General features: G+C 67.2%; 112 protein-coding genes, 3 tRNA genes and 3 pseudogenes (2 of these 118 cut by a window edge). 64 read left to right on the forward strand and 54 right to left on the reverse strand.

Features of this window, described 5'->3' with window-relative positions; all coding sequences use genetic code 11:
• Window positions 1-82 carry the 3' end of a TRAP transporter large permease gene (locus I0D00_RS07675; RefSeq protein ID WP_213639143.1) on the forward strand. The gene continues 1,262 nt to the left of window position 1, outside the view, so the window shows 82 of its 1,344 coding nt (coding positions 1,263-1,344); its start codon lies off the left edge, out of view; its stop codon occupies window positions 80-82.
• Between the two features lie 426 nt (window positions 83-508).
• Window positions 509-1,372 carry a DMT family transporter gene (locus I0D00_RS07680; RefSeq protein WP_213639144.1) on the forward strand — a complete coding sequence of 288 codons (864 nt, stop codon included), beginning with the start codon at window positions 509-511 and terminating at the stop codon, window positions 1,370-1,372.
• A 35-nt stretch (window positions 1,373-1,407) separates the two neighbouring features.
• Here I0D00_RS07680 and I0D00_RS07685 read toward each other — a convergent pair whose 3' ends face one another.
• The 4 genes from I0D00_RS07685 to I0D00_RS07700 form a co-directional block, all read right to left on the reverse strand.
• Window positions 1,408-2,517 (reverse strand): dihydrolipoamide acetyltransferase family protein, encoded by a 1,110-nt coding sequence (locus I0D00_RS07685; RefSeq protein ID WP_213639145.1) that lies wholly within the window; start codon window positions 2,515-2,517, stop codon window positions 1,408-1,410.
• 11 nt (window positions 2,518-2,528) lie between these two features.
• The gene (locus tag I0D00_RS07690) at window positions 2,529-3,515 is read right to left on the reverse strand and encodes an alpha-ketoacid dehydrogenase subunit beta (protein WP_213639146.1); all 987 of its coding nucleotides are present in this window, start codon (window positions 3,513-3,515) and stop codon (window positions 2,529-2,531) included.
• On the reverse strand, window positions 3,508-4,599 hold the full coding sequence (gene pdhA / locus I0D00_RS07695) for a pyruvate dehydrogenase (acetyl-transferring) E1 component subunit alpha (RefSeq protein ID WP_213639147.1): 1,092 nt from the start codon (window positions 4,597-4,599) through the stop codon (window positions 3,508-3,510). Before pdhA ends, I0D00_RS07690 begins: the two co-directional genes overlap by 8 nt.
• A gap of 86 nt (window positions 4,600-4,685) precedes the next feature.
• Window positions 4,686-5,708 (reverse strand): Leu/Phe/Val dehydrogenase, encoded by a 1,023-nt coding sequence (locus I0D00_RS07700; protein ID WP_213639148.1) that lies wholly within the window; start codon window positions 5,706-5,708, stop codon window positions 4,686-4,688.
• 189 nt (window positions 5,709-5,897) lie between these two features.
• On the opposite strand from I0D00_RS07700, the gene I0D00_RS07705 reads away from it, so the two are divergent.
• Complete coding sequence (locus tag I0D00_RS07705) at window positions 5,898-6,701, forward strand: SirB1 family protein (RefSeq protein ID WP_213639149.1); 804 nt, start codon at window positions 5,898-5,900, stop codon at window positions 6,699-6,701.
• 18 nt (window positions 6,702-6,719) lie between these two features.
• On the opposite strand, the pseudogene I0D00_RS07710 reads toward I0D00_RS07705, so the two are convergent.
• The 3 genes and pseudogenes from I0D00_RS07710 to I0D00_RS07720 all read right to left on the reverse strand — a co-directional run bounded on the left by I0D00_RS07710 (window position 6,720) and on the right by I0D00_RS07720 (window position 12,578).
• Window positions 6,720-9,253: pseudogene (locus I0D00_RS07710) on the reverse strand (helix-turn-helix transcriptional regulator).
• A 156-nt stretch (window positions 9,254-9,409) separates the two neighbouring features.
• The gene (locus I0D00_RS07715) at window positions 9,410-10,780 is read right to left on the reverse strand and encodes a DUF1329 domain-containing protein (RefSeq protein ID WP_213639150.1); all 1,371 of its coding nucleotides are present in this window, start codon (window positions 10,778-10,780) and stop codon (window positions 9,410-9,412) included.
• Window positions 10,781-10,808: 28 nt separating this feature from the next.
• Window positions 10,809-12,578: a DUF1302 domain-containing protein gene (locus I0D00_RS07720; RefSeq protein WP_213639151.1), complete on the reverse strand. Its 1,770-nt coding sequence runs from the start codon at window positions 12,576-12,578 to the stop codon at window positions 10,809-10,811.
• A 544-nt stretch (window positions 12,579-13,122) separates the two neighbouring features.
• Between I0D00_RS07720 and gcvH the strand changes: the two genes are divergently transcribed.
• From gcvH to lipA, 7 genes are all read left to right on the forward strand, one after another.
• A complete protein-coding gene (gene gcvH / locus I0D00_RS07725) occupies window positions 13,123-13,506 on the forward strand; it encodes a glycine cleavage system protein GcvH (RefSeq protein WP_213639152.1) in 384 nt (127 codons plus the stop codon).
• A 10-nt stretch (window positions 13,507-13,516) separates the two neighbouring features.
• Window positions 13,517-16,369 (forward strand): aminomethyl-transferring glycine dehydrogenase, encoded by a 2,853-nt coding sequence (gene gcvP, locus I0D00_RS07730; RefSeq protein WP_213639153.1) that lies wholly within the window; start codon window positions 13,517-13,519, stop codon window positions 16,367-16,369.
• Between the two features lie 262 nt (window positions 16,370-16,631).
• Window positions 16,632-18,008, forward strand: coding sequence for an alanine/glycine:cation symporter family protein (locus I0D00_RS07735; protein ID WP_213639154.1), 1,377 nt, complete (start codon window positions 16,632-16,634; stop codon window positions 18,006-18,008).
• Window positions 18,009-18,060: 52 nt separating this feature from the next.
• Entirely contained in the window at window positions 18,061-19,317 is a 1,257-nt protein-coding gene (gene glyA, locus I0D00_RS07740; protein ID WP_213639155.1) for a serine hydroxymethyltransferase, read from the forward strand.
• A gap of 74 nt (window positions 19,318-19,391) precedes the next feature.
• On the forward strand, window positions 19,392-20,768 hold the full coding sequence (locus I0D00_RS07745; RefSeq protein ID WP_213639156.1) for an L-serine ammonia-lyase: 1,377 nt from the start codon (window positions 19,392-19,394) through the stop codon (window positions 20,766-20,768).
• 98 nt (window positions 20,769-20,866) lie between these two features.
• The gene (gcvT, locus tag I0D00_RS07750) at window positions 20,867-21,991 is read left to right on the forward strand and encodes a glycine cleavage system aminomethyltransferase GcvT (RefSeq protein ID WP_213639157.1); all 1,125 of its coding nucleotides are present in this window, start codon (window positions 20,867-20,869) and stop codon (window positions 21,989-21,991) included.
• 82 nt (window positions 21,992-22,073) lie between these two features.
• Window positions 22,074-23,051 carry a lipoyl synthase gene (gene lipA / locus I0D00_RS07755; RefSeq protein WP_213639158.1) on the forward strand — a complete coding sequence of 326 codons (978 nt, stop codon included), beginning with the start codon at window positions 22,074-22,076 and terminating at the stop codon, window positions 23,049-23,051.
• Window positions 23,052-23,112: 61 nt separating this feature from the next.
• Here the strand turns inward: lipA and I0D00_RS07760 are convergent, their stop codons facing one another.
• Window positions 23,113-24,240 (reverse strand): M14 family metallopeptidase, encoded by a 1,128-nt coding sequence (locus I0D00_RS07760; RefSeq protein WP_213639159.1) that lies wholly within the window; start codon window positions 24,238-24,240, stop codon window positions 23,113-23,115.
• 258 nt (window positions 24,241-24,498) lie between these two features.
• Window positions 24,499-25,209 carry a glutathione S-transferase family protein gene (locus I0D00_RS07765; protein WP_213639160.1) on the reverse strand — a complete coding sequence of 237 codons (711 nt, stop codon included), beginning with the start codon at window positions 25,207-25,209 and terminating at the stop codon, window positions 24,499-24,501.
• Window positions 25,210-25,333: 124 nt separating this feature from the next.
• On the opposite strand from I0D00_RS07765, the gene I0D00_RS07770 reads away from it, so the two are divergent.
• Window positions 25,334-26,281, forward strand: a complete 948-nt coding sequence (locus tag I0D00_RS07770) for a helix-turn-helix transcriptional regulator (RefSeq protein ID WP_213639161.1) — start codon at window positions 25,334-25,336, stop codon at window positions 26,279-26,281.
• Here the strand turns inward: I0D00_RS07770 and I0D00_RS07775 are convergent.
• From I0D00_RS07775 to I0D00_RS07785, 3 genes are all read right to left on the reverse strand, one after another.
• Window positions 26,278-26,871 carry an SRPBCC family protein gene (locus I0D00_RS07775; protein ID WP_246533195.1) on the reverse strand — a complete coding sequence of 198 codons (594 nt, stop codon included), beginning with the start codon at window positions 26,869-26,871 and terminating at the stop codon, window positions 26,278-26,280. The genes I0D00_RS07770 and I0D00_RS07775 overlap by 4 nt on opposite strands.
• 72 nt (window positions 26,872-26,943) lie before the next feature.
• On the reverse strand, window positions 26,944-27,393 hold the full coding sequence (locus I0D00_RS07780; RefSeq protein ID WP_213639162.1) for a YybH family protein: 450 nt from the start codon (window positions 27,391-27,393) through the stop codon (window positions 26,944-26,946).
• Between the two features lie 72 nt (window positions 27,394-27,465).
• On the reverse strand, window positions 27,466-27,828 hold the full coding sequence (locus I0D00_RS07785; protein ID WP_213639163.1) for a YciI family protein: 363 nt from the start codon (window positions 27,826-27,828) through the stop codon (window positions 27,466-27,468).
• Between the two features lie 555 nt (window positions 27,829-28,383).
• Here I0D00_RS07785 and I0D00_RS07790 point away from each other — a divergent pair.
• Window positions 28,384-28,596 carry a hypothetical protein gene (locus I0D00_RS07790; RefSeq protein WP_213640250.1) on the forward strand — a complete coding sequence of 71 codons (213 nt, stop codon included), beginning with the start codon at window positions 28,384-28,386 and terminating at the stop codon, window positions 28,594-28,596.
• A gap of 42 nt (window positions 28,597-28,638) precedes the next feature.
• Here the strand turns inward: I0D00_RS07790 and I0D00_RS07795 are convergent, their stop codons facing one another.
• Entirely contained in the window at window positions 28,639-30,126 is a 1,488-nt protein-coding gene (locus I0D00_RS07795) for a helicase HerA-like domain-containing protein (protein WP_213639164.1), read from the reverse strand.
• Window positions 30,127-30,268: 142 nt separating this feature from the next.
• Between I0D00_RS07795 and I0D00_RS21840 the strand changes: the two are divergent.
• Window positions 30,269-31,291: pseudogene (locus I0D00_RS21840) on the forward strand (HAMP domain-containing protein); the annotation flags it as partial.
• Window positions 31,292-31,420: 129 nt separating this feature from the next.
• A complete protein-coding gene (locus tag I0D00_RS21845; protein ID WP_420850801.1) occupies window positions 31,421-32,146 on the forward strand; it encodes a methyl-accepting chemotaxis protein in 726 nt (241 codons plus the stop codon).
• Window positions 32,147-32,193: 47 nt separating this feature from the next.
• On the opposite strand, the gene I0D00_RS07805 is transcribed toward I0D00_RS21845, so the two are convergent.
• Together I0D00_RS07805 and I0D00_RS07810 are read right to left on the reverse strand one after the other, a co-directional pair.
• Complete coding sequence (locus tag I0D00_RS07805) at window positions 32,194-32,376, reverse strand: hypothetical protein (RefSeq protein ID WP_213639166.1); 183 nt, start codon at window positions 32,374-32,376, stop codon at window positions 32,194-32,196.
• A 95-nt stretch (window positions 32,377-32,471) separates the two neighbouring features.
• Entirely contained in the window at window positions 32,472-32,894 is a 423-nt protein-coding gene (locus I0D00_RS07810; protein ID WP_213639167.1) for a CBS domain-containing protein, read from the reverse strand.
• Between the two features lie 723 nt (window positions 32,895-33,617).
• Here I0D00_RS07810 and mvaT point away from each other — a divergent pair.
• Window positions 33,618-33,992, forward strand: coding sequence for a histone-like nucleoid-structuring protein MvaT (gene mvaT / locus I0D00_RS07815; protein ID WP_213639168.1), 375 nt, complete (start codon window positions 33,618-33,620; stop codon window positions 33,990-33,992).
• 430 nt (window positions 33,993-34,422) lie between these two features.
• Here the strand turns inward: mvaT and sbcB are convergent, their stop codons facing one another.
• Entirely contained in the window at window positions 34,423-35,850 is a 1,428-nt protein-coding gene (gene sbcB / locus I0D00_RS07820; protein ID WP_213639169.1) for an exodeoxyribonuclease I, read from the reverse strand.
• A 167-nt stretch (window positions 35,851-36,017) separates the two neighbouring features.
• Here sbcB and I0D00_RS07825 point away from each other — a divergent pair, with 167 nt between their 5' ends.
• From I0D00_RS07825 to I0D00_RS07855, 7 genes and pseudogenes are all read left to right on the forward strand, one after another.
• Window positions 36,018-36,779: a hypothetical protein gene (locus I0D00_RS07825; RefSeq protein ID WP_213639170.1), complete on the forward strand. Its 762-nt coding sequence runs from the start codon at window positions 36,018-36,020 to the stop codon at window positions 36,777-36,779.
• Window positions 36,780-36,883: 104 nt separating this feature from the next.
• Window positions 36,884-37,605, forward strand: a pseudogene (locus tag I0D00_RS07830) (RDD family protein).
• Window positions 37,602-38,582 (forward strand): stage II sporulation protein M, encoded by a 981-nt coding sequence (locus tag I0D00_RS07835; protein WP_213639171.1) that lies wholly within the window; start codon window positions 37,602-37,604, stop codon window positions 38,580-38,582. The pseudogene I0D00_RS07830 and the gene I0D00_RS07835 overlap by 4 nt, the downstream one beginning before the upstream one ends.
• A complete protein-coding gene (locus I0D00_RS07840; RefSeq protein ID WP_213639172.1) occupies window positions 38,569-40,137 on the forward strand; it encodes a DUF4129 domain-containing protein in 1,569 nt (522 codons plus the stop codon). The genes I0D00_RS07835 and I0D00_RS07840 overlap by 14 nt, the downstream gene beginning before the upstream one ends.
• Window positions 40,134-41,330: a DUF4350 domain-containing protein gene (locus I0D00_RS07845; protein ID WP_213639173.1), complete on the forward strand. Its 1,197-nt coding sequence runs from the start codon at window positions 40,134-40,136 to the stop codon at window positions 41,328-41,330. The genes I0D00_RS07840 and I0D00_RS07845 overlap by 4 nt, the downstream gene beginning before the upstream one ends.
• Window positions 41,327-42,382, forward strand: a complete 1,056-nt coding sequence (locus tag I0D00_RS07850) for an AAA family ATPase (protein ID WP_213639174.1) — start codon at window positions 41,327-41,329, stop codon at window positions 42,380-42,382. The genes I0D00_RS07845 and I0D00_RS07850 overlap by 4 nt, the downstream gene beginning before the upstream one ends.
• 22 nt (window positions 42,383-42,404) lie before the next feature.
• A complete protein-coding gene (locus tag I0D00_RS07855; RefSeq protein ID WP_213639175.1) occupies window positions 42,405-43,736 on the forward strand; it encodes a DUF58 domain-containing protein in 1,332 nt (443 codons plus the stop codon).
• Window positions 43,737-43,796: 60 nt separating this feature from the next.
• Here I0D00_RS07855 and I0D00_RS07860 read toward each other — a convergent pair whose 3' ends face one another.
• Window positions 43,797-44,084, reverse strand: a complete 288-nt coding sequence (locus tag I0D00_RS07860; protein WP_213639176.1) for a PA4642 family protein — start codon at window positions 44,082-44,084, stop codon at window positions 43,797-43,799.
• A 141-nt stretch (window positions 44,085-44,225) separates the two neighbouring features.
• On the opposite strand from I0D00_RS07860, the gene I0D00_RS07865 reads away from it, so the two are divergent.
• Complete coding sequence (locus I0D00_RS07865; protein ID WP_420850802.1) at window positions 44,226-44,900, forward strand: GntR family transcriptional regulator; 675 nt, start codon at window positions 44,226-44,228, stop codon at window positions 44,898-44,900.
• A 50-nt stretch (window positions 44,901-44,950) separates the two neighbouring features.
• On the opposite strand, the gene I0D00_RS07870 is transcribed toward I0D00_RS07865, so the two are convergent.
• The 3 genes from I0D00_RS07870 to I0D00_RS07880 all read right to left on the reverse strand — a co-directional run bounded on the left by I0D00_RS07870 (window position 44,951) and on the right by I0D00_RS07880 (window position 47,079).
• A complete protein-coding gene (locus I0D00_RS07870) occupies window positions 44,951-45,292 on the reverse strand; it encodes an FKBP-type peptidyl-prolyl cis-trans isomerase (RefSeq protein WP_213639178.1) in 342 nt (113 codons plus the stop codon).
• A gap of 148 nt (window positions 45,293-45,440) precedes the next feature.
• The gene (locus I0D00_RS07875) at window positions 45,441-46,241 is read right to left on the reverse strand and encodes a CHAD domain-containing protein (protein ID WP_213639179.1); all 801 of its coding nucleotides are present in this window, start codon (window positions 46,239-46,241) and stop codon (window positions 45,441-45,443) included.
• Window positions 46,242-46,311: 70 nt separating this feature from the next.
• Window positions 46,312-47,079, reverse strand: a complete 768-nt coding sequence (locus tag I0D00_RS07880) for a ParA family protein (RefSeq protein WP_213639180.1) — start codon at window positions 47,077-47,079, stop codon at window positions 46,312-46,314.
• Window positions 47,080-47,231: 152 nt separating this feature from the next.
• Between I0D00_RS07880 and I0D00_RS07885 the strand changes: the two genes are divergently transcribed.
• From I0D00_RS07885 to I0D00_RS07965, 17 genes are all read left to right on the forward strand, one after another.
• Window positions 47,232-47,453 carry a hypothetical protein gene (locus I0D00_RS07885; protein ID WP_215730800.1) on the forward strand — a complete coding sequence of 74 codons (222 nt, stop codon included), beginning with the start codon at window positions 47,232-47,234 and terminating at the stop codon, window positions 47,451-47,453.
• Between the two features lie 109 nt (window positions 47,454-47,562).
• Window positions 47,563-48,498, forward strand: a complete 936-nt coding sequence (locus I0D00_RS07890) for a 4-hydroxyproline epimerase (protein WP_213639182.1) — start codon at window positions 47,563-47,565, stop codon at window positions 48,496-48,498.
• On the forward strand, window positions 48,495-49,616 hold the full coding sequence (locus I0D00_RS07895; RefSeq protein ID WP_213639183.1) for an NAD(P)/FAD-dependent oxidoreductase: 1,122 nt from the start codon (window positions 48,495-48,497) through the stop codon (window positions 49,614-49,616). The genes I0D00_RS07890 and I0D00_RS07895 overlap by 4 nt, the downstream gene beginning before the upstream one ends.
• Window positions 49,613-49,849, forward strand: coding sequence for a (2Fe-2S)-binding protein (locus I0D00_RS07900; RefSeq protein ID WP_213639184.1), 237 nt, complete (start codon window positions 49,613-49,615; stop codon window positions 49,847-49,849). The genes I0D00_RS07895 and I0D00_RS07900 overlap by 4 nt, the downstream gene beginning before the upstream one ends.
• On the forward strand, window positions 49,846-51,114 hold the full coding sequence (locus I0D00_RS07905; RefSeq protein ID WP_213639185.1) for an NAD(P)/FAD-dependent oxidoreductase: 1,269 nt from the start codon (window positions 49,846-49,848) through the stop codon (window positions 51,112-51,114). Before I0D00_RS07900 ends, I0D00_RS07905 begins: the two co-directional genes overlap by 4 nt.
• 80 nt (window positions 51,115-51,194) lie before the next feature.
• On the forward strand, window positions 51,195-51,950 hold the full coding sequence (locus I0D00_RS07910; RefSeq protein WP_213639186.1) for an AraC family transcriptional regulator: 756 nt from the start codon (window positions 51,195-51,197) through the stop codon (window positions 51,948-51,950).
• A 448-nt stretch (window positions 51,951-52,398) separates the two neighbouring features.
• The gene (locus tag I0D00_RS07915) at window positions 52,399-53,217 is read left to right on the forward strand and encodes an ABC transporter substrate-binding protein (RefSeq protein ID WP_213639187.1); all 819 of its coding nucleotides are present in this window, start codon (window positions 52,399-52,401) and stop codon (window positions 53,215-53,217) included.
• A 72-nt stretch (window positions 53,218-53,289) separates the two neighbouring features.
• Window positions 53,290-55,062: a cis-3-hydroxy-L-proline dehydratase gene (gene lhpI, locus I0D00_RS07920; RefSeq protein ID WP_213639188.1), complete on the forward strand. Its 1,773-nt coding sequence runs from the start codon at window positions 53,290-53,292 to the stop codon at window positions 55,060-55,062.
• Window positions 55,063-55,065: 3 nt separating this feature from the next.
• Entirely contained in the window at window positions 55,066-55,731 is a 666-nt protein-coding gene (locus I0D00_RS07925; RefSeq protein WP_213639189.1) for an amino acid ABC transporter permease, read from the forward strand.
• Window positions 55,732-55,744: 13 nt separating this feature from the next.
• Window positions 55,745-56,395: an amino acid ABC transporter permease gene (locus I0D00_RS07930; protein ID WP_213639190.1), complete on the forward strand. Its 651-nt coding sequence runs from the start codon at window positions 55,745-55,747 to the stop codon at window positions 56,393-56,395.
• Window positions 56,388-57,110 (forward strand): amino acid ABC transporter ATP-binding protein, encoded by a 723-nt coding sequence (locus tag I0D00_RS07935; protein ID WP_213639191.1) that lies wholly within the window; start codon window positions 56,388-56,390, stop codon window positions 57,108-57,110. Before I0D00_RS07930 ends, I0D00_RS07935 begins: the two co-directional genes overlap by 8 nt.
• Before the next feature lie 10 nt (window positions 57,111-57,120).
• Window positions 57,121-58,152, forward strand: a complete 1,032-nt coding sequence (locus tag I0D00_RS07940; RefSeq protein WP_213639192.1) for a trans-3-hydroxy-L-proline dehydratase — start codon at window positions 57,121-57,123, stop codon at window positions 58,150-58,152.
• 53 nt (window positions 58,153-58,205) lie between these two features.
• Complete coding sequence (locus tag I0D00_RS07945; RefSeq protein ID WP_213639193.1) at window positions 58,206-59,123, forward strand: dihydrodipicolinate synthase family protein; 918 nt, start codon at window positions 58,206-58,208, stop codon at window positions 59,121-59,123.
• A 91-nt stretch (window positions 59,124-59,214) separates the two neighbouring features.
• Complete coding sequence (gene dctP, locus I0D00_RS07950; protein WP_213639194.1) at window positions 59,215-60,267, forward strand: TRAP transporter substrate-binding protein DctP; 1,053 nt, start codon at window positions 59,215-59,217, stop codon at window positions 60,265-60,267.
• Window positions 60,268-60,314: 47 nt separating this feature from the next.
• The gene (locus tag I0D00_RS07955; RefSeq protein ID WP_213639195.1) at window positions 60,315-60,821 is read left to right on the forward strand and encodes a TRAP transporter small permease subunit; all 507 of its coding nucleotides are present in this window, start codon (window positions 60,315-60,317) and stop codon (window positions 60,819-60,821) included.
• A 3-nt stretch (window positions 60,822-60,824) separates the two neighbouring features.
• On the forward strand, window positions 60,825-62,135 hold the full coding sequence (locus I0D00_RS07960) for a TRAP transporter large permease (protein ID WP_213639196.1): 1,311 nt from the start codon (window positions 60,825-60,827) through the stop codon (window positions 62,133-62,135).
• A gap of 27 nt (window positions 62,136-62,162) precedes the next feature.
• Window positions 62,163-63,746: an aldehyde dehydrogenase (NADP(+)) gene (locus I0D00_RS07965; protein WP_213639197.1), complete on the forward strand. Its 1,584-nt coding sequence runs from the start codon at window positions 62,163-62,165 to the stop codon at window positions 63,744-63,746.
• 93 nt (window positions 63,747-63,839) lie between these two features.
• On the opposite strand, the gene I0D00_RS07970 is transcribed toward I0D00_RS07965, so the two are convergent.
• The 3 genes from I0D00_RS07970 to I0D00_RS07980 form a co-directional block, all read right to left on the reverse strand.
• The gene (locus I0D00_RS07970) at window positions 63,840-64,847 is read right to left on the reverse strand and encodes an Ldh family oxidoreductase (RefSeq protein WP_213639198.1); all 1,008 of its coding nucleotides are present in this window, start codon (window positions 64,845-64,847) and stop codon (window positions 63,840-63,842) included.
• A 101-nt stretch (window positions 64,848-64,948) separates the two neighbouring features.
• The gene (locus I0D00_RS07975; RefSeq protein WP_213639199.1) at window positions 64,949-65,422 is read right to left on the reverse strand and encodes a WbuC family cupin fold metalloprotein; all 474 of its coding nucleotides are present in this window, start codon (window positions 65,420-65,422) and stop codon (window positions 64,949-64,951) included.
• A gap of 3 nt (window positions 65,423-65,425) precedes the next feature.
• Complete coding sequence (locus tag I0D00_RS07980; protein ID WP_213639200.1) at window positions 65,426-65,983, reverse strand: hypoxanthine-guanine phosphoribosyltransferase; 558 nt, start codon at window positions 65,981-65,983, stop codon at window positions 65,426-65,428.
• Between the two features lie 259 nt (window positions 65,984-66,242).
• Between I0D00_RS07980 and upp the strand changes: the two genes are divergently transcribed.
• A complete protein-coding gene (upp, locus tag I0D00_RS07985; RefSeq protein WP_213639201.1) occupies window positions 66,243-66,881 on the forward strand; it encodes a uracil phosphoribosyltransferase in 639 nt (212 codons plus the stop codon).
• 2 nt (window positions 66,882-66,883) lie between these two features.
• On the forward strand, window positions 66,884-68,146 hold the full coding sequence (locus I0D00_RS07990; protein ID WP_213639202.1) for a uracil-xanthine permease family protein: 1,263 nt from the start codon (window positions 66,884-66,886) through the stop codon (window positions 68,144-68,146).
• A 244-nt stretch (window positions 68,147-68,390) separates the two neighbouring features.
• Here the strand turns inward: I0D00_RS07990 and I0D00_RS07995 are convergent, their stop codons facing one another.
• The 3 genes from I0D00_RS07995 to I0D00_RS08005 all read right to left on the reverse strand — a co-directional run bounded on the left by I0D00_RS07995 (window position 68,391) and on the right by I0D00_RS08005 (window position 71,810).
• On the reverse strand, window positions 68,391-69,722 hold the full coding sequence (locus I0D00_RS07995; RefSeq protein WP_213639203.1) for a spinster family MFS transporter: 1,332 nt from the start codon (window positions 69,720-69,722) through the stop codon (window positions 68,391-68,393).
• A 147-nt stretch (window positions 69,723-69,869) separates the two neighbouring features.
• Window positions 69,870-70,892, reverse strand: coding sequence for a ferrochelatase (gene hemH / locus I0D00_RS08000; RefSeq protein ID WP_213639204.1), 1,023 nt, complete (start codon window positions 70,890-70,892; stop codon window positions 69,870-69,872).
• 12 nt (window positions 70,893-70,904) lie between these two features.
• Window positions 70,905-71,810 (reverse strand): TIGR01777 family oxidoreductase, encoded by a 906-nt coding sequence (locus tag I0D00_RS08005; protein ID WP_213639205.1) that lies wholly within the window; start codon window positions 71,808-71,810, stop codon window positions 70,905-70,907.
• 197 nt (window positions 71,811-72,007) lie between these two features.
• Here I0D00_RS08005 and I0D00_RS08010 point away from each other — a divergent pair, with 197 nt between their 5' ends.
• From I0D00_RS08010 to I0D00_RS08040, 7 genes are all read left to right on the forward strand, one after another.
• Complete coding sequence (locus tag I0D00_RS08010; RefSeq protein ID WP_213639206.1) at window positions 72,008-73,000, forward strand: NAD(P)/FAD-dependent oxidoreductase; 993 nt, start codon at window positions 72,008-72,010, stop codon at window positions 72,998-73,000.
• A 27-nt stretch (window positions 73,001-73,027) separates the two neighbouring features.
• On the forward strand, window positions 73,028-73,261 hold the full coding sequence (locus I0D00_RS08015) for a TIGR02450 family Trp-rich protein (protein WP_213639207.1): 234 nt from the start codon (window positions 73,028-73,030) through the stop codon (window positions 73,259-73,261).
• 120 nt (window positions 73,262-73,381) lie between these two features.
• A complete protein-coding gene (locus I0D00_RS08020) occupies window positions 73,382-74,350 on the forward strand; it encodes a YbgA family protein (RefSeq protein ID WP_213639208.1) in 969 nt (322 codons plus the stop codon).
• The gene (locus tag I0D00_RS08025; protein WP_213639209.1) at window positions 74,347-75,288 is read left to right on the forward strand and encodes a MerR family transcriptional regulator; all 942 of its coding nucleotides are present in this window, start codon (window positions 74,347-74,349) and stop codon (window positions 75,286-75,288) included. Before I0D00_RS08020 ends, I0D00_RS08025 begins: the two co-directional genes overlap by 4 nt.
• Window positions 75,279-76,721, forward strand: coding sequence for a deoxyribodipyrimidine photo-lyase (phrB, locus tag I0D00_RS08030; RefSeq protein ID WP_213640251.1), 1,443 nt, complete (start codon window positions 75,279-75,281; stop codon window positions 76,719-76,721). The genes I0D00_RS08025 and phrB overlap by 10 nt, the downstream gene beginning before the upstream one ends.
• Window positions 76,722-76,931: 210 nt before the next feature.
• Entirely contained in the window at window positions 76,932-77,456 is a 525-nt protein-coding gene (locus I0D00_RS08035) for a DUF2878 domain-containing protein (RefSeq protein WP_213639210.1), read from the forward strand.
• A gap of 36 nt (window positions 77,457-77,492) precedes the next feature.
• Window positions 77,493-77,810 (forward strand): YkgJ family cysteine cluster protein, encoded by a 318-nt coding sequence (locus I0D00_RS08040; RefSeq protein ID WP_213639211.1) that lies wholly within the window; start codon window positions 77,493-77,495, stop codon window positions 77,808-77,810.
• 62 nt (window positions 77,811-77,872) lie between these two features.
• On the opposite strand, the gene I0D00_RS08045 is transcribed toward I0D00_RS08040, so the two are convergent.
• The 6 genes from I0D00_RS08045 to hemA form a co-directional block, all read right to left on the reverse strand.
• The gene (locus I0D00_RS08045) at window positions 77,873-78,388 is read right to left on the reverse strand and encodes an acyloxyacyl hydrolase (RefSeq protein WP_213639212.1); all 516 of its coding nucleotides are present in this window, start codon (window positions 78,386-78,388) and stop codon (window positions 77,873-77,875) included.
• Between the two features lie 118 nt (window positions 78,389-78,506).
• The gene (gene murI / locus I0D00_RS08050; RefSeq protein ID WP_338050398.1) at window positions 78,507-79,295 is read right to left on the reverse strand and encodes a glutamate racemase; all 789 of its coding nucleotides are present in this window, start codon (window positions 79,293-79,295) and stop codon (window positions 78,507-78,509) included.
• Window positions 79,285-80,043: a molybdopterin-synthase adenylyltransferase MoeB gene (locus tag I0D00_RS08055; RefSeq protein WP_213640252.1), complete on the reverse strand. Its 759-nt coding sequence runs from the start codon at window positions 80,041-80,043 to the stop codon at window positions 79,285-79,287. Before I0D00_RS08055 ends, murI begins: the two co-directional genes overlap by 11 nt.
• 7 nt (window positions 80,044-80,050) lie before the next feature.
• A complete protein-coding gene (gene prmC / locus I0D00_RS08060) occupies window positions 80,051-80,884 on the reverse strand; it encodes a peptide chain release factor N(5)-glutamine methyltransferase (RefSeq protein WP_213639214.1) in 834 nt (277 codons plus the stop codon).
• 147 nt (window positions 80,885-81,031) lie between these two features.
• Window positions 81,032-82,114, reverse strand: coding sequence for a peptide chain release factor 1 (gene prfA, locus I0D00_RS08065; RefSeq protein ID WP_213639215.1), 1,083 nt, complete (start codon window positions 82,112-82,114; stop codon window positions 81,032-81,034).
• Window positions 82,114-83,391 (reverse strand): glutamyl-tRNA reductase, encoded by a 1,278-nt coding sequence (gene hemA / locus I0D00_RS08070; RefSeq protein ID WP_213639216.1) that lies wholly within the window; start codon window positions 83,389-83,391, stop codon window positions 82,114-82,116. The genes prfA and hemA overlap by 1 nt, the downstream gene beginning before the upstream one ends.
• 170 nt (window positions 83,392-83,561) lie before the next feature.
• Between hemA and I0D00_RS08075 the strand changes: the two genes are divergently transcribed.
• From I0D00_RS08075 to I0D00_RS08120, 10 genes are all read left to right on the forward strand, one after another.
• Entirely contained in the window at window positions 83,562-85,292 is a 1,731-nt protein-coding gene (locus I0D00_RS08075; RefSeq protein ID WP_213639217.1) for a tetratricopeptide repeat protein, read from the forward strand.
• Window positions 85,289-85,909 carry a lipoprotein insertase outer membrane protein LolB gene (gene lolB, locus I0D00_RS08080; RefSeq protein WP_213639218.1) on the forward strand — a complete coding sequence of 207 codons (621 nt, stop codon included), beginning with the start codon at window positions 85,289-85,291 and terminating at the stop codon, window positions 85,907-85,909. The genes I0D00_RS08075 and lolB overlap by 4 nt, the downstream gene beginning before the upstream one ends.
• Window positions 85,906-86,781: a 4-(cytidine 5'-diphospho)-2-C-methyl-D-erythritol kinase gene (ispE, locus tag I0D00_RS08085; protein ID WP_213639219.1), complete on the forward strand. Its 876-nt coding sequence runs from the start codon at window positions 85,906-85,908 to the stop codon at window positions 86,779-86,781. Before lolB ends, ispE begins: the two co-directional genes overlap by 4 nt.
• Window positions 86,782-86,803: 22 nt before the next feature.
• Window positions 86,804-86,878 (forward strand) — tRNA-Gln (locus I0D00_RS08090).
• A gap of 54 nt (window positions 86,879-86,932) precedes the next feature.
• Window positions 86,933-87,007, forward strand: a tRNA-Gln gene (locus I0D00_RS08095).
• Between the two features lie 45 nt (window positions 87,008-87,052).
• Window positions 87,053-87,994, forward strand: coding sequence for a ribose-phosphate pyrophosphokinase (locus I0D00_RS08100; protein WP_131176946.1), 942 nt, complete (start codon window positions 87,053-87,055; stop codon window positions 87,992-87,994).
• Between the two features lie 113 nt (window positions 87,995-88,107).
• Entirely contained in the window at window positions 88,108-88,740 is a 633-nt protein-coding gene (locus I0D00_RS08105) for a 50S ribosomal protein L25/general stress protein Ctc (protein ID WP_213639220.1), read from the forward strand.
• A gap of 68 nt (window positions 88,741-88,808) precedes the next feature.
• Window positions 88,809-89,393, forward strand: a complete 585-nt coding sequence (pth, locus tag I0D00_RS08110; RefSeq protein ID WP_213639221.1) for an aminoacyl-tRNA hydrolase — start codon at window positions 88,809-88,811, stop codon at window positions 89,391-89,393.
• A 38-nt stretch (window positions 89,394-89,431) separates the two neighbouring features.
• A complete protein-coding gene (gene ychF / locus I0D00_RS08115) occupies window positions 89,432-90,532 on the forward strand; it encodes a redox-regulated ATPase YchF (RefSeq protein WP_213639222.1) in 1,101 nt (366 codons plus the stop codon).
• 77 nt (window positions 90,533-90,609) lie between these two features.
• Window positions 90,610-90,686: transfer RNA gene (locus I0D00_RS08120), tRNA-Met, on the forward strand.
• A gap of 75 nt (window positions 90,687-90,761) precedes the next feature.
• Here I0D00_RS08120 and I0D00_RS08125 read toward each other — a convergent pair.
• From I0D00_RS08125 to I0D00_RS08190, 15 genes are all read right to left on the reverse strand, one after another.
• Window positions 90,762-91,148, reverse strand: coding sequence for a hypothetical protein (locus I0D00_RS08125; protein ID WP_213639223.1), 387 nt, complete (start codon window positions 91,146-91,148; stop codon window positions 90,762-90,764).
• 24 nt (window positions 91,149-91,172) lie between these two features.
• Window positions 91,173-91,478 (reverse strand): HigA family addiction module antitoxin, encoded by a 306-nt coding sequence (locus I0D00_RS08130; protein WP_213639224.1) that lies wholly within the window; start codon window positions 91,476-91,478, stop codon window positions 91,173-91,175.
• Between the two features lie 12 nt (window positions 91,479-91,490).
• A complete protein-coding gene (locus I0D00_RS08135) occupies window positions 91,491-91,769 on the reverse strand; it encodes a type II toxin-antitoxin system RelE/ParE family toxin (RefSeq protein ID WP_213639225.1) in 279 nt (92 codons plus the stop codon).
• Between the two features lie 48 nt (window positions 91,770-91,817).
• Window positions 91,818-92,807, reverse strand: coding sequence for a phage integrase (locus I0D00_RS08140; RefSeq protein ID WP_213639226.1), 990 nt, complete (start codon window positions 92,805-92,807; stop codon window positions 91,818-91,820).
• A complete protein-coding gene (locus tag I0D00_RS08145) occupies window positions 92,804-94,087 on the reverse strand; it encodes a hypothetical protein (RefSeq protein ID WP_213639227.1) in 1,284 nt (427 codons plus the stop codon). Before I0D00_RS08145 ends, I0D00_RS08140 begins: the two co-directional genes overlap by 4 nt.
• Before the next feature lie 66 nt (window positions 94,088-94,153).
• Window positions 94,154-95,515: a secretin N-terminal domain-containing protein gene (locus I0D00_RS08150; protein ID WP_213639228.1), complete on the reverse strand. Its 1,362-nt coding sequence runs from the start codon at window positions 95,513-95,515 to the stop codon at window positions 94,154-94,156.
• 4 nt (window positions 95,516-95,519) lie between these two features.
• Window positions 95,520-96,614, reverse strand: a complete 1,095-nt coding sequence (locus I0D00_RS08155) for a zonular occludens toxin domain-containing protein (protein ID WP_213639229.1) — start codon at window positions 96,612-96,614, stop codon at window positions 95,520-95,522.
• Between the two features lie 9 nt (window positions 96,615-96,623).
• Entirely contained in the window at window positions 96,624-96,995 is a 372-nt protein-coding gene (locus I0D00_RS08160; protein ID WP_213639230.1) for a hypothetical protein, read from the reverse strand.
• Window positions 96,996-98,513, reverse strand: a complete 1,518-nt coding sequence (locus tag I0D00_RS08165; RefSeq protein WP_213639231.1) for a hypothetical protein — start codon at window positions 98,511-98,513, stop codon at window positions 96,996-96,998.
• 15 nt (window positions 98,514-98,528) lie between these two features.
• On the reverse strand, window positions 98,529-98,828 hold the full coding sequence (locus I0D00_RS08170; protein WP_213639232.1) for a hypothetical protein: 300 nt from the start codon (window positions 98,826-98,828) through the stop codon (window positions 98,529-98,531).
• Window positions 98,829-98,839: 11 nt separating this feature from the next.
• Window positions 98,840-98,965 carry a hypothetical protein gene (locus I0D00_RS21665; RefSeq protein WP_274611224.1) on the reverse strand — a complete coding sequence of 42 codons (126 nt, stop codon included), beginning with the start codon at window positions 98,963-98,965 and terminating at the stop codon, window positions 98,840-98,842.
• A gap of 140 nt (window positions 98,966-99,105) precedes the next feature.
• Entirely contained in the window at window positions 99,106-99,291 is a 186-nt protein-coding gene (locus I0D00_RS08175; protein ID WP_213639233.1) for a hypothetical protein, read from the reverse strand.
• Window positions 99,292-99,307: 16 nt separating this feature from the next.
• The gene (locus tag I0D00_RS08180) at window positions 99,308-99,667 is read right to left on the reverse strand and encodes a hypothetical protein (protein WP_213639234.1); all 360 of its coding nucleotides are present in this window, start codon (window positions 99,665-99,667) and stop codon (window positions 99,308-99,310) included.
• A 539-nt stretch (window positions 99,668-100,206) separates the two neighbouring features.
• Entirely contained in the window at window positions 100,207-100,521 is a 315-nt protein-coding gene (gene pflM, locus I0D00_RS08185) for a lysogeny maintenance protein PflM (RefSeq protein ID WP_213639235.1), read from the reverse strand.
• A gap of 217 nt (window positions 100,522-100,738) precedes the next feature.
• Window positions 100,739-101,011: a MerR family transcriptional regulator gene (locus tag I0D00_RS08190; protein WP_208708425.1), complete on the reverse strand. Its 273-nt coding sequence runs from the start codon at window positions 101,009-101,011 to the stop codon at window positions 100,739-100,741.
• 121 nt (window positions 101,012-101,132) lie between these two features.
• On the opposite strand from I0D00_RS08190, the gene I0D00_RS08195 reads away from it, so the two are divergent.
• The 4 genes from I0D00_RS08195 (at window position 101,133) to I0D00_RS08210 (ending at window position 104,459) form a co-directional block, all read left to right on the forward strand.
• Window positions 101,133-101,405: a DNA-binding protein gene (locus I0D00_RS08195; RefSeq protein ID WP_213639236.1), complete on the forward strand. Its 273-nt coding sequence runs from the start codon at window positions 101,133-101,135 to the stop codon at window positions 101,403-101,405.
• 54 nt (window positions 101,406-101,459) lie between these two features.
• The gene (locus I0D00_RS08200) at window positions 101,460-101,669 is read left to right on the forward strand and encodes a hypothetical protein (protein ID WP_213639237.1); all 210 of its coding nucleotides are present in this window, start codon (window positions 101,460-101,462) and stop codon (window positions 101,667-101,669) included.
• 45 nt (window positions 101,670-101,714) lie between these two features.
• Window positions 101,715-102,044, forward strand: a complete 330-nt coding sequence (locus I0D00_RS08205; protein WP_213639238.1) for a hypothetical protein — start codon at window positions 101,715-101,717, stop codon at window positions 102,042-102,044.
• A gap of 156 nt (window positions 102,045-102,200) precedes the next feature.
• A complete protein-coding gene (locus I0D00_RS08210) occupies window positions 102,201-104,459 on the forward strand; it encodes a hypothetical protein (protein WP_213639239.1) in 2,259 nt (752 codons plus the stop codon).
• Window positions 104,460-104,725: 266 nt separating this feature from the next.
• Here I0D00_RS08210 and I0D00_RS08215 read toward each other — a convergent pair whose 3' ends face one another.
• Window positions 104,726-105,433 (reverse strand): SOS response-associated peptidase, encoded by a 708-nt coding sequence (locus I0D00_RS08215; RefSeq protein ID WP_213639240.1) that lies wholly within the window; start codon window positions 105,431-105,433, stop codon window positions 104,726-104,728.
• A 409-nt stretch (window positions 105,434-105,842) separates the two neighbouring features.
• Window positions 105,843-106,031: a hypothetical protein gene (locus I0D00_RS08220; protein ID WP_213639241.1), complete on the reverse strand. Its 189-nt coding sequence runs from the start codon at window positions 106,029-106,031 to the stop codon at window positions 105,843-105,845.
• A gap of 120 nt (window positions 106,032-106,151) precedes the next feature.
• On the opposite strand from I0D00_RS08220, the gene I0D00_RS08225 reads away from it, so the two are divergent.
• On the forward strand, window positions 106,152-106,817 hold the full coding sequence (locus I0D00_RS08225; protein ID WP_213639242.1) for a hypothetical protein: 666 nt from the start codon (window positions 106,152-106,154) through the stop codon (window positions 106,815-106,817).
• 213 nt (window positions 106,818-107,030) lie between these two features.
• Here the strand turns inward: I0D00_RS08225 and I0D00_RS08230 are convergent, their stop codons facing one another.
• From I0D00_RS08230 to can, 5 genes are all read right to left on the reverse strand, one after another.
• Window positions 107,031-107,759 (reverse strand): oxygen-binding di-iron domain-containing protein, encoded by a 729-nt coding sequence (locus tag I0D00_RS08230; RefSeq protein ID WP_213639243.1) that lies wholly within the window; start codon window positions 107,757-107,759, stop codon window positions 107,031-107,033.
• A 189-nt stretch (window positions 107,760-107,948) separates the two neighbouring features.
• The gene (locus I0D00_RS08235; protein ID WP_213639244.1) at window positions 107,949-108,254 is read right to left on the reverse strand and encodes a panthothenate synthetase; all 306 of its coding nucleotides are present in this window, start codon (window positions 108,252-108,254) and stop codon (window positions 107,949-107,951) included.
• A 173-nt stretch (window positions 108,255-108,427) separates the two neighbouring features.
• Entirely contained in the window at window positions 108,428-108,610 is a 183-nt protein-coding gene (locus I0D00_RS08240) for a methyltransferase domain-containing protein (protein ID WP_213639245.1), read from the reverse strand.
• Window positions 108,611-108,961: 351 nt separating this feature from the next.
• Window positions 108,962-109,867, reverse strand: a complete 906-nt coding sequence (locus tag I0D00_RS08245; RefSeq protein WP_213639246.1) for a DMT family transporter — start codon at window positions 109,865-109,867, stop codon at window positions 108,962-108,964.
• Window positions 109,868-109,872: 5 nt separating this feature from the next.
• Window positions 109,873-110,383: the 3' portion of a carbonate dehydratase gene (can, locus tag I0D00_RS08250; RefSeq protein ID WP_213640253.1), read on the reverse strand. The gene runs 134 nt beyond the window's last position; the window shows 511 of its 645 coding nt (coding positions 135-645); its start codon lies beyond the right edge, outside the window — the gene reads right to left on this strand; the stop codon is at window positions 109,873-109,875.

The following is a 110,383-nucleotide window of genomic DNA, read 5'->3' on the forward strand; positions in this document are numbered from 1 at the left end:
GGCGATCCTGACCATCGCCACCCTGATCATCGCCTACGTGCCGGCGATCAGCCTGACCCTGCCCGCCCTATTGGGGTACTGACGCCCGCGCCGCGGCCTGCCGGGCGCGCCGAGGCGCCCCGGCAGCCGCCTGTCCCTTCGTCGGCTAGCGCCGGCCAACGCGGCGACGCCCGCCATGCACAGCTTGACCCCTGTCGTGCAACTGGCTAGCTTTAGGCCTCGTTTCGCCGCATTCCCCTACGGTTCCGCCATGAGCCCGCACGCGTCGCCTTTCCGCCTCGATCGCCACGCCGCCACCCGCCGCGTAGCCGTCCGCGCGTGCGCCGTGCCACCACCTGTCTCGCCGCCCAGCGTCCGCCGGGCCGGCACTCCGCCGCCGCCCCCGGCCTTCGCCGTAGCGGGCTGATACCCGCTCCCTTACCGGCTCCGAACCTGGCCTGACGGCCGGCGAGCGCCTGCGCGCCTCGCCCGTCGGAGCTCGTCGCGACTTATCGACAGGTGCTTCACCATGGTTTTCGACAAGACCTCCTGGGCCGCTTGCGGCTCGACCCTGCTGTTCGTCCTGCTCTGGGGCAGCGGGGCGATCTTCGCCCGCGTGGGCCTGGATCATGCCTCGCCCTTCGCCTTCCTGGTCCTGCGCTTCGCCCTCGCCTGCGCCGCCCTGCTGCTGCTCGCCAGCCTGCACGGGCGCTGGCTGCCGGCGCCTGGCCAGCGCCGGCGAACGCTGCTGACCGGGCTGCTGATGATCGGCGGCTACACCATCTGCTACCTGCTGGCCCTGGACCGCGGGCTCACTCCCGGGGTACTGGCCACCGTGCTAGGCGTGCAACCCATCCTCACCCTGGCCCTGCTGGAACGGCGCTTCGCCGCGCTGCGCCTGGTCGGCCTGGGCCTGGCCCTGGGCGGTCTAGGCCTGGTGGTGAACGAGGGCCTGCAGCGCAGTCGCCTGTCCGGTGAGGGCATGCTGTTCGCCCTGGCGGCTCTGGCATGCATGACCCTCGGGGCAATCCGCCAGAAAGGCCAGGAGCAGGCGCCCTTGGCCGTGCTGCCACTGCAGTACGGCGTCAGCCTGCTGGCCTGTGTGCTGGTGCTGCCCTTCCAGCCCTGGCAAGTGCAGTTCTCCCTGGACTTCCTGGTGCCGCTGCTGTGGATGGCGCTGGTCATTTCGGTGGCCGCGCAGCTGCTGCTGTATCGCCTGATTCGCGCCGGCAACCTGGTCAACGTCACCAGCCTGTTCTACCTGGTGCCGGTGGTCACCGCGGCCATGGACTACCTGTTTCTCGGCAATCGCCTGTCGACCAGCGCTCTGGGCGGCATGCTGGCGATCCTCCTCGGCCTGCTGCTGGTGTTCCGCTTCGCCCCGCGGCAGTAGCGGCATGGGCGCGGCGGCCGAGACGCCGCGCCCGCTCAGCCCTCGGCCTGCTCCAGGGCCTGCACCAGCGCCTTGAGGAAGCGCGCCGCCTCGCCGCCGGTGACCGCGCGGTGGTCGAAGGTCAGCGACAGCGGCAGGATCGGATGCACCACCACCTTGCCGTTCACCGCCACCGGCTCGTCGCGGATGCCGCCGGCGCCGATGATCGCCACCTGCGGCGGCACCACGATGGGGTTGGCGTAGCGGCCGAACAGGGTGCCGAAGTTGGACAGGGTCAGGGTCGCGCCCATCATCTCCTGGGGCGGGATGGAGCGCGCCTTGACGTCGGCGCGCAGGCGTTGTGCCCCCGCCTTGAGGTCCTCGGCGCTGCGCGCGCCGACGTTGCGCAGCACCGGCACGAACAGGCCCTCGGGGCTGTCCACGGCGATGCCCAGGTCGAGCTGCTGGTGCTGCTTGAGCGACAGGTTCTTGCCGTCGAACCAGCTGTTGAGCACCGGCTCGGCCTGGCAGGCCACGGCGATGGCCTGGGCCAGGCGTACCAGCGGGTCGCGGGCCTGCTTCCAGCGATGCAGGTCGGCGTCGCCGACTATGACCACCGGCACCACCTCGGCGTGGGAGCGGGCCATGTTGATCGCCATGCTGCGCCGCACGCCGCGCAGCTTCTCGCCGCCGAACCTGTCGCGGGCGCTCTGGGTGGCGGCCTCGACGTCGGCGCGGGTGATCAGGCCGTCACTGCCGCTGCCGCTCAGGGTGCTCAGGTCGACGCCCAGCTGGCGCGCCAGCTGGCGCACCGCCGGGGTGGCGCGCGGCGCCAGGTGCTCGCGGGTCGAGGGCGCGGCGCCGACGAAGAAGCTGTCGTCCTGGGCCTCGCCGCCGCCCTCCAGGCGGCCGACCACGGTGCCGGAGTCGGCCTCGCCCTCGTAGGCCAGCAACGGTTCGCCGACGTGGAGGATGTCGCCCTCGGCGCCGAAGGTCTTGAGCACCACGCCGTCGTAGGGCGCGGGGATGTCGACTATGGCCTTGGCGGTTTCCACCGAGACCAGCAGCTGGTCGGTCTTCACCGCGTCGCCGGCCTTGACGTGCCACTCGACGATCTCGGCTTCCTGCAGGCCCTCGCCCAGGTCGGGCAGCTTGAAATACTTCATGGCGACGCTCCTCAGGCGTAGTTCAGCACGGTGTCGCAGGCCGCGAGGATGTCCTCGACGCCCGGGATGTAGAGCTGTTCCAGGCGATACAGCGGCGGCGGGATGTCCGGCGCGGTGACCCGCTGGATCGGCGCCTGCAGGTCGAGCAGGGCCCGCTCGTAGAGGCTGGCGGCGATCTCCGCGCCGACCGCGCAGCTCTTCGGCGCCTCGTGGACGATCACGCAGCGCCCGGTCTTGCGCACCGAGGCCTCCAGGGTGTCGAGGTCCAGCGGCTTGACGCAGGCGACGTCGATCACCTCGGCGGCGATGCCCTGCTCGGCCAGGCGGGCGGCCGCCTGCAGGGTCTCGTGGACGCTGGCGCCCCAGCTGACCAGGGTCAGGTCGCCGCCCTCGCGCAGGGTGAAGCAGCTGTCCAGCGGCAGGCGCTTGCCGTCGTCGACCAGCACCTGAGGATTCATCCGGTACAGCCGGGTCGGCTCAAGGAAGATCACCGGGTCGGGGTCGTCGATCGCCGCCAGCAGCAGGCCGTAGGCCCGCGCCGGCGACGAGGGCATGACCACGCGCAGGCCGGGAATATGGGCGAATAGCGCCTCGGTGCTCTCGCTGTGGTGTTCCGGGGCGCGGATGCCGGCGCCCATCGGCGTGCGCAGCACCATGGGGCAGGTCAGGCGGCCGCGGGTGCGGTTGCGCAGGCGACTGGCGTGGGACACCAGCTGGTCCAGGGCCGGGTAGATGAAGCCCATGAACTGGATCTCCATCACCGGTTTCAGGCCCTGGGCGGCCATGCCCACGGCCAGGCCGGCGATCATCGTCTCGGCCAGCGGCGTGTCGATCACCCGCTTGAAGCCGAAGGCCTCACGCAGGCCGGCGGTGGCGCGGAACACCCCGCCGTTGACGCCGATGTCCTCGCCGAGCACCACGACGTCGTCGTCCTCGGCCATGGCCCGGTGCAGGGCCAGGTTGACCGCCTCCAGCAGGCTCAGCTTGCGTTCACTCATGGCGGTTCTCCTCGCGGCGGGCGGCCCGCTCGCGGAACTGCTCGCGCTGCTCGGCCAGGGCCGCCGGCCACTGCGCGTAGACATAGTCGAAGACCGTGTCCGGGGCCTGCTCGCCCGCCGCCTCGAAGGCCGCCACGGCCTGCTGCACCCGGCCCTGGCACTCGCCGACCAGTTCCTGCTCGCGCTGCTCGTCCCACACGCCCTGGGCCGCCAGGTAGCTCTGCAGGCGCTTGATCGGCTCCTCCTGCCAGGCCTGCTTGACCTCCTCGGAGCTGCGGTAGCGGCTGGCATCGTCCGCCGTGGTGTGGTCGCCGAGGCGGTAGCTGAGGCATTCCAGCAGCACCGGCCCCTTGCCCTGGCGCGTCCGCTCCAGGGCACTGCGCAGGCGGTCGTAGACGGCGAGGATGTCGTTGCCGTCGACCTGCTCGCCGTGGAAGCCGGCGCCCAGGGCCTTCTGCGCCAGGGTCGGGGCGCCGCACTGGATGCGCCGCGGCACCGAGATGGCCCACTGGTTGTTGTTGACCACGAACACCACCGGCAGCTGCCAGGCACCGGCGACGTTCAGCGCCTCGAGGAAGTCGCCCTTGCTGGTGGCGCCGTCGCCGCAGGTGGTGACGGCGACGCGGTGCTCGCCGCGGATCTTCATCGCCGTGGCCACGCCGCAGGCATGCAGGGCCTGGGTGGCGATCGGCACGCACAGCGGGAAATCCTGGCCCACGGCCGGGTCGACGTAGGCGCTGCCGCGCTCGTCGCCGCCCCAGTAGAGCAGGATCTCCTCCATCTTCACCCCGCGCATCACCTGCGCCGCGGTGTCGCGGTAGTAGGGCACCAGCACGTCGTCGGCGCGCATCAGGGCGCCGATGGCCACGCCTATGGCCTCCTGGCCGACGGTCGGCGCATAGGTGCCGATGCGTCCGGTGCGCTGCAGGGCCACGGCCTTCTGGTCGAACAGGCGGGTCAGCACCATCTGCCGGTACAGGCGAATCAGCAGGTCGAAGTCGTCGGCCCAGTCCGGCAGGCGGCCGAGCAGGCGGCCATCGGGCTCGAGGTAGCGGGTGTAGGGCAGTTTCAGACTCTCAGGCATGCGAAACCTCCTCGGCACCGGGTAGGTGGTTGAACGCGCCCCGCGGCTCGTCGCGGCGGGCTTCGGCAGGGCGCTTGCCGCGCCGCTCAGCGGCCGTACAGCAGGCGCTCGGCCAGGCTGTCGGCGACCCGCGCCGGCGAGCGTTTCTCGGCCTGGGCGTGGGCGTAGATCTCGGTCAGGCGCTCGCTGATCTTGGTCAGGTGCGCGGTGATGGTGGTCAGGCTCTCGCCCCGGTGCTGCAGCGCCACGTAGATCAGCCCGCCGGAGTTGATCACGTAGTCCGGCGCATAGAGGATGCCGCGGTTCTGCAGGCTGTCGGCGACCGCCAGATCGGCCAGCTGGGTGTTGGCCGCCCCGGCCACCACCGCACAGTGCAGCTGCCCCACCGTCTCGGCATTGAGGATGCCACCCAGGCCGCAGGGCGCGAGGATGTCGCAGGGCGTGGCGAGCAGGTCTGCGCAGGGCACCGCCTTGGCGCCCAGCTGCTCCACCGCCAGTTGCACCCGGCCGGCATCCAGGTCGCTGACCAGCAGCTCGGCGCCGACGGCATGCAGCTGCTCGGCCAGGGCGTAGCCGACATGGCCGAGGCCCTGGATCGCCACCCGCAGCCCTTCCAGGTCGTTGCTGCCCAGGCGCGCCATGGCGCTGGCGCGAATCCCGGCGAACACGCCCATGGCCGTGTGCGGCGAAGGATCGCCACCGCGGGAGGTGCTGGTGACATGGCGGGTGTGCTGGGCGATGCAGTCCATGTCGGCGCTGGAGGTGCCGCTGTCCACCGCGGTGATGTAGCGTCCGCCGAGGGTTTCGATGAAACGGCCGAAGGCCTCGAACAGCGCGCCGCGGTTCGCCACGTGGGCCGGGCGCATGATCACCGCCTTGCCGCCGCCCTGCTCCAGGCCGGCCAGGGCCGCCTTGTAGCTCATGCTCTGGGCCAGGCGCATGGCGTCGTGGATCGCGCTCTGCTCGTCGGGGTAGGCCAGGTAACGGCAACCGCCGAGCGCCGGGCCGAGACGGGTGCTGTGGATGGCGATCACCGCCTTGAGCCCGGTCGCCGGGTCCTGGGCGAAGTGCAACGCCTCCTGCCGGGAGGCTTCCATCATGGCGAACATGCTGTGGCTCCTTGGCCTCGGGGCCGGCACGGCACTGACGCGGCGTGCCGGCGCCTGCGAGTCTCTTCGTTAACGCCAGTATAGGCGCGCTCCCCGCCGCTGCCGGGCCGAGCCGACATAAGTCCACCGTCCCGGGGCTGGACGCCGCGCCGGCGGCCGGCTACAACCCTGTCATCAGCGGAGGTGAGCATGAGCCCGCGCCAATCCTGCCTAGCCTGCCTCGAGCGCGAACCGCCCGCCCTGTTCGAGGCGGCGTTGTGGATCGCCGCCGAGCACGATTCGACGCTGCAACCCCGGCAGGTGCTGGGCGAACTGCACGGCCTGCAGCAGCAGGTCGACGCCGGCCTGCCCAGCCTGCCCGCCCGGGAGCTGGCCCAACCACTGCTGCGGCGCCTGGGCGAGCTGGACTTCCACGAAGACGAGGCCCAGCCGCCAGCGCCGCGGGCCGCCCTGCTGCATCAGGTGCTGCGCCGGCGCCGCGGCCAGCCGCTGTCGCTGGCGCTGATCGCCCTGGAGCTGGCACGGCGCCTGGCCATTCCCCTGCAGGGGGTGAACTTCCCCGGGCATTTTCTGCTGCGCGTACCGGGCGCCGATCACCTGCTCGACCCCTGCGGCGGCCGCCGCCTGTACCCCCGCGACTGCCGCGAGCTGCTGCTGCACCAGTTCGGCGCCCGGGCCGAGCTCAACGCCGGCCACCTGCAGGGCTGCGATGCCCACGCGATGCTGCAGCGCCTGTCGCGCAACCTGCGCCAGCTGCACCTGCAGGCCCAGGACTACCTGGCCGCGCTGAAGGACGCCGAGCGGGTGCTGCAGCTGGGCGCGCCGAGCCTCGCCGACCACCTGGCCCGGGCCGACCTGTACCGGCAGCTGGACTGCCCCCAGGGCGAGCGCTTCGACCTGCAGCGCGCCCTGCTGTTGTGTGACGATGCGGCCCAGCGCCTGCAGCTCGGCGAGCGCCTGCGCCGACTGAGCACCACGCCGGCGCTGCACTGAGCACGAACCGCCGCAGCCTTACAACAGCCCAAGTGCCTTGGCCCGCGCCACCGCCTGGGTGCGCCGGGCCACGCCGAGCTTGCCGTTGATGCGCCGGGCGTGGGTCTTGACCGTGTGCAGGGAGATATACAGCTGCTCGGCCACCTCCTGATTGGAGCAGCCCTGGGCGATCAGCCGCAGTACCGCCACTTCGCGACCACTCAGGGGCGCCGGGCCGTCGCCATCGGCGGCGGCACCGGCGCCGCCCTCGTCCGCCTCGAACCACAGGCAGCGGTAGTTCAGGCGTTGGCGCAGGGCCTGGCCCGCCTGCCGCGCCTGGGCCGCGGCCTGGGCATCGCCGGCCGCCACGCAGGCCTCGGCCAGGCTCAGCCAGAGCTCGCTGGCGAGCGCCTGGCGGCCCTCGCCCAGGACCTGGTCGAGCAGGACGCGCAGGGGCTGGCGCACGTCCGTGCCCTGCTCCAGTTCCAGGCGCAACAGCAGATAGCGCAGGCGCGGCAGCAGCTCGGGGAAAGGCGCCGGAGGCAGCAGCGCGGCATGCCGGCGGCCATGCTCGAGGACCCGGCTGAGGGCCTCGCGGGCCCGCTCGTGATGCCCCTGCCACAGCCACAGGCGGCTGCTGGCCAGCAGCAGCACGCCACGGTAGAGGGTATCGGCGACCCGCTGGCGCTGCATCAGGCGCTCGGCCTCGGCCAGCCGCGCGAAGGCCCCGGAGAGGTCGCGCTGGCGCGCCGCCAGCTCGGCCAGGCCGAGAAAGCCGTGGAAGGCGCCGGGGTCCTCGTGGCGCAGCGCCTCCTCGAGCCCGCCCTGCAGGCGGCCGGCGGCCTCCTCCAGCTGGCCCTGGCGCAGGGCCAGACGCCCCAGGCGCAGGAGGACCCGCCCACGCACCGGGTCGGCCGCGACGGCTGCCCGTCCAGCTGCTCGAGCACCCGCTGCAGCAGGGCCTGGGCGCGGGCGAATTCGCCGCGCGACTCCAGCAGCAGGCCATGGTCCAGCTCCAGCAGCGCCTCGAACACCGCGCTGCCGTGGCGCCGCGCCTGCTTCAAGGCCGCGTAGCCCAGGCGCTGGGCCTCCTCCAGGCGCCCCTCGCCGATCGCCATCTGGGTCAGCGCCGAGCGACACAGCAGGCTCTGCGCCCAGGCCCGCTCCGGCAGCAGCGCCAGGGCCTCGAGCAGGTGCAGGCGCGCCTGCCCGGCACAGCCGCGGCCGAACGCGGCGATGCCGCTGAGCGCCTGCCACTGGGCGAACAGCTCGACCGTGCGCTCGCCATCGCCCCGGGGCTGGAAGCGCGCCAGCTGATCGGCGCAGGCCTGGGCCTCGTCCAGGCGCCCGACCAGCAGCAGCACCCAGGCATTCAGCAGGATCAACCGCGGCGTGCTCAGCAACAGGCTCGCCGGCAGCTCGCCGCGCCAGCGCAGGATCAGCGCCAGGTCCTGGCCCTGCAGCACCTGCTCCTCGGTGAAGCGCTCGAGAAAGCTCGCCGCCACCTCCGGCTGCCCACCCTTGAGCGCATGCGCCACCGCCGCCCGGGTATCGCCCCGGGCGGCGAACCACTGGCTGGCATGCAGGTGCAGGCTGGTACAGGGCGCGCCCCTGGCCAGCTGCTGCAGCAGCATGGCCAACGGCGGGAACACCTCGTACCAGTCGGCCTGGTCCTCCAGCTCGTCGATGAACAGGCCGCGGGCGCGCAACGCCTGCAGCCAGTCGGCGCCCTCGCCCACGCCCAGCAGGTGCTCGCACAGCTCGGCATTGAAGCGGGGGATCTGCGCCAGCTGGCCGAGGCTGTGCTGCAGTTCGGCCGGCAACCCGTGCAGCACCTCGTGCTCGACGTATTCGCGCACCAGGCCGTCGTGCTCCTCGCCCGGCGCCTGCGCCACCCGCTCGCCCTGGGCGGCCAGCAGGCGCAGGCGCAGCGCCGCCGGCCAGCCGCGGCTCTGCCCGTGGAGGCTGTCGGCCCAGGCCAGCCGGGCGGCATCGACCTGGCGCAGCCAGGCGCCGACCTCCTCGGCGCTGAAGCGCAGATCCGCCGCGCCCAGCTCGAACAGCTCGCCTTCGAGCAGCAGCCGCGGCAGGTTGCAGGCCGGCCGCCGCCGGCTGGCCAGCCACCAGCCGATGCCGGCGGCGGCCGCGCCGAGCAGGCGGTCGAGGCAGGCGTCCAGGGCGGCGTCCGGCTCACGCGGGTAGTCGTCGAGAAACAGCCACAGGCGCCGCGCTTCCTGCTCCAGGCGCGCCAGCAGCTGCGCCTCGCCCCCGGGCCGATAGCCCAGGGCCAGGGCCAGCTGCTCGCAGAGCGTGGCCGGCGACCAGGGCTGGCCGGCGCAGTTGAGCCACAGCGCGCGGCAGTCCGGCGGGCAGGCGCGGGCACAGTCGGCGAGCAGCACCGACTTGCCGAAGCCGGCCGGCGCGATGAGCAGGCGCAGGCGGCAGTCCTGCTGCAGCAGGCGCTGCTGCAACGGTTCGCGGCGGATATGCCCGGGGGGCTGGCGCGGCGGCGTAGCGCGGGCGCAGGGCGACGGGGCGAAGGGCGTGACGGACGCTTGGGCAGGAACGGTCATGGCGGTCGTTGATTGTTCTTATCGGACAAACCGGTTGCTCCGAGGCTAGCCGCCGACCCGCCGCGGCGACAGCTGTATCAGCCGCCCTGATGGTCGCCAATAAAAAAGGCGGCCCGCAGGCCGCCGAATCTTCGCGTCGTCTGAGCGCGCCGGGCCTCAACGCACCCCGGAGGTACGCAGGGCGGCGGGGGTGTAGTCGGCGGCGCTGGCATCGAAGCCGAAGTCGTAGGCGGACTTCTCCTCGTTCTTCATGCCCAGGGCCAGGTAGCGTCCGGCGACCACGTCGTACAGCGCCTCCAGGGTGTAGCTCGGCACCTTGTGGTTGAAGTACTGCTGGGCGTGGCCCTCGGCCACCCGCCACAGCTGGCCGCGGCCGTCGTAGTGATCGACCAGGGCCAGCTGCCAGCTGTCCTCGTCGAAGTACAGGTGGCGCTTGGCATAGATGTGCCGCTCGCCGCCCTTCAGGGTGGCCTCCACCTCCCAGACCCGGTGCAGCTCGTAGCGGGTCAGGTCCTGGTTGATGTGCCCGGCCTTGATCACCTCGTCGTAGCTCAGCGCCGGCGAGTCGAGCCTGTAGCTGTTGTAGGGGATGTACATCTCCTTCTTGCCGATCAGCTTCCAGTCGTAGCGGTCCGGGGCGCCGGAGAACAGGTCGAAGTTGTCCGCCGTGCGCATGCCGTCGGAGGCGGTACCGGGGCCGTCGTAGGCGACCTGCGGGGCGCGGCGCACGCGGCGCTGGCCGGCGTTGTAGATCCACGCCAGGCGCGGCTCCTTGACCTGGTCGATGGTCTCGTGGACCAGCAGCACGTTGCCGGCCAGGCGCGCGGGGGCGGTCACCCGCTGCTTGAAGTAGAGCAGGATGTTGCCGGCCTTGGCCGGGTCGAGATCGGGCATGTCGGCGGGAAAGGCCACCTCGTCCTCGAACTTGACCAGGCTGTAGGAGCCGTTGGTCTGCGGCGTCGCCTGGGTGATCAGGCGGCGCACGTTGCCGCCGCGGTAGCGGGTGATGTGGTTCCACACCACCTCGACCCCGCTCTTGGGAATGGGAAAGGCGTAGTAGCGGCTGTCGGCGAAGTTCTGCAGGCCGTTGCCGCCGTCCACCGGCACGGTGTTGAGGGCGCTGCGCTTGGCCGCGGCATAGATCGCCTCGGGCACCGCGGCCGTGCGATGGGTCCGGTAGACCGGGAGCCTGTAGCTGTCCGGGTAGCGCTTGAGCATCGCCAGCTGGCCGGCGGACAGCTTGTCGCGGTACTGCTCGGCGTTGCTTGCATCGATGGTGAACAGCGGCTGCTCGTCGGCGAAGGGGTCGGCGAGGAAGCCCTTGGCATCGACCTTGGCCGCGTCGGCCGGCAGGCCGCCAGTCCAGGCCGGGATGCTGCCGTCGGCATTGCCGGCCATCTGCGCGCCCAGCGGGGTCAGGCTGACGCCCAGTTGCGCCGCCTCCTGCTCGGAGACCGCGGCCATCACGCTGCCGGCCAGCAGGCTCAGGGCCAATGCGCCGGTGTGCAGGATTCTTGTGCTTTTCATCGGGTGGGGATCCTTTGCGCGGGGTTGATCAGAAGTTCACGCCGAAACTCAGCGCGACGAAGTCGCGGTCGGTGATGGTGTTGTATTCGCCGCCGAAGAAGTCGGTGTAGCTGAGGCTGGCGTTGTAGGTGTTCTGGTAGTCGGCGCTGAGACCGAGGCTGACGGCCTTGCTGCCTTCGTTGAAGTTCGGCCCGTAGCCGTCGACGTCATGGGACCAGGCGATGCTCGGGGTCAGGTTGATGCCGGCGATCAGGTTGGCGTACTCGGCGCTGGCGCGCAGGCGATAGCCCCAGGAGTTGCTGGTGAAGAAGCCGTCGCCCTGGCACTCGTCCGGGTTGGCCGAGTTGAACAGGGCGCAGACGCCCGGGGCGGCGAACTCGCCGGCGCCGAAGATGGGATCGCGGCCGAAACGCAGCTCGCCGACGTCCTCGTCGATGCCGTTGATGTGGTTGTAGCCGACCTCGCCGAGCAGGGTCAGGCGGCTGGCACCGAGCACCCGGTCGATGAACTGCACCGCGGTGATCTGCGCCTGGGTCACGGCGCGGCGCTCGTAGCCGTGGATATCGGCGCCGGCGACATTCTGCGCATGGCCGCTGGTGAACACCGGCGCGACCGGCAGGCCGAGGGCGGCGAAGGACAGGTCGGTGGAGTTGATCTGCAGCGGCATGTTCGGCCGGTAGCTGACCTCGCCGGATAGCGCGGTGCCGCCGACGTTGGTCTGGAAGCTGACGCCGTACAGGCGGATGTCCTCCGGGTACTCGATGAAGTAGCGGGCGTTCGGCGCGCCCGGGATGAAGGCCGGCGACGGCGTGGTGGTGCGGATGGTGCTGAACACCGGGTTGCGGCTGTGGTAGTTCATGGCGTAGAGGCCGAACTCGGTGTCGTGCAGCGCCTCGGCGAACCAGCGCAGGGCCACCCCGTACTGGCCGCTGTCGCGGGCGTCGCGGTCGCCGGCGCGGGGGATGTAGAGGTTCTCCCCGGGGGCGAAGCTGTTGTTCGACTCGCCCGGCGGCAGGTCCGGGCCGAACACCACCAGGCGGTCCTCGCAGCCATCGGCGACCACGTCGGCGGTGGAGAAGAAGGTGCCGCAATTGTCCGCCACCGTCTGGTCCCACTCCAGCTGGTAGAAGGCTTCCAGGCTCAGCGAATCGCTCAGGCTCTGCGACAGGTAGAGCATGTTGACCGGGATCAGGCCCTCCTTGATCTCCGCGCCGGGGCGGCGGAAGGCGGCGGCGTCGATCGGGTTGATCGAGTTGATCGAGTTCTGGATGAAGGTGCTCTCGCCCCAGCTGACCACCTGCTTGCCCACCCGCACGCTGCCCGGCAGGCTGCCGAGGCTGTAGTTGTGGTAGAGGAAGGCGTCGAGGATCTCCGCCCCCGAGGACTGCGCCGCCTGTTTGCGGTTGTGGTCGTCGATGTCGTAGAACAGCCGGTGCTCGTCCTTGGTCTCAAAGTCGTACCAGTACTTGCCGCGGATGAAGGCGCCGCTGTCGCCGTACTTCAACTCCAGGTCGTGGATGCCCTTGAAGATCTTCGAGAAGGTCTCGCCCTTCTTGAAGTTCAGCCGGCCGTCGTCCGAGGTGCGCGAGGAGGCGGAGCCGCCGCTGGCGGTGGAGATGAAGTCCGGGTCGGCGCCGCGCACCGCCCAGCTGGCGCCGACGGACAGCGACGAGTCGAACTGCCCCTCGATCTCGCCGAGACTGAAGTCGAGCGCCTGCACCGGCGCCACGCCGCCCAGGGCGACGGCGACGGCCAGCGCGCAGGGCTGGAACACGGCATGTCTTGTTCTTGTTGTCATGCGGCTCTCCTGGAAAGCATGGTTGCGTGTCGAGCCCCAACGCTAACCAGTCGCCCCCGGGCGGATAAGCGCCCGAAAGTGGTATTTGCCCCGTCAGCCGAAAGGATGAAGCCCCGCCCGCCACGGCGCTCTGGCGCCGCCGATGGACCGGCTCGATGCCGCACTATCGAGCGGCTGAATGGCGCGGGCGCCAGGCGCCCCGGGCCGGCGACGGCCCCTGCCAGCGCTTCCGGCACCAATCGTATCGATTTAGATACAGCGTAATGAATACGACACGAAAGCGACACCGACCTGTCACGACGCGACATCCACGGGCTTTTCCCCCGCTTTGCGCCCCCGCGAGGCGCGCTCCGTATCGAATTCGCTACGGCTGTTTTTCCTCAATTCTCGCGCAAACAATCTAAGTATTTGATTTAATTGATAAAAATCAACATGGCATCGGCCTTGCTAACTACTCACGCAAGAGCGCTCGCTGCCCGGCACGAGCACCTTGATCATCGCCCGTACAAGAATCGGGGCGAGTCTGACTACTTGAGGAGTCCACATGAGCGAGTTGCGTTTTACTGTCGATCACGAATGGCTGCGTCAGGACGCCGATGGCCTGGTTACCGTTGGCATCACCGCTTTCGCCCAGGACGCCCTGGGTGACGTGGTGTTCGTGCAGCTGCCGGACGCGCAGTCCTACGCCGCGGGCGCCGAAGTGGCCGTGCTGGAGTCGGTGAAGGCCGCCAGCAACATCGCCATGCCGCTGGCAGGCGAAATCGTCGAAGTGAACGCCGAGCTGGAAAGCAGCCCGGAGCTGGTCAACGAAGACCCGCTGGGCAAGGGCTGGTTCTTCCGCTTCCGTCCGGCCGATGCCGGCGCAGTCGCCGAGCTGCTCGACCAGGCCGGCTACGACCGCCTGCTCAAAGCCAACGACGACGCCTGAGGCCCGCGCCATGCCTGAACTCACGACCCACAACGAATTCATCGCCCGGCACATCGGCCCGCGCGACAGCGACGTCGCCGCCATGCTCGAGCTGCTCGGCTACGCCTCGCTGGAAGCCCTGCTCGACAGCGTGATTCCCGAGAGCATCAAGGGCAGCAGCGTGCTGGAGATGACCGCCGGCCTCAGCGAAGCCGACGCCCTGGCCAAGATCAAGGCCATCGCCGCGAAGAACCAGCAGTTCAAGACCTACATCGGCCAGGGCTACTACGGCACCCACACGCCGGCGCCGATCCTGCGCAACCTGCTGGAAAACCCGGCCTGGTACACCGCCTACACCCCCTACCAGCCGGAAATTTCCCAGGGCCGCCTGGAAGCGCTGCTGAACTTCCAGACCCTGATCAGCGACCTGTCCGGCCTGCCGATCGCCAACGCCTCGCTGCTGGATGAAGCCACCGCCGCCGCCGAGGCCATGACCTTCTGCAAGCGCCTGTCGAAGAACAAGGCCAGCAACACCTTCTTCGCCTCCCAGCACTGCCACCCGCAGACCCTCGACGTGCTGCGCACCCGTGCCGAACCCCTGGGCATCGAGGTGGTGGTCGGCGACGAGCGCGAGATCGGCGACGTCGGCGCCTACTTCGGCGCCCTGCTGCAGTACCCGGCGAGCAACGGCGACATCTTCGACTACCGCGAGCTGGTCGAGCGTTTCCATGCCGTGGGCGCCCTGGTCGGCGTGGCCGCCGACCTGCTGGCCCTGTGCCTGCTGACCCCGCCCGGCGAGTTCGGCGCCGACGTCGCCATCGGCAGCGCCCAGCGCTTCGGTGTGCCGCTCGGCTTCGGCGGCCCGCACGCCGCCTACTTCGCCACCCGCGAGGCGTTCAAGCGCGACATGCCGGGCCGCCTGGTCGGCGTCTCGGTCGACCGCTTCGGCAAGCCGGCCCTGCGCCTGGCCATGCAGACCCGCGAGCAGCACATCCGCCGCGAGAAGGCCACCAGCAACATCTGCACCGCCCAGGTGCTGCTGGCCAACATCGCCAGCATGTACGCCGTGTACCACGGCCCCCGGGGCCTGACCGCCATCGCCCAGCGCGTGCACCAGCTGACCGCCATCCTCGCCCAGGGCCTGAGCCAGCTCGGCTACAGCGTCGAGCAGCAAGCCTTCTTCGACACCCTGAGCGTCGCCAGCGGCGCCCAGACCGCCGCCCTGCACGCCAAGGCCCGCGCCGCCGGGATCAACCTGCGTGAAGTGGACGCCGAGCGCCTCGGCCTGTCGCTGGACGAGACCACCACCCCGGCCGCCGTCGAAGCGCTGTGGGCGGTATTCGCCGACGGCCAGGAGCTGCCGGTCTTCGCCGAGCTGGCGAGCAGCGTCGCCGCACGCCTGCCGCAGGCGCTGCTGCGCCGCTCGGCGATCCTCGCCCACCCGGTGTTCAACCGCTATCACAGCGAAACCGAGCTGATGCGCTACCTGCGCAAGCTGGCCGACAAGGACCTGGCGCTGGACCGCAGCATGATCCCGCTGGGTTCCTGCACCATGAAGCTCAACGCCACCAGCGAGATGATCCCGGTGACCTGGGCCGAGTTCGGCAACCTGCACCCCTTCGCCCCCAGCGAGCAGAGCCAGGGCTACCGTCAGCTGACCGACGAGCTGGAGGCCATGCTCTGCGCCGCCACCGGCTATGACGGCGTCTCCCTGCAGCCGAACTCCGGCGCCCAGGGCGAATACGCCGGCCTGCTGGCGATCCGCGCCTACCACCGCAGCCGCGGCGACGAGCAGCGCGACATCTGCCTGATCCCGCAATCGGCCCACGGCACCAACCCGGCGACCGCCAGCATGGCCGGCATGCGCGTGGTGGTGACCAGCTGCGACAGCCTGGGCAACGTCGACATCGAAGACCTGCGCGCCAAGGCCATCGAGCACAAGGAGCGCCTGGCCGCGCTGATGATCACCTACCCGTCGACCCACGGCGTGTTCGAGGAAGGCATCCGCGAGATCTGCCAGATCGTCCACGACAACGGCGGCCAGGTGTACATCGACGGCGCCAACATGAACGCCATGGTCGGCCTCTGCGCCCCGGGCCAGTTCGGCGGCGACGTGTCGCACCTGAACCTGCACAAGACCTTCTGCATCCCCCATGGCGGCGGCGGCCCGGGCGTCGGCCCGATCGGCGTCAAGGCCCACCTGATCCCCTTCCTGCCCGGCCACGACAAGATGGCGCGCAAGCAGGGCGCGGTCAGCGCCGCGCCGTTCGGCAGCGCCAGCATCCTGCCGATCACCTGGATGTACATCAGCATGATGGGCGGCGAAGGCCTCAAGCGCGCGTCGCAGTTGGCCATCCTCAACGCCAACTACATCGCCCGCCGCCTGGAGGAGCACTACCCGGTGCTCTACACCGGCAGCAACAGCCTGGTGGCCCACGAGTGCATCCTGGATCTGCGCCCGCTCAAGGAGACCAGCGGCATCAGCGTCGACGACGTGGCCAAGCGCCTGATCGACTTCGGCTTCCACGCCCCGACCATGTCCTTCCCGGTCGCCGGCACCCTGATGATCGAACCGACCGAGAGCGAGTCCAAGCAGGAACTGGATCGCTTCTGCGACGCCATGATCGCCATCCGCGAGGAGATTCGCGCGGTGGAACACGGTGCCGTGGCGGCCGACAGCAGCCCGCTGAAGAACGCGCCGCACACCGCGGCCGAACTGGTCGGCGAATGGAACCACGGCTACAGCCGCGAACAGGCGGTGTACCCGCTGGCCTCGCTGGTCGAAGCCAAGTACTGGCCGCCGGTCGGCCGCGTCGACAACGTGTTCGGCGACCGCAACCTGGTCTGCGCCTGCCCGTCCATCGAAGCCTATCAGGAGGCCTGAGAGTAGCGCGGCCGGCCGGATGCCCAGGCATCCCGGCGGCCGCGCCTGACCGCCCGTTGTGACGGCGGTCAGACCCCTTGCGAGGGGTGCGGCGTAGTGCCCGTGTCGGCAAACCCATGGTGCTCGCCGCACCTCCCCGCAATGGTTGCCGCCTACCGGCCGCAACCCTGCACACCAGCGATTCCCATTGCGGCACAACCGCACGAAAGCCCCTATCCGACGCGGGTAAACCCGCGCTTACAACAAGAAAGAGGTGCTCTACATGGAATTCATCAACACCCTTACCAATCAAATCAACGGCCTGGTCTGGGGCCCACCGATGCTGGTGGCGATCCTCGGCACCGGTCTGTTCCTCATGCTGCGCCTGAAGTTCATGCCCCTGAGCAAGATCGGCGCGGGCTTCGCCCTGCTCTGGCAAGGGCGCAAGAAAGACGACGAGGCCAGCGGCGAGATCAGCCCGTTCCAGGCGCTGATGACCTGCCTGGCCGCCACCGTCGGCACCGGTAACATCGCCGGCGTGGCCACGGCGATCTTCCTCGGCGGCCCCGGCGCGCTGTTCTGGATGTGGTGCACCGCCCTGGTCGGCATGGCCACCAAGTACTGCGAAGTGGTGCTGGCGGTGCATTACCGCGAGACCGACGCGCGCAAGGAACACGTCGGCGGCCCCATGTACGCGATCAAGAACGGCCTGGGCAAGAAATGGCTGTGGCTCGGCAGCGCCTTCGCCGTGTTCGGCGGCCTGGCCGGCTTCGGCATCGGCAACATGGTCCAGGTCAACAGCATGGCCCACGCCCTGACCGACACCTTCGGCGTGCCGGCCTGGGTCACCGGCCTGGTGGCCATGGTCTTCGTCGGCCTGGTGATCCTCGGCGGCATCAAGCGCATCGGCAAGGTCGCCGCGACCCTGGTGCCGGCCATGTGCGTGACCTACGTCGCCGCCGCCATCGTGGTGCTGATCGTCAACGTCGACGCCATCCCCGGCGCCTTCTCGCTGATCTTCACCCATGCCTTCACCCCCGTGGCCGCCACCGGTGGCTTCGCCGGCGCCGCGGTGATGGCGGCGATCCGCTTCGGCGTGGCCCGCGGCATCTTCTCCAACGAGGCGGGCCTGGGCACCGCCGGCATCGCCCAGGCGGCCGGCACCACCACCAGCGCGGTGCGCTCGGGGATGATCGGCATGCTCGGCACCTTCATCGACACCATCATCATCTGCACCCTGACCGGCCTGGCGATCATCGCCTCGGGCGTGTGGACCAGCGGCGCCAGCGGTGCAGGGCTCTCGGCGGCGGCCTTCGAGTCGGCCATGCCCGGCTTCGGCGGCGCCATCCTCAGCATCGCCCTGGTGGTCTTCGCCTTCACCACCATCCTCGGCTGGAGCTACTTCGGCGAGAAGTGCTGGGAGTACCTGGTCGGCACCCAGTCAATCCTGCCGTTCCGCATCCTCTGGGTGCTGGCCGTGCCCTTCGGCGCGGTGGCTCAACTGGACTTCGCCTGGCTGGTCGCCGACACCCTCAACGGCCTGATGGCGCTGCCCAACCTGCTGTCGCTGCTGCTGCTCAGCCCCGTGGTGGTCAAGCTGACCAAGGACCACTTCGCCCGCGAAAGCCGTGTGGCCGGCGGCGCCCCCGTACAACGCTAACCCCCCAGGCGCGACCGCGAGGCGGTCGCGCCCTTAGTACAGGACTGATCCGATGTTCTATAAAAGCCTGACCCTAGACCACTACGATCCGGCCCTGGCCCACGCCATCGCCGCCGAAGAGCGCCGCCAGGAAGATCATATCGAGCTGATCGCCTCGGAAAACTACACCAGCCCCGCGGTGATGCAGGCGCAGGGCACCGGGCTGACCAACAAGTACGCCGAAGGCTACCCGGGCAAGCGCTACTACGGCGGCTGCGAGCACGTCGACCTGGTCGAGCAGCTGGCCATCGACCGCGCCAAGCAGCTGTTCGGCGCCGATTTCGCCAACGTCCAGCCGCACTCCGGCTCCTCGGCCAACGGCGCCGTCTACCTGGCCCTGCTCAACGCCGGCGACACCCTGCTGGGCATGAGCCTGGCCCATGGCGGCCACCTGACCCATGGTTCCAAGGTCAGCTCCTCCGGCAAGCTGTACAACGCCGTGCAGTACGGCCTGGACACCGCCACCGGGCTGATCGACTACGACGAAGTCGAGCGCCTGGCCGTGGAGCACCAGCCGAAGATGATCGTCGCCGGCTTCAGCGCCTACTCCAAGACCCTGGACTTCCCGCGCTTCCGCGAGATCGCCGACAAGGTCGGCGCGCTGCTGTTCGTCGACATGGCCCACGTCGCCGGCCTGGTCGCCGCCGGCCTGTACCCGAACCCGCTGCCCTACGCCGACGTGGTCACCACCACCACCCACAAGACCCTGCGCGGCCCCCGTGGCGGCCTGATCCTGGCCAAGAGCAACCCGGAGATCGAGAAGAAGCTCAACGCCGCGGTGTTCCCCGGCGCCCAGGGCGGCCCGCTGATGCACGTGATCGCCGCCAAGGCGGTGTGCTTCAAGGAGGCCCTGGAGCCCGAGTTCAAGGAGTACCAGGCCCAGGTGATCAAGAACGCCCAGGCCATGGCCAAGGTGTTCATCGAGCGCGGCTTCGACGTGGTCTCCGGCGGCACCGACAACCACCTGTTCCTCCTCAGCCTGATCAAGCAGGGCCTGACCGGCAAGGCCGCCGACGCGGCACTGGGCGCCGCGCACATCACGGTGAACAAGAACGCCGTGCCGAACGACCCGCAGTCGCCGTTCGTCACCTCGGGCCTGCGCATCGGCACCCCGGCGGTCACCACCCGCGGTTTCAAGGAAGGCGAGTGCCGCGAACTGGCCGGCTGGATCTGCGACATCCTGGACGACCTGGACAACCCCGGCGTCATCGAGCGGGTCCGTGGTCAGGTCGCCAGCCTGTGCGCCAGCTTCCCGGTCTACGCTGAATAGATAACTAGGTTGCTTAGCCCGACGCGCGCCTGACAGGGCGCGCGTCGCGGCAGCGCAAGAAGCCGGAGTCCACCATGTCACTCAGCGTTTTCGATCTGTTCAAAATCGGTATCGGTCCCTCCAGTTCGCACACGGTCGGGCCGATGCGCGCCGCCGTACGCTTCGTCGAGGGCCTGCGCCGCGACGACCTGCTGGCCGCCACCGAATCGGTCAAGGTCGAGCTGTACGGCTCGCTCGGCGCCACCGGCAAGGGCCACGGCAGCGACAAGGCCGTGCTGCTCGGCCTGGAGGGCGAGCAGCCCGATACCATCGACACCAGCACCATCGATGCCCGCCTGGCGGCGATGCGCAAGGCCGGCGAACTCAGGCTGCTCGGCGAGAAGCCCATCCGCTTCGTCGAGAAGGAACACCTGGCGATGATCAGGAAGCCCCTGCCCTACCACCCCAACGGCATGATCTTCCGCGCCTTCGACGGCGCCGGCCTGCAGCTGCGCGCACGCGAATACTACTCGGTGGGTGGCGGCTTCGTGGTCGATGAGGAGGCCGCCGGTGCCGACCGCATCGTCGAGGACCGCACGCCCCTGACCTACCCCTTCACCACCGGCAAGCAGCTGCTGGCCCACTGCGCCGAGCACGGCCTGTCGATCAGCCAGGTGATGCTGGCCAACGAGACGGCCTGGCGCCCCGAGGCCGAGACCCGCGCCGGCCTGCTGAAGATCTGGCAGGTGATGCAGGACTGCGTCGAGGCCGGCTGCCACAACGAGGGCATCATGCCCGGCGGCCTCAAGGTCAAGCGCCGCGCCGCCGCCCTGCACCGCCAGCTGTGCAAGCACCCGGAAGCGGCCCTGCGCGACTCGCTCAGCGTGCTCGACTGGGTCAACCTCTACGCCCTGGCGGTCAACGAAGAGAACGCCAGCGGCGGCCGCGTGGTGACCGCTCCGACCAACGGCGCGGCCGGCATAGTGCCGGCGGTGCTGCACTACTACATGCGCTTCATCCCCGGCGCCAACGAAGACGGCGTGGTGCGCTTCCTGCTCACCGCCGCCGCCATCGGCATCCTCTACAAGGAGAACGCCTCGATCTCAGGCGCCGAGGTCGGCTGCCAGGGCGAGGTCGGCGTGGCCTGCTCGATGGCCGCCGGCGCCCTGTGCGAGGTGCTCGGCGGCAGCGTGGCGCAGGTGGAGAACGCCGCCGAGATCGGCATGGAGCACAACCTCGGCCTGACCTGCGACCCGATCGGCGGCCTGGTCCAGGTGCCCTGCATCGAACGCAACGCCATGGGCTCGGTGAAGGCGATCAACGCCGCGCGCATGGCCCTGCGCGGCGACGGCCAGCACTACGTGTCGCTGGACAAGGTGATCCGCACCATGCGCCAGACCGGCGCCGACATGAAGAGCAAGTACAAGGAAACCGCCCGCGGCGGCCTGGCGGTCAACATCATCGAGTGCTGATTCGCCGAATGCGCCTCGCGCACCGCGGCCCTAACCCTGCGCGCGGCGCACCAACCCCTTTAAACGGTGCGCACCGCGCACCCTACCGGAGACATTGCATGACCAGCGAAAACCTGGCGAAAACCCCGCTTCACGCCCTGCACCTGGAACTCGGCGCGCGCATGGTGCCCTTCGCCGGCTACGACATGCCGGTGCAGTACCCGCTCGGCGTGATGAAGGAACACCTGCACTGCCGCGAGGCGGCCGGTCTGTTCGACGTCTCGCACATGGGCCAGGTCGTCCTGCGCGGCGCGCACGCCGCCCAGGCCCTGGAGAGCCTGGTGCCGGTGGACATCATCGACCTGCCGGTGGGCATGCAGCGCTACGCCATGTTCACCGACGCCAACGGCGGCATCCTCGACGACCTGATGGTCGCCAGGCTGGCCGACGACTGCCTGTTCCTGGTGGTCAACGCCGCCTGCAAGGACCAGGACCTGGCCCACCTGCGCAGCCAGATCGGCGAGCGCTGCGAGATCGACAGCCTGTTCGAGTCGCGCGCCCTGCTGGCCCTGCAGGGTCCGAAGGCGGCCGAGGTCCTCGCGCGCCTGGCCCCGGACGTCGCCAAGATGACCTTCATGCAGTTCGCCAGCGTGCGCCTGCTGGGCGTCGACTGCTTCGTCAGCCGCTCCGGCTACACCGGCGAGGACGGCTACGAGATCTCCGTGCCCAACGAGCAGGCCGAGGCCCTGGCCCGCGCCCTGCTGGCCGAGGCGGAAGTCGAGGCCATCGGCCTCGGCGCCCGCGACTCGCTGCGCCTGGAAGCCGGCCTGTGCCTGTACGGCCACGACATGAGCACGGCCACCACGCCGATCGAGGCCAGCCTGCTGTGGGCCATGTCCCAGCCGCGCCTCGCCGACGGCGCGCGGGCCGGCGGCTTCCCCTGCGCCGAGCGGATCTTCGCCCAGCAGCAGAGCGGCGTCGCCAGCAAGCGCGTCGGCCTGCTGCCCCAGGAGCGCGTGCCGGTCCGCGAGGGCGCGGAAATCGTCGATGCCGACGGCCAGGTGATCGGCGCGGTCACCAGCGGCGGCTTCGGCCCGACCCTCGGTGCGCCGGTGGCCATGGGCTATGTGCAGAGCAGCCACGTGGCGCTGGACAGCGAAGTCTGGGCGGTGGTGCGCGGCAAGCGCGTGGCCATGAAGGTCGCCAAGACCCCCTTCGTGCCGCAGCGCTACTACCGCGGCTGAGCCCCCCGGGGCGGCGCCTGGCCCGCCCCGCCGGCCGAACCCTGCCGGCGCGGCGCGCGCCGGCCATCAGTGGAATCCGAACATGAGCACAGTTGTGGACAGCGCCGGCACGCCGGCCAGGGTCGAGGCGGGCGTCAAGCTGCGCGGCGCCGACAAGGTGGCGCGCATTCCGGTGAAGATCATCCCCACCGAGCAGGTGCCGCGCAAACCCGACTGGATACGGGTGCCGATCGCCGCGTCGCCCGAGGTGGGACGGATCAAGCAGTTGCTGCGCAAGCACAAGCTGCACAGCGTCTGCGAGGAGGCCAGCTGCCCGAACCTGGGCGAATGCTTCAGCGGCGGCACCGCCACCTTCATGATCATGGGCGACATCTGCACCCGTCGCTGCCCCTTCTGCGACGTCGGCCACGGCCGGCCCAAGGCGCTGGACGCGGACGAGCCGAAGAACCTGGCGGTAGCCATCGCCGACCTGCGCCTGAAGTACGTGGTGATCACCTCGGTGGACCGCGACGACCTGCGCGACGGCGGCGCCCAGCACTTCGCCGACTGCCTGCGGGAGATCCGCGCGCTGAGCCCGGCCATCCGCCTGGAGACCCTGGTGCCGGACTACCGCGGGCGCATGGACGTGGCCCTGGCGATCACCGCCAGCGAGCCGCCGGACGTGTTCAACCACAACCTGGAAACCGTGCCGCGGCTGTACAAGGCGGCGCGCCCGGGTTCGGACTTCGAGTGGTCGCTGGACCTGCTGCAGAAGTTCAAGCAACTGGTGCCGCAGGTGCCGACCAAGTCCGGGCTGATGCTCGGCCTGGGCGAGACCGACGCGGAAGTCATCGAGGTGATGCAGCGCATGCGCGAGCATGACATCGACATGCTCACCCTCGGCCAGTACCTGCAGCCCTCGCGCAGCCATCTGCCGGTGCAACGCTTCGTCCACCCGGACACCTTCGCCCGGTTCGCCGAGCAAGGCGCCAGGATGGGCTTCAAGAACGTCGCCGCAGGCCCCCTGGTGCGCTCCTCCTACCACGCCGACCAGCAGGCCCACGGCGAGAAGATCGCCTGAGCGGCGCGGCACTTGCTGAACAGGCGACCCGCGGGTCGCCTTTTTTCTGTCCCGGCGGCGTTCAGCGCAGCCGCTCGACCAGCCCCGCCAGCACCCCGAGCACCTCGTTGCCCAGACGCTTGGCGCGCGCGCCATTCCAGCCGGTACGCGGCTCGGGGCGGTCGTCGTGGTCCTTGAACGGCATCTCCAGGGTGAAGGACAGGCAATCGAATTCCTGGCCCACGGCGTTGCAGGCCAGGGTCAGGTTGGCCTGGCCCGGCGCATCGATCGGGTAGCCGCGGGCCGTCTGGTACTCGGCGCCGCTGGCCAGCAGGCGGTGCTTGAAATCCGCTTCCAGGGCCGCCAGGCGTGGACTGTAGCCGGGGTTGCCCTCGCAGCCGACGGTGAACACCTGGGGGATTTCCTCGTCGCCATGGATGTCGAGGAACAGGTCGACGCCGACCGCGCGCATCTGCCGCTGGACGAAGAACACCTCGGGAGTCTCCGTCTCGTTCGCCGACTGCCAGGCGCGGTTGAGGTCCTTGCCGGCGGCGTTGGTGCGCAGATGGCCGCGGAAGGCGCCGTCGGGGTTCATGTTCGGCACCAGGTAGAGATCGGCCTGCTGCAGCAAGGCGTCCAGCTCGGCGTCGCCGCGCTGCAGGCGCTCGATCAGCCCCTCCATGAACCATTCGGCCATGTGCTCGCCGGGGTGCTGCTGGGCGATGATCCACACCTTGCGCCGGGCCTGCCGGTTGCGGCTGACCCGCAGCAACTGGATATCCCGGCCCTCGACGCTCTGGCCGCAGGCGAAGAGCTCGACGCCGGCCTGCTCCAGGGCCCGGGCGATCAGCCCGTCGTGCCGCGCGCGGCTGTAGGGCTCGAAGTAGGCGAACCAGACCTGCGCCTGCCGCGGCTCCAGCTCGAACCGCAGCGCGCCGTCCTCGAAGCGGCTGGGCACGCGGAACCAGTCGCGCTGATCGTAGGAGGCGACGGCGTGGTAGCCGCCCCAGGCATGGGGATAGGCCGACTCGCCGGCATTCACCAGGCTGAAGCCGTAACGCTGGCCCGGCGTCAGGCCGGCGACCTGGAAATGGAACCACTGAAAGTGATGGCTGTTGAGGTCGGGGCGCATGGCCAGCAGGACCTGTTGCGGATTGCCGGCATCGAGCACCTCGATATTGCCGCTGTCGAAGTCGGAGCTGATGTGCATGCTTGCCTCGGGCGCAGGGGATTAGCAATGGCAGCGAGCATCGCAGTTCCACCGCCGACCGCCAAGAGCACGGCGACATGGAAGGCATGCCCCCTTACACGACTGTCGGCGGGCAAGCAGAAATGCGCCCGAGGCTCGCAGACACCACGCGCCCGGGTCGCACTGACCCAGTGGAGCCACCCGTGCGAGGCGCTCACAGGGCCGCAGCCGGCCCCTCTCCGGGCGGCCGATCGTCATCCCGCGGGGGTGCCGGACGCCCTACTCGCCAACCAAGCGCGGGCGCAGTTGCTCCAGGCTCACATGGCCCATGAAGCCGGCGCTGCCGTCCGCCGCCTCGCCCTGTTCCAACGCCGTGGCGAAACGCACCGCCGGATCGGCCGCCAGCCGGGCCAGGTAGCGCGCTAGGTGCGGGTAATCCCGGTGCGGGTCGAACAGCTGGTGGTATTCGACCCAGCGCGCGACGCCGGCCAGGTAGGCATCGGCCAGGCTGCGCCGTTCGCCGAGCAGCCATGGCCGGTCGCTCAACAGCTGGTCCAGGTAGGCGCAGGCATCCGCCACTTTCTCCTGCCCGAGCGCGCGCAGGACGGAGCGCGCCTCGTCGTTCAACTCGGGCTTCTCGTAGGCGACCCAGAGCGGGACGAAGGCCGAGAAAAAGTCGGTCACCAAATAGGACAGCATCTGGTTGAGCTGGTCGAACGCAGGCGAGCCCTGGCGCGGCGCCAGCGGTGTGTCCGGTGCCCGGGCCGCCAGGTGCAGGAGGATGGCCAGGCTCTCGCTCAGCGCCTCGCCGCTTTCCAGTAGCAGCGCCGGAGTCTGGTACAGCGGATTGATTCGGCCGAAGAGGCGATCCCAGGGCTGCTCGAGCATCTCGATGCGGCACAACTGGTAGGGTTGGCCCAGCCACTCCAGAGCGACGATTGAACCGAACGAACAGCCTTGGGGTACTCCATAGAACAATACGGGTTGCATGACTTGGCTCCTTCACGTGCCGTTTGCGGGATGCCGGAGCCTCTGTTGCCCCGGCTGGAGCACAAGCTAAGGGGTAAATAGGCTATATTCCGCCCTAATAAAATCGACACCCGAAAATAATGCCATGGCCAATCCCACCACCCGCGTGCTGGCCCTGTTGGAACTACTGCAGAGCCAGGGGCAGATCAGCGGTCGCGAGCTGGCCCAACGCCTTGAGGTTGACGGCCGCACCCTGCGCCGCTACATCAGCACCCTGGAGGAACTGGGCATCCCGCTGACCAGCGAGCGGGGCCGTCACGGCGGTTACCGCCTGGTCGCCGGCTTCAAGTTGCCGCCGATGATGTTCACCGTCGAGGAGGCCCAGGCCATCGCCCTCGGCCTGCTCGCCGCGGGCAGCCTGGGGTTGGCCGAGACCACGCCGGCGGTACTCAGCGCCCAGGCCAAGCTGCAGCGGGTGCTACCAGCCAACCTGCAGCAACGGGTTCGCGCCCTGAGCGAAAGCACCACCCTGGACCTGCCACCTAGCCGGGCGAACGGTGACAACCGCCTGCTGCTCGCCCTGGCCGACGCGGCCCAGGCCAGGCAGCGGGTGCGCCTGAGCTACCGCTCGGATCGGGGCGAGGTCAGCCAGCGCGAGGTCGATCCCTATGGCCTGGTCTACCGCTGGGGACTGTGGTACATGAGCGGCCTGTGCCATCTGCGCCAGGGCCTGCGTTCGTTCCGCCTGGACCGGGTCCAGGCGGTACAGCCCCTGGAGCAACGCTTCGCGCGGCCGGCCGAGTTCGACGCCGCCGGGCATCTGAACGCCAGCATCGCCAACCTGCCGCGCGCCTTCCCGGTCGAGGTACAGCTGCACACCGACCTGCACAGCGCCACCCTCGAACTGGGCAGCAGCGTCGGCCTGCTGGTGCCGAACCCGGACGGCGTGCGCCTGAACACCCGCACCGACAGCCTGACCTGGTTCGCCCGCCAGCTGGCACGCCTGCCCTTCGACTTCGAGGTCCACCAGCCGCCGGAACTGCGCGGAGTCCTGCGCGAACAGGCCCGGCGCCTGCTGCGGCTGGCCCGCTAACCGGCCGGCGGCACGTCCCTCGCGGTGGCGGCCCGTTTCGGCGTGACCGGCGCCTCAGCCACAGCCTTGAGTTGCGCCAGGCCTTGTTCGAAGTCGCCGCCGACCATCTTGTCCATATCCATCACCAGGTGCATCGCCTTGGCCATGAAGTTGTTCGAGCCGCTCATGCTCCAAGTCACCCGGGTGCCTTCGCCCTCTGGCACGAACAGGAACTGTGCCTCGTTGCTGGCCTGGAAAGGCTTGAGGAATTCCAGGCGGATGCGGATCGCCTGGCTCGGCAGGCTCTCGATTATGCTCATGCTGCCTGCGCCGACTTCCTTGTTGCCGGCCCAGCGGTAGATCGCGCCGACGCCGGCATGGGGGCCCTCGTAGGACTGCTGCATGGCCGGATCGCGCTTGGCCCAGGGCGACCAGCGCTGCCAGTTGCGCAGATCGTCGACCTGGGCGAACACCGCCTCCGGCGGTGCCGCCATGCTCAGCGAACGCTCGACACGGAAGCTGTCCGGCTGCCTGGCCACCAGCACCAGGGTGACGATCAGGGCGAAGGCGATCAGGGCATAGGCGAGCATGCGGTTGGCACTCCTGTTCATGGATACTCCTCGACGGTCGCTAACCCGCCCCGTGAATAATAGCCCCGTCCTCCCGGGGCTCGGTGGTGCGGCTCAAGGTTTTAGATCGAACAGCGCCTTGCCGCTCTGCATGTCGAACGGCGCGGAGAAGTGCTCGTGGACGATCAGCCAATGGCCGTCGCGGCGCTGATAGCCCTGGGTCACGCGCATCCAGGACGCCTGCTCCTGGCCCTGATCGTCGCTGCCGCCGCAGCGACACAGGTAGTAGGCCAGGGCCAGCTCGTCGCCTACCAAGAGGGTCGGCTCGTGGACCGCGAAGACGCCCGGTCCCGAGCACATCTCCATGCAGGCCTGCCAGTGCGCGCCATAGGCCTCCAGGCCCTTGAACTGCAACTGGAGTATGGCGTCGTAGGCGACAACGTCGGCCGCGTAGTGGCTGAGGATGCGCGCGACATCCTTGGCCTGCACAGCCTCGGCCCAGCTCTGCAGCAGAGCGCGAACCTCAAGTTGTTGCTGGTCATGACGCAGGGATGCTGTGTTCATTTCGCTGCTCCTGTGATGCGGCCCGCCACCTGCAGCGCTCGTGGGCGCCTGCGGAGACCGGCTGGCACCTTCTTAGTCAATAGGGAGGGGTTGCACATCCAGCTGGCGCACCGGCCGCACCTCGACCGAGCCGACCCGGGCGGCGGGAATCTTCCCGGCGATCTGGATGGCCTCGTTGAGGTCGCGGGCCTCCACCAGGTAGAAGCCGGCGAGCTGCTCCTTGGTCTCGGCGAAGGGGCCGTCGGTGATCGCCAGCTGGCCGCCGCGCAGGCGCACCGTGGTGGCCGTCCGCACCGGCTGCAGGGCCTCGGCGGCGAGCATGCGGCCGCTCTGCCGCACCGCCTCGGCGTAGGCGAAGCACTCCTCGTCGCGGGGACTGTCGGGGGCGTCGTGCAGGGCTTGCTCGTCGCTGTAGACCAGGCACAGGTATTTCATGGGGCTCTCCAGTTCTATGGTTATCGCGGTGGCTCTCGCTAGTCGTGCGCCGCCGCAGGAATTCGACATCGGCCGCACGATTATTTCCGTCCCGACTTCATCCGACTTCGAGCGCCGGGCATCCTCAGACATGCGCCCTGTTTGGCAACTCGCAGGCCCCCGCGGCCCGCTGCGAAAGTTTCCTGCCTATATGACCGAGCGGTCACGCCGCACACTTTGCGCAACTCGCGCATGAGCACTCCAGCCCCTGCGCGAACAACCCGGAAGAAAACCCGTGACAGCGCGCATGCACTGTTCTTCACTATGGCTCAGGCGGCGCTAGACTTTTAACGCGCGCTCGCCATAATTACTGGCGCACGCCCCCGAGGCGTCGCGGCAATAAACTACAAAAACATCCAAGTCGTTGTTTTAATTGAAATTAAAACAAATAAACACAAGAAGAAACATCTCCGACAACAACACGGCGGCTCACGTCGCACCAAGAATGGTGACCGTAACAGCGAGGCAGGCAGCCTTGCGATGTCACCTTATAAGTTCCAGACCATGGGTAACCACGTGACGAAAGACGAACTGCGCGCCGAACTCGAGCGCCAGGCGCAGCGTTACAAGGATGTATACGGCGGGGAAGTCATCACCTACGCCGCTCAACCGGACCCCGAGCGCAAGCCCTGGCGTAAGAAGGCCAATCTTCTCGACCAAGCCTTCGAGAAAGAGCTGGAAAAGATCGAGAAAGAGTTGCACGACAAAGCCGACAAAAACGCCGACTGACTGCGCCGGCTTACATGTCCCCAAGAGTGCGCACCCTCCCGGCTAGCGCCTCTTGCCGCCCAGCAGCGACCCCATCAGCCCCCGCACCAGTTGCCGGCCTATCTGGTTGGCCACCTGGCGCACCGCGCTCTTCAGCGCCTGGCTGGCCAGGCTGCCGAGCAGATCCCCCGCCATACCGCCGATGCCGGCGGACGCCGCACCGGCCTCCGCCGAGGCGGCCCGTTCGGCTGCACCGGCGGTTGCGGCGCGGGCGGCGAGCAGCTCGTAGGCGGACTCGCGGTCGACGGCCTGGTCATAGCGGCCGGCCAGGGGCGACTGGCGCACCAGGGCCGCACGCTCGGCCTCGTTCAGCGGCCCGATACGCGATTGCGGCGGCGCGATGGCCACGCGCCGGACCATGGCCGGGGTGCCCTTGTCCTCCAGGGTGCCGACCAGGGCCTCGCCGATGCCCAGTTCGGTCAACAGGGCCAGGGTGTCGAACGCCGGATTGGGGCGAAAACCGTCGGCCACCGCGCGCAGGGCCTTCCGTTCCCGGGCGGTGAAGGCGCGCAGGCCGTGCTGGATGCGCAGGCCGAGCTGCGCCAGCACGTCGTCGGGCAGGTCGCCGGGCGACTGGGTGACGAAGTACACCCCGACACCTTTCGAGCGGATCAGCCGCACCACCTGCTCCAGGCGCTCCTGCAAGGCCTTGGGGGTGTCCGCGAAGAGCAGATGCGCCTCGTCGAAGAACAGCGCCAGCACCGGCTTGTCGGCATCGCCGCGCTCGGGCAGCTGCTCGAACAGCTCGGCCAGCAGCCACAACAGGAAGGTCGCATAGACCTTCGGCGCCTCGTGCACCAGGCGACTGGCATCGAGCAGATGGATGCGCCCGCGCCCGTCGCGGTCGGGCTGCAGGATGTCCTCCAGCTGCAGGGCCGGCTCGCCGAACAGCGCCTCGGCCCCTTGCTGCTCCAGGCTCGCCAGGCGGCGCAGCAGGGCCTGTGCCGAGGCCGCAGTGAACAGCGCGGCGTCATCGCCGAGCACCTGCGGATTGGCCCTGAGGTGCGCCAGCAGCGCCTTCAGGTCCTTCAGGTCGAGCAGCAGCAGGCCCTCGCGGTCGGCCACCTTGAAGGCGGCATAGAGCGCCGCCTGCTGGCTGTCGCTGAGTTCGAGCAGGGCGCCGAGCAACAGCGGCCCCATCTCGCTCAAGGTGGTACGCAGCGGGTGGCCGCTGCGGCCATGGATGTCCCACAGCGTCAGCGGGTAGGCCGTCGGCCGATGCGCCAGCCAGGGCATGCTGGCGATGCGCTCGGCCACCTTGCCCTGGGGCGCGCCGGCCGCGCCCAGGCCACAGAGATCGCCCTTCACATCGGCGGCGAACACCGCCACGCCGGCGTCGCTGAAGCCCTCGATCAGGCGCTGCAGGGTCACGGTCTTGCCGGTGCCGGTGGCGCCTGCCACCAAGCCATGACGATTGGCCAGGCGCAGCGGCTGGCCTACCGGCTGACCGCCCTGGTCGGCGCCGAACACGAACTGGTCTGATACAGGCATCTTGCTGTCTCCTGGACTAAAGATTTGCCCGGGCGCTCCCGGCATAATCGGCGCGCCCAGTGCCCCGGCACTCGGCTCCCGCCTCTGCGTGCCCCTCGAGCCAGCCAAGACTGGTAGCCGACCATAACGGACAGCATATGCCATGACCAACCACCTGAAATTCAGCCACAAGATTCTCCTCGCCGCCTCCCTGGTGGTGATCGCCGCCTTCTCGCTGTTCACCCTGTACAACGATTACCTGCAACGCCAGGCGATCCGCGCCAACCTGGAGAACTACCTGCACGAGATGGGCGAGGTGACCGCCGGGACCATCCAGAACTGGCTGTCCGGGCGCATCCTGCTGGTCGAGAACACGGCCCAGACCCTGGCCCGCGACGCCGCGAGCGGCAATGTCGGCGGCCTGCTGGAGCAGCGCGCGCTGGCCTCGAGCTTCGCCTTCAGCTACCTGGGCGGCGCAGACGGCGCCTTCACCATGCGCCCCGACTCGCAGATGCCCGACGGCTACGACCCGCGTACGCGCCCCTGGTACAAGGACGCCGTTGCCGCCGGTGGCACCACCCTCACCGAGCCCTACGTGGATGCCGCCACCGGCGGGCTGATCATCACCATCGCCACCCCGGCCAGGCCGGCCGGGGTGGTCGGCGGCGACCTGAGCCTGAGCACCCTGGTCGACATCATCAACTCGCTGGACTTCGACGGCATGGGCCATGCCTTCCTGGTCAACGGCGCCGGCAAGATCCTCGTCCATCCGGACAAGAGCCTGGTGATGAAGAGCCTCAAGGACGTGTTCCCGCAGAACACCCCGCGCATCGGCAGCGACCTCGGCGAGGTCGAGGTGGATGGCCAGACCCGCCTCCTCACCTTCGCGCCGATCGCGGGACTGCCCTCGGTCACCTGGTACCTCGGCCTGTCCATCGACAAGGGCAAGGCCTACGCGATGCTCGACGAATTCCGCGCCTCGGCCATAGTCGCCACGTTGATCGCGGTGGTGCTCATCATCCTGCTGCTGAGCATGCTGATCCGCGTGCTGATGCAGCCGCTGCACCTGATGGGCAAGGCCATGCAGGACATCGCCCAGGGCGAGGGCGACCTGACCAAGCGCCTGGCGATCCAGTCGGACGACGAGTTCGGCGCGCTGGCCAAGGCCTTCAACCGCTTCGTCGAGCGCATTCACGCCTCGATCCGCGAGGTGTCCTCCGCCACGCTGCAGGTCAACGAGGTCGCCCAGCTGGTGCTCAACGCCTCCAACTCCTCGCTGCACAACTCCGACGAGCAGGCCAGCCGCACCAACAGCGTGGCGGCGGCGATCAACCAGCTGGGCGCGGCCGCCCAGGAGATCGCGCGCAATGCCGCCGATGCCTCGGCCCAGGCCTCCGACGCCCGCGGCCAGGCCGAGGACGGCCGCCAGGTGGTGGAGCAGACCATCCGGGCGATGAACGACCTGTCGAGCAAGATCAGCGGCTCCTGCAGCCACATCGAGACGCTCAACGGCAAGACGGTGAACATCGGCCAGATCCTCGAGGTGATCAAGAGCATCTCCCAGCAGACCAACCTGCTGGCGCTCAACGCCGCCATCGAGGCCGCGCGGGCCGGCGAGGCGGGCCGCGGTTTTGCCGTGGTCGCCGACGAGGTGCGCAACCTGGCGCACCGCACCCAGGAGTCGGCCCAGGAAATCGAGCAGATGATCGAGGAGCTGCAGATCGGCTCCCGCGAATCGGTCACCACCATGACCGAGAGCCAGCGCTACAGCGAGGAAAGCGTGGAGATCGCCAACCAGGCCGGCGAGCGCCTGAGCAGCGTGACCCAGCGCATCGGCGAGATCGACGGCATGAACCAGTCGGTGGCCACCGCCACCGAGGAGCAGACCTCGGTGATCGAGTCGCTGAACATGGACATCATCGAGATCAACACCCTCAACCAGGAAGGCGTGGAGAACCTGCAGGCCACCCTGCGCGCCTGCGGCGACCTGGAGCAGCAGGCCACGCGTCTCAAGCAGCTGGTGGGCAGCTTCCGCATCTGAGCCCCCGGACAGGCTCGGCTCACGGGGCGCTCATCGAGCGCCCCGTTTCATTTCGGCTGCGGTTTCTCGCCACGCGCCTGTTCGTCCTGCCAGCGTCGCCACAGCTCGGCGGCGCCCCGGAACTCGCAACCGCTGGTCTCATCCAGCGCCTCGGGGTCGTAACGCCGCACGCAGCCTTCGCCGAGCGTCGCCGGCGGCCTGGACGTGGCACGCGCCAATGGATCCTTCATCCTGTCACCCTCCGCTGTTGCTCGCCTGCGTCGTCACGCGCAGGCCCGAGCCTGCGGCCGGCCGCTACCCGCGCAGCATAGCCCGAACCCCGGCGTCAGCCGGCGGCCTTGCCCTGCTCGTGCTGGGCGAACTCCTTGACCGCACGCAGCACGTCGCTGCGGCTGATCTGGCCCACCAGACGGCCATCCTCGATCACCGGAATGCGCCCGAGGCGGCCGCGCAGGAAGCGCTGGGACACCTCGATGATGTCGACTTCCGGCGAGATGGTCTCCACTTCGCGAATCATATAGCCGCTGACGGTGCCGCCAGTCGCCTCGTAATAGGCACCGGAGAGTATGCCGCGCAGGCAGTCGCCCTCCGACAGCAGGCCGATCAGATGGCCCTGGGAGTCGACCACCGGCGCGCCGGAAATACGGTGCTCCAGCAGACGATTGATGGCGGTGAACAGATCGGTATCGGACCGAAAGGTCACCAGATGGCGGGTCATGTAATCCCGCACCTTGATTGACTTGAGCATAAGCGAACTCCTGTGTCGTCCACCCTAGCGGCCCACGCCAGCAGGCTCGGCAGAAGCGCACCGTCCTGTTGCCGTACGCCGGCACCCGGTCTTCCAAGTGATAGCGTAGTCCACGGGGGCGCACTCTCCTGGCCAGCTGCTTGTCCCCAAAACGCCGCCCCGACGCCAACTGTAAATGAGCTGGCCGAAGCTATTCCCGACAAAACATCACCGAGCGCTGGCACTTTTCGTACAGCGCCTAAACCACCCGGCACTCGGAAAATTCCGGTGAAGACTCCCCCGCTCATTCAACCATTACCGCTGGCCTGGAAGTTACCGCCCTATAGCGCTTTGCCGATGCGCCCGCTCGGGCGAAGGGCGGACGCAAAGTGCCACGGGAAGATTCCCGATTTCCGCAAAGTCGATCACTCCAGGCACGGCGCTGGAAAACAGCGGGCGCTTTGCCTATGTCCTGGCCAGCGCGATAAACCGAACAACGAATTCTCCCCCGCGGGCGCGCTAACTGCCACGCCGAACCTGTGTCATGGCAGTTCTCACCCTCGGTTCGCCACCGCGGCAAGGGGCCGCCAGGTCAGTCAGCGGCCCCACGAGTTAATTCCCCGCCAAATGTGCAACTAAAGATGTGCCAACGCGGTAATTCCTGACAAAGCGGTTTACTTGTGAAAAGTGCCTGACTATCATTACCGACACTTAGTCATTCCCTTACTAATTCAAGGTAAATCCATGTCGCTGATCAACGAATACCGCGCCACCGAAGAAGCCATCAAAGAACTGCAGGAGCGCCTGAAGAATCTGTCGCAAGACGACAAACTGAAGAAGGAACTGGAGTTCGAAGGCAAGCTGCGCACGCTGATGGGCGAATACCAGAAATCCCTGCGCGACATCATCGCCCTGCTCGACCCGGAAGCCAAAGTCAGCAAGCCTGCGCGCGCCGCCAAGCCGGCCGGCACCAAGCGCGCGCGCAAGGTGAAGCAGTACAAGAACCCCAACACCGGCGAAGTGATCGAAACCAAAGGCGGCAACCACAAGACCCTGAAAGAGTGGAAGGCCAAGTGGGGCGCCGATGTGGTTGAAAGCTGGGCCACGCTGCTGGGCTAAGTCGCCCACGCCTACTGCGGTATATCAGCACATAAAAAACGCCAGCCTTGCTGGCGTTTTTTATGTCGAGCCTCCGGCTCTGCGACTGCGAGCGCTCCCGGGTATGACGCACAAACACGGCGCCTGGCCCAACGAACAACGACCGGCTTGCCTGCCCTCTCCCCAATAACCCTGTTTTAGCCCACAAACGCCATGGTTAACCGACTGTGTTTCAACTGCGAGCCTTTCGATCCTGCTCGAAAAAGGCCACGGCAAACTCCGCGCCCGGATGCAGAACAGTTGCACAACCGTAAATCCAGGCTGCAGCCGGGACATAACCGCAGCAAAAGCAACTCATGGGCCCTGCTGACCTGCGCATTACGCAAGCAGCCGGGTAACTAAGCGATTCGCGCCAATACCCAGGGCAGTGTTAGCGACTCGCCATATCGGGTTAAAGCCCATAACGCCCACGCAATTGCTGCACATGCTCACGCCATTCGTTCAATACAACCTGTTGCTGCGGTGAAGCCGTGGCGAAGACCTCGGCCAGCGCCGCATCGAAACTAGTCAGGGTATTAGGAGCGCCACACTCGGAACGCTGCAGACGCTGCTGACAAAATTCCCGCCAGCGCTGTTGTTCGGCACTGTTCAGACTGGAGAAGAAGTTTCGCGCGCGATAACGAAACAGCAGTTCCGGCAGACGCGCATCGTCGAACGGCCAGCTTTCCTGAGCCAGGGCGTGCGGATCGGCACGACGCACCTGCTCGCACAGACGCCGATCGCGATCGCCGATAAAACCGTCATACAACTGCTGCTCCGGATCCTCGCTGGCGGCGAACGCCTCCTCGCCATAGATCTGCGCGAGTTTGTCCTGCCACTGCGCCTGGCTGTCGCCGAGGCGCTTCGCCCGAGCCTGGCAGGTCGCCATGTCCAGTTGCAGACGCTGGATATCCTCGCTGCGCAAGACTTTCAGCGGCGCCACTACCGGGCAGCGATTGATGTGCAGCAGCTTCAGAGGCACCGGCAGCTCGCCTTCGGCCAGCTGCTCGCGCCGGGTATAGAGGCGCTGGCGCAAGGTTTCCCCGTCTTCGGCGAGCAGGGGCGCGGGGTCGGCCTGCAGGTCGCAGACGATCAGGGCGTTGCGGTTGCGCGGATGCCAGGCCAGGGGCAGCACCAGCCCCAGGTAATGCCGCGCGCCGGCGAAGCGCCCGGAGACATGCACCAGTGGCTGCAGCAGGCGAACCTGCTCGAGCACCCGCTGCTTGCTGCGCAGGCCATACAGGAAGTCGTACAGCCTGGGCTGCTTGTCGCGCAGCAGACGCGCCAGGGCGATGGTCGCGCGCACGTCGGACAGGGCATCGTGGGCCTGGCCGTGGTCGATGCCATTGGCCTGGGTCAGGCGCTCCAGCTTGAGGCTGACGCGGCCCTCCTCCTCTGGCCAGACGATGCCTTCCGGGCGCAGGGCATAGGCGGTGCGCACCAGGTCGATCAGGTCCCAGCGGCTGTTGCCGCCCTGCCACTCGCGGGCATAGGGATCGAAGAAGTTGCGGTAGAAGCTGTAGCGGGTGACCTCGTCGTCGAAGCGCAGGCTGTTGTAGCCTGCGCCGCAGGTGCCCGGCTGCGCCAGTTCGCCGTGCACCCGGGTCATGAACTCGGCCTCGCTCAGCCCCTGCGCCGCCAGGCGGCCGGGGCCGATGCCGGTCACCAGGCAGGCGGCCGGGTGCGGCAGGATGTCGTCGCTGGGCCGGCAATAGATGTTCAGCGGCTCGCCGATTTCCCTGAGATTCTCGTCGGTGCGAATGCCGGCGACCTGCAGGGGGCGGTCGCGGCGCGGGTCGATGCCGGTGGTTTCGTAGTCGTACCAGAAGATGGAGGTCACGGAGCTGTCCTGTTGCGGTGGCCGCGGCAGTCTAGCATCCAGTCGCCCCGGCCTTGGCGGCGCAGAACCTTGCGCCAGTGCACGCCGGGCCGAGCGGTGCCTTGCCGGTAGCGAGCCGACGCGGCTAGAGTGACGGTTCGACCAACTCTCGCGCACAAGGATGTCCCATGAGTGACGCCACCAGCCCCAACCCCTACGCCGCACCGACCAGCGACCTGCAGGAGCCCCGCGACGGCGACCAGGTGCCCAGCATCGAGCAGGCCCTGAGTCGCGGCTACGATTTTCGCATCGGCGAGCTGCTCGGCGAGGCCTGGCAGCGGGTGAAAGGCACCAAGGGCATCATCGTCGGCGGTTTTCTGGTGTTCTATGTGGTGATGCTGGCCGCCTCCCTGGTCCTGGGCGGCGTATTCGGCATCCTCGGCATGGTCAGCGAGGGCTCGGTCGCGGCCATCATCGGCGACCTGCTCATCGGCGTGCTGGCGTCCGCCCTGGCCTACCCCTTCATGGCCGGGATCAACATGGTCGGCATCCGCCGCGCCGCCGACCAGCCGATCAGTTTCAACGAGATCTTCAGCCACTTCGGCCGTACCCTGCCGCTGATGCTCACCGCGGTGAGCATGACGCTGCTGATCTACGCCGGCATGCTCCTGCTGATCCTCCCCGGCCTCTACCTGGGCGTGGCCTATATGCTGGCGGTGCCGCTGGTGGTGGAGCGCGGGCTGTCGCCCTGGCAGGCCCTGGAGGCCTCGCGCAAGGCCATCGGCCAGCACTGGTTCAAGGTCTTCGGCCTGTTCCTGCTGCTCGGCCTGATCACCCTGGTCAGCATGCTGCCGCTGGGTATCGGCCTGGTCTGGAGCATCCCGCTGTTCGTCATCGCCATGGGCGTGCTGTACCGCACCATCTTCGGTGTATTGCCGCCGGCCCAGTAAGGCGGCGCCCAGCCCAGCTCCCGATGCACCGGGCCGCCGCCTGGCCCGGTTGCTTCCCCGCCCGCCGCTGGCTAGCATCGGGCTTTCTTCGACGCAGTCTGCCGATGTCGCTCCTCTCGCCCCCACCGTCCCGCGCACCCAGCCCGCCGCTGGACACCCGTTACCGGGTGGAAACCCCGGAAGGCATCGACCTGATCCTGCGTCCCGCCGGCCTGGTGCCGCGCGCCCTGGCCTTCGCCATCGACCTGGCGATCCGCGGCCTGTTGCTGGCGGCGCTGTTCGTCCTGCTCGGCCTGCTCGGTCAGTTCGGCATGGGCCTGGCGACCATCGCGCTGTTTCTGCTGACCTGGTGGTACATGGTGCTGTTCGAGGTGCTCAACCAGGGTCGCTCGCCGGGCAAGCAGCTACTCGGCCTGCGCGTGGTGCACGACGACGGCACGCCGGTCGGCTGGGCCGCCTCGCTGACCCGCAACCTGCTGCGCTTCGTCGACATCCTGCCGTTCGGCTATACCCTGGGCGTGCTCAGCTGCCTCAACCATCCGGCCTTCAAGCGCCTCGGCGACCTCGCCGCCGGCACCTTGGTGGTCTACCGCGACACCCCGCCGGCGCCCCCAGCCTGCCCGAGGTCGAGCCCCTGCCGGCCCCCGTCGCCCTCAGCCTGGGCGAGCAGCGTGCCCTGCTCGGCTTCGCCGAGCGGGCGCAGAACCTGTCCAGCGCCCGCCGCGGCGAGCTGGCGGCGATCCTCGCCGAGCCCTTGCAGCTCGCGCCGGAGCAGGCCGAGCGAGGGCTCCACGGCATCGCCCGCGGCCTGCTGGGGCCGACATGAAGCAGAGCCTGTTCGAGAGCCGCCACCAGGCCGACTGGCAGGCCTTCGCCACCCAGCTCGCGACACTCGAACGGGGCAAGGCCGACGCCGCCCAGTGCACGGGGTTCGCCGCCGCCTACCGGCGCCTGTGCCAGCAACTGGCCCTGGCCCAGGCGCGCGGCTACAGCAACCACCTGGTCGAGCGGCTGCAGCAGTTGGCCCTGCGCGGCCACCAGCAGTTCTATCGCCACCGCAGCCCGCTCGGCGCCCAGCTGCTGGGTTTCGTGCTCGGCGGTTTCCCGCGCCTGGTGCGGGCCGAATGGCGCTGCGTGCTGGCCGCCAGCCTGCTGTTCTTCGGCAGCCTGCTGGGCATGGGGCTGCTGGTGTACCTGTTCCCCGAACTGGTCTACAGCGTCATGGACGCCGAGCAGGTGAGCGGCATGGAGCAGATGTACGACCCCGACGCCAGCCGCCTCGGCCGCTTCGCCGAGCGCGACTCCGGCGACGACTGGCTGATGTTCGGCTTCTACATCATGAACAACATCGGCATCGCCTTTCAGACCTTCGCCAGCGGCCTGCTGCTGGGCCTGGGCAGCCTGTTCTTCCTGCTGTTCAACGGCCTGATGATCGGCGCGGTGGCCGGCCACCTGACCCAGATCGGCTACGGCCAGACCTTCTGGTCCTTCGTCATCGGCCATGGCGCCTTCGAGCTGACCGCCATCGCCCTGGCCGGCGCCGCCGGCCTCAAGCTCGGCTGGGCGCTGCTGGCGCCGGGCCGCCTGCCGCGGGGCGAGGCCCTGCGCCGGGCCGCCGCCCGCAGCGTGCGCCTGATCGGCGGGGTGATCCTGCTGCTGTTGCTGGCGGCCTTCGTCGAGGCCTACTGGTCGTCCATGACCCTGGCCAGCGCCAGCCTCAAGTACGCCGTCGGCGCCGGACTCTGGCTGCTGGTGCTGGCCTACCTGGGGTTGGCCGGACGAGGTGGCCATGCGCCTGACTGATGCCGGCGTGGTGATCCGCCCGCGCAGCGCCTGGGAGGCGCTGGACCTCGGCACCCTGCTGGCGCGCCGGCATGCCGGGCTGCTGATGGCCAGCTGGGCGCTGCTCAGCCTGCCGGTGTTCGCCCTGCTCTGCCTGCTGCTGTGGGACCATCCCGGCTGGGCGATCCTCGCCTTCTGGTGGCTCAAGCCGGCCTTCGAACGCCTGCCGCTGCATATCCTCGGCCGCGCCCTGTTCGGCGAAACGCCGACCCTCGGCCAGGCGTTCAAGGCCCTGCCCGGCCTGCTCCGGCCACAACTGCTGGCCAGCCTGACCTGGCGCCGCCTCAGCCCCACGCGCAGCTTCGACCTGCCGGTATTGCAGCTCGAGGGCCTGTCCGGCCCGGCGCGCAGCGCGCGCCTGGTGGTGCTGGGCCGGCGCGACAGCGCCGCGGCAACCTGGCTGACCCTGGTCGGCGTGCACCTGGAACTGGCCCTGTGGCTCGGCCTGATCAGCCTGTTCTACCTGCTGCTGCCGCAGCAGCTCACCCAGGACTGGAGCTGGCAGAGCCTGATCCAGGCCAGCAGCGGCGACTGGCTGTGGCTCGAGCACCTGTCCAACCTGCTCTACGCCCTGGTGCTGATCCTCTGGGAGCCGGTCTATGTCGCCTGCGGCTTCAGCCTCTACCTGAACCGGCGCACGACCCTGGAAGCCTGGGACCTCGAGCTGGCGTTCCGCCAACTGCGCCAGCGCCTGGGCAAGCTGGCCTATGCCCTGCTGCTGGGCCTGAGCCTGACCCTGCTGCAGGCGCCGAGCCCGGCGCTGGCGGCCGCCAGCAGCTGCCCGCTGCCCCCGCAGGACCCGCACGGCCCCGAGGCCGCCCGCCTGCTCGAACAGCCGCTGAACAGCCAGGCGGCGCAGCAGAGCATCGCCGAGCTGCTCGACGCGCCCCCCTTCGAACACCGGGAAACCGTCACCCGCTGGCGTTTCGCCGCCCCGGAACAGGCCGAGCCGCAGGGCGAACTGGACATCGAGGCGCTGGTCGAGAAACTCCTCAAGCTGCTGGAATTCTGGAAGCACCTCGATGGCGTCGCGCTGTTCTTCGAGGTGCTGCTCTGGGCCGGCCTGTTCGCCCTGCTGACCATGCTGCTGTGGCGTTACCGGGACTGGTTCGCCGCCTTCGCCGGACGCGGCCTGCCCCGACGCCGTCCCGCCCAGGCGCCGCCGCAGCAGCTGTTCGGCCTGGAAGTCGCCCCGCAGAGCCTGCCCGCCGACGTCGCCGGCGAGGCCGAGCGGCTCTGGGCCGAGCAGCCCCGCGCCGCCCTCGGCCTGCTCTACCGCGCCCTGCTCAGCCGCCTGCTGCACGATCATCGCCTGCCGCTCAGGGCCGCCCACACCGAGGCCGAGGTGCTGGCCCTGGTGCGGGGGCTGCAACAAGACGATCTGAACGCCTTCAGCCAGGCAGTGACCCGCCACTGGCAGAACCTCGCCTACGGCCACCGCCTGCCCCCCGAGGCCCTCAAGGCCGAGCTGTGCGCCGCCTGGCGCGGCCTGTTCGCCGGCGGGGAACGCACATGAGCCGGCGTCGCCAGTTCCTCCTCGGCGCCGTCCTGACCCTGGCCGTCGGCCTGCTCGGCCTCTACCTGCTGGCTCGCCTGGAGCCCTACCAGCACACCCTCGAACACGGCCCGGCCCCCGAGGCCAGGGCCAACCCCTACCTGGCCGCCGAACACTTCCTGCGCCGTCAGGGCCTGCAGGTCCGGCGCGCCGACGGCCTGCAGCAGCTGGCGGAGCTGCCCAGCGCCGGCCAGACCCTGCTGCTGCTCGGCGACCGCCAGCACATGAGCCCGGCCCAGGCCGAGCGCCTGCTGGACTGGGCGGCCCAGGGCGGCCATCTGCTGTTCGTCGCCGAGCGCCTGTGGGACGAGGACGAGGGGGCCAGCGGCGACCTGCTGCTCGACCGCCTGGGCATCCAACAGTACCAGAGCGACCAGCTCGACGCCGCCGCCGGAGAAGACGCAGCAGACGAGGCGGAACTCGAGGTGCTGGAGGAGCCCAACCGCTACCCGCAGCTGACCCAGCTGTACCTGGAGAACGAGGAGGCGCCGGCCTACATCGACTTCGACACCGCCTTCCACCTGTACGACGCACAGAACCGCGCCCATGCCTGGGCCAACAGCGCGGCGGCCACCCACATGCTGCAGCTCTACCAGGGCGACGGCCTGGTCACCGTGCTGAGCGACGCCTGGATCTGGCGCAACGAGCGGATCGCCGACCACGACAACGCCTGGCTGCTCTGGTACCTGGCCCAGGACAGCGCCGTGACCCTGCTCTACCGCACCGAGCGCGACGGCCTGCCGGCCCTGCTGCTGCGTCATTTCCCCCAGGCCCTGGTGGTCCTGGGCCTGTTGCTCGCCCTCGGCCTGTGGCATGTCGGCCTGCGCCAGGGCCCGCTGCAGCTACCGGCCAGCCCCGGCCGCCGGCAGCTGCGCGAGCACCTGCGCGGCAGCGCCGACTTCCTCCTGCGGCGCAGCGGCCAGCACAGCCTGCTGCAGGGGCTGCAGCAGGACATCCGGCGCCGCGCGCGCCAGCGTCACCCCGGATTCGAGCGCCTCGGCGTGGCCGAACAGTGGCAGGTGCTCAGCCGCCTGACCCGCCAGCCGCCCCGGGCCATCAGCCAAGCCATGCGGCCGCTGCCCAAGCAGCGCCTGGCCGCCGCCGATTTCACCCGCCAGGTCGCCCACCTGCAAGCCCTCAGGAATGCCCTATGAGCGAATACAGCCCCGAACAACCGAGCAGCCCGGTCGCCACGGCCACTCCTGCCCCGGCGCCCGCCTCCACTGCCGCGCCGGCCAACTCGGCGCAACAGCGCCAGCGCGCCAGCCAGCTGGCCCAGGCCCTGCGCCTGGAACTGCAGAAGGCGCTGATCGGCCAGGGCGAGGTGATCGACGACGTGCTCACCGCGCTGATCGCCGGCGGCCACGTGCTGGTCGAGGGCGTGCCGGGACTGGGCAAGACCCTGCTGGTGCGCGCCCTGGCCCGCTGCTTCGGCGGCGACTTCGCGCGCATCCAGTTCACCCCGGACCTGATGCCCAGCGACGTCACCGGCCACGCCGTGTACGACCTGGCCAGCGAGCAGTTCAAGCTGCGCAAGGGCCCGGTGTTCACCCACCTGCTGCTGGCCGACGAGATCAACCGCGCCCCGGCCAAGACCCAGGCGGCGCTGCTGGAGGTCATGCAGGAGCGCCAGGTCACCCTGGAGGGCCGCCCCCTGGCGGTGCCGCTGCCGTTCATGGTGCTGGCCACGCAGAACCCCATCGAGCAGGAAGGCACCTACCCGCTGCCCGAGGCCGAGCTGGATCGCTTCATGCTCAAGCTGCGCATGGACTACCCGGAGCAGGACGAGGAGCTGCGCATGGTGCGCCAGGTGGCCCGCTCGACCAAGGCCGACATGCTCGAGGTCACCGCGCTGCGCACCCTGCTGCAGGCCAAGGACGTGCTGGCCATCCAGAAGATCGCCAGCGACCTGCCGATCGACGACCAGGTGCTCGACTACGCCGTGCGCCTGGCCCGGGCCACCCGCAGCTGGCCGGGCCTGGCCATCGGCGCCGGGCCGCGGGCCTCGATCGCCCTGGTACGCGGCGGTCGTGCCCGCGCCCTGTTGCGCGGCGGCGACTTCGTCCTGCCCGACGACATCAAGGGCTGCGCCCTGGCGGTGCTGCGCCATCGCGTACGCCTGGCGCCGGAGCTGGACATCGAAGGCCTGTCGGTGGACCAGGTGCTGCGCCAGCTGCTCGACCAGGTGGCGGCGCCGCGCCTATGAGCGATTCCACCCCGGGGGCGCCATGAAGCCGTCGCGCCTGCTGCTGGCCCTGCTCGCCAGCCTGTTCGCCCTGGCCCTGCTGCTCGGCGCCCTGCAGGCCCTGGCGATCGCGCTGCCGCCGAGTCTGTCCGCGCTCTGCTGGGGCCTGCTGCTGGCGCTGCTCGGCGCGGCGCTGGTCGATGCCCTGAGCCTGCGCCGCCTGCCCTCGCCGCGCCTGGAGCGCCAGTTGCCGGGCAACCTGCCGCTGGGCCGCTGGCACGAGGTGCAACTGTGCCTGCACCACGACTACGACCGCGCGCTGCACCTGGAGCTGTTCGACCATGTGCCGGACGGCATGGCCTGGGAACAGCTGCCGCAGGCGGTGGCACTGCGCCCGGGCCAGCTGACCCGCTGTGCCTACCGGGTGCGCCCGCTGCGCCGCGGCCACTTCCACTTCCCGCGCTGCGAGATCGGCCTGCCCAGCCCGCTGCGGCTGTGGCAGGCGCGGCGCTACCTGGCGCTGGCCGGGGAGACCCGCGTCTACCCCGACTTCGCCCGGCTCTACGGCGCCCAGCTGATGGCCGTGGACGACTGGCTCAGCCAGCTCGGCGTGCGCCAGCGTCCGCGCCGCGGCCTGGGCCTGGAGTTCCACCAGCTGCGCGACTTCCGCGACGGCGACAGCCTGCGCCAGATCGACTGGAAGGCCACCGCGCGCAAGGGCACGCCGATCGCCCGCGAGTACCAGGACGAGCGCGACCAGCAGATCGTCTTCCTGCTCGACTGCGGCCGGCGCATGCGCAGCCAGGATGGCGAGCTGGCGCACTTCGACCACGCCCTCAATGCCTGCCTGCTGCTCAGCTACGTGGCCCTGCGCCAGGGCGATGCGGTGGGCCTGGCGACCTTCGCCGGCGATCACCAGCGCTTCCTCGCCCCGGTCAAGGGCGCGGCCCAGCTCAAGGTGCTGCTCAATGCCGTGTACGACCTGCAGACCACCGGCCAGCCGGTCGACTTCGCCGCGGCCGCCGACACCCTGCTCGGCCGTCAGCGCCGCCGCGCCCTGGTGGTGCTGGTGAGCAACCTGCGCGACGAGGACGACGAGGAACTGCTCGCCGCGGTCAGGCGCCTGGGCCGCCAGCACCGGGTGCTGGTCGCCAGCCTGCGCGAGGAGGTGCTCGACAGCCTGCGCCAGGCGCCGGTGCAGGATTTCGAGGGGGCCCTGGCCTACTGCGGCACGGTGGACTACCTCAACGCCCGCGCCGGCCTGCACGAGCGCCTGGCCGCGCACAACGTGCCGGTGCTGGATGCCCGGCCCGGGGAACTGGGCCCGCAGCTGGTCAGCCGCTACCTGGCCTGGAAGAAGGCCGGGGTGCTGTAGGCCGCCAGGCGCGCAGAAAAAAGCCCGCCATGAGAGCGGGCTTTTGCGTCAGGCTGCGAATCAGCGGCGGGCCGCCTTGATCGCCTCGATATAGGGCTCGGCCTGGCGCTGATCCTGAATCAGGGCGACGAAGTCGTTGCCCTGCGCATCCTTGGCGTCGAGGTCGTAACCGGCCTCGACGAAGAAGCCGAGGAAGCGCTCGAAGTCATCGATGCGCAGGCCGCGGTAGGCCTTGATCAGCTTGTGCAACGACGGCGGCGTGGCATCGGCGGGTTCCACGTCGAGGAACAGCCTGATCGACTCGTCACCGATCTCTTCGCCAATCACCTGCTTCTTGTCTTTGCGCATCGTTCACTCCAGCTCACCAAGCCACACGGGGCCGGCAGTGTACCCCCGCCACGGCCTGACGCTCAACGCAGGCGCGTAACCGACAGGCCCTCGTATACAATATCTTCGCCATCCACCCGACAAAGGGGCCACGCCTTGCCACTGCCCAGCTTCAACGCCCCCAACCTCGGGGTCACCCCCACCGCCTCGGAAGTCATCACCAAGCACCTGCGCGAGGCGATCATCGGCGGCCACTTCGCCGAGGACGAGCCGATCCGTCAGGACGACGTCGCCCGCCTGTTCAACGTCAGCAAGATCCCCGTGCGCGAGGCGCTCAAGCGCCTGGAGGCCGAGGGCCTGGTGCTGTTCCAGCGCAACAAGGGCGCGGTGGTGACCAAGATATCCGAGCCGGAGCTGGCGCAGATCTTCGAGGTGCGGGTGCTGCTGGAGGTGCAGGCGATCCGCCTGGCCGTGCCGAACATGACCGAGGAGACCTTCGCCCGCGCCGAGCGCATCTGCCAGGAGTTCATCGGCGAGACCGACGTCGGCCGCTGGGCCGAACTCAACTGGGCCCTGCACGCCTGCCTCTACGAGCCGGCGCAGCGGCCCTTCCTGGTCAACCTGATCCGCTCCATCCACGACAAGGTCGAGCGCTACCTGCGCATGCAGATGAGCCTGTCCGCAGGCAAGGACCGCGCCGACCAGGAGCATCGCGAGATCCTCGCCGCCTGCCGCGCCGGCGACGCCGACAAGGCCGCCGAACTGATCGAGCAGCACATCATCGGCGTCTGCCGCACCCTCTACGAACACCTGCCGAACCGGCCGACGCCGAGCTGATCGCCGTCCTCGACCTCAGCGCGGCGGCGCTTGCCCCGCGCAGCGGACGGTCAGTCATCCCGGGTCAGTACTTCCAGCAGTTCGATCTCGAACACCAGGTTGGCGTTGGCCGGAACGCGCGCGCCCATGCCCCGCTCGCCGTAGCCCAGGTGGGCCGGCACCAGGAGTTTGCGTTTGCCGCCCACGCGCATGCCCATCAGTCCCTGGTCCCAGCCCTTGATCACCCGCCCAGTGCCGATCACGCACTGGAAGGGCTTGCCGCGCTCGTAGGAGGAATCGAACCGCGTACCGTCCTCGAGAAAGCCGCTGTACTGGGTGCTGATCAAGGCGCCCTTGACCACCGCCTTGCCCTCGCCCAACTGCAAATCCACCACCTGCAATTCACCGCTCATCGTCCGCACTCGCTCAGGAGCCGGCCCCAGGCCGACCGACCGGCGCTTTCTCGCAGGAAACGCGGCGTCTGGCAAGGGGGGCTGCCCTTGCCAAGGACCACGCTTTTCCGCGGCCGGCCGGTCCGGGCCAGTGCCGGAGTGCGGGTACTCACAGGCGTCGCGGGGAGGACGCGTGACGCCTGGGGGTGCGCAACAGCTCGCCGGCCAGCACCAGCATCCTGTCCTCGGCCTGCTGCAGCGCGGCGACGGCCTGCGCCTGCCAGGGCTGGCGCAGCGGCTGCAGGTCGGCCTCGCGGCTGGCCCTGAGGCACCACTGGTAACGGTCGTGCCAATCGCCGAGGGCCGACTGCACGGTCTTCAGGGCGGCCCGGGCACGCCTGGAGAGGGGCGAGTGGTGCGGATAGGCATCGGCCGCGTAGCGGTTGCGCTTGACCAGCAGGCGGATGCGGTGCGGGTCGTGCTGCAGGTTGGCCAGGGCATCCAGCAGACGGCCCCGCTGCTTGTCCAGGCGCCTGTCGAGCAGCCGCGCCAGGCGCCGCAACTCGCCGCCGCGCTCGGCCCGGCGCCAGTCCGCCGGCCAGCTATCCAGGCAGGCGAACAGCTGCGCCAACTCGCTGCTGTGCAGGATCTCGCCATACCGGGTCGCCAGCCGGGCCTCGCGGCGCTCGGCGGCCTCATGCAGGCCGCGGCGACGCAATTCCCCGACCAGTACCTCCAGATCGCGCACCGGGGTGGTCAGCTGGCCGACGGCCGCGGCGGCGCGCTCCAGTGCGCTCACGCTGTCCCGGCCGCGCAGCGGCTTGAGCAGGCTGCGCAGGCGCCGCAGGCCGATGCGCAGGTCGTGCAGGGCTTCGCCGTCGGTGCCCGCCGCCAACCGTGCGCGGGCGTGGTGCAGGCTCACTTCGAGGCGCAGAACCTGGGCAACCACTGCATCGACGATGGCGGGCATTGCAACCTCGTGTCACGGCTTGGCTTGCGCTCCAGAATAGTCGATCGCCCGTCCGCGAGGCACCCCACGCTCAGCCCTCCAGCAAGCCGAACAGGGCCTGGAACTGCTGGGTCAGCTTGTGGGTCGGCTGCAGGTGGATCAGTGGCGTGCACAGCTGGTGCGACTCACGCATCTTCACCGAACTCATCAGGTAGACGGGCAACAGCGGCAGCCCCTCGCCGAGCAGTTCGTCGACCAGCTGGCCGGGCAGTGTCGCACGGGACTGGTACTGGTTGACCACTATGCCCTCCAGGACCAGGCGCTCGTTGTGGTCGGCCCGCACCTCCTCGACCTCCGCCAGCACCTGGTAGAGGCTTTGCCGGGCGAAGCTGTCGCAGTCGAAGGGGATCAGGCAGCGGTCCGCGGCGATCAGTGCCGAGAGGCTGTAGAAGTTCAGGCCCGGCGGGGTGTCCAGATAGATGCGCTCGTACTCCGGCGCCAGGCGGTCGAGCAGCCTGCCCAGCTTCTGCACCTTGTAGCGCGCCTCGAGCCTGGCCTGCAACGCCCCCAGCTCCGCCGAGGCGGCGATCAGGTGCAGGTTGGCGAAGGGGGTTTCCTGCACCTGGGCGCGTGGCTTGCCCTTCTGTGGCCCGGACGCCAGGGTCTGCTTGAAGAAGTCGGCGATACCGGCGGGGACCGCGTCACCATGCAGGCCGGTGAGGTAGTGGGTCGAACTGGCCTGGGCATCCAGGTCCACCAGCAGGGTACGGTAGCCCTCCGCCGCACTGATCGCCGCCAGGTTGCAGGCGATGCTGGACTTGCCCACACCGCCTTTCTGATTGAACACCACGCGTCGCATCGAACCCTCCTGTCCACAGCCGCGCCCGCAGTCTACCCCGTGAATGTTTCAGCCTCGACGCGACTGCGCGGTTGTTCTGGAGCGAAGCGGCCCGGCTGCCATAAAAAGGCAACACGCGGTCTCTAGAGTGCCGGCACGCTTTCCCAAGGACGATGCCCGTGAGCCGAGCAACCCGACACATCTGCAAGACACTGGACCTGGTGGCCGCCAACAACGAGGCCGCCGCCATAGTGGTGATGCGCGCCGCCGAGCGCATCGGCGACGAACTGCTGCGCCAGCAACTGCTCAACGTGATCCAGCGCATGAACCAGGACGCCGCCCAGCTGCGCCTGGCCCGGGACGAGGTTGCCGGTCAGGGACTGCGCCGCGCCTAGCACCCTGCACTGTGCCGATTTCGTCATCACCTCGCACGATTCCCATCAAGCCGGCACCGCCCTGAAGCGCCAGGCTTAACGGCACCTTTACTGCACAGGTGCCGGCGCCATGAAACGCATCCACGTCATCGATTCCCATACCGGCGGCGAGCCGACTCGCCTGGTGCTCGACGGGTTTCCCGAGCTGGGCCCGGGCAGCATGGGCGAGCGCCGCCAGCGCCTGGCCGAGGGTTTCGACGACTGGCGCGCCGCCTGCGTGCTGGAGCCGCGCGGCAGCGACGTGCTGGTCGGCGCGCTGCTCTGCGCGCCGGTCGATCCCACGGCCTGCGCCGGGGTGATCTTCTTCAACAACACGGGTTATCTGGGCATGTGCGGCCACGGCACCATCGGCCTGGTCGCCTCCCTGGCCCACCTGGGGCGCATCCGGCCGGGCCTGCACCGCATCGAGACCCCGGTGGGCACGGTGCAGGCGACCTTGCATCAGGATCGCTCGGTCAGCGTGCGCAACGTTCCGGCCTACCGCTACCGCCAGGCGGTGTCCCTGAATGTGCCGGGATACGGCAGCGTCACCGGCGATATCGCCTGGGGCGGCAACTGGTTCTTCCTGATCGCCGAGCACGGCCAGCGCGTCGCCGGCGACAACCTGGAGGCGCTGACCGCCTATTGCTGGGCCGTGCGCCAGGCCCTGGAGGCCCAGGGCATCCGCGGCGAGGACGGCGGCGAGATCGACCATATCGAGCTGTTCGCCGAAGACGACAGCGCCGACAGCCGCAACTTCGTGCTGTGCCCCGGCAAGGCCTACGACCGCTCGCCCTGCGGCACCGGCACCAGCGCCAAGCTGGCCTGCCTGGCCGCCGACGGCAAGCTGGCGCCCGGCGCCCTGTGGCGCCAGGCCAGCGTGATCGGCAGCCAGTTCGAGGCCAGCTACCAGTGGCAGGACGCGCGCCGCATCATCCCGACCATCCGCGGCCGCGCCCACATCAGCGCCGAGGCGACCCTGCTGCTGGAGGACGACGATCCCTTCGCCTGGGGCATCCGCGGATGAATGCCGAGGTCATCGTCATCGGCGCCGGCATCGTCGGCAGCGCCTGCGCCCATGAGTTCGCCCGCCGCGGCCTGGATGTGCTGGTGCTCGACAGCCAGCGCGGCGGCGCCACCGCGGTGGGCATGGGCCACCTGGTGGCGATGGACGACAACCCGGCGGAACTGGCCCTCAGCCGCTATTCCATCGAGCTGTGGCGCCAATGGGCGCCGCAGCTCGACGCCGACTGTGCCTACAGCAACTGCGGCACCCTGTGGCTGGCGGCCAACCGCGAGGAGCTGCTGGCGGCCGAACACAAGCGCGAGGTCCTCGGCGCCCAGGGCATTGCCTGCGAGATGCTCGACGCCGAGGCCCTACGCCAGGCCGAGCCGATGCTGCGCCGGGATCTGGCCGGGGCGCTGAAGGTCTGCGGCGACAGCATCGTCTATGCGCCGAACGCCGCGCGCTGGCTGCTCGCCCAGGGCGGCGGACGCATTCAGCTGCGCCACGCGCAGGTCGGCGAAGTCGACGGCAACCGCGTGCGCCTGGCCGGCGGCCAATGGCTGCAGGCCCAGTTCGTGGTGCTGGCAGGTGGCATCCACGCCAGCGAGCTGTGCCCGGAGTTGCCGATCCGCCCGAAGAAGGGCCACCTGCTGATCACCGACCGCTACCCCGGCCGTATCCAGCACCAACTGGTCGAGCTGGGTTACGCCGCCAGTGCCCACGCCGACAGCGGCACCTCGGTGGCCTTCAACGCCCAGCCGCGGCCGACCGGGCAGATCCTGCTCGGCTCCTCGCGGCAGTTCGACAGCCTCGATCCCCAGGTCGAGGGGCCGGTGCTGGCGCGCCTGCTGCGCCGCGCCCTCGACTACCTGCCGGCGCTGGCCGGGATGAATGCCATCCGCAGCTGGACCGGTTTTCGCGCCGCCACCCCCGACGGCCTGCCGCTGCTCGGCCAGCATCCGCAGCAGGCCGGCCTGTGGCTGGCGGTCGGCCACGAGGGCCTCGGCGTCACCACCGCGCCGGGCAGTGCCCGCCTTCTCGCCGCCCAGCTGTTCGGCGAGCGCCCGGCCATCGACCCCGCCCCCTACCGCCCCGAGCGCTTCGTCCACACCGCCGTCCCCCTGGAGCCAGCCCCATGATCGAACTCAACCTCGATGGCCAGACGATCCGGGTACCCGCCGGCAGTACCGTCGCGGCCGCCCTGTATCTGGGCGGCGACGGTTGCAGCCGCACCGCGGTCGGCGGCCAGCGCCGCGCGCCACTGTGCGGCATGGGCGTGTGCCAGGAGTGCCGGGTCAGCATCGACGGCCGGCGCCGCCTGGCCTGCCAGACCCTGTGCCAGCCCGGCATGCGGGTGGAGACCCGGCCATGACCCGCGACTTCGACCTGCTGATCATCGGCGCCGGCCCCGCCGGCATGGCGGCGGCCCTGGCCGCCGCGCCCAGTGGCGCACGCATCGGCCTGATCGACGACAACCCGGCGCCCGGCGGGCAGATCTGGCGCGACGACGTGCTGGCCCAGCTGCCGGCCATCGCCCGGCAGATGCGGGAGGCACTGGCGGCGGCGGGCAATATCCAGCTGTTCCACTCGACCCGGGTAGTGGCCATCGCCGGCCCGCACCGGCTGCTGCTGGAAGATGACACCTGCGCCTGGTGCGCTCGTTATTCCAAGCTGATCCTCTGTACCGGCGCCCGCGAACTGCTGCTGCCCTTTCCCGGCTGGACCCTGCCCGGGGTGACCGGCGCCGGCGGCCTGCAGGCCCTGATCAAGGGCGGCGTGCCGGTGGCCGGCGAGCGCCTGGTGATCGCCGGCAGCGGCCCGCTGCTGCTGGCCAGCGCCGCCACCGCGAAACAGGCCGGCGCACAGATTCTGCGCATCGCCGAACAGGCGCCACTATCGGCCCTGGCCGCCTTCGCCCTGCAGCTGCCGCGCTGGCCGGGCAAGCTGCTGCAGGCCGCCCAACTGTTCGATCGCCGCTACCGCAGCGCCAGCTTCGTGCTGGCCGCTCTCGGCAACGAGCGCCTGGAAGGCGTGCGCCTGAGCCAGGGCGGCAAGGTGGTGGAAATGGCCTGCGAGCGCCTGGCCTGCGGCTTCGGCCTGATTCCCAATACCCAGCTGGGCCAGGCCCTGGAGTGCCGCCTCGACGGCCAGGGCATAGCCGTGGATGACTGGCAGGCCTGCAGCCGGGACGGCCACTACGCCGCCGGCGAATGCACCGGTTTCGGCGGCAGCGAACTGGCCCTGGTCGAGGGCGCCATCGCCGGTCACGCCGCGGTCGACGAGCGGGCCGCGGCCCGCGCCCTGTGGCCGCGACGTCGCCGATGGCAGGCCTTCGCCGGGCAACTCGGTCGGCATTTTGCCCTCGATGCGAGGCTCAAGCAGCTGGCGAATGCCGACACCCTGGTGTGCCGCTGCGAGGACGTGGCCTACGCCGAAGTCGCCGGGCGCAGCGGCTGGGTCGATGCCAAGCTGCACAGCCGCTGTGGCATGGGCGCCTGCCAAGGGCGGGTGTGTGGCGCGGCCAGCCAATTCCTGTTCGGCTGGCCGGCGCCGACACCGCGTCCGCCCTTTTCGCCGGCGCGCATCGACAGTCTGGCGAAGCTGGCCGACGCGGCCGAGGATGCGCCGCTTCCCTGAAGGCGCCAGCGCACCGTAGAGTAGGGCCGCGGCCGCCGTGGCAGCCGCAGCCCTCTGCCCTGCCCGGACCCAGCCGACCCATGTTGTTCGATGCCCTGCCACTGCCCACCCCACAGGACTTGCCCGAACTGCTCGGCAGCCTGCAGCAGATCGCCCCCCTGCTCGATGCCATGCCGGACCTGGTGTTCTTCATCAAGGACACCGAGGCGCGCTACGTGCTGGTGAACCAGACCCTGGTCCAGCGCTGCGCCCTGAAGGAGCGCCAGGCGCTGCTCGGCAAGACCGCCGAGCAGGTCTTCCCCTCACGCTTCGGCCCGCTCTACACCGAGCAGGATCGCCGCGTGCTGGAGAGCGGCAGCCAGCTCAGCGACCAGCTGGAACTGCACCTCTACCCCGGCCGCCAGCCAGGCTGGTGCCTGACCCACAAGCTGGCCCTGCGCAACCGCGACGGCGCCATCATCGGCATGGCCGGCATCTCCGCCGACCTGCAGGCGCCCCAGGCCAGCCACCCGGCCTACCAGAAGCTGGCGGCGGTCGACGCGCATATCCGCCAGCACTTTGCCCAGCCCATCGCGGTGAAAGAGCTGTGCGCCATCGCCGGATTGTCCGTCGCCCAGCTGGAACGCCTGTGCAAGCGCATCTTCGGCCTCAACCCAAGGCAGATGATCCACCGCGCGCGCCTGGGCGCCGCCTCCCGGTTGCTGACCGGCGAGCGGCCGATCACCGAGATCGCCCTGCGCTGCGGCTACACCGACCACAGCGCCTTCAGCCGCCAGTTCAAGGCCCTCACCGGCCTCTCTCCCAGCCAGTACCGCGAGCGCCAGCGCAGCCCGTAGGGTGCGACGCGCCCACCAGCCAGCACGCACCCCGGCGGCAAATGGTGCGCATGGCGCACCCTACTCAGAACAACCGCATGTAATCGGGCGATAGATGATGGCGAGGCGGCCCCGGGGCTTTGTCGTCGTTTCGTCGACTGTTACCCCGTGTCGCCCAAGGGTGCGGTTCTACCCACCCTGCTTCCTTCTGTGACACCGCCGTCCTCCTCTCCCCCTCGCCGAGCGCGACCTGAGCACCAAGCAGCGGCCACTGCGACCTCAGCGTTGTCAGCTGCGACATGCATGAACAGCGGGCTGCAGCTCGACAGCCGGCGCCCCGTGACAGCCCCGACTCGCCGAGGTCGAGCATTGGCACAGCCAGTGCATATAAAATATCGTATACGAAATCATCAGTACGAAAGACGATATCCACATAGACCGCTCGACCCCACCCGACCACGAGGCCCCTATGAAAAAACCAACAACTGCCGTAGCCCTCACCGCTGTCCTGAGCGCCGCCCTGATCGGCCAGGCCCAGGCCGACAAACTCGACGACATCATCGAGTCCGGCAAGCTGCGCTGCGCCGTGACCCTGGACTTCCCGCCCATGGGCTTCCGTGACGAAGGCAACAACCCCGCCGGCTTCGACGTCGACTATTGCGCCGACCTGGCGAAGATCCTCGGCGTCACCCCGGAGGTGGTCGAGACCCCCTTCCCGGACCGCATCCCGGCGCTGATCTCCGGCCGTGCCGACGTCATCGTCGCCTCCACCTCCGACACCCTGGAACGGGCCAAGACGGTCGGCATGACCGTGCCCTACTTCGCCTTCCAGATGGTCGTGCTGACCCGCGACGACAGCGGCATCAACAGCTACCAGGACCTCAAGGGCCGCCCGGTCGGCAACACCAGCGGCACCTACGAGGCCATTGCCCTGGAAAAAGACGTGAAGAGCTGGGGCGGCGGCAGCTTCCGCGCCTACCAGAGCCTCAACGACACCATCCTCGCCGTCACCCAGGGGCATATCGATGCCACCGTGGTGACCAACACCGTCGCCGCCTCGACCCTCAAGTCCGGCAAGTACAAGGGCCTGAAGATTGCCGGCGACGCGCCCTACACCATCGACTACGTGTCCCTGGCGGCCAAGCGCAACGAGTACGGCCTGCTCAACTACATGAACCTGTTCATCAACCAGCAGGTGCGCACCGGTCGCTACCAGGAGCTGTGGAACAAGTGGGTCGGCGAGCAGGTCACCCCGGCCAACCTGGCCGTACCGGGCGTGTACTACTGAGTGGCGCAACGCCCGCGTTGAACCCAAACCCACCAATCGACGTGCGGCCCCCGGGCCGCACGGGAGCTACAGATGCCTGAACTGTCGATACACGCGCGCAGCCTGGTTGCCGGCGACGCGCAAGGCGACTTGCTGTACGCCGATGTTGGCTTGAGCTTCTGGGGCGGGGTCGACCCCTTCAGCGGCGAGGTGATCGACCGCCATCACCCCTTGAGCGGCCAGATCATTGCCGGCCGCGTGCTGGCGCTCCCCAGCGGGCGCGGCTCCTGCACCGGCAGCAGCGTGCTGCTGGAACTGATTCTCAACGGCCACGCCCCCGCCGCCCTGGTGGTGGCGCAGCCCGAGGAAATTCTCAGCCTGGGCGCGCTGGTGGCCCAGACCCTGTTCGAACGCGGCCTGCCGGTGGTCTGCGTCGGCGAAGAGGCCTTCGCCTGCCTGCGCGACAAGCACTTCGTGCGCATTGCCGGCGGCCGGGTCCAGGCCTTCGATCTGCCCCCCGATGACGGCTGGCGACCGGCGCCGCCGGACCTGGCCCGGCAGCTTGCCCGCCGCAGTGGCGTGGCCCTGAACGACGGCGACCGCGCCCTGCTCGAGGGCAGGCACGGCAAGGCCGCCCAGGTGGCCATGCAGATCGTCCTGCAGATGGCCGAGCTGCAGGGCGCCACTGAACTGATCGATATCGCCCAGGCGCATATCGATGGCTGCATCTATACCGGCCCGGCCAGCCTGCGCTTCGCCCGCCAGTTGCTGGACTGGGGCGCGGCGGTGCGGGTGCCGACCACCCTCAACGCCATCTCCGTGGACCAGCGCCGCTGGCGCGCCCAGGGCATCGATCCGGCCTTCGGCGAACCGGCCAGCGCCCTGGGCGATGCCTACATGGCAATGGGCGCGCAGATGAGTTTCACCTGCGCGCCCTACCTGCTGGACAGCGCGCCGACGGCGGGCCAGCAGGTGGTCTGGGCCGAGTCCAACGCGGTGGTGTACGCCAACAGCGTGCTGGGCGCCCGCACCCAGAAGTACCCGGACTACCTGGACATCTGTATCGCCCTGACCGGCCGCGCGCCGCTGACCGGCTGTCACCTGGAACAGGGCCGGCGCGCCACCCTGCTGGTCGAGGTGCCGGCGCCGGCAGGCCTGGACGATGCTTTCTATCCGCTGCTGGGCTACCACATCGGCGCCCTGGCCGGCAGTCAGATCCCGGTGATTGCCGGACTGGAGCGAAGCGCGCCGAGCCTGGATGACCTCAAGGCCTTCGGCGCGGCCTTCGCCACCACCTCGGCGGCGCCGATGTTCCACATCGTCGGCGTGACCCCGGAGGCCGCGAGCGCCGAGCAGGCCCTGGCAGGCGAGCCGGCGCGACAGACCCTGCGCCTCGGCCGGCAGGACCTGCTCGCCAGCTGGCGCGAGCTGAACAGTGCCGACAGCCCCGAGCTGGGCCTGGTGTCGCTGGGCAACCCGCACTTCTCCCTGAGCGAATGCGCCACCCTCGCCCGCCTCTGCCAGGGCCGCCGCAAGCACCTCGAGGTGGCCCTGGTGATCACCTGCGGCCGCCACGTGCACGAACAGGCCCGCCAGGCCGGCCACGTCGCCGCGCTGGAGGCCTTCGGCGCGCAGTTCGTCACCGACACCTGCTGGTGCATGCTCGGCGAGCCGGTGCTGCCGGTGACGGCCAAGACCCTGATGACCAACTCCGGCAAATACGCCCACTACGCCCCGGGCCTGGTCGGCCGCAAGGTGCATTTCGCCGGTCTGGCGGCCTGCGTCGAGGCCGCCTGCAGCGGCCAGGCCAGCGGCGAGCTGCCGGCCTGGCTGAACCCGGCCACCCCCTGCCAAGGAGCCGCTTGAGCCATGTTCGACTACAGCTTCCATTGGCGCTCGGCCTTCAAGGCGCTGCCCGACATGCTCGGCGGCGCCTGGGTCACCTTCGAGACCGCCGCCCTGTCGATGATCTTCGGCGTGCTGATCGCCCTGTGCCTGACCCTGATGCGGCAGACGAGCAATCCGCTGACCCGTGGCTTCGCCGAGGCCTGGGTCTCGGTGGCGCGCAACACGCCGTCGCTGTTCCAGATCTACCTGCTGTACTTCGGCCTGGGCTCCTTCGGCCTGCACATCAGCTCCTGGGCCGCGCTGCTGGCCGGGATCACCTTCAACAACGCCGGTTACCTGGCGGAGAACTTTCGCGGCGGCCTCAAGGCCGTGCCCGATACGCAGATGCGCGCGGCCCGCTCCCTGGGCATGAGCGCGTTCAAGGCCTACCGCCTGATCATCGTGCCGCAGCTGCTGCGCATCGTCTTCTACCCGCTGACCAACCAGATGGTCTGGGCGGTGCTGATGACCTCCCTGGGCGTCATCGTCGGCCTCAACAACGACCTCACCGGCGTCACCCAGGACTACAACGTGAAGACCTTCCGCACCTTCGAGTACTTCGCCCTGGCGGCCGTCCTCTACTACCTGATCGCCAAAGCCATAGTGCTGACCGCCCGCCTGCTCGGCTGGCGCCTGTTCCGCTACTAGGAGAGCACCGGCCATGTTCGTCACCAGCCTTACCTCGACCGACCTGCTGTACCTCGCGCAAGGCGCCTGGACCACCCTCCTGCTGACCCTCGGCGCGATGTTCCTGGGCACCCTTGGCGGCGTGCTCTGCGGCCTGCTGCGGGCCACCCTGCCGCGCGCCACCCTGCCGCTGGCCTGGCTGCTGGACGTGTTCCGCAGCGTGCCGCTGCTGATCCAGTTCGTCCTGTTCAACTCGCTGAAAAGCATCGCCGGCCTCGACTGGAGCGCCTTCAGCGTCGCCTGCGGGGTGCTGGGTATCTATGCCGCCGCCTACTGCACCGAGATCGTGCGCAGTGGCGTGCTGGCCGTGTCGCCCAACGTGCGCCGCGCCGCCCGCTCGCTGGGCCTGAACTACTGGCAGGACCTGCGTCATATCGTCCTGCCCATGGCCACCCGGGTGGCCTTTCCGGGCTGGCTGAACCTGACGCTGTCGGTGATGAAGGACACCGCCCTGGTCATGTGGATCGGCATCGTCGAGCTGCTGCGCGCCTCGCAGACCATCGTCACACGCATACAGGAGCCGCTGCTGGTGCTGTGCATCGCCGGGCTCATCTACTACTTCATCAGCCTGGTGGTGGCTCGCCTGGGTAACCAACTGGAGAAAAGGTGGCAGGAAAATGATTGAGATCGACAAGGTACACAAATCCTTCGGCGACCTGGACGTGATCAAGGGCGTCAGCCTGACCGTGGACAGGGGCGAGGTGGTGTCCATCATCGGCGGCTCGGGCTCGGGCAAGTCGACCCTGCTGATGTGCATCAACGGCCTGGAGTCGATCAAGCAGGGCAGCATCCGCGTCGACGGCACCGAGGTCCACGCCAAGGCCACCGACCTCAACAAGCTGCGGCAGAAGATCGGTATCGTGTTCCAGCAGTGGAACGCCTTCCCCCACCTGACCGTGCTGGAGAACGTCATGCTGGCGCCGCGCAAGGTGCTCGGCCAGAGCCGCCAGGAGGCCGAGGCCATGGCGGTCAAGCAGCTCACCCACGTGGGCCTGGGCGACAAGCTCAGGGTGTTTCCCGGAAAACTCTCCGGCGGCCAGCAGCAGCGCATGGCCATTGCCCGCGCCCTGGCCATGTCGCCGGACTACATGCTGTTCGACGAGGCCACCAGCGCCCTCGACCCGCAGCTGGTCGGCGAGGTGCTCGACACCATGCGCCTGCTGGCCGAGGACGGCATGACCATGGTCCTGGTGACCCACGAGATCGGCTTCGCCCGCGAGGTGTCCGACCGCGTGGCCTTCTTCCGCAACGGCCTGGTGCACGAGATCGGCACGCCCGAGCAGGTGCTGGGCAACCCGCAGCGGGCGGAGACCGCCGACTTCCTCAAGTCCGTGCTCTAGGAGAAGCGCCATGCGTTCATCGAAAATCATTCATGTGGTCAGCTGCCACGCCGAGGGCGAGGTGGGCGACGTCATAGTCGGTGGCGTGGCGCCGCCGCCCGGCGACACGCTGTGGGCGCAGTCGCGCTGGATCGCCGAAGACCAGAGCCTGCGCAACTTCATGCTCAACGAACCGCGCGGCGGGGTGTTCCGCCACGTCAACCTGCTGGTGCCGGCCAAGGACCCGCGGGCGCAGATGGCCTGGATCATCATGGAGCCGGCCGACACCCCGCCGATGTCCGGCTCCAACTCGCTGTGCGTGGCCACGGTGCTGCTGGAAAGCGGCATCCTGCCGATGACCGAGCCCGAGACCCGCCTGGTGCTGGAGGCCCCCGGCGGCCTGATCGAGGCGCTGGCCCAGTGCCGCGACGGCAAGGTCGAGCGCGTCGAGGTGACGAACCTGCCGTCCTTCGCCGACAAGCTCGACGCCTGGATCGAAGTGGAGGGCCTGGGCTCGCTGCAGGTGGACACCGCCTACGGCGGCGACAGTTTCGTGATCGCCGACGCCCAGGCCCTGGGCTTCGCCCTGAAGGCCGACGAGGCCGCCGACCTGGCCGTCACGGGCCTGAAGATCACCCGCGCGGCCAACGAGCAGCTGGGCTTCGTCCATCCGCTGAACCAGGACTGGGACCACATCTCCTTCTGCCAGCTGGCCGGCCCGCTGCAGCGCGAGCAGGGCGTGCTGAGCGCCGCCAACGCGGTGGTGATCCGCCCCGGCAAGGTCGACCGCTCGCCCACCGGCACCGGTTGCTCGGCGCGCATGGCGGTGCTGCACGCCAGGGGCCAGCTGCAGGTCGGCGAGCGCTTTATCGGCCGCTCGATCATCGGCTCGGAGTTCCACTGCCGTATCGACAGCCTCACCGAGGTGACCGGGCGCCCGGCGATCATCCCCTGCCTCTCCGGCCGGGCCTGGATCACCGGCACCCACCAGCACCTGCTCGACCCGAGCGACCCCTGGCCCCAGGGCTATCGCCTGTCCGACACCTGGCCGCTGGAATCCTAGCGGTCTTTTTTACAACCACTAACGTATACGAAATACAAAACCCGGAGGCAATCATGAGCAAGAAAGTCAACTGGAGCGGGGTCTTCCCCGCGGTTACCACTCAATTCAACGACGATTTCTCCATCAACCTGGACAAGACCCATCAGGTCATCTCCAACGTGATCCGCGACGGTGTCTCGGGTCTGGTCGTGTGCGGTTCGGTCGGCGAAAACACCTCGCTGACCGCTGAAGAGAAGATCGCCGTTACCGAAGTGGCCGTCGATGCGGCCAAGGGACGTGTACCGGTGATCTGTGGCGTCGCCGAATTCACCAGCGTCGCCGCGGCCAATACCGCCAACCTGGTCCGCAAGGCCGGGGTCGACGGCGTGATGCTGATGCCCGCGCTGGTCTACGGCTCCAAGCCGTACGAAACCGCCGAGCACTACCGTTACGTGGCCAAGCACGCCGACGTGCCACTGATGGTCTACAACAACCCGCCGATCTACAAGAACGACGTCACCCCGGACATCCTCATCTCCCTGGCCGACTGCGACAACGTGGTGTGCTTCAAGGATTCCTCCGGCGATACCCGTCGTTTCATCGACGTGCGCAATGAGGTGGGCGACCGCTTCGTGCTGTTCGCCGGTCTCGACGACGTGGTGCTGGAAAGCCTCGCGGTCGGTGCCGAAGGCTGGGTCTCGGGCATGAGCAACGTATTCCCGAAAGAAGGCGAGACCATCTTCCGCCTGTGCAAGGCCGGGCGCTTCGCCGAGGCCATGCCGATCTACGAGTGGCTGATGCCGATCCTGCACCTCGACGCCCGCGCCGACCTGGTGCAGTGCATCAAGCTGTGCGAGGCCATCGCCGGCCGCGGCAGCGAGCTGACCCGTCCTCCACGCCTGCTGCTGCGTGGTGAAGACCGCGCCCACGTCGAGGCGATCATGGCCAAGGCCCTGGCCAACCGCCCGATCCTGCCGGACGTCGGCCTGTAACCCCTTCGGCCCGTCCTGTGGCGGGCCTTTATCGCGCCGCCGGCGCGCTCGACTGCGCCGGCCGTTCGCTCGACCCCAAGGGAGAGACCCCATGATCCGCAATAAAGCCCAGTTACTCGTCGCAGTGGGCCTGGCATTCATCTGCTCCACCAGCCAGGCCGCCAGTTACAGCTATAACGTACCGACCTCGGTGCCCGAGGGCAGCTTCTTCTTCAACAACTTTCTCCAGCGTTTCGCCGACAATGCCGCCCTGCTCACCGACGACAGCGTGAAGATCCGCCCCATCGGCGCCGGCGTCGTGGTGCCTGCGCTGCAGGTCTACGAATCGGTGCAAAGCGGCGTGCTCAAGGCCGGCCACTCGACTCCCACTTACCTGGTCAACCAGGACCCGCTGAACAACGTCTTCGCCGGCTTTCCCGGCGGCATGTCCGGCGAGGAAACCATCAGTTGGCTGTACGAGGGCAATGGCCTACAACACCTGCAAGCTTTCCGTGAGAAGAACATGGGCCTGCACAGCCTGGTAGTGGGCGTCGGCAGCACCGAAGTGCTGGCCCATGCCAACAAGAAGATTCAGCGCCTGGAGGACTTCAAGGGCCTCAAGTACCGCACCGCAGGGGCCTGGGCCGAGGTCATCCAGCAGGTCGGTGCCGCGCCGACGGTGGTGCCGCCGGGCGAGATCTACACCCTGCTGCAGCGCAAGGGCGTGGATGCGGTCGAGTGGGCTACCCCCGGCGCCAACCTCAACGAAGGCTTCCATGAGGTGGCTCCCTATCTGGTGACGCCCGGCGTCCACCAACCCTCCTTCGTCTGGGAGTTCTTCATGACCGTCGAGAGCTGGAACGCCATCGATGAAACGACCCGGGCCAAGCTGGAGGAGGCCGCCAAACTCACCACCCTGCAGAGCTACTTCCATTTCCTCGACAGCGACATGAAGGCGATGGACAGCTACCGCGCAGCGGGTATCGAGATCATCCAGCTGGACAAGGACGTCATCGACGACCTCGCCACGCGCGGCAACCGCTTGATGGCCGACAAGATCGCCGCGCGCAAGGCCGACGACATCGACGCCAAGGCGATCTTCAAGGACTACAGCGATTACATGCAGCGCTGGTCGAAGAACTCCTCCTACCTCTACCGCCACTGATCGTGAAGGCGAGGCGGCCACCCGGCCGCCACGCCCGGGAGACCGATATGAAAGGCAAATGGTACGGCCTGCCCGCTATCGCGCTGCTCTGGGTGGCGGCGGCGATGGCCCTGCTGCTGGTGCTGGCGATGATCTACGAGGTCTTCTCGCGCTATGTGCTCAATGCCCCGACCCTGTGGGCCTTCGACATTTCCTACATGCTCAATGGTGCCCTGTTCATCCTCGGCTGCGCCTATGCGCTGAAGGAAGAGGCCCATGTGCGCATCGATTTTCTTGCCAGCCGGCTCAAGCCGGCCTGGCAACGGCGGATCAACGCGGCCTTCTACCTCTGCCTGCTCGCGCCGGCCCTCGGCGGCCTGACCTGGGTCGCCAGCCGCCGCACCCTGCATGCCTTCGCCAGCGGCGAGGTGGAGCACGTCAGCCCCTGGGCGCCGCTGATGTGGCCGTTCTATTCGGCCCTGGCCATCGGCCTCGCGGCATTGACCCTGCAGGTAGCGATCGACGCCGTACTGTTCCTGACCGACCGCAAGCATCCCGGCAGCAAGGAAACCTGAACGATGATGGCCTATGTTCCCCTGCTGATGTTCTGCCTGCTGTTCGTCTTCGTCTTCCTCGGCATTCCGGTGTCCTTCTCGCTGATCGCCACCTCGTTCCTGTTCGGCATGCTGTTCTTCGGCGACACCATCTTCCAGCAGATGTACGGCTCGCTGCTGCAGGCTTCGACGAACTTCACCCTGTCGGCCATCCCGCTGTTCGTCCTGATGGGCGCGATTCTCGAGCAGACCGGCCTGGCCCGGCGCCTGTACAACGCCCTGCAGCTCTGGCTCGGCGGCTTCTCCGGCGGCCTGGCCATCTCCACCATGCTGATGTGCGGCATCTTCGCCGCCGCCTCGGGCATCGTCGGCGCGGTGGAAATCGTGGTCGGCTTGATGGCCATTCCGGCCATGACCAAGTACCGCTATGACCGTTCGCTGATCAGCGGCACCATCTGCGCCGGCGGCTCGCTCGGCACCATCATTCCGCCTTCGGTGATAGTCGTGGTGTACGCCTCCATGGCCCAGCTCTCGATCGGCCAGCTGTTCGCCGCCACGCTGATTCCCGGCCTGCTGATGATGGCGCTGTTCCTGCTGTATATCGGCGTCGCCTGCTGGCTGAGGCCGGCCCTGGCACCCGCGGTGGCGGAGATGCGCCAGGTGGCGCTGACGGAAAAGCTCAGGATCACCCTCAAGGCCCTGGTGCCGCCTTTCCTGCTGATCGCCGCGGTGCTCGGCTCGATGCTGATGGGCATCGCTTCGCCCACCGAATCGGCGGCGGTCGGGGCCTTCGGTGCGGCGCTGCTGGCCCTGTGCTTCGGCGAGCTGAGCCTGGCGCGGCTGGGCGAGGCGCTGGTCTCGACCGTCAGGATCACCGCGATGATCATGCTCATCGTGGTCGGCGGCACGCTGTTCACCGCGATATTCGCCATCAGTGGCGGTGGCTGGGCGCTCGCCGAGTTCATCCAGGAGCTGGCCCTGAGCCCCTACTGGCTGATCTTCGCGCTGCTGCTGATCGTTCTGCTGGCCGGCATGGTGCTGGACTGGATTTCCATCGTGCTGATCTTCGTGCCGATCTTCACCCCACTGATCAAGCTCGCCGGTATCGACCCGGTCTGGTTCGCGGTGATGTTCATGGTGGTGATCCAGACCTCCTACCTGACCCCGCCGATGGCGCCTTCGATCTTCTACCTGAAATCCATCGCGCCCCCCGATTTCGGCTACGGCCACATGTACCGCGGCGTGATCCCATTCATCCTGATCCAGTTGCTGCTGTTCCTGATCATCCTGCTGCTACCGGGGCTGGCGACCTGGCTGCCGCGACAACTGTTCTAGTCCCCCCGTCATTTCAAGGAGCCCTGCATGCCCATTATCCTCGGCCACAACTCTATCGGCGGTGCCCGTAGCGCCGCCGGCAACGTGCACCTGCACAGCCTCGATGCCAGCAGCGGCGAGGCCCTGCCCTATGAATTCATCCAGGCCACCCCGGCCGAGGTAGATGCCGCCGCCCGCGCCGCAGCCGCGGCCTACCCGCTGTTTCGCAGCTTGGCGGCCGAGCGCCGCGCCGAGTTCCTCGACGCCATCGCCGACGAGATCGACGCCCTGGGCGAGGACTTCGTCGCCCTGGTGTGCCGCGAGACCGCCCTGTCGGCGGCGCGTATCCAGGGCGAGCGCGGCCGCACCAGCAACCAGATGCGCCTGTTCGCCCAGGTGCTGCGCCGTGGCGACTTCCATGGCGCGCGCATCGACCGCGCGCTGCCCGAGCGCCAGCCGCTGCCACGCCCGGACCTGCGTCAGTACCGCATCGGCCTGGGGCCGGTGGCGGTGTTCGGCGCCAGCAATTTTCCCCTGGCCTTCTCCACCGCCGGCGGCGACACCGCCGCGGCCCTGGCGGCCGGCTGTCCGGTGGTGTTCAAGGCCCACAGCGGGCACATGGCTACCGCCGAATGCATGGCCGACGCACTGCTCCGCGCCGCCGAGAAGACCGGGATGCCGAAAGGGGTGTTCAACATGATCTACGGCAACACGGTCGGCGCCGACCTGGTCAGGCACCCGGCGATCCAGGCGGTCGGCTTCACCGGCTCGCTCAGGGGCGGCCGGGCGCTGTGCGACCTGGCCGCGGCGCGTCCCCAGCCGATCCCGGTGTTCGCCGAGATGTCCAGCATCAACCCGGTGGTGCTGCTGCCGGCGGCGCTGAAGAGCCGCGGCGTGCAGATCGCCAGCGAGCTGAGCGGCTCGGTGCTGCTCGGCTGCGGGCAGTTCTGCACCAGCCCGGGCCTGGTGCTTGGCGTGCGTTCGGCGGAGTTCAGCGCGTTCGTCCAGGAGTTCGCCGCCAGGATGGCCGCGCAGCCGGCCCAGACCATGCTCAACGCCGGCACCCTGCAGAGCTACGCCGCCGGCCTGGAGCGGCTGCACGCGCACCCGGGCATCCGCCACCTGGCAGGTAGTGCACAGACGGGGCAGCAGGCCCGGCCGCAGCTGTTCCAGGCCGACGCCCGCCTGCTGCTGGAGGGCGACGCGCTGCTCCAGGAAGAGGTGTTCGGGCCGGCCACGGTGCTGGTCGAGGTCGCCGATCAGACCGAAATGGAGCGGGCGCTGCATGGCCTGCACGGCCAGCTCACCGCCACCCTGATCGCCGAACCGGCGGACCTGGATGGCTGCGCCGGGCTGCTGGCGCTGCTCGAGCAGAAGGCCGGGCGCCTGCTGCTCAACGGCTACCCGACCGAGGTCGAGGTGTGTGACGCCATGGTCCACGGCGGCCCCTACCCGGCCACCTCCGACCCTCGCGGTACCTCGGTGGGCAGCGCGGCCATCGAGCGCTTCCTGCGCCCGGTCTGCTACCAGAACTGCCCCGACGCGCTGCTGCCGCCGGCGCTGCAGAATGCCAACCCCCTGGGCATCGCCCGCCTGGTGGACGGTGAGACCACGCGGCAAGCCCTGCCCTGAAAGCTGTCGGCCAGGTCCCAGGGTTGCTGTCTTGCCCCGGCTTATCGAGCCGGGGCTTTTTTATCGAGGCTTCGCGGTTATAACCCTACGGTTCTACCCGAGGATCAACGCCTTGAGGTCGTCATAGAGGGCCTGGGGAATCTGCACGCCCTGCTCGGCGCTGCGCGCCCGGGCCTGGTAGCGGCGCTGCGAAGGCAGGCGCGCGCCCTGGCCCTGGATGCTGGCGAACAGGCTCTCGGCGCGCCCCAGGTGGCTGTCGGCGTCCTCGCCGAGAAAGCGCCGCGGGTCCAGGGCGATGATCAGTTCGCCATGATAGGGCGAGGACCGGCTGCCGGCGTCGAATGCCAGGGACTCGGCGCTGGTCAGGTCGCCGATCAGCGGCCCGGCGATCAGCTCGACCATGGCCGCCAAAGCCGAGCCCTTGTGCCCGCCGAAGGTCAGCATGGCGCCGTTGAGCACGGCGGCGGCATCGGTGCTGGGCTGACCCTGGGCATCGATGCCCCAGCCCAGGGGAATCGGCTGGCCGGCACGGCGGTGCAGCTCGATGTCGCCGCGGGCGATGGCGCTGGTGGCGAAGTCGAAGATAAAGGGCTGACGGCCCGAACGCGGCCAGCCGAAGGCGATCGGGTTGGTGCCGAACACCGGCTGGGTGCCGCCGGCCGGCGCCACCCAGGCATGGCTGGGGGTGCAGGCCAGGGCCACCAGGCCGGCGTCGGTCAGGGCCTCGATCTCCACCCACAGGGCGGAGAAATGCACGCAGCGGTTGATCGCCAGGGCGGCGATGCCGCAGTCGCGGGTCTTGGCCAGCAACGCCGGCAGGCCGGCCTGGAAGGCCAGCTGGGAGAAGCCGCCGCGGGCATCGACGCGGACGATCGCCGGGGCCTGGTCGAACACCTGCGGCTCGGCATCGGCCACCACCTTGCCGGCCTTGAGCGAGCTGACGCAACCGAGCAGCCGGTACAGGCCATGGGAGGCGCAACCGTCGCGCTCCCCGGCCAGCACCGTGGCCGTCACCGCCTGCACGTGGGGCTCGCTGAAGCCATTGCTGCGCAGGATGTCCTGCGCCAGTTCGCGCGCTTGTTCCAGGGTCAATCGAATCACGGTGCGGCTCCTCTACTAACCAACGGCTAGGGTGGCGCCTCGGGCCTGCACCGGCTTGAGTCGTTTAGCCGGGGAATCTGACGAATTCGGCACAACCTCGTTCAGGCGAACTGCCCGCGCATCCAGGCCAGGTACTCGGCCGCAGCGGCCTCGCCCTCGTTCGGCGCCCAGGGCGCCCGCTCGCCCTCGCCGACCGGGCGGTAGGGCCCGGCCTTGCACTCGAACAGGATGCTGTCGGCCTGCAGCACCACCAGGGCATGGAACACCCCGGGCGGCAGGTCGACGCCGACGCAGTCGCCGCCGGCCTGCAGCAGCTGCTTGTCGCGCAGCTCGCCGTTGTCGTCGAAGATCAGCAGGCCCAGGCGCCCCTTGAGCACCAGCAGGGCCTCGGCCTTGTCCGCCGCCAGGTGGCGGTGCGGCGGGATATAGGTATCCGGCTGCAGGCCCACGGCCATGCGGTGGCAGGGCTCCTCCATCTGGTGGAAGTTGTGGTGCTGGCGCTGGCGCGGGTTGGCCGCGGCCTGCGCGGCCAGTTCGCCGAACAGCCGTTGATCGAGCAGGCGTGGCGCGCTCATGGCTTACAGGCCCTTGACCGCATAGATGCCGGCGGCGTTGCGCCAGTAGCCCTTGTAGTCCATGCCGTAGCCGAAGATGTAGCGGTCGATGCACGGCAGGCCGACGTAATCGGCCTTGAGGTCCGGGCGCGCCTTGCGCTCGTGGTCCTTGTCGATCAGCACCGCGGTGTGCACCGCGCTGGCGCCGGCGTGACGGCAGAAGTCGATGATGGCGCCGAGGGTGTGGCCCTCGTCGAGGATGTCGTCGATGATCAGCACGTCGCGGTCGATGAAGGAGATTTCCGGCTTGGCCTTCCAGAACAGCTCGCCGCCGCTGGTCTCGTTGCGGTAGCGGGTGGCGTGCAGGTAGGACAGTTCCAGGGGGAAGTCGAGCTTGGGCAGCAGCTTGCCGGAGAAGATCAGGCCGCCGTTCATCACGCAGAACACCACCGGGTTGCGCTCGGCCAGCTGGTCGTTGATGGCCGCGGCGACCCGGTCGATGGCCGCTTCCACTTCGGCTTCGGTGTACAGGCAGTCGGCTTCCGCCATGACTTGGCGAATGTGCGCGAGATCGGCGGGCATGGTGCTTCCTCTTGAGTGAAGGGCCCTGCGCGAGGCAGAGAACCTGATCGGGTCGTCAAAATAAAAGTCGGCAAAGGTACGCATCCGGCCGCCGCGGGGCAAGCCCTGGCGGACAAACGCGGCCACCCGGCCGTCTATCTCGGCGAACAGGCGGATATTAAACGCAATCCCCCGGCAATACTCGACATGGCGCGCCCCACTTGGCCGGCGCAATGCTTTACTCTAGCGCCATTTTTCGCCAGTCCGCCGGAGAGCCCGCATGCCCATCCTCGAGATCCGCCACCCGCTGATCCGCCACAAGCTCGGTCTGATGCGCCGCGCCGACATCAGCACGAAGAACTTCCGCGAACTGGCCCAGGAAGTCGGCGCCCTGCTGACCTACGAGGCGACCCAGGACCTGCCCCTGGAGAACTACGAGGTCCAGGGCTGGGCCGGCACCGTGCAGGTGGAGAAGATCGCCGGCAAGAAGATCACCGTGGTGCCGATCCTGCGGGCCGGCATCGGCATGCTCGACGGCGTGCTCAGCCTGATTCCCGGGGCCAAGGTCAGCGCCGTGGGCGTGGCGCGCAACGAGCAGACCCTGCAGGCGCACACCTACCTGGAGAAGCTCGCGCCGGAGATCGACGAGCGCCTGGCGCTGATCATCGACCCGATGCTCGCCACCGGCGGCTCCATGGTCGCCACCATCGACCTGCTGAAGAAGGCCGGCTGCAAGGAGATCCGCGCCATGGTGCTGGTCGCCGCGCCGGAGGGCATCAAGGCGGTGGCCGATGCCCACCCGGACGTGACCATCTTCACCGCCTCCATCGACGAGCGCCTGAACGAGCACGGCTACATCATTCCCGGCCTGGGCGATGCCGGCGACAAGATCTTCGGCACCAAGCAGAAGGACGCCTGAGCATGCAGGACCACATGCAGGACCCGACCTGGCGCCAGGCCCTGGCCGGCTCGCAGATGCTCTTCGTGGCCTTCGGCGCCCTGGTGCTGATGCCGCTGATCACCGGCATGGACCCCAACGTGGCGCTGTTCACCGCCGGCCTCGGCACCCTGATCTTCCAGCTGGTGACCAAGAACCAGGTGCCGGTGTTCCTCGCCTCCAGCTTCGCCTTCATCGCCCCCATCCTGGCGGCGAAAAGCGACTTCGGCCTGCCGGCGACCCTCGGCGGCCTGGTCGCCGCCGGCGTCATGTACATGCTGCTGGCCGGCGCGGTGCGCCTGAAGGGCACCGGCTTCATCGACCGCCTGCTGCCGCCGGTGGTGATCGGTCCGGTGATCATGGCCATCGGCCTGGGCCTGGCGCCGGTGGCGGCGAACATGGCGATGGGCAAGGCCGGCGATGCCAGCGTGCAACTGGTGCCCTATGACACGGCGCTGATGATCTCCCTGCCGGCGCTGCTCACCACCCTGATCGTCGCGGTGATCGGCCGCGGCCTGTTCCGCCTGATCCCGATCCTCTGCGGCGTCGCCGTGGGCTACGCCCTGGCGGTGCTGCTCGGCGTGGTCGAGTTCGCCGCGGTGGCCGCCGCGCCCTGGCTGGCGGTGCCGAACTTCGTCGCCCCGGAACTGCACTGGGGAGCGATCCTGTTCATCCTGCCGGTGGCCATCGCCCCGGCCATCGAGCACATCGGCGACGTGCTGGCGATCGGCACGGTGACCGGCAAGAACTACCTGAAGAAGCCCGGCCTGCACCGCACCCTGCTCGGCGACGGCCTGGCCACCTCGGCCGCCGGCCTGCTCGGCGGCCCGCCCAACACCACCTACTCGGAAGTCACCGGCGCGGTGATGCTGACCAAGAACTTCAACCCCAAGGTGATGGTCTGGGCCGCGCTGATCGCCATGGCCCTGGCCTTCATCGGCAAGTTCGGTGCGGCGCTGCAGAGCATCCCGGTGCCGGTGATGGGCGGCATCCTCTGCCTGCTGTTCGGCTCCATCGCGGTGGTCGGCCTCAACACCCTGATCCGTCACCAGGTCGACCTGTCCGAGGCGCGCAACCTGGTGATCGTCGCGGTGACCCTGGTGTTCGGCATCGGCGGCATGGTCATCGGCGCCGGCGACGTCAGTCTCAAGGGCATCTCCCTGTGCGGCATAGTCGCCATCCTGCTCAACCTGTTGCTGCCCGGCGGCCAAGGCTGGCGCAGCAAGGCGCTGAGCGAAGAACGCTGAAAACTACTGCACTCGGCTATGCGGCGTTGAAACGTAGCGCAGCGGAGTAACAGCCGAAGGCTGGCCCGTAGGGCGAACGAAGTGAGTCAATCAGACCCAGAATGCTCATGGACTCCAGTCCATTGCGCTTCTTCGCCTGACTTCGCCTTGCCTAGCCTTCGCTCGCTAGGTTTTCAAACCGTCTGGTAACTATCCAATAGAAAGCCCCGCCAAGGCGGGGCTTTCTTAATTGTCGCGACGGAACTCAAGCCGGCTCGGCCGCCCACTGCTGCAGGCGCACCACGCTCTCCCGGTAGGGCTTGAGGCCCTGGGCGAGCAGCAGGATCGAGGAGAACACCGCCAACGCGCTGACCAGCAGCAGCGAGTAGCGCAGCGCCTGGTCGTCGCCGAAGCCGTAGTCGGTGACCAGCGCCACCGCCGTGGGCCCCAGGCCCAGGCCGATCAGGGTGATGACGAACAGGTAGATGGCCGAGGCCTGGCCGCGCATCGAGTTGGGCATGATCTCCTGGATCGCCGCCGGGGCCACGCCGAATGGCATGCTCAGGCAGAACACGGTCGGCGCCATCAACACGGCGGCCCAAAAGCCGCTGTTCACCAGCGGGAAGCTCAGCACGCAGGGCACGGCGGCGATGGCGGCGTACAGGCCGACGCGCATGTTGGCGTCGCTGCGCCCGTGCCTGGCCATCCAGTCGTCCAGACGCCCGCCGAAAACGATGCCCAGGCAGCCGAATACCGCCACGATGCCGCCGTAGACGATACCCACCTGACCGGCATCCCAGCCATGGGTACGGATGAAGAAGGTCGGCACCCAGGCGGCGCTGCCGTAGCCGGCGAACGACAAGCCGGCGAAGCCGAAGTTGTGGCACAGCACGGTGCGCCGGTTGGCGCGGATATAGCGGCCGACGTCGGCCAGCGGCACCGCCACCCCGGCGCCGACGCCACGCCGCACCGGCTCCCGCACCGCCAGCAGCAGCAGGGTGAACAGCACCCCGGCGGCGCCCAGCAACAGGAAGATCAACTGCCAGGGCCGCACCTCGCCCAGCAGCGGCAGCAGCACGTCGCCCTGGGCCGAGGCGAACTGGATCACCAGGCCGCCGAGCAGGAAGGCCAGCCCCGAGCCCAGGTAGACGCCCATGGAGTAGACGCTGATGGCGGTGGCGCGGCGCTCGGCGGGAAAGCTGTCGGCGATCAGCGAATAGGCCGCCGGCGACAGGGCCGCCTCGCCGACGCCGACGCCGATGCGGCACAGCAGGAACTGCCAGTACAGCTTGGCCATGCCGCAGGCCGCGGTGGCGGCGCTCCAGAACAGCACGCCGATGGCGATCAGCCCGCGCCGGCTGCGGGTATCGGCCATGCGCCCCAGGGGGATGCCGCACACGGTGTAGAACAGGGCGAAGGACAGGCCCATCAGCAGGCTCATCTGGGTGTCGCTGATCAGCAGGTCGCGGCGGATCGGGCCGACCAGCAGGTTGAGGATCTGCCGGTCGATGAAGGACAGCACATAGGCCACCATGAGGATGGCAACTGTGGCCCAGGCACGGACGCCGGAGGGGTAGCCGTTATTCTTGTTATGCACGGACGCTCTCCTCGGCACCGCTGCGGCGGTGCGCGATGGTTGAAGGTAGCGCCAGCTTAAGTCGATATAAAGAGCACTCAGTATCAGCACCCGCCGTTATCAGCCAGGCGAATCAAGCGCCTGGCTGCAGGCTGATGACGCTTCCGCTCAGCGCATCGCCGGGGCCCGTGCGCACAGCTGCGCGAGGGCGGCCACCCAGCTCGGATGATCGTTGAGGCAGGGCACCAGCTCCAAGGTCTCGCCACCGGCGGCCTGGAACTGTTCGCGGCCACGGTCGCCGATCTCCTCCAGGGTCTCGATGCAGTCGGCGACGAAGGCCGGGCACATCACCAGCAGCTTCTTCACCCCCTGGCGGCCCAGTTCGTCCAGGCGGGTCTCGGTGTAGGGCTCGATCCACTTGGCCTTGCCCAGGCGCGACTGGAAGGACACCGACCACTGCTCGGGACTCAGCCCCAGGCGCACTGCGAAGGCCTCGGCGCTGCGCAGGCACTGGGCGCGGTAGCAGCTGGCGAGCACCTCGGGCGGCGCCGTGCGGCAGCAATCGGCGCCCTGCAGGCAGTGGCCGCTGGGGTCGAGCTTGTGCAGGTGCCGCTCGGGCAGGCCGTGGAAACTCAGCAGCAGGTGGTCGAAGCCCTGCTGCAGATGGGGCCTGGCGCTGTCCACCAGGGCCTCGAGGTACTCCGGCCGATCGTAGAACGGCGGCAGGAGGGCGAAGTCCAGCTTCAGGGCCTGTTCGCGCAGCACCCGCTTGGCCTCCTCCACCACCGTGGTCACGGTGCTGTCGGCGAACTGCGGGTAGAGCGGCGCCAGGGTCACCTGGCGCACGCCCTGGGCGGCCAGCCGCAGCAGCGCCGCCTCGATCGACGGCTCGCCGTAGCGCATCGCCAACTCCACCGGGCCATGCGGCCAGTGCCCGTCCATCGCCTGCTGCAGGCGCCGGCTCAGCACCACCAGCGGCGATCCCTCCGCCCACCAGATCGACGCATAGGCCTCGGCCGATTGTGCCGGGCGCCTGATCAGGATCAGCGACACCAGCAGGCGCCGCAGCGGCCAGGGCAGGTCGACCACGTAGGGGTCCATGAGGAATTGGTTGAGGTAGCGTCGTACATCGGCCACGTCGGTCGATGCCGGGGAGCCCAGGTTGACCAGCAACAAGGCGTGATCGGTCATACACAGTCCTATTCAATGGTGATCGGCCAGAATGTCCTCGAGGGCCGCATCCAGATCGGTGAACCGAAACGCGAACCCGGCCTCCTCCAGGCGCACCGGCAGCGCTCGCTGGCCACCGAGCAGCAGGCCGGACAGCTCGCCCAGGACCACGCGCAGGACGAAGGCCGGCGCCGGCAGGATCGCCGGGCGGTGCAGGGCACGACCCAGGGCCCGGGCGAAATCGGCGTTGCGCACCGGCTGCGGAGCGCAGGCATTATAGGGACCCGTGGCCTGCTGCTGGTGCATGAGAAAATCGATCAGGGCAATTTGGTCGGCCAGATGGACCCAGGGCATCCACTGCCGGCCATCGCCCAGGGGGCCGCCGAGGCCCAGCTTGAACGGCGGCATCAGGCGCTTGAGCATGCCGCCGTCGCGCGCCAGCACCAGGCCGGTGCGCAGCAGCACCACACGGATGCCCAGGGCCTCGGCGCGCTGCGCGGTTTCCTCCCAGGCGCCGCACAACTGGGCGGCGAAGTCGTCGGTGACCTGCGGCATGTCCTCATGCAACTCGCGCTCGCCGCCATCGCCATACCAGCCCACCGCCGAGCCGGACAGCAACACCTCGGGCCTCTGCTCGCGCCGGCCCAGCCAGGCCAGCAGCTGCTCGGTGAGGCCGATACGGCTGGCCCACAACAGGGTCTTGCGCTTGCGCGTCCAGGGCCGATCGGCAATCGGCGCGCCCGCCAGGTTGACCAGCGCATCCAGCGGTTCCTCGCCCAGTTCCTCGAGATGGCCGATACCACGCACCCCGGCGCCGCAGAGGCGCGCCACCCGCTGCGGGCTGCGGCTCCACACCGTCAGGCTGTGCCCCTGGGACAACCAGTGCCGGCATAGGCCACGGCCTATCAAGCCAGTACCGCCGGTCAGCAATATGTGCATGGCATCTTCCTCGCATGGCGTAACACCGGGTTCTCGCCCTAGTCTGAGTTATAGCGTCGGCGCGTGCCTTTTATCCCGTGGCCGACTGTCCTAAATATAGAGAGACAGGATACGAAGCCAAACATCTGTACACTATAATAATATTGTAGAACTTTTGTCTAAGGCGTAATCCAACGCTCTAGCACACGAGGTAGACCATGACCGCAATCGCCCCCATCGCCATCATCGGCACCGGTATTGCCGGACTGTCGGCCGCCCAGACCCTGCACGCCGCGGGCTACGAGCTGCGGCTGTTCGACAAGAGCCGCGGCAGCGGCGGCCGCATGGCCAGCAAGCGCAGCGACGCCGGCGCCCTCGACCTCGGCGCACAGTACTTCACCGCGCGCGATCGGCGCTTCGTCGAGGCGGTCCAGCAATGGCACAGCCGGGGCTGGGTCGCCGAGTGGCAGCCGAGCCTCTACCACTTCCGCGACGGCCAGCTGAGCGCCTCCCCGGACGAGCAGTTGCGCTGGGTCGGCGTCCCGCGCATGAGCGCCATCACCCGCGCCCTGCTCGGTGCGCTGCCGGTGCACTTCTCCTGCCGCATCACCGAGGTGTTTCGCGGCGAACAGCACTGGCACCTGCAGGACGCCGAGGGTGGCAGCCATGGTCCCTTCAGCCATGTGCTGATCGCCACCCCGGCGCCCCAGGCCAGCGCCCTGCTGGCCAGCGCGCCGAAACTCGCCGCCGCCGCCGCCAGCGTGCCGATGGAGCCGACCTGGGCCGCCGCCCTGGCCTTCGACAGCCCGCTGCAGACCGAGGTGGAAGGCTGCTTCGTGCACGACAGCCCGCTCGACTGGCTGGCCCGCAACCGCAGCAAGCCCGGCCGCGAGACCACCCTGGACACCTGGGTGTTGCACGCCAGCAGCGGCTGGAGCAAGCAGCACCTGGACCTGCCCAAGGAGGAGGTGGTGGAGCGGTTGCTCGGCGCCTTCGCCGAGATGATCGGCTGCACCGTGCCGGCGCCGTCCTTCAGCCTGGCCCACCGCTGGCTCTACGCCCGCCCGGGCACCGCCCACCAGTGGGGGGCGCTGGCCGACGCCGACCTGGGCCTCTACGCCTGCGGCGACTGGTGCCTGTCCGGCCGTGTAGAAGGGGCCTGGCTGAGCGGCCAGGAGGCGGCCCGCAAGCTGCTCGGCCACCTGCAGTGAGCCGACCCGGCCTCAGCTAGCCCGGCAATGGTCGCCACACCGCCCCACCATCGCCTCAACCCGGCCAAACTGCCGCTGTCCAAGTGGACAGCAGTGCATCCGCGCGACCGCGAGAAGCACTTCCTGGTCGTCGAGTTGCTGCGCGACGAGGACGACCACATCGTCGCAGTCGAGCTGCAGGCAGTGCTCAGTCGCCACAGCCGACGCCTGCCCTGGCGCGCCCTGCAAGATGCCCGACACTGGCGCATGGGCTGGCAGTAGCCGCAACCAACCTATACACAACCTATACAAAATACTTGTACAGGATAGATTGTGCGCCTATGCTGGACCAAAGCTGTACAGATATCGACACCCGTACAGCATTTCAGCGGAGGTCGCACCATGCCCCTTGCCCAGAACGCCCACGACAAACCCAGGATCGGCATCAGCGCCTGCCTGCTGGGCGCCGAAGTGCGCTACAACGGCGGCCACAAGGAGTCGCGCCTGTGCCGCCAGGTGCTCGGCGAACACTTCGACTTCGTACCGCTGTGCCCGGAGGTGGCGATCGGCCTCGCCACCCCCCGCGAGCCGATCCGCCTGGTGGGCGATCCCCTGGCGCCGCGCGCGGTCGGCACGGTCAACCCGGCGCTGGACGTGACCGAGCGCCTGGCCGCCTATGGCGCGCGCATGGCCGAGGAACTGGACGGCATCTGCGGCTACATCCTGATGCAGAAGTCGCCCTCCTGCGGCATGCAGCGGGTCAAGGTCTACCAGGACGGGGGCCGCCCCAGCGCACCCGGCGGCCAGGGCATCTTCGCCAAGGCCCTGATGGCGCGGCAGCCGAACCTGCCGGTCGAGGAGGATGGCCGCCTCAACGACCCGGTGCTGCGCGAGAACTTCATTACCCGGGTGTTCGCCTACGCCGAGTGGCAGCGCCTGCTGCGCCAGGGCCTGACGCGCAGGAAGCTGATCGCCTTCCACTCGCGCTACAAGTACCTGCTGATGGCCACCGCCCCGCTGCAGTACAAGGCCCTCGGCCGGCTGCTGGGCGACCTCGGCCGGCATGACCTGGCGCAGTTGGCGCCGCACTACTTCGGCGAGCTGATGGCCGCACTCAAGCAGTGCGCCACCCGCGGCACCCACAGCAACGTCCTGCAGCACCTGTGCGGCTACCTCAGACAGGGCCTGAGCCGGGACGAACGCCAGGAAATGCACCGGCTGATCGGCCAGTACCGCGCCGGCATCGTGCCCCTGGTGGTGCCGCTGACCCTGCTCAAGCACCATTTGCGCCGCCATCCGGACGACTACGTGGCGCAGCAGGCCTACCTGCAGCCCCACCCGGAAGACCTCAGCCTGCGCAACGCCCTATGAACGCCGCCGGCAACGAGCGGGCGGTATCGGGCGGGGACCTGCTGCCGATCCGCGAGGTGGCGCGGCTGACCGGCGTCAATGCCGTCACCCTGCGCGCCTGGGAGCGCCGCTACGGCCTGATCGTGCCGCAGCGCACGGCCAAGGGTCATCGCCTCTACTCCGCGGACCATATCGCGCGGGTCCGGGCGATCCTCGCCTGGCTGGAGCGCGGCGTGTCGGTGGGCCAGGTCAAGGGCCTGCTGCAATCCGAGCGCAGCGCCCCCCAGGAAGGCCTGTCGCAGTGGGCGCACAAGCGCCATCAGCTGCTGACGGCTGTAGGTGACCTGGCCGAGCGCCAACTCGACGACTGTTTCAACCACGAGATGGCGCTGTATCCGCCGCAGACCCTGTGCCGGCAGCTGCTGCTGCCGCTGCTGGAAGCCCTGGAGCTGCGCTGGCGCGGCCAGTTCGGCGCCGAGCTGGAGCGGGTGTTCTTCCTCTCCTGGCTGCGCAGCAAGCTGGGCGCCCGGCTGTACCACAACAACCGCCTGCAGGGCGGCGCGCCGCTGCTGCTGATCAGCCTGTCGGAGCGGCCGATGGAGCCCGGCCTGTGGCTCACCGCCTGGCTGGCCAGCAGCGCCGGGCATGCGGTGGAGGTCTTCGACTGGCCGGTGCCCGCCGCCGAGCTGGGCCTGGCCGTCGAACGCATCCGTCCCCGCGCCCTGCTGCTGTATGCCGGCCAGGCGCTCGACGCCACGCGGTTGCCGCGCCTGCTCGGCAACGGCCACTGCCCGACCCTGCTGGCCGGGCCGGCGGTGCGCATTCACCGCCAGGCCCTGAGCGGGCTGCTGGCCGGGCGCGACGACCTGACCCTGGCGGAAGACCCGCTGGCCGCGCTGCAAGCCTTGAACGACCTCAACCTGCAGGACAGCCGCCAGGGGGCCCCATGCTGCAACTGATATGGCTGCGCAGCGATCTGCGCGTACGGGACAACAGCGCACTGGCCGCCGCCATGGCCGCCGGCCCGACCGTGGCGCTCTACCTGCTCAGCCCGGAACAGTGGCGTCGGCACGACGCCGCCCCGTGCAAGGTGGATTTCTGGCGGCGCAACCTGGTCGAGCTGTCCGCCGCCCTCGCGCGCCTCAACGTACCGCTGCTGATCCGCCAGGCGGACAGCTGGGACGCCGCTCCCGGGGTGATCGCCGAGCTGTGCCGCGAACAGCGGATCGCCGCGGTCTGGGTCAACGACGAGTACGGGATCGACGAGCAACGCCGCGACCAGGCCGTGGCCCGCCACCTCGACGGGCAGGGCGTGACCTTCCAGCGCCGCCTCGATCAGCTGCTGCTGCAGCCGGGCAGCGTGCTGACCCAGTCCGGTAGCTACTTCAAGGTCTACAGCCAGTTCCGCAAGCTCTGCCACCAGCGCCTGCACAGGGCGCTGCCGACCCTGCTGTCGGTGCCTGCGGCGCAGACGCCCCTGGCGCTTGCCGGCGACACCGTGCCCGCCGCCGTGGCGGGCTTCACCGCGCCGGGCGAGACGCTACGCCGGCTCTGGCCGGCGGGCGAGACGGCGGCGCTGGAGCGCCTGGCGAGCTTCGCCGACGAACGGATCGACCACTACCACGAGGCGCGCGACATCCCCGCCCAGCCGGGCACCAGCCAGCTGTCGGCCTACCTAGCCGCCGGCGTGCTGTCGCCGCGCCAATGCCTGCATGCCGCGCTGCAAGCCAACCAGGGCGAGTTCGACAGCGGCAACCAGGGCATCGTCACCTGGATCAACGAACTGCTCTGGCGCGAGTTCTACAAGCACATCCTGGTCGGCTACCCGCGGGTCTCGCGGCACCGCGCCTTCCGCCCGGAGACCGAGGCCGTGCCCTGGCGCGACGCCCCGGACGAGCTGGCGGCCTGGCAAGAGGGCCGCACGGGCATTCCGCTGATCGACGCGGCGATGCGTCAGCTGCACGCCACCGGCTGGATGCACAACCGCCTGCGCATGGTCGTGGCCATGTTCCTGACCAAGAACCTGCTGATCGACTGGCGCGCCGGCGAGCGCTACTTCATGCGCCAGCTGATCGACGGCGACCTGGCGGCCAACAACGGCGGCTGGCAGTGGAGCGCCTCCACCGGCACCGACGCTGCGCCCTACTTCCGCCTGTTCAACCCGGTCAGCCAGTCGCGGCGCTTCGATCCCCAGGGGCGCTTCATCCGCCACTGGCTGCCGGAGCTGGCCGGGCTCGACGACAAGGCCATCCACGAGCCGAGCGCGGCGCGCGGCGGCCTGTTCGACGAGCCGGACTACCCGCGCCCGCTGGTCGACCTGCGCCTCAGCCGCGAACGGGCGCTGGCGGCTTTCAGGCAGCTGCCACAGAACCAGGCACGGGCCACGTCCTGAGCGAATCCCGAACACTCCGGCCACTCCGGCTGGACATCGTCGGCCCGGGCTCGGCAGTAGCTCGAACAGCAGGACTGCCGCCAGCACTTCCATCGACTACGGCGTTCTGCCAGCGCTCTTGCTAGGTGGCGCGCACGCGCGCACCATCGGCACCGTCCAGATGCCGCCGGCCAGGCCGGCGGTACGCCCATCCCTTGCGCGGAAAGCTCGATGCCTAAGCTGATCACCAATGCCCTGCTGTTCCTGCTCGGCTGGCTGGCCTGCGTGCTGGGCGGCTGGCCCTGGTTGTGGTTGCTGGTGCCGATCCTCGCGGTGCACTTACTGTGGACCGCCAGCTGGGCGGCCGAAGGCAAGCTGCTGCTCAGCGTGCTCCTCGCCGGCAGCGCCCTGGACAGCTTCCTGCTCAACCTCGGGGTGTTCGACTTCGGCGAACCGCGCACCCTGATCCCGCTCTGGCTGGCGCTGCTCTGGCTGCTGCTGGCGACCACCCTCAACCATTGCCTGGCCTGGTCGGCGCAGCCCTGGTGGCGCGGCAGCCTGCTCGGCGCCGTCGGCGGGCCGCTGTCCTACTACGCCGGCGCCCAGCTGGCCGGCGTCGGCCTGCCCTACGGCACCTGGCCGACCCTGGCCCTGCTGGCGCTGATCTGGGCGCTGGTCATGCCCGTACTGCACGGCTTCGCCCGCCTCTACCGCCACCAGTACGAGCAGAGCCGGCGCGCGCGCCGGTCGGCCTGAGCGCCGCTCGATCCCCGGCTCGCGTACACTGCGGCCATGACCGAACCTTCCCGCATCGCCCACACCCAATTGCCCGAGGAGCCGGCCGCCAGCTGCGCCAACTGCGCCGCCTGCTGTTGCCAGCTGGAGGTCATGCTGATCAGCGACACCGGCGTGCCGCAGCGCTTCATCGGCACCGATGCCTGGGGCGGCGAGGTAATGCGCCGCCTGGATGACGGCTGGTGCGCGGCGCTGGATCGCGACAGCATGCGCTGCACCATCTACGAGCAGCGCCCGCTGATCTGCCGCGAGTTCGAGATGGGTTCGGCCGAGTGCCTGGACGAGCGCCGCGGCATGTCCGCCATCTATCGCTGAGGCAATCCGCCAGATGCAAAAAACCGGGCCATGGCCCGGCTCTCTATCGCTCGACTGCGCCTTTAGAAACTCATGCGGTAATGCAGGGTGTAGGCCTCGATGCCGTTGTTCGGCGCCTTGAGCCCGGCATTGGAGTAATGCAGTGCGCGCAGGCCGAGCTCCTGGTCGGCGAAGCGCAGGCCGACGCCGAGGCGGTCCTCGAACTGGAAGGACGAGCCCAGCTTGCTGCCCTCCAGCTCGGTGCTGGAGAAGAAGGCCACGCCGATGCCGGCCTCGATATAGGGACGCACGCTGTCGCCGGCGAACTCGTAGACCAGCACGGGGGAGAACGACAGGCTGTGGTTGCTGGCCGTCTCGTCGCCCTCCCAGAAGGTGTAGCCGGCATCCCAGTAGCCGCCCAGGTGGCCGGTCGAGCTCTCCAGCCAGCGGCTGCTGAAATCGAACTGGGTGCCCAGGCGATAGACCATGGTCGATTCGTCGGTGCTGCCCACGGCGAACGTCACGTCGGCGGCCTGCGCCGCCACCGCCGGCCCCATGGTCAAGGCTGCAAGGGCAGCCAAAGCGAACAGCTTCTTCATTGGAAATTTCCTTTTATCAGCAGGCCACGGGAGCGCCCCGCGCAGTCACCTGAAGTATCGAACTCATTGTTATTAATACAAGCAGACAATTGCATAACAGCAGCCCGCCGCGCCGCTGTCAAAACCCATGCACCGCGGCCGCCTCGCCCCACAGCAGCGGCAGCACCGCCTGCATCCGCCCGGTGTCGCCGCTGCTCCAGAAGCACGCAGCCCGCGGCGCCCCCTCGGCCAGCAGCTGCCGCTCGCCGAGACACCGCTGCAGCTGGCGGGCCACCGCCGCGCCGGTGTCGATCAGGCTGGTCGATGCGGGCACCAGGCCGCGCAGCAGCGGCTTGATGAAGGGGTAGTGGGTGCAGCCGAGGATCAGCGTATCGCAGCCCTCGGCCAGCAGCGGCGCGACGTAGCCCTGCAGCAGCGCGCGGGTCGCGGCGCCGTTCAGCTCGCCGGCCTCGATGCGCTCCACCAGCCCCGGACAGGGCTGGGTGATCACCCGCACATCGCCGGCGAAACGGTCGAGCAGCGCGGCGAACTTGGCGCTCTTGAGGGTACCGGTGGTGGCCAGTACCCCCACCACGCCGGAGCGGGTCGCCGCCGCGGCCGGCTTGACCGCCGGCTCCATGCCGATGATCGGCAGCTGCGGGTACAGCTCGCGCAGCTCGGCCACGCCGGCAGCGGTGGCGGTGTTGCAGGCCAGCACCAGCGCCTTGGCCCCCTGGCCGAGAAGAAACGCGGCGATACCGCGGCAGCGTTCGCGGATGAACTCCGCGCTCTTCTCGCCGTAGGGCACGTGGCCGCTGTCGGCCACGTAGAGCAGGGACTCGGCCGGCAGCAGGGCGCGGATCTCGCCCAGCACCGAGAGGCCGCCGACGCCGGAGTCGAAGACGCCGATCGGCGCGTTATTCGCCACGCCCGCTCCCACACACCGCGCAGGCCGGATCGCGCTTGACCCGCAGCTCGCGAAAGCGCGAGCCCAGGGCATCGACCAGCAGCAGGCGACCGATCAGCGGCTCGCCGAAGCCGGCCAGCAGCTTCAGCGCCTCCAGTGCCTGCAGGCTGCCGACCAGGCCCACCAGCGGACCGACCACCCCGGCCTCGCTGCAGGTCAGCTCGGCTTCGCTGCCATGACCGTACAGGCAGTGGTAGCAGGGACTGTCGTCACGCCGCGGGTCGAACACCGACAGCTGGCCTTCCAGGCGGATCGCCGCACCGCTGACCAGCGGCTTGCCCGCGGCGACGCAGGCGGCATTGACCGCCTCGCGGGTGGCGAAGTTGTCGCAGCAATCGAGCACCAGGTCCACCGCCGTCACCGCCGCGCCCAGGCTGTCGGCGTCCAGGGGCGAGCGGTGGGCCTGCAGGCGTACCTGCGGGTTGAGCGCCGCCAGCCGCGCCATGGCCGAGTCCACCTTGCTCTGGCCGATGCCCAGGCTGTCATGGACGATCTGCCGCTGCAGGTTGGTCAGGTCGACCCTGTCGAAGTCAGCCAGATGCAGCTCGCCGATCCCGGCCGCCGCCAGGTACAGCGCCACGGGCGAGCCGAGGCCGCCGAGGCCGACGATCAGCACCCGGCTGTGCTTGAGGCGCAGCTGGCCGTCGACATCGATCTGTTGCAACAGGATCTGCCGGCTGTAGCGCAGCAATTCCTCGTCATTCAGCATGTTCTGCTCACTCATGGTCGAATCGTCCCAGACTGATGCGTTCGTGGCCGCCCAGGTCGCGGCGGCTGTGCACTTCGGCGAAACCGCGTGCCGCCAACAGGCGGCGTACCGCCGCGGCCTGCTCGAAACCGTGCTCGAGCAGCAGCCAGCCGCCGGGCTGCAAGTGATCCGGCGCCTGCTCGACTATCCGGCGGATATCGTCCAGGCCGTCGGCGCCGGCAACCAGGGCACTGACCGGTTCGAAGCGCAGGTCGCCTTCGCCCAGGTGACGGTCGTCGGCGGCGATATAGGGCGGATTGCTGACGATCAGCCCGTAGCGGCGAGCGCCCAGGGCATCGAACCAGTGGCTCTGGAGAAACTCGGCATTGGCCAGCTGCAGCCGCGCGCGATTGCGTTCGGCCAGGGCCACCGCCTCGGCCACCCGGTCCACCCCGGTGAGCCGCCAGGCCGCTCGCTCGCTGGCCAGGGCCAGGGCGATGGCCCCCGTGCCGGTGCCCAGGTCGAGCACCGCCGCCGGAGTGGCCGGCAGCAGCTCGAGGGCGGTCTCCACCAGCAGTTCGGTGTCCGGGCGGGGAATCAGGGTATGCGGTGCCACCTCCAGCTCCAGGCTCCAGAAGCCTTGCTGGCCGAGGATATAGGCCACCGGCTCGCCGGCCCGGCGGCGGGCCAGGTCGGCGTCGAAGCGGGCGACCTGGGCGGCCTCCAGCTCGCGCTCCGGCCAGGTGTGCAGGTAGCTGCGCGACTTGCCCAGGATATGGGCCAGCAGCAGCTCGGCATCCAGCCGCGGCGTCGGCGAGTCCGGCAGTTCGGCGTGGCTCAGTAGGGATTCGATGCTGGCCATATTCCTCTCGTAGGGTGGATCGCGTTTTATCGATCCACCGCGCAGGCTTCTGGTGGATGAAAAAGGCGTCATCCACCCTAGGTGTTACGGGTGCGTACGGCGCACCCTACATGGCGTGCCGCAGGCTGCGCATGCGCACCACAGGACTCAATCGCCCAGGGCGGCCAGCTGGTCGGCCTGGTACTCGGCCAGCAGCGGCTCGATCACCGCCTCGACGCCGCCGGACATCACCTCCGCCAGGGCATACAGGGTCAGGTTGATGCGGTGGTCGGTGACCCGGCCCTGGGGGAAGTTGTAGGTGCGGATGCGCTCGGAGCGGTCGCCGGAGCCGACCAGCAGCTTGCGCGTGTCGGAAATCTCCTTGTGCGCCGCCGCCTCCTGCTGGTCCTTGAGCTTGGCCGCCAGCCAGGCCATGGCCTTGGCGCGGTTCTTGTGCTGCGAGCGCTCTTCCTGGCATTCGACCACGATGCCGGTGGGGATGTGGGTGATGCGGATCGCCGAGTCGGTGGTGTTGACGTGCTGGCCGCCGGCGCCGGAGCTGCGGTAGGTGTCGACCCGCAGGTCGGCCGGATTGATCTCGATGGTCGCCTGCTCGTCCGGCTCCGGCAGCACCGCCACGGTGCAGGCGGAGGTGTGGATGCGGCCCTGGGACTCGGTCTCCGGCACGCGCTGCACGCGGTGGGCGCCGGACTCGAACTTGAGCTTGGCGTAGACGTTGTCGCCCTCGACCCGGGCGATCACCTCCTTGAAACCGCCATGCTCGCCTTCGTTGGCCGACAGCACTTCGACCCGCCAGCCCTGCTTCTCGGCATAGCGCGAGTACATGCGGAACAGGTCACCGGAGAAGATCGCCGCCTCGTCGCCGCCGGTGCCGGCGCGCACCTCCAGGTAGACGTTGCGCCCGTCGTTGGGGTCCTTGGGCAACAGCATGCGCTGCAGGCGGTCCTCCAGCTCGGTCAGCTGGACCTTGGCCGCGGCCACTTCCTCCTCGGCCATCTCGCGCAGGTCCGGGTCGCTGTCCTTGAGCAGCGCCTGGGCGCCCTCGAGGTCGCCCTGCACCTTGCGGAACTGGCGAAACGCCAGGATCACCGGCTCGATCTCGGCGTACTCCTTGGAATAGGCGCGGAACTGGCTCTGCTTGCTTATGACCTCGGCATCGCCGAGCAGCGCGGTCAGTTCTTCGAATCGATCCTGCAGCAGATCGAGTTTGTTGATCAACGAAGCTTTCATCACAGGCCTTTGTCGGACGGCACGCCCTCGTCGAGGGCAAAGAGTTCCTGGGCCACGGCCAGCGCATCGACGCGGCCGTCGGCGGAGAGTTTCTTCAGCTGCACGCTGGGCGCATGCAGCAACTTGTTGGTCAGACCGCGGGCCAGCTGGGCCAGCACCTCCTCGGCCGAGGCGCCCTTGCCGAGCAGACGCTGGGCCTTGGCCAGCTCCTCGTCGCGCAGGCGCTCGGCCTGCTGGCGGTAGGCCTTGAGCACGTCCACCGCGGCCAGCTCGCGCAGGCGCAACATGAAGTCCTCGGCGCCGACGCTGACCAGCTCCTCGGCGGCCTGGGCGGCACCCTGGCGGCTCTTGAGGTTTTCCGCGATGACCTCGTGCAGGTCGTCGACGGTATAGAGGTAGACGTCGTCCAGCTTGCCGACCTGGGGTTCGATATCCCGCGGCACGGCGATGTCGACCATGAAGATCGGCTTGTGCTTGCGCCGCTTCAGCGCGCTTTCCACCGCGCCCTTGCCGAGGATCGGCAGCTGGCTGGCGGTGGAGCTGATGACGATGTCGCTGCTGACCAGTTCCTGGGGGATGTCCGAGAGCAGCACCGCATGGGCGCCGAACTGCTCGGCCAGGCTGCTGGCGCGCTCCAGGGTGCGGTTGGCCACGACGATGCGCTTGACGCCCTGCTCGTACAGGTGGCGGGCGACCAGGGTGATGGTCTCGCCGGCGCCGATCAGCAGGGCCTGGCTGTCGTGCAGGTCGCTGAATATCTGCCTGGCCAGGCTGACCGCGGCGAACGCCACCGATACCGGGTTCTCGCCGATGGCGGTGTCGGTACGCACCGTCTTGGCCGTGCTGAAGGTGGCCTGGAACAGCCGGCCGAGCAGCGGCCCCAGGGTCCCCGCCTCGCGGGCCACGGCATAGGCCGACTTCATCTGGCCGAGGATCTGCGGTTCGCCCAGGACCATGGAGTCCAGGCCCGAGGCCACGCGCATCATGTGGCGTACCGCGGCGTCGTCCTGATGCACATAGGCGCAGGCGCGCAACTCGTCGAGACTGAGCCGGTGGTAGTCGGCCAGCCAGGCCAGCACCGCATCGGCCGTCAGGTCGTCCTGCTCGAGGTACAGCTCGCTGCGGTTGCAGGTCGAGAGAATCGCCGCCTCGCGGCTGGCGGTGCGCAGGCACAGCTGCTGCAACGCTTCAACCAACTGCTCCGGGGTGAAGGCCACGCGTTCGCGGACGGCCACCGAGGCGGTTTTGTGGTTGATGCCGAGGGCGATGAAGGCCATGCAAGGTCGCTGCTAGAGAGGGAAGCGCGCAATTGTCCTACTTCGCCGGAGCGAGAACAACCACCCGCCCTCGCCATGCCCCGCCCTGGCCGCCGACACGCCGGCCCCATGGGCTTGCCCAACGGCTTGTGTCATGATGCCCCGACCGCAGGTCAGTCGTCTTTGCCCCTATGAAAAGCTCCTTCGCGTTACTGACCGCCCTGGCGTTGCTGGGCGGTTGCCAAGTGCTCAGCCCATCCGTCCCGGATGGCTCGCCGCCCGTGGAGGACAGCTCTCCGCCTGCGCAGGCGCAGCAGCCCAAGACCTACGCCTCGTTCACCCAGGAAACCCTGTACGCCCTGCTCACCGCCGAACTGGCCGGACAGCGCAATCGCTTCGACATCGCCCTGGGCAACTACGTGCAGCAGGCCAACGCGACCCAGGACCCCGGGGTCGCCGAGCGCGGTTTCCGCATCGCCGAGTACCTCGGTGCCGAACAGGCGGCCCTGGATACCGCACTGATCTGGGCGACCAACGCCCCGGACAGCCTCGACGCCCAGCGCGCCGCCGCCGTGCAGCTGGCCCGCGCCGGGCGCTACGACGAATCCATGAGCCACATGGAAACCGTCCTGCTGCACCAGGGTGACACCCACTTCGATTTCCTCGCCCTGTCCGCCGCGGAAACCGACCCGGACACCCGCGCCGGCCTGCTGCAGAGCTTCGACCGCCTGCTGGAGAAGCACCCGCACAACGGCCAGCTGCTGTTCGGCAAGGCCCTGCTGCTGCAACAGGACGAGCGCCCCGAGGAGGCCCTCGAGCTGCTCGAGACCCGGACGAGCAAGCTCGACGACGTGGCGCCGCTGCTGCTGCAGGCGCGCCTGCTGCAACAGCTCGAGCGTGGCGAGGAGGCCATGCCCCTGCTGGCGCAGGGACTCGAGCGCCACCCCGAAGACAAGCGCCTGCGCCTGACCTACGCGCGCCTGCTGGTCCAGCAGGACCGCCTGGACGACGCCAAGGGCGAGTTCGCCACCCTGCTGCAACGCTTCCCCAACGACGACGACCTGCGTTTCTCCCTGGCCCTGGTCTGCCTGGAGGCCGAGGCCTGGCGCGAGGCCATCGTCTACCTGGAGGAGCTGGTCGAGCGCGGCAGTCATGTCGATGCCGCGCACTACAACCTGGCCCGCGCCTATGAAGCGCTCGAGGAACCGGAAAGCGCACTGATCGAATACGCCCTGGTCGGCCCAGGCAACGACTACCTGCCGGCCCAGGCCCGCCAGACCGAACTGCTGCTGGCCAGCCAGCGCGGCGCCGAGGCCTCGACGCGCCTGCGCGAGGCCCGCGAGGCCCAGCCCGACTATGCCATCCAGCTCTACCTGATCGAGTCCGAAGCCCTGGCCAAGCAGGAGCGCCACGAAACCGCCTGGTCCCTGATCGAGCAGGCCCTGGAGCAGTTCCCGGACGACCTCAACCTGCTCTATACCCGCGCCATGCTGGCCGAGAAGCGCGACGACCTGGGCCAGCTGGAGCAGGACCTGCGCTTCATTCTCGAACGCGAGCCGGACAACGCCATGGCCCTCAACGCCCTCGGCTACACCCTGGCCGACCGTACCACCCGCTACGCCGAGGCCAAGGCACTGATCGAGCAGGCACACCAGATCGACCCGGACGACCCGGCCATTCTCGACAGCCTGGGCTGGGTCAACTACCGCCTGGGCAACCTGGACGAGGCCGAACGCCTGCTCCGCCAGGCCCTGCAACGCTTCCCCGATCACGAAGTCGCCGCCCACCTGGGCGAGGTGCTCTGGGCCCGCGGCAAGCAGCGCGAGGCCCGCAGGGTCTGGGCCGGCGCCCTCAAGGAACAACCCGATAGCGCCATCCTGCGCAGCACCCTGCTGCGCCTGACCGGCTCCGAGACCCTATGACATTCGTCCGCCCCCTCATTCTCTTCGGCTTGCTCGCCCTGCTCGCCGGCTGTGCCGGCCTGACCTCCCGCGAAGCGCTGGAAGGCTCCGGCGACCCCGCCCGCTGGCAGGCCCATAAACAGCAGGTCGCCGCCCTCGACGCCTGGCAGATCAACGGCAAGGTCGGCATCCGCGCGCCCCGCGACTCGGGCAGCGGCACGCTGTTCTGGCTGCAGCGCCAGGACTACTACGACATCCGCCTGTCCGGTCCACTGGGCCGCGGCGCTGCCCGCCTGACCGGGCGGCCCGGGGCCATCCTCCTGGAGGTGGCCAATCAGGGCCGCTACCAGGCCGCCTCGCCGGAGGCCCTGCTGCAGCAGCAACTGGGGCTGAACCTGCCGGTATCCCATCTACTCTGGTGGATCCGCGGCCTGCCGTCGCCCGCCAGCAAGAGCCGCCTGACCCTGGATGGCGACAGCCGCCTGGCCCAGTTGAAGCAGGACGGCTGGCGTGTCGACTACCAGCGCTATGCGCAGCAGAACGGCTATTGGCTGCCCGAGCGCATCAGGCTCGACGGCCACGACCTGCAGGTGACCCTGGTGATCAAGGACTGGCAGCCGCGCCAGCTCGGCCAATGACACCGCCGGCCATTCCCGCCGCCGCCCAGCTGATCCTGCCGGCGCCGGCCAAGCTCAACCTGATGCTGCACATCCTCGGCCGCCGCGCCGACGGCTACCACGAGCTGCAGACCCTGTTCCAATTCCTCGACCACGGCGACCAGCTGGGTTTCGCCCTGCGCGAGGACGGCCAGATCCGCCTGCACAGCCAGATCGCCGGCGTGGCCCACGACAGCAACCTGATCGTGCGCGCCGCCCGCCGCCTGCAGCAGGACGCAGGCTGCCCGCTGGGCGCCGACATCTGGCTGGACAAGCGCCTGCCCATGGGCGGCGGCATCGGCGGCGGCAGCTCGGACGCCGCTACCACCCTGCTCGGCCTCGATCACCTCTGGCAGCTGGGCTGGGGCGAAGAGCGCCTGGCCGCACTGGGCCTGGGCCTGGGCGCCGACGTGCCGGTGTTCGTGCGCGGCCGGGCGGCGTTCGCCGAAGGCGTCGGCGAGCGACTCACCCCGATCGAACTCGCCGAGCCCTGGTTCCTCGTGGCCATTCCGCAAGTGCTTGTCAGCACAGCGGAAGTTTTCTCCGACCCCGAGTTGACACGGGATACGCCGCCCATTAAAGTTCGCAGCCTTCTTGAGGGGGGTGGTCGTAACGACTGCCAGCCGGTTGTCCAGAAGCGTTATCCAGAGGTTCGTAACGCTCTGATCTTGTTGAACAAATTTGTTCCTGCAAGATTGACCGGCACTGGAGCTTGTGTGTTTGGGAGCTTCCCAAACAGGGTCGATGCTGATAAAGTCGCCCGCCAACTTCCAGCCGCTTTGCCGAGTTTTGTCGCCCAGGGTCGCAACGTCTCGATGTTGCACCGCAAGCTCGCAACTCTGGCCAAGAAGTGAATGCGTAAGAGTGAGTTGTACTAGGGGCGTCGCCAAGCGGTAAGGCACCAGGTTTTGATCCTGGCATGCGTTGGTTCGAATCCAGCCGCCCCTGCCATCAACGCCACAGGCGTTATGAGTACAGCTGACAGCATTGGGTTACACACGATACAGGGGCGTCGCCAAGCGGTAAGGCACCAGGTTTTGATCCTGGCATGCGTTGGTTCGAATCCAGCCGCCCCTGCCATTTCTATACTCATCCAGGTATACCCTCAGCCGGCAGGTACTGCGCGTGTCCAAGATGATGGTCTTTACGGGGAACGCTAACCCCGATCTGGCGCGACGTATTGTTCGTCAGCTGCACATCCCCCTCGGCGATGCCTCTGTCGGTAAGTTCTCCGACGGCGAAATCAGCATTGAAATCAACGAAAACGTCCGCGGTAAAGACGTCTTCCTGATCCAGCCGACGTGCGCGCCAACCAACGACAACCTGATGGAACTGGTGGTGATGGCCGATGCCTTCCGCCGCTCCTCGGCCACCCGAATCACCGCTGTCATCCCCTACTTCGGCTATGCCCGCCAGGATCGCCGTCCGCGCTCCGCCCGCGTGGCAATCAGCGCCAAGGTCGTGGCCGACATGCTCACCGTGGTAGGCATCGACCGGGTTCTCACCGTCGACCTGCACGCCGACCAGATCCAGGGCTTCTTCGATATCCCGGTAGACAACATCTACGGCTCCCCGGTACTGGTGGACGATATCGAAGACCAGCGCTTCGACAACCTGATGATCGTCTCCCCGGACATCGGCGGCGTGGTGCGCGCGCGCGCCGTGGCCAAGTCCCTGGGCGTTGACCTGGCGATCATCGACAAGCGTCGCGAGAAGGCCAACCACTCCGAGGTGATGCACATCATCGGCGACGTGGAAGGCCGCACCTGCATCCTGGTCGACGACATGGTCGACACCGCCGGCACCCTGTGCCACGCGGCCAAGGCGCTGAAGGAACACGGTGCCGCCAAGGTGTTCGCCTATGCCACGCACCCGGTGCTGTCCGGTCGCGCCATCGAGAACATCGAAAATTCCGTGCTGGACGAGCTGGTGGTGACCAACACCATCCCGCTGTCCGCCGCCGCGCAATCCTGCTCGCGCATTCGCCAGCTGGATATCGCCCCGGTAGTCGCTGAGGCGGTCCGCCGCATCAGCAATGAAGAATCGATCAGCGCGATGTTCCGCTAACCCGGACTCGGCTCTGAACGACATGCGCCCCGCCTCGAGCGGGGCTTTTTGCCCAACCGTCCGGTCGCTGGTCGCAAGCGTGAAGGACGGTTTGGTTATTTTGGAGAAATGAAATGACTGAATTTGCCCTGAATGCCGAAGTGCGTTCCGACCTGGGGAAAGGTGCGAGCCGCCGCCTGCGTCGTAACGCCAGCCTGGTTCCTGCCGTGATCTACGGTGGCGAGAAAGCCCCGCAATCGATCAGCCTGCTGGCCAAGGATTTCGCCAAGCTGCTGGAAAACGAGGCTGCCTTCAGCCACGTGCTGACCCTGAACGTCGCCGGCAGCAACGAAAGCGTGCTGATCAAGGCCCTGCAGCGTCACCCGGCCAAGGGCTTCGTCCTGCACGCCGACTTCCAGCGCGTGATCGCCGGCCAGAAGCTGACCGCCCACGTCCCGCTGCACTTCCTCAACGAAGAAACCGCAGTCGGCGTCAAGAAGCAGGGCGGCGAAATCTCCCACACCCTGTCGGAAGTGGAAGTTTCCTGTCTGCCGAAGGACCTGCCGGAGTTCATCGAAGTCGACCTGGCCAAGGTTGAACTGGGCCAAGTCGTCCACCTGTCCGACCTGAGCCTGCCGAAGGGCGTCGAGTTGGTGGCCCTGGCTCACGGCAACGACCTGGCCGTGGCCAACATCCACGCCTCCCGCGTCGTGAAGGAAGAAGACGAGAGCGAAGGCGAAGCTGAAGGCGAAGGCGCTGCCGAGTAACCCTCGCACCGCCGAAAACAGCCCGCCCACCTCGGTGGTCGGGCTATTTTCACAAAAGGGCTCCTGACATGACTGCCGTACAACTGATCGTTGGCCTGGGTAATCCCGGCCCCGAATACGACCAGACCCGGCACAATGCAGGGGCCCTTTTCGTTGAGCGCCTGGCCAGCAGCCAGGGCGTCAACCTGAGCGTCGATCGCAAATATTTCGGCCTGGTGGGCAAGTTCAGTCACCAGGGCCGCGACGTTCGCCTGCTGATCCCCACCACCTACATGAACCGCAGCGGCCAGGCCGTGGCGGCACTGGCGAAGTTCTTCCGCATCGCGCCGGAAGCGATTCTGGTGGCTCACGACGAACTCGACATGCCCCCCGGCGTCGCCAAACTCAAACTGGGTGGCGGACACGGCGGGCACAACGGGCTGCGCGACATCATCGCCCAGCTCGGCAATCAGAATAACTTCTACCGCCTGCGGCTCGGCATCGGCCACCCGGGGCACAGCAGCATGGTCTCCGGCTACGTGCTCGGCCGCGCCCCGCGCAGCGAGCAGGAGCTGCTCGATACCAGCATCGATTTCGCCCTCGGCGTGCTGCCGCAAATGCTCGCCGGCGACTGGTCCAAGGCGATGCAACAGCTGCACAGCCAGAAAGCCTGACCCCTCTCCACCGACTTCACCTCCGCGAGGAACACACCATGGGATTCAACTGCGGCATCGTCGGCCTGCCCAACGTCGGCAAGTCCACCCTGTTCAATGCCCTGACCAAAGCCGGGATCAGCGCGGAGAACTTCCCCTTCTGCACCATCGAGCCGAACAGCGGCATCGTGCCCATGCCCGACGCCCGCCTGGACGCCCTGGCGGCCATCGTCAAGCCGGAGCGGGTGATCCCCACCACCATGGAGTTCGTCGACATCGCCGGCCTGGTCGCCGGCGCCTCCAAGGGTGAAGGCCTGGGCAACAAGTTCCTCGCCAACATCCGCGAGACCGACGCCATCGCCCACGTGGTGCGCTGCTTCCAGGACGACAACGTGATCCACGTGGCCAACACCGTCGACCCCAAGCGCGACATCGAGATCATCGAGCTGGAACTGATCTTCGCCGACCTCGACAGCTGCGAGAAGCAGCTGCAGAAGGTCCAGCGCAACGCCAAGGGCGGCGACAAGGAAGCCGTGGCGCAGAAGGCGCTGCTGGAGAAGCTGATCCCCCACTTCAGCGAAGGCAAGCCGGCCCGCACCCTGCTCAAGACCCTGGGCGCCGACGAGAAGCAGCTGGTCAGGGGCTTCCACCTGCTCACCAGCAAGCCGGTGATGTACATCGCCAACGTCGCCGAGGACGGCTTCGACAACAACCCGCTGCTCGACGTGGTCAACGCCATCGCCGCCGAGGAAGGCGCCATCGTCGTCCCTGTGTGCAACAAGATCGAGGCGGAGATCGCCGAACTGGAAGACGGCGAGGAGAAGGAGATGTTCCTCGAGTCCCTGGGCCTGGAAGAACCCGGGCTCAACCGCGTGATCCGCGCCGGCTACAAGCTGCTCAACCTGCAGACCTACTTCACCGCCGGGGTCAAGGAAGTGCGCGCCTGGACCGTACGCATCGGCGCCACCGCCCCGCAGGCCGCCGCCGTGATCCACACCGACTTCGAGAAGGGCTTCATCCGCGCCGAGGTCATCGGCTACGACGACTTCATCCAGTACAAGGGCGAAGCCGGTGCCAAGGAAGCCGGCAAGTGGCGCCTGGAAGGCAAGGAATACATCGTCAAGGATGGCGACGTCATGCACTTCCGCTTCAACGTCTAAGCGCTTGATCGCGCGCATTAATTTCCGCCAAACAGGGTTGACAGCCAGCCCTCGGACGCGAATAATGCGCGCCACTCGGCTACATAGCTCAGTTGGTTAGAGCGCAGCATTCATAATGCTGATGTCCCAGGTTCAAGTCCCGGTGTAGCCACCATATAAAACAAAGGGTTAGCTTCGGCTAACCCTTTGTCATTTCTGGGGTAGTGACTACAAAGTGACTACACCATGTCTACGCCGCCTCCCTGCCTGTCTTCACCTGCGCGACTAAGCGTTCGCTTTTCAGAGCCCAGATCTTAGGTGCTGCATAGCCCACAACGAACGATAGCGCCCAAATGCGAGCGAAGGTTGCTGGCGACTCATGCAGCATGCCGATGAAGTAGAGGCCGAAAACGAACCCTAGTACCCCACCGACATAGACCCTCATCCCTATCCATGCTCCTCTGGACTCTTGCATTTCCGGGGAAGCGATCTGGAGGTCATCAAGGACCCTTGGCGGGGCATCGTGATCAATAGTCGCCATAATTGACTGAACAATGCTGCCCATCACCGCACCGAACGTGCAGGCAGCCAGCAAAGCAATGTCGAAAACAGTAAAGCCGAGCAAACTGAACTCCATTTCTTAAGCCCTCAAACTGAATAACTAGCTCGCTACACGCAGCGGCTCAATCTCATGCTCAATCTCTTCGCCAGCCTCGGCGTAGGTAGTCGCCAGAGCATACTCAGTCTGTAGGTTCATCCAGAACTGAGCGGACGTGTCGAAGTACCGCCCCAGCCGGATAGCCGTATCAGCGGTGATGCCACGACGCTCCCGCACAATGTCATTGATGGTCGGCGCCGACACATGCAGAGCGCGAGCCAGAGCCGTCGGGGTCATGCCCAGTGGCTCCAAAAACTCTTCGCGCAGCACTTCACCAGGGTGAACGGGGCGCATGCCGTTGATTGCCATGTTGCCACCTCCTCAGTGGTAGTCGACGATCTCTACTTGTGCGGGGCCAGAATCAGTCCAGACAAAGCAGATCCGCCATTGATCGTTGATCCTGATGCTGTGTTGCCCAGCCCGATCCCCATGCAACTGCTCAAGCCGGTTACCCGGTGGAGAACGCAGGTCTCGCAGCTCAACAGCCGCATTCAGCATCGTCAGCTTCCGCGTAGCCACGTTGAGAACGTTGGCCCAGCGTCTGGAGCTCCCTGACTCGAACAGAGCCTGGGTTTCTGCACATCTGAAACTCAGGATCACGCTTTAATCCTTAACGTTAAGCGTTAAATTGATCATACATCCACCCTGTCAACCTGTCACGCACCCAATCTGCGCCAGTGGAGAAAACCTAAGCGCCGACTCCAGATGATCCGGCGACAGGTGCGCATAGCGCATGGTCATGGTGATGGAGGAATGGCCCAGGATGCGCTGCAGGCCGAGGATGTCGCCGCCCGCCATCATGTAGTGACTGGCGAAGGTGTGCCGCAGGATGTGGGTCATCTGGCCGGGCGTGCGGAAACCGCATCGCTCGTAGGCGCTGCGAAACGCCGACCTGCAGGACATGAACAGTCGACCGGAGCCGGGCATGCCGAGCTTGAGGGCTATGTCTTCGACGGCCTTGGGGATCGGCACCGAGCGCGACTGGCGGTTCTTCGTCCGGTGGAAGTGCACCTTGCCCCCGAAGATGGCCGTCCGCCCCAGGCTTTCCGCCTCCTCCCACCGGGCACCCGTGGCCAGGCAGATCAGCGCCACCGGATAGGTGTGATTGTTCGTCGACTTGCGGCACTCATCGAGCAGCTGGCGAACCTGCTCCAGGCTCAGAAAGGACAGCTCGATCTGATCGGTCTTGATCTGACGGATGCTGGCGAGGGGATTCTTGCCCGCCCAGGCGCCAAGGCGGATCAGCTCGGAGAACACGGCCGAGAGATAGCGTTGTTCATGGTTGACGGTGTGCGGTGAGGCTTCCTTCAAGCGCTGCTGGCGATAGCGGGCCCACGCTAACGAATCGAACTCAGATGCCTGCGGATCGCCCAGGCGCTCCACCACTGCCAGGGTCCGCGAGAGGCGGTATTTCTCATCCTTGAGCGAGCAGCCATGCAGGTCATACCAGACCTTTACCAGATCGGAGAGGCGGTCATCCAACGGCCGGCCCGTCTGGTTCAGCGTCGCGAAGAAGTCAGACTCATAGCGCTGTGCGGCTGCCTTGGTGAGAAAGCCCTTCTTGCGGATACGGCGCCCCGTGCGGCCATTCTCATAGAAATCGGCCGTCCAGGTCTTGCCGTCCTTGCGTACCGTCATACCGCCCTGCCCCACCTGACATTACGCTCCTCGAGCAGCGCCTTGATGTGCTTGTACAGGTCGTACTCGCTCATGTCCTTGGCGGCGTAGTGGTCGCGGATGACCGGCCAGCAATCCCACTGCTGGAGGGTTTCAAATGCCTTTTTTGCGCCCACCCGCTCCCTTGCCAGTAGGCTGACGAAGTTTCCCAGGAACAGCTCCACGTTCTTCCCGGAGAAGCCCCGGCTGGTCTTGTGATAGCGCTTGTATTCGGTCTGATCGAGCAGCGAGTCAACCGGCAGATCGACCCGCACGTCATCGCGAATCAGCGTCCAGATCGGCGCGAAATAACCCGGCCGGGCCAACAACTTGAACTGCCCCAGGCCATAGCGCCACAGGCCGTCCAGATGGGCCGAGAACGCCGCATAGGAGCGGGTGTCGATGGCTTCACCGGTCTTGGCGTCGATGGAGCCGCTGGCGAACTGCTGGATGATCGAGTGGTGATAGCGCAGCTCCACCCGCCACACGTCTTGCGCCGGGTCGTAGTTGTCCGGGTCGCCTGCGTCGAAGCTGTCGCGGCGTTTCCAGACGCTTTCCCAGTAGTCGAGCTTGTCCGTGGCGCGGGCCTGTTCGGTCTTGTTGTAGATGGCCAGTTGTATGCCACCGGCCGAACCGAACATGGAGGTTTCCCCACGTCCGTAGACGCTGCTTTTCGTAGCCCAATGGACTTCGTTGATGCCGGAGATGTCGCGGTGGGTGCGCGCCTTGCAGTGCATGCGGGCGACCAGATCGACGGGCGGCGTCCAGCCCTGCAGGTCCAACGCCAGATGGACCGCGCACTGGTTGAGCTCCAGGTGGGTCAGCACGGCGTCGGCGTAGTAGTCCAGGCGCTCTTGCAGACGCTCGGGCGAGAAGGCGTCGATGGCATGGGGCGACACCTCGATTTTCAGGTGGGGGCCGACGTTGTCGAGCTTGGCGTTGAAGTTCTTCACCAAGAGGATGATGCCCAGGTCGGCGTTCTGCAGCTTGTACTGGTAGCCCGAATCGCGCCCTACCCGTCCCGAATGCCAGCGCTGGCCGGCGAAATCGACCATGACGCCCGGCGTCTCAAACAGCGCCATGATCTCCGGACGGATCATGCCCCGGTACAGCTGCCGCACCGTATCGACGCCACAGCGCAGCAGGCGAACGCCTGACAGGTCGACGAAGCCCATATGGCCCGGATCAACGAAAAGACGACTTTTCGAATCCTCCAATCCGGTTTCCAAATCGATACGGGAGAAGTCCTTTGCTCTGGCCATTTCACACCCTTCACTCTGGATTAGTCTGGTCGTTTAGTTCTGTTTATCTGACGTGTTACAGGGACGTCAGCGCGCCCCGGCGCGGCCCGTGTGGCGCGCAGCGTCACCGGCTGCGCCGATACCGCTGCGCGCCCCCTCGACCGCTTGGGGGATCAGTTCTCGCACTGGATCAGGCACCGATACTCCGTCCACCGCCCGGTGGATCGAGGCGGTCAGCAACACCACCAAGTTGGTGGCGCGGAGCTTGGATGAGGTCGAGCGGAACAGGCCTCCCACCACCGGAATGTCCGACAGGAACGGGACCCGGCTGTGCGACTTGTCGATCTGTTCGGAGCGCAGCCCACCGAGCAGCACGCCCCCGCCATCGGGCAACTGCACGCGGGTCGAGAGGCGCCTTGTGTTGGTGATGATGTCGGCGGCGCTGGTGTCGTCCGAGACGCTGGAGGCGGACTGGTTGACCTGCAGTTCGATGGCCCCGGATGGCGTGATGAAGGGGGTGACTTCCAGGGACACGCCTACATCCTGGCGCACGATGGTTTGGAACGGATCGGAAGCTGGGGTCGAACCGCTGGTGGTCTGGCCGGTGATGAAAGGCACGTTTTGGCCGACGACGATGGAAGCGGCCTCGCGGTTGAGGGTGAGCAGCTGCGGGGTGGAGAGGATGCGGTTGTTGCCGGTTACCTTGACGGCCTGGAGGAAGGCCGAGAGCGTGGGCCCGGAGAAGGTCAGGGAGAAACCCAGGTCGGAACGGTCGGAACTGCGCAGGGTGACGCCGGCGGCATCGAGGCGCTTGCTGTCGAGGCCGACATTTAGGCCGAGGTCTTCGAAGTCAGAATCGGCCAGTTCGGCGACCACGGCGGTGATCACCACTTGCCGACGCGGCTTATCGATTTCCGCGAGCACCTGGGCGATCACGTCGAGCTGCTTTGTGGTGGCGGTGACGATGATCGCGTTGGAGGTGGGCGACGGCGTGGCCATGACGCCGCTGGCGGATTGCTCGCTTTGCTCGTTGCGTGATTGCAGCACGTCGCGGATCGACTGATAGGCGAAGTCCGATTGCAGGTGCTGGAGTTGGAAGACCCGGGTGCGCAGGTCGGGCGACTCGGGAATCGCCTGCGAGCTGATCAGGATGCTGCCGCCGCTGGCCGAAAAATGATAGCCGGCACTGGTCACGGCATCTTCCAGCAGGCGCTCCAGCTCGGCCTTGTTGCCGTAGGTGGCGAACACGCTGATGGGTGCCGAGCGGATATCGGAGCCGACCACCACCGGCTTATCCAGGATGTCGGCCGACCACTCGACGAAGTCCTGCAGGGTGGCGTCGTAGAGTTCGACCCGTTCGGCAGCCAGTACGGGCTGTGCGAGCAGGAAGATGGCCGCCAGCCAGGCCAGGACAGAGGGGCTGACCCCGTGTTGTTTGCGTGCGCTCATGGCTTCACCTGTAGATCGAGAGGTAGTCGTCGCCCCGCACCAACAGGGCTTCGCGGGGGCCGCGGTCCTTCACCACCACATCGCGGACGCTGAGGTCTTCGCTGTTGAGCCGGGCGCCATCGGCCTGGCGGAACACGTAGAAGCTTTGCCCGGACAGGCGCCCGTAGCTGGCGATACGCAGGTCGCGGAACTCGTCGGCCAGCTTGCCGGCGGTCTGTTGGCGTTCGGCCTGGGCGGTCGTGGTGACCTTGGGGGCGTTGACCAGGGCGATGCTGGCGAACACCGGGACGCTGATGCATAGAGCACTCAGGGCGCCGAGGAAGAAGCCATTGATGACGCCGAAGCGCTTGAAGAAGATCTTGGTGGTGCGCATGTAGAAGTCCCCATCGCGCGTAGCGGGCGGCAAGGGCCGACGCCAGTAGCCGGGCGGCAGCATCGAGTAGGCGCCCTTGTCGTAGTCCTTGTTGTATTCCTGGGTGGTGTCGTAGAAGTCGTAGAACTCTTCGCCGCGGTAGAACCAGTCGTCGACCTTGGGTGAGTTGAACTTGGGGCCGTACTTGACGATGGCTTGGTGCATCTTCGGCAGCCGGCCCTTGAGCCAGCCGAGGGTGAACACCCGCAGCAGCAGGCCGAAGGGAAACGGCAGCTTCATTCGGTCCCAGCGGTTGATGTAGACGACATGCTCGGCAATCGACTCGCGAATCTGCTTGTCGATGACGTTGACGTTCTGCACGCACAGCCACAGGTCCCAGCGGCGTTTGCGCAGGAACAGGAAGAACTTGAGCAGGTCGGTACGGCCGCCGCTGTTCCAGTCGCGGGAGTTCAGCCAGACGCCGGCCTCGTCGAGGAAGATGCCGCCGAAACGTTCTTCGTCGTAGCTGTCGTGGCCCATGCCCAGGCCGATCAGGTCGTCCGCCGAGGGCAGGTCGGGCAAGCGCACCAGACGCGAATAACGGTTGTCGCGCTGGCACAGCTTGTCCATCTTGACGTCGATGTTCACCGCCACCCGGCGCCGCTGCTTGAGGTAGGCGAGGATGCGCATAACGACGAGTAGCGTTTTGCCGGCACCTAGCTTGCCGGTGACGATGTACACGGCCATGACCAGTGCTCAGGTATGAATGAACTGCTCGGAAAGCCGGTGAATCCAGAAGAACACCAGCGATTTGATCTTGGCGATGACCAAGAGCGAGATGCAGAACGACAGGTTGGACGGGATGAACATGCGGCCGACTTCGAAGTAGCTGTTGGCGCCATGGCCGAGGACTTCGCCCAGTAGCTCGACCACCGCTTCGACCAGCACATTGACCGCCAGATGGATGGCCGCGACGATCAGAAAGAAGATGGCGATCTTCTTGAAGAACTGGGCGATGAAGGCCAGTACCGGCCCGATGATCGGGCCGATGAAGCCCACCAGGAACTGCCCCAGGCGGCCGAACAGGTTGGGAAAGAACTTCTTGAGAAAGCCGATGATCCAGCTCATCTAGAAGCCTCCCTTGTTGGCTTTGGCGTCTTCCAGACGCAGCCCGGCATAGAGAATCTTCCAGAAGCCGACGATAGTGATCATCCACACCAGGTATTCGAGCAGCGGCTTGAGCCGGGTCAGTTCGCAGACCGGCAGTTCGAGGGCGCTGTAGTACTCGCCGAGGTTGAACTCGATGGCGTAGGCGTTGCAGCCGTAGGCCGACGGCAGCACGTCATTGAGAAAGTCCAGGGAGGCGACCACGTAGCCGTCCGGGTCGAACATGCCGCCCTGGCCGGCCACCAGCTCGGGAATGGTGTCCTCCAGGGCTTCTTGCGCCTCGCTGTCGCGCTCGCCGACGAGTTGTTCGGTCTGCTCGCCGATCATGCCGCCGAGTTGTTCGCCCAAGCCCTGGGCCTCGCTGCCGATGGCGTCGCCGTTGCCATCGCCGGAGCCGTCGTAGTCGTCGCCGAGCAGTTCGTCCAGCTGCTCACCGATACCGCCGAGCAGATCGGTGATGCCGCCGAGCAAGGAATTGGTCTTGTCGATCTTGGCGCCGAGCTTGTCGCCCAGTTGGTCGAGCCCTTCGTTGGTGGCGCCCTGATCACCGTCCTGGGCTCCGGGATTGCCGGTGCTGCCCGGTGCCTTGGGGTCGTTGTTCTCGTTGCCGTCTGCGTTGCCGCCATTCTTCGGGTGATCGGGCGAGTCCTGGGGAATCTGCTGAGTCGGGTTCTTCGGGTCGAAGCAGACTTGTTCGCCGTTGGCATAGCCGCAGTTGCGGGTTTCCTGATTGGCCGGATAGCAGCCCCAAGTGCCGTTGAAGTAGCCGCAGCCGGATTCGGTTTCGAAGCAGCCCTGCTGGCCGTTGAAAGTGCCGCAGCCGGATTCTTGATCTTGGAAGCAGTAGGTAGAGCCACCGCCGGTGACGCAGTTTTCCGGGGCTTGGCCCGGGTCGGACGGCAACGGCGCACAGGTATCGGCAGTGCACTCGGGCGAGCCGGATACAGCGGGATCACCCGATGGTGAATAGCGGGTTACGCAAATGGAGGTGGAAATATCGCAATTGGTTTTGCCATTGGGCGCCGAGACGTACTCGCAGCCATCGCTGTTGACGGTATCCGGGCAGGAAAAAACCTTGAGTGCCTCGTTGTAGGTACATTCCTGAGCGCTGTAGATATCTGGCGCGGTGGAGCAGTTGACAGGTACTTGGGGCTCCTCACAAACACCCGTGGAGGGGTTCATTACATAATCTGATGGGTCACAGGTATCCCCCGTGCGATAGATATTAAATGTGCTGGGATGACTGCCATTGGGATAGGTGCAGTAACCAGAGGTGGGCGAAGTCAAGACATAGCCATAAACGGTGGGGTCAGCGTTGCCGCCAAGGCGATTACACACGACGGCAGGGCTGGAACCCGATCTGCCGAAGTAGCTGTTGACCCACACGTAACTAGCCGCCTGGGCGGCGGGAACCAGCAGAAAGAGTTGCCCCCACCCCATCAGGGTGAGGGCCAGTAACAGGCGGATAGCCGCGCGCATCTATCCGCCTCCCCGTTACGCGCCAGCGGCCGAGAACACGCGGCCGGCCAGTTTGAACAGGGCGATGGCGCCGCGGATCACGCCGAACAGGATGGCGCCCGCCGCGACCAGGGTGCCGAAGGCAGTGGCCAGGTCGGTGAACACGTCGAGCATTTCCTGTGGCACGGTGATCGCCGCCTGAGCGGCGCCGGTAGTGGCCATGAGGGCGCCAGTGGCGACGATGGCAGCGACCTTGCCGCCCCGTGCTTGACCGACACGGGTAGCGGTGCTGCCGTTGCTGCGGCCGATGGCGTCGGCCAGTTGGGTCTGTTGCATAGGAAAAGTCCTCAGTTGGTTGATGCGTCGATCACTTCTTTCCAGCCGAGCCGGAAAGTGCCCCAGGCGACGCCCAGGCCCAGGGCTCCCACAAACAGCCCAGCGATAACGAGGTATTGCCCCCAGGTGAAAGCCATAGCCCGTTACCTCTGGTGCCCGTGGATGAGGCCCAGGGCGGCCAGATAGACCAAACCCTGGATGAACTGGAGGGCCCACAGGTCGCCGAGCGTGACGTTGACCAGGTAGCTCTCGATCGAGCCCATGGTTGAATCCCCCCTTATTCGTTGCCCGGCTCTGCCTGGTTTGCCACCGGTTGGCTGGCGTCCAGGCAGTCAGGGCAGATGGCGTAGTCGGGCGCCGTGCGGAAGTCGCTTAACCGCTCGCGCTGTTCGGCTGGCAGGTTGTGCAGCTGGCCCATGGGAGCCAGGCACAGGTCGCAAAGCACACGGTCGACGATCAGCACGGCGCGGCCCTCCCTGTCAGCTCTTGGCGGCGTCAGGCGTTGGCTGTTGAGCCGGGCGCGGGGAAGGTTGCGGTTGCTGGCGGGCGGCGGGCTTGTCGTCCACGGCCTCCAGGTGCAGGGCGAGATTTTTGCCCTTGTTCTGCCCGCCGCGGGCTACGTCGAAGGTGATGCGCACCTTCTGCAGCGGGTCGAACTGGGCGCCGGCGGCGAAAACTTCATCGGCCACGTCTTCGGCGATGGCCATGCCGATGATGGAAAGACCGTGCTCGCTTTTGCCGTCCGGTTCATCGCCATAGAAAATCTTGGCGTATTTGGCGTCATCGACCTGGGTCATCTGAGTGCCGAGAAATGCAACTTCCATCGTTGAACGTGCCATTGGTATTTCCTCGCTGAGTTGCGCGTTATTGCGCGGGTTTGCCTTTCAGCAGGCCGAGCGATCCCGAGCAGATGAACTGATGAAGTTCGCTATCTGCCAGGTGTGGCGCGGCTTGCAGGGGGTTATGTGTACCTAGTTATACGCGATCAATTAGCCGAAAATTCACGCTTAAAAAAACATCAAGTTGAGGTGATAAGTCCGAAACACACTGTTTTAGTGAGGCGGCCCACCGTTCCGAACTTCAACATCGCTCATGTTCAACCCTTGTGATCGGCGCATGGATGCGCAACCCGAGTTGCCTGGGACAGATACCCACCGGCTGCGCCCGTGGATATCTATCAGCCCTCGACCCCACACGTGGGGCCCCACTCGGGCCTTGGGCAAAGCGGGTTTGCACCTGGGAAGAGGGAGAAGCAAAAGCGCGCCAAGGCTCAGGTTTAACGAACCAGCAGGCCAGCCACTCGCGCCACAGGTAGCGGGTAATGCCGTGGCCGACGATATAGGCAGCCGGCGCCAGGAAGATGAGCAGGGCGATCTGTTCAGAAGTCATAGAAGAGATCCACTGGCGGCAGCGATGGAATGGGTGGGCCGCTGTCCTGCACAACGCGCCAGTACTTCGGGGGCTGGAGCGGTGGCGTGTGTTTCTCGCAGATATAGGCCGGTGTCACTGCCCAGTCCGAGAGCAGGACTTTCCAGGCACCAGCTACGAAGCCCATCTTGATGGCGCGCATCGGCAGCGCAGAGGCGCGGCGGCACAGGGCGCATGGTGTGGATGGGCAAGGATCGGGCCTGGCCATTTCGGCCTTGGACCAGCAGACAGAGCAGGCGCAGTCCGCGGAGTGTTCGAGTCGCATGGCTCATACCAACCCCCTCAGTATGGTGATGCGGAAGTGCTCCCGGGCGTGTTCCTGGGCGAGCATCGAGGTCAGCGGGTCGTGAGCGACCACAGCAGATACCGCCAGATCGATAAAGCGATGACACTCGCGGCGGGACGCACCCCGAAAGCAGCGCTGCCAGCGTTTCTGATGGGTTGCCCCATGGAAGCTGGCGACCTCGACGACGCATGGCACGCTACTCATCTGCGTAATCCCCGGCGCAGAAGATGGTTTTGCCCTTCTCCAGGTCGCGGCGGATGCGGTGCAGGTTGATCACGCGGCGGCGGCCGATCTTCACGGTGGGGATGGCTTGCGACTCCACCCAGCCACGCACCACGTCCTGGGTGACGTCTTCAATGCCGAGCATTTCGGCGAAAACCAGCTGGGAGCAAAAAGGCGAATCACGAAAGTCGGTGATGCGCTCTGCGTTTCCCTGTGCGTTGAACCCCACTACTCCAGACTGTTCCATGTGAAAGCCCCTATAATCCGGCGAAATGGCTGTGCCCTTCACGGCAAATATGTACTAGATACACATGTACATAGTACCCAAACGGCTCAGAGTGTACATAGAACATTCATGGCATTTTTTAATGAGCGAAGGCATTTCTGATAGAGGACTTCTACTTCTCGAACGCGCAAGCTTGAAAGAGCTGGCGGAAAGCGGGGGGACGGAATACGTCCGCTGGCAAAACATCAAACGGGGCAAAGCAAGGATAGGAGCCAACGAGATCGAGATTCTCGGCCGTGTATTCCCACGCTATCGGTGGTGGCTGATTACAGGCGAGGTCATGCCAGAGAATGACCAAACAAGCCCGGACTACGACGAGGCCAACCGAAACTTGATCGGTCGAAACGCGGGATAGCAATCACAACGGAAGTGACTAGACGCTGGTACGCCCGGAAGGTGGAGAGATCGAGTGAAAGATAGCTTTGAAAATATCCGGGCCGAGCGCGAGGCGCCTTCCCTCAGGCGCCAGCAGCCAAACCAGTACGCGGGGCTCTGGAAGCAGATCGCCCTGGGCATCATCGTCGGCGGTAGCGTACTGAGCCTGATCGGCACCCTGCTCTGGCTGATTTCGGTAGGCGCACTGCTGGGCGGCATGACCATAGCCTTGCCCCGCCCCTAGGCAGGCACACGAATAGCGGTATTTCCGAAGGAGCGGAGCAACATCATGAAGCAAGCACTTATCGCCTTACTCATCCTGGCAGCGCCCGCTTTTGCAGATGAGGAAAAGCCAGTCGCTACCCAGGCGGCAGAAGCCGCCACCCCCTACGTGGAAGCCTTCAGCAAAAGCGTAAGCAGAACCCTCGCTGAGGTCATGGCCGGCGGCAAAGGCCCGATGGCCGAAGGTGCGCGCGCCAACCTCAAGATGCAGGATCAGCGTGAGCGCGAAGCCAATCGCGGCACCCGCAAGAGCATGAAGGAGTGCATCAAGCCTGGAAGCGTCATTGACGATGACGTGAAGGAGTGCATTGAAGGACTACGCGAGAAGACGTGGTAACCCTACCTAGCTAAAAACCGTGGTCTGCCCCCATATATTCCCATGAAGGAATGCATCAAACCTGGGAACGCCATTGATGATGATGTGAAAGAATGTATGGAAGGAACAAAAAACAAGGCACGGCAGGAAATACTAGAATTATATTAGGATGAAAGTATGAGCAGCCCGAAAGAGTCGGAAGTATCTGAAAAACTTATAGATTATTTGATAGGGACTATTGACGGCTTTGAAATGGAAAGCCTGATATCTAGGCTGCTTGGAATAAGGCATGGAGAAGGTTTTGAGTGTCTCGGTGGGAGGAAGGATGGTGGCGCTGATGGAATGTTTGTAGGCATTTACCAACAGCGGAACGAACACTACGTACAAATTAGCAAGGAAAGCGGAGCGGAAAAAAAGATTGAGAGAACAGTTAAGCGCTTAAGAGAGGTCGGTCGAAATCCAAAAGCGATAACGTACTGGACGAATATTTCGATACCTACGCGAGACATTATAGAAGAAAAACTAACTGAGTCACTAAGCGTGACTGTAAGGATCAGGGAAAAACTATCTCTCGCTCAATTGATCAACGAAAATGATGATTCAAGGCGGTTATTTAGGGAGATGTTTGCAAGAGAGATTGCAGAACTTTCAAAACAAAAGGCTGCTAGCGAGGGGAAGAAGTTAGGATTCACGAGCGACCCAACAGTCTATACGTTCCTGAAGTTTGAGGTGGGTGATAGGCACAAAAGGGATAATCTTACAGAGCCGGTCGCAGATGCAATGATTTACTGGGCTCTCAGAGAGACTGACCCTGATAAAAATACACTACTGTCCAGAGGCGAACTTAAGAAGAAAATAGCAGCTGCTTTGCCCGGCGCTCAAAACATGATTATTCCAAACATAGATCATAGATTAGAGCAGTTGTGTAGGCGAGGAGCAGAGACTCCTAGGGTTCGTTATTATAGAACTCAAGATGCATATTGTTTGCCTTATGAAATGAGACTGGAGATTGCTGAAGAAAGCATTGCCGACATTGAGCTAACCGAGTTCGTAAGAAAATCGTTAGAGGATAGCGCAAGAGAACGCGGGGCAGATGGTAAAAGTAGGCTTATTGCAGATATAGCAATTTCAGTTATCTACCAACATTTCTTTGAGCAAGGGTTGGTCTTAGCCGCCTTTTTGGAGAAAAGGCTAGAGTCTATATCGTCACAAGAGCAGGTTGTTGAGACTGAATTAATGAGGTCTCTTGATGCTGAGGCAATATCTCCAAAGCTATATGGTGTTGCCCTTAATGTTCTGAGGTCGTTTTTCTATTCGCCAAGCGAACGCCAGGTTTTATTTCAGAAAAAATTAAGTCGCACCTCTCTTTTGCTGATTTCGCTCAAGCATTCACCGCAATTGCTCGAGTATTTTAATGGTATGACTGGCAAGTTTAGGCTTTTTATTGGCACTGATATAATAGTTAAAGCGCTTTCAGAGTACTACCTTGGAGGGGAGTCTAAAACCTTAACTAATCTCCTATCTGTTGCGCGAGCAGCAGGTGCGCAGTTGATATTGACCGAACCAGTCGTTGAGGAGGTTTACACTCACCTTAATGCGGTGAATCAAGAGTTTAAGAATCATTATGCAGCAAGAGAGCAATTTATAACTCCGAGCATTGCCTCGCAAAGTCAGCGAATACTGATCAGGGCATACTTTTATACAAAATCTATCGGAAAGACCCGGAGCTGGAGTAGTTATTTAGGGACGTTTGTAGATTTCCTTCTGTTGAACTCTCGGAACATTGAGGCTCAAGCGCAGCTGCAGGCTTTTTTAGTTAAATACTTTGGATTTTTGTTCTTGTCTCGAGAGGAGCTCGAAAAGGGAGTCGTGCTTGATAATGTTAACAAGCTAGCTGGGTCGCTACAAAATAGAGATCCAGAAAAAAACGCTGCCTTGGCACAGAATGATGCTCTTTTGGCTTATGCAGTATATGCTCAGCGCAAATTGAATAATGAAGTTGCCAAGTATGATGGCTACGGCCTTTCCACTTGGTGGCTAACCAAGGAAATAAGAATACTTTCTTATACTGCTGATTTGGTTAGGTCCAACGGTACGCCTTATGTTATGAGGCCAGAGTTCTTGCTTAATTATCTGTCCTTGTCGCCAAAGGCTAATCTAACTGACGAAGCGCGGCAATTACTTCCGACTCATGTGGGGTTGCAGTTGGGACAGCATCTGCCTGATGCGCAGATGGAGAAGCTTCTTTCCGCTGTTGAGGAATGGCAGGAACTTCCCCAAGAACGTATTGAAATACAGATGAGTGTTTTTGCAGACAAGCTAAAGCATGATCGCCTAAAAAGGTATACAACCGAGCTTGATATGAGCGATTTTGATATTTTTAATCAAGAGCTAAGTGCTCTTAAAGAAAGCCTTAGGCTTGAGGGGAAAAGTTAGAAAAAGTGGCTACATCGGCTTATTTTTCTGGAATAGAGTCGTCTAGCCAGCATAGGGGAGCGCTGTAGGTCCCGATTTATGGGGCTTTCTGGCCTAGTGGGACGGTTCGTAGCGGATTCATAAACCCAAGCTTCAGTAACGCGTAAGCCAGCTCCAATTAGCGTTAAGGAAGCTCTGAAAAAGCCCTGAATTTGCGAAGCGACCACCCTGTAGCCCGCATGGTTGCTGGGGCGTATTTTTCGAAGGCTGACTTTTTCAGACCATCCTTAATGGGCAGGGCCGGCAGACAGGCTCTGCACCAGTTCGGGGTAGTCATTGCGGGTGTTGTTGACCTCTGTGCTGACCGGGTGGGCGATAAGGTCAATCCGAGCCTGGGCCACCGCTTCGCCAACTTGTTCAGCCGATAGATTGTCCGACAGCCACAGGTCGAACTGTTCCGGGGCCAGGACAACGGGCATGCGGTTGTGGATGGCGTGGATGGTCGGTGCCGCTTCGGTGGTGAGCAGCGCGCAAGACAGGACTTGTCGATCATCCGGCCCCTGCCAGGTGGACCACAGCGCGGCGAAGGCCAGCATCGAGTCATCAGGGGCATGGATGTAGTACGGCTGCTTTACCTTGCGTCCGCTCGGGCTGAGTGCCTGCTGTTGAGCGTTCCACTCGTACCAGCCCTGGGCAGGCATCAGGCAGCGCTTAGTGCGGTAGCTGTGCCGCCACATGGGCTTTTCGGCCGCTTCTTCACTGCAGGCATTGAAGGTCAGGGTCGGCAGGCTGGGCTTCTTCCACCACCCCGGAATCAGCCCCCAGCGAGCCGGCACGACCTCGGGCGATCCGTCTTCATTGTTCAGGACGATGGGTACCGTCATGGTCGGGGCTACATTGTAGATACGCTGAACCCACCGCCCGGAGTTGCGCGCGCCGATATGCCAATAGCGCTCCATGGCTGATTCATCGGGGCTGACGTATCGACCGCACATGGGCACCTCTTGGGCTCAATCCGGGGTGACTACATCGGCCTGTTTTTCTGGAAAGCTCTGTTTTGGCGAGGGCCGAGGTAGGCTGAAAGCCCCGTTTTATGGGCTTTCCTGGGGCAGAGTGTAGCCGCTCAGGTGATTCATAATGCTGATGTCCCAGGTTCAAGTCCCGGTGTAGCCACCATACAAATCAAAGGGTTAGCGAAAGCTAGCCCTTTGTCGTTTCTGGCTCCAGACTACATTCCAACTACCGGGCTGTTTTCTAGGAGCTCCAGGGGTCTACCAGCTCCACGCCAAGCGACTCGAAATGACGGATGTTGCGCGTAGCCACTAGCGCATCATGCAGCCGGCCGATGACTGCAATCGAGTGGCGAGCCGTGGCGCCGACGCTGCCGTTCGTCGGCCTCATCGTTCAAAAAATGAACAAAGCGCATTTGCGCCGCTCAGAGAGTAGCCAGTCGACGGCGGCGGCATTCGCCTCGCCTTCCAGCGAACCAGGAGCTTTTTTCTCACGGGCCAGTGCCATGTGCGGGGGAGCCTTTACCTTTGAAAGAGGAAATCGAATGATGGAGAGCAGTTCATTCGCCAGTTTTTTCTGCATTTGAGGTTTCGTCACCGAACCCGAAAGCCGCACTGGAGACGTTTCTTCACTGCAAACGTAAAAACACCTGAACCATAACGCCCTGACTACATGGTTCAGCTGATCTAGAAAGAGGCCCCCATGGATTTCAACGTTCTTACTGCATTTCTCGAGCAGAAATCGACCATGGAGTTTATGCGCCTAGGGATAGTGTATGCGCACCTGATCGCCTGCTGTGTCGCCATCGGCATGGTGTTGACCAGCGATTTCGCAATGATCAAAGAGTTGTTCAAGGGCGGGAAGTCCCACCTGCAGGACAGCCAGCACATGGAAAGCCTGCAGAAGTCGGTTTCCGCGGCACTGGCGGTACTCTGGGTCAGCGGTATCGCCATCATCTGGCTCGATATCAACGCCAACGGCCTGTCCTACCTGCTCAACCCCAAGCTGCAGGCCAAGATTGCCATCGTGATGCTGCTGACCTTCAACGGCATGCTGCTGCACGGCCTGGTGTTGCCCGCCCTGCAGAAGGCCGGCTCGCTGCTCGAGCTGAAGTTCAGCATGCGCATGTTCGCCCTGTTCGCCGGTGCCCTGTCGGGGGTTTCCTGGTTCTACGCGGCGATGCTGGGGGTCGGTCGCCCGCTGTCCTGGAAATACTCGCTGGTCGAGATCCTCGCCGCCTATCCGGTGCTGATCGTCGGCGGTTTCCTCGCGATGGTGCTGCTCACCCAGTGGGCGAAGCAGCGCGAAGAGCACGGCGACCTCGCTCTGGCCCCCGCCTATCGCAACCCCGCACTGGCGGCCGGCTGAATCGTCCTGCTGGTGACCGATACCTAGCTCGCCAGCCTGGACCAGACGCCCTCGCACGCCAAGCCGTGCGAGGGCGTCTTGCTTTGTACCTGTCGCCGACGCCGCCCTATTGCACTCGATCCGCCCGCGCCCGGCCCGCAGTCCGGCGCCCGGGCCGCGCGCGCCGAGGTCAGCTTGGCCGATGCCGCAGTGTCGAGCGCAGCACACGCCCCCCTATTGAGTCAGCGAATCGGCCAGGGCCCGCAGCAGCGCCGCGCCATCGCCCTTCCAGGCGCTGCCGTGCATGCAGGCCAGGGTGGTGGGCTGGGCGCTCGCCAGGTGTTCGAGCAAGGCACGGGCGTTGCGGGTGTGCGAGAAGTAGTCCAGTTCATGCCGGTAGGCCTCGCTGGGCCCCAGGATGTCCAACTCCGTGACGGGCGGGAGATCACAGCCGCCCTGGGTGAACAGGTCGCCGCAGAACAGCGTGCCGGTGCGCTCCTCGGCGATAAAGCCGCATTCCCAGGCGTGGGGCAGGTGCGGGGCATCGAACCAGCGCACCACACGTGCGCCCAGTTCGAGGCGCTCGCCGTCGGCCATGGCCCGCGGTCGGCGGTCGGCCAGGTCCTCGATCGACACCATGGCGGCGATCGTCCCGCACAGGGGCACGGACTGCGGCGCGGCAGCCAGCCACTCGTTGAGCGAACCGCATTCGTCCGACTCCACATGGGAGAAGGCGATATAGCGCAGGCGCTCGACCGGCAGGATGCTGGCGACGGCCTCGCGTACCAGGGGAAACATCTTGCGCGGGCCGGTGTGGAACAGCAGGGGCTCGTCGTCGACGATCAGGTACTGGTTGAACGAGAAGCCGCCGGCGCCCGGGATCACCAGCGGCGTGTTGATGCGATAGATGCCGTCGGCCACCTCATGCACATTGGTGCCCGACTGGTTGTTGGTAACGCTCATGCCGCCCTCCTCGCTTCGCCAGTGAAGATCCGCGCCGCATCGCTCGACTACAGGTATACCGAAACGCCTGCGGCTGTCGCCGAGCACGCCGCGGCCCCTGGGCCAGCACCACGGGCCAATCGCAGGCGTGTGCCCCGGACCACCTTAGTCGTCCACCGCGAGGGCGCACCGTGCAGGCGCCCTCCGCGCTCATCCCCACTGCCGGCCGAGCGCCGCCAGTCCCGCACGCTGCAGGTCATCCGGGCTCATGACGATGCGGAACTTGCAGTTGGCCTGGAAGTTGAGGAAGAACGGTTCCGCAATAGCCGGCACCGCCGAGGGCTCCGGCACCTCGATCACGAAGACGCCGGCCCGGGTGCCGTCCTGCTCGGTGAAGTAGGCGGCCTCCGGCTTGATGGTGGCGAGGATGCGGGCGATGACCTCGCCACAGGTGCCGTTTCTGACGAGCGCATTGAACGGCTCATGGGGGAACTCCACCGAGAGCAACATTTTCATTCGATGACTTCCTTCTACAAAGGCGGCATTCGAAGGCGGTGCCGCTTGCGCCCTGCTGCGAACCTGCCGAGCGACTCGCCGGCCGGCGGGGCGCGAGCGGGGAACGCTGGCGTTGCCACCGGAACCCATGAGCCTGAACCGCCACACCGCAGCCAAGCGAACGGCACTGCGCCTCATGCCGCCCAGGTGGCGGAGACGATCAGCGCCGGCATGCCGAACTCGACGGCCGCCTGCTTGCACCGGGTCACGGCCAGCATGTCCTCGTTCGGATCGCGGCCCACCATGCGCCCCGACGCCCCGACCCGGGCCGCGGCAGCGCAGGCCAGCACGCCGGTGGCGCAGGCAACATCCAGCACCAGCTGTGCCGACGCCCTCCGCCGCGTCCAGCACCAGCGGGGCCCACTGCTGGAACAGGGCCGGGACGAACAGGGCTTCGGACACGTCGGCCGGGGAACCGCCTGGTTGCCGGGTCATAGGCCTCCTCCCTGCTGGTCGCGCGGCGCGGCGAGCACAGCTGGACACACGCGAACTCACTCTACAAGTAGAGACCAGCAGCCGCGTTCGCGCGCCCGCCATGGCGGCCCTGCTCGCCTTGCCCTAGACAAAGTTGTTCTATGGCCAGCCCGGCTCATCAGGAGTGGATATTTATCGCCTCAGCCGGCCGCGGGGCGCGGCCGCCGAACCACCCACGCCGGGATGCGCCGCGGTCAGCGCTTGGGCGCCAGCTGCGTGCCCAGCAGCAGGCCGCCGAAGATCAGCCCGCCACCCAGCCAGTGATAGGCCTGCAGGCCTTCACCCAACAGCAACCAGCCGAGCACGGCGGTGAACACCGGCATCAGGTAGTTGGACAGCGCCGCCTTGGCCGCACCGAGCACCCGCACCCCGTGGTTCCAGGCCAGATAGGCGAGCAACGAGGCGAACACCGCCGTGTAGCCGATGGCGCCGAGGGTGCCAGGGGTGGCCGTGAAGCGTCCACCCTGGGCCAGCTCGTAGAGGTAGAACGGCAGGATCAGCGGCAGGCCCAGCAGCATCAGGGCGCCGAGCAGCGCCAGCGGAGGGATCGGCAGCAGATAGCGGGCCCAGCGCCGCAGCAGCAGGGAGTACAGCGCCCAGTCGACCACCGCCAGCAGCATGATCAGGTCGCCCGGGTTGAACGACAGCGCGGCCAGGGTCGCCAGGCTCCCCTGGCCAATCAGCACCAACAGGCCGATCGCCGCCAGGCCCATGCCCCACCAGGCGCGCGGCGCCGGCCACTCGCCGAGCAGCAGGCCGGCGCCGATGAAGGTCATCAGCGGCAGGCAGGTGTTGACCAGGGTGATGTTGATCGCCACGGTGGTCTGCGCCGCGCTGTACAGCAGCGAATTGTAGGCGGCGATGCCCAGGCCGCCGAGCACCAGCAGGCGCCAGCCGGCCTGGCACAGGGCCGAGCGATGGCGCCACAGCGGCAGCGCCGCGAAGGGCAGCAACAGGGCCAGGGCCAGGGTCCAGCGCCAGAATGACAGGGCGAAGGGCGGAATCTCGTCGCTGAAAGCGCGCGCCACCAGGGCATTGCCCGACCAGCAGAGCACCGCCAGCAACAAGCCCAGCACGGCCATGCCACGTGAACCGCTCATCGCGCTCAGCCCTGAGCCTGCGGACGCAGGCGGTACTGCGGCGGCAGCTGCTGGAGACCACCGACGGTGACCTCGAGGTTCTTCCAGCGGCCGTCCTTGATGCCGTAGATGCAGCCGTGCACCGCCAGCTCCTGGCCGCGATGCCAGGCGTTCTGCACGATGGTGGTGTGACTGACGTTGGCCACCTGCTGGATCACGTTGAGCTCGCACAGGCGATCGACCCGGGCCTCCTCGCCCGGCAGTTGCGCCAGGTGCTCGCGGTGCTCGTAGTAGAGATCGCGGATCGACCGCAGCCAGCCATCGATCAGGCCGTACTGCGTATCCTGCATCGAGGCGCGTACGCCGCCGCAGCCATAGTGGCCGGTGACCAGGATGTGTTTGACCTTGAGCACGTCGACCGCGTACTGGATCACCGACAGGCAGTTGAGGTCGGTATGCAGCACCACGTTGGCGACGTTGCGGTGCACGAACAGGTCGCCCGGCAGCAGGCCGACGATCTCGTTGGCCGGCACCCGC

The sequence above is a fragment of the Pseudomonas lalucatii genome (genome assembly GCF_018398425.1).
GTDB classification, from domain to species: Bacteria; Pseudomonadota; Gammaproteobacteria; order Pseudomonadales; family Pseudomonadaceae; genus Aquipseudomonas; species Aquipseudomonas lalucatii.

Excerpts from the sequence above, each read along its gene's own strand:
- ychF (WP_213639222.1), top strand. The coding sequence starts at position 89,432 with ATGGGATTCAACTGCGGCATCGTCGGCCTGCCCAACGTCGGCAAGTCC.
- I0D00_RS07940 (WP_213639192.1), top strand. The coding sequence starts at position 57,121 with ATGCGTTCATCGAAAATCATTCATGTGGTCAGCTGCCACGCCGAGGGC.
- I0D00_RS08215 (WP_213639240.1), bottom strand. The coding sequence starts at position 105,433 with ATGTGCGGTCGATACGTCAGCCCCGATGAATCAGCCATGGAGCGCTAT.
- I0D00_RS07885 (WP_215730800.1), top strand. The coding sequence starts at position 47,232 with ATGCCCGTGAGCCGAGCAACCCGACACATCTGCAAGACACTGGACCTG.
- I0D00_RS07805 (WP_213639166.1), bottom strand. The coding sequence starts at position 32,376 with ATGAAGGATCCATTGGCGCGTGCCACGTCCAGGCCGCCGGCGACGCTC.
- gcvP (WP_213639153.1), top strand. The coding sequence starts at position 13,517 with ATGCCTGAACTCACGACCCACAACGAATTCATCGCCCGGCACATCGGC.
- I0D00_RS08190 (WP_208708425.1), bottom strand. The coding sequence starts at position 101,011 with ATGGAACAGTCTGGAGTAGTGGGGTTCAACGCACAGGGAAACGCAGAG.
- I0D00_RS07930 (WP_213639190.1), top strand. The coding sequence starts at position 55,745 with ATGTTCGTCACCAGCCTTACCTCGACCGACCTGCTGTACCTCGCGCAA.
- I0D00_RS07870 (WP_213639178.1), bottom strand. The coding sequence starts at position 45,292 with ATGAGCGGTGAATTGCAGGTGGTGGATTTGCAGTTGGGCGAGGGCAAG.
- I0D00_RS08015 (WP_213639207.1), top strand. The coding sequence starts at position 73,028 with ATGGTCGCCACACCGCCCCACCATCGCCTCAACCCGGCCAAACTGCCG.
- I0D00_RS07835 (WP_213639171.1), top strand. The coding sequence starts at position 37,602 with ATGAAGCAGAGCCTGTTCGAGAGCCGCCACCAGGCCGACTGGCAGGCC.
- I0D00_RS08010 (WP_213639206.1), top strand. The coding sequence starts at position 72,008 with ATGACCGCAATCGCCCCCATCGCCATCATCGGCACCGGTATTGCCGGA.
- I0D00_RS07840 (WP_213639172.1), top strand. The coding sequence starts at position 38,569 with ATGCGCCTGACTGATGCCGGCGTGGTGATCCGCCCGCGCAGCGCCTGG.
- I0D00_RS07960 (WP_213639196.1), top strand. The coding sequence starts at position 60,825 with ATGATGGCCTATGTTCCCCTGCTGATGTTCTGCCTGCTGTTCGTCTTC.
- pdhA (WP_213639147.1), bottom strand. The coding sequence starts at position 4,599 with ATGCCTGAGAGTCTGAAACTGCCCTACACCCGCTACCTCGAGCCCGAT.
- lhpI (WP_213639188.1), top strand. The coding sequence starts at position 53,290 with ATGCCTGAACTGTCGATACACGCGCGCAGCCTGGTTGCCGGCGACGCG.
- I0D00_RS07945 (WP_213639193.1), top strand. The coding sequence starts at position 58,206 with ATGAGCAAGAAAGTCAACTGGAGCGGGGTCTTCCCCGCGGTTACCACT.
- I0D00_RS08205 (WP_213639238.1), top strand. The coding sequence starts at position 101,715 with ATGAAGCAAGCACTTATCGCCTTACTCATCCTGGCAGCGCCCGCTTTT.
- I0D00_RS07795 (WP_213639164.1), bottom strand. The coding sequence starts at position 30,126 with ATGCCTGTATCAGACCAGTTCGTGTTCGGCGCCGACCAGGGCGGTCAG.
- I0D00_RS08150 (WP_213639228.1), bottom strand. The coding sequence starts at position 95,515 with ATGAGCGCACGCAAACAACACGGGGTCAGCCCCTCTGTCCTGGCCTGG.
- I0D00_RS08195 (WP_213639236.1), top strand. The coding sequence starts at position 101,133 with ATGAGCGAAGGCATTTCTGATAGAGGACTTCTACTTCTCGAACGCGCA.
- gcvT (WP_213639157.1), top strand. The coding sequence starts at position 20,867 with ATGACCAGCGAAAACCTGGCGAAAACCCCGCTTCACGCCCTGCACCTG.
- I0D00_RS07720 (WP_213639151.1), bottom strand. The coding sequence starts at position 12,578 with ATGACAACAAGAACAAGACATGCCGTGTTCCAGCCCTGCGCGCTGGCC.
- I0D00_RS08140 (WP_213639226.1), bottom strand. The coding sequence starts at position 92,807 with ATGACGGTACGCAAGGACGGCAAGACCTGGACGGCCGATTTCTATGAG.
- I0D00_RS08160 (WP_213639230.1), bottom strand. The coding sequence starts at position 96,995 with ATGAGCTGGATCATCGGCTTTCTCAAGAAGTTCTTTCCCAACCTGTTC.
- I0D00_RS07775 (WP_246533195.1), bottom strand. The coding sequence starts at position 26,871 with ATGAACAGGAGTGCCAACCGCATGCTCGCCTATGCCCTGATCGCCTTC.
- prmC (WP_213639214.1), bottom strand. The coding sequence starts at position 80,884 with ATGGCCAGCATCGAATCCCTACTGAGCCACGCCGAACTGCCGGACTCG.
- I0D00_RS08210 (WP_213639239.1), top strand. The coding sequence starts at position 102,201 with ATGAGCAGCCCGAAAGAGTCGGAAGTATCTGAAAAACTTATAGATTAT.
- gcvH (WP_213639152.1), top strand. The coding sequence starts at position 13,123 with ATGAGCGAGTTGCGTTTTACTGTCGATCACGAATGGCTGCGTCAGGAC.
- I0D00_RS07975 (WP_213639199.1), bottom strand. The coding sequence starts at position 65,422 with ATGAGCGCGCCACGCCTGCTCGATCAACGGCTGTTCGGCGAACTGGCC.
- I0D00_RS07760 (WP_213639159.1), bottom strand. The coding sequence starts at position 24,240 with ATGCACATCAGCTCCGACTTCGACAGCGGCAATATCGAGGTGCTCGAT.
- pth (WP_213639221.1), top strand. The coding sequence starts at position 88,809 with ATGACTGCCGTACAACTGATCGTTGGCCTGGGTAATCCCGGCCCCGAA.
- upp (WP_213639201.1), top strand. The coding sequence starts at position 66,243 with ATGCCCATCCTCGAGATCCGCCACCCGCTGATCCGCCACAAGCTCGGT.
- I0D00_RS08170 (WP_213639232.1), bottom strand. The coding sequence starts at position 98,828 with ATGCAACAGACCCAACTGGCCGACGCCATCGGCCGCAGCAACGGCAGC.
- I0D00_RS08180 (WP_213639234.1), bottom strand. The coding sequence starts at position 99,667 with ATGGCACGTTCAACGATGGAAGTTGCATTTCTCGGCACTCAGATGACC.
- I0D00_RS08020 (WP_213639208.1), top strand. The coding sequence starts at position 73,382 with ATGCCCCTTGCCCAGAACGCCCACGACAAACCCAGGATCGGCATCAGC.
- I0D00_RS07825 (WP_213639170.1), top strand. The coding sequence starts at position 36,018 with ATGAGTGACGCCACCAGCCCCAACCCCTACGCCGCACCGACCAGCGAC.
- I0D00_RS08165 (WP_213639231.1), bottom strand. The coding sequence starts at position 98,513 with ATGCGCGCGGCTATCCGCCTGTTACTGGCCCTCACCCTGATGGGGTGG.
- I0D00_RS08235 (WP_213639244.1), bottom strand. The coding sequence starts at position 108,254 with ATGAAAATGTTGCTCTCGGTGGAGTTCCCCCATGAGCCGTTCAATGCG.
- I0D00_RS08045 (WP_213639212.1), bottom strand. The coding sequence starts at position 78,388 with ATGAAGAAGCTGTTCGCTTTGGCTGCCCTTGCAGCCTTGACCATGGGG.
- I0D00_RS08220 (WP_213639241.1), bottom strand. The coding sequence starts at position 106,031 with ATGCAGAAAAAACTGGCGAATGAACTGCTCTCCATCATTCGATTTCCT.
- dctP (WP_213639194.1), top strand. The coding sequence starts at position 59,215 with ATGATCCGCAATAAAGCCCAGTTACTCGTCGCAGTGGGCCTGGCATTC.
- I0D00_RS07880 (WP_213639180.1), bottom strand. The coding sequence starts at position 47,079 with ATGCGACGCGTGGTGTTCAATCAGAAAGGCGGTGTGGGCAAGTCCAGC.
- lolB (WP_213639218.1), top strand. The coding sequence starts at position 85,289 with ATGACATTCGTCCGCCCCCTCATTCTCTTCGGCTTGCTCGCCCTGCTC.
- I0D00_RS08055 (WP_213640252.1), bottom strand. The coding sequence starts at position 80,043 with ATGCTGAATGACGAGGAATTGCTGCGCTACAGCCGGCAGATCCTGTTG.
- lipA (WP_213639158.1), top strand. The coding sequence starts at position 22,074 with ATGAGCACAGTTGTGGACAGCGCCGGCACGCCGGCCAGGGTCGAGGCG.
- I0D00_RS07705 (WP_213639149.1), top strand. The coding sequence starts at position 5,898 with ATGAGCCCGCGCCAATCCTGCCTAGCCTGCCTCGAGCGCGAACCGCCC.
- prfA (WP_213639215.1), bottom strand. The coding sequence starts at position 82,114 with ATGAAAGCTTCGTTGATCAACAAACTCGATCTGCTGCAGGATCGATTC.
- I0D00_RS07860 (WP_213639176.1), bottom strand. The coding sequence starts at position 44,084 with ATGCGCAAAGACAAGAAGCAGGTGATTGGCGAAGAGATCGGTGACGAG.
- I0D00_RS07935 (WP_213639191.1), top strand. The coding sequence starts at position 56,388 with ATGATTGAGATCGACAAGGTACACAAATCCTTCGGCGACCTGGACGTG.
- I0D00_RS08145 (WP_213639227.1), bottom strand. The coding sequence starts at position 94,087 with ATGGCCAGAGCAAAGGACTTCTCCCGTATCGATTTGGAAACCGGATTG.
- I0D00_RS07910 (WP_213639186.1), top strand. The coding sequence starts at position 51,195 with ATGTTGTTCGATGCCCTGCCACTGCCCACCCCACAGGACTTGCCCGAA.
- I0D00_RS08035 (WP_213639210.1), top strand. The coding sequence starts at position 76,932 with ATGCCTAAGCTGATCACCAATGCCCTGCTGTTCCTGCTCGGCTGGCTG.
- I0D00_RS08105 (WP_213639220.1), top strand. The coding sequence starts at position 88,108 with ATGACTGAATTTGCCCTGAATGCCGAAGTGCGTTCCGACCTGGGGAAA.
- I0D00_RS07765 (WP_213639160.1), bottom strand. The coding sequence starts at position 25,209 with ATGCAACCCGTATTGTTCTATGGAGTACCCCAAGGCTGTTCGTTCGGT.
- I0D00_RS08005 (WP_213639205.1), bottom strand. The coding sequence starts at position 71,810 with ATGCACATATTGCTGACCGGCGGTACTGGCTTGATAGGCCGTGGCCTA.
- ispE (WP_213639219.1), top strand. The coding sequence starts at position 85,906 with ATGACACCGCCGGCCATTCCCGCCGCCGCCCAGCTGATCCTGCCGGCG.
- I0D00_RS07955 (WP_213639195.1), top strand. The coding sequence starts at position 60,315 with ATGAAAGGCAAATGGTACGGCCTGCCCGCTATCGCGCTGCTCTGGGTG.
- I0D00_RS07770 (WP_213639161.1), top strand. The coding sequence starts at position 25,334 with ATGGCCAATCCCACCACCCGCGTGCTGGCCCTGTTGGAACTACTGCAG.
- I0D00_RS07915 (WP_213639187.1), top strand. The coding sequence starts at position 52,399 with ATGAAAAAACCAACAACTGCCGTAGCCCTCACCGCTGTCCTGAGCGCC.
- glyA (WP_213639155.1), top strand. The coding sequence starts at position 18,061 with ATGTTCTATAAAAGCCTGACCCTAGACCACTACGATCCGGCCCTGGCC.
- I0D00_RS07905 (WP_213639185.1), top strand. The coding sequence starts at position 49,846 with ATGACCCGCGACTTCGACCTGCTGATCATCGGCGCCGGCCCCGCCGGC.
- pflM (WP_213639235.1), bottom strand. The coding sequence starts at position 100,521 with ATGCGACTCGAACACTCCGCGGACTGCGCCTGCTCTGTCTGCTGGTCC.
- I0D00_RS07685 (WP_213639145.1), bottom strand. The coding sequence starts at position 2,517 with ATGAAGTATTTCAAGCTGCCCGACCTGGGCGAGGGCCTGCAGGAAGCC.
- I0D00_RS08040 (WP_213639211.1), top strand. The coding sequence starts at position 77,493 with ATGACCGAACCTTCCCGCATCGCCCACACCCAATTGCCCGAGGAGCCG.
- I0D00_RS07965 (WP_213639197.1), top strand. The coding sequence starts at position 62,163 with ATGCCCATTATCCTCGGCCACAACTCTATCGGCGGTGCCCGTAGCGCC.
- I0D00_RS08245 (WP_213639246.1), bottom strand. The coding sequence starts at position 109,867 with ATGAGCGGTTCACGTGGCATGGCCGTGCTGGGCTTGTTGCTGGCGGTG.
- I0D00_RS08225 (WP_213639242.1), top strand. The coding sequence starts at position 106,152 with ATGGATTTCAACGTTCTTACTGCATTTCTCGAGCAGAAATCGACCATG.
- I0D00_RS08125 (WP_213639223.1), bottom strand. The coding sequence starts at position 91,148 with ATGGAGTTCAGTTTGCTCGGCTTTACTGTTTTCGACATTGCTTTGCTG.
- I0D00_RS08155 (WP_213639229.1), bottom strand. The coding sequence starts at position 96,614 with ATGGCCGTGTACATCGTCACCGGCAAGCTAGGTGCCGGCAAAACGCTA.
- I0D00_RS07690 (WP_213639146.1), bottom strand. The coding sequence starts at position 3,515 with ATGAGTGAACGCAAGCTGAGCCTGCTGGAGGCGGTCAACCTGGCCCTG.
- I0D00_RS08025 (WP_213639209.1), top strand. The coding sequence starts at position 74,347 with ATGAACGCCGCCGGCAACGAGCGGGCGGTATCGGGCGGGGACCTGCTG.
- I0D00_RS07715 (WP_213639150.1), bottom strand. The coding sequence starts at position 10,780 with ATGAAAAGCACAAGAATCCTGCACACCGGCGCATTGGCCCTGAGCCTG.
- I0D00_RS07680 (WP_213639144.1), top strand. The coding sequence starts at position 509 with ATGGTTTTCGACAAGACCTCCTGGGCCGCTTGCGGCTCGACCCTGCTG.
- I0D00_RS07735 (WP_213639154.1), top strand. The coding sequence starts at position 16,632 with ATGGAATTCATCAACACCCTTACCAATCAAATCAACGGCCTGGTCTGG.
- I0D00_RS08230 (WP_213639243.1), bottom strand. The coding sequence starts at position 107,759 with ATGAGCGTTACCAACAACCAGTCGGGCACCAATGTGCATGAGGTGGCC.
- I0D00_RS08130 (WP_213639224.1), bottom strand. The coding sequence starts at position 91,478 with ATGGCAATCAACGGCATGCGCCCCGTTCACCCTGGTGAAGTGCTGCGC.
- I0D00_RS07810 (WP_213639167.1), bottom strand. The coding sequence starts at position 32,894 with ATGCTCAAGTCAATCAAGGTGCGGGATTACATGACCCGCCATCTGGTG.
- I0D00_RS07700 (WP_213639148.1), bottom strand. The coding sequence starts at position 5,708 with ATGTTCGCCATGATGGAAGCCTCCCGGCAGGAGGCGTTGCACTTCGCC.
- I0D00_RS07855 (WP_213639175.1), top strand. The coding sequence starts at position 42,405 with ATGAAGCCGTCGCGCCTGCTGCTGGCCCTGCTCGCCAGCCTGTTCGCC.
- I0D00_RS07780 (WP_213639162.1), bottom strand. The coding sequence starts at position 27,393 with ATGAACACAGCATCCCTGCGTCATGACCAGCAACAACTTGAGGTTCGC.
- I0D00_RS07980 (WP_213639200.1), bottom strand. The coding sequence starts at position 65,983 with ATGCCCGCCGATCTCGCGCACATTCGCCAAGTCATGGCGGAAGCCGAC.
- I0D00_RS07925 (WP_213639189.1), top strand. The coding sequence starts at position 55,066 with ATGTTCGACTACAGCTTCCATTGGCGCTCGGCCTTCAAGGCGCTGCCC.
- hemA (WP_213639216.1), bottom strand. The coding sequence starts at position 83,391 with ATGGCCTTCATCGCCCTCGGCATCAACCACAAAACCGCCTCGGTGGCC.
- I0D00_RS21665 (WP_274611224.1), bottom strand. The coding sequence starts at position 98,965 with ATGGCTTTCACCTGGGGGCAATACCTCGTTATCGCTGGGCTGTTTGTG.
- I0D00_RS07845 (WP_213639173.1), top strand. The coding sequence starts at position 40,134 with ATGAGCCGGCGTCGCCAGTTCCTCCTCGGCGCCGTCCTGACCCTGGCC.
- I0D00_RS07890 (WP_213639182.1), top strand. The coding sequence starts at position 47,563 with ATGAAACGCATCCACGTCATCGATTCCCATACCGGCGGCGAGCCGACT.
- I0D00_RS07745 (WP_213639156.1), top strand. The coding sequence starts at position 19,392 with ATGTCACTCAGCGTTTTCGATCTGTTCAAAATCGGTATCGGTCCCTCC.
- I0D00_RS07875 (WP_213639179.1), bottom strand. The coding sequence starts at position 46,241 with ATGCCCGCCATCGTCGATGCAGTGGTTGCCCAGGTTCTGCGCCTCGAA.
- mvaT (WP_213639168.1), top strand. The coding sequence starts at position 33,618 with ATGTCGCTGATCAACGAATACCGCGCCACCGAAGAAGCCATCAAAGAA.
- I0D00_RS07900 (WP_213639184.1), top strand. The coding sequence starts at position 49,613 with ATGATCGAACTCAACCTCGATGGCCAGACGATCCGGGTACCCGCCGGC.
- I0D00_RS07785 (WP_213639163.1), bottom strand. The coding sequence starts at position 27,828 with ATGAAATACCTGTGCCTGGTCTACAGCGACGAGCAAGCCCTGCACGAC.
- I0D00_RS07850 (WP_213639174.1), top strand. The coding sequence starts at position 41,327 with ATGAGCGAATACAGCCCCGAACAACCGAGCAGCCCGGTCGCCACGGCC.
- I0D00_RS07990 (WP_213639202.1), top strand. The coding sequence starts at position 66,884 with ATGCAGGACCACATGCAGGACCCGACCTGGCGCCAGGCCCTGGCCGGC.
- I0D00_RS07895 (WP_213639183.1), top strand. The coding sequence starts at position 48,495 with ATGAATGCCGAGGTCATCGTCATCGGCGCCGGCATCGTCGGCAGCGCC.
- hemH (WP_213639204.1), bottom strand. The coding sequence starts at position 70,892 with ATGACCGATCACGCCTTGTTGCTGGTCAACCTGGGCTCCCCGGCATCG.
- I0D00_RS08075 (WP_213639217.1), top strand. The coding sequence starts at position 83,562 with ATGAAAAGCTCCTTCGCGTTACTGACCGCCCTGGCGTTGCTGGGCGGT.